Source organism: Cellulosimicrobium funkei, assembly GCF_001019615.1.
Lineage (GTDB): Bacteria > Actinomycetota > Actinomycetes > Actinomycetales > Cellulomonadaceae > Cellulosimicrobium > Cellulosimicrobium cellulans_E.
Genome location: NZ_JNBQ01000002.1, coordinates 1 through 113,579, shown reverse-complemented (window position 1 = coordinate 113,579; position 113,579 = coordinate 1). Strand labels below are relative to the sequence as shown.

Below are 113,579 nucleotides of genomic sequence, written 5' to 3'. Positions count from 1 at the left end.
GTCGGTGCTGTGCACCCACCGGCCCGTGCTGCCCACCGTGCTCGACGTGCTCGGTCAGCACTCGCGGCGGCCCGTCGCGAACGCGCTGCCGGCGCACGACCCGTTCCTCGAGCCGGGCGAGATGATCGTCGCCCACGTGGCGCGCACGCCCAAGGGACCGCGCGTCGTCGCGGCGGAGAAGGTCGCCCCGCCGCTCCACTGACCGCTCGCAGCACGGACGCGCGGCCCGGACGGGCGACCGCGAGGTCGTTCGTCCTGGCCGCGCGTCACGACCTGCGCGAGCAGGGTCAGAGCAGGATCGGGCTGAGGATCCAGTAGACGACGGCGGCGACGAGCGCGGCCGCCGGGATGGTCAGGACCCACGCGACGCCGATGTTCTTCGCGACGCCCCAGCGGACCGCGGACAGGCGCTTGGTCGCACCGACGCCCATGATCGCGGAGGTGATCGTGTGCGTCGTCGACACCGGCGCGTGGAAGATGAACGCGTTCGCGTACAGCACGACCGCGGAGACCGACTCGGCGACGAAGCCGCGCGCCGGGTCGAGCTCGATGATCTTGCGGCCCAGCGTGCGCATGATGCGCCACCCGCCGGCGTAGGTGCCGAGGGAGATCGCGGTCGCCGCGGACAGCTTGACCCACAGCGGGATCGTGTTGTCGTCCTGGAACCCGCCCGCGACGAGCGCGAGCACGATCACGCCCATCGTCTTCTGCGCGTCCTGGAGACCGTGGCCCAGGGCCATCGCCGCCGCCGACGCGGTCTGCGCGATGCGGAAGCGGCGGAACGCCCGGGCGGGCGCCGCGTTCCGGAACACCCACAGCAGCAGCACCATGAGCGCGAACGCGAGACCGAAGCCGATGAGGGGCGAGAAGACCATGGGGAGCACGACCTTGTCGAGGATCGCGTCCCAGTGGACCGTGATCCCCGACGCGATGCCGACGCCCGCGAGACCGCCGATGATCGCGTGCGTCGACGACGACGGCAGCCCCAGCCACCACGTGATGAGGTTCCACGTGATCGCGCCGACGAGACCGCACAGCACGATCACGAGTCCCTGATGGGGTGGGACGTCGTTGACCGCGACGATGTCCTCCGCGATCGTCTGCGCGACCGCGGTGCCGAGCAGGGCGCCGATGAGGTTGAACACCGCCGCCATGAGGAGCGCCGCACGCGGCGTGAGGGCCCTGGTCGAGACCGACGTCGCGATGGCGTTCGCGGCGTCGTGGAACCCGTTGGTGTAGTCGAACGCCAGGGCGAACGCCACGACGACGACGACGAGCACTGCCTCCACGGGGCTCAGGACTCCTTGAGGGCGATGGTCTCGACCGTGTTCGCGACCTTCTCGAAGGCGTCGGCCGCCTGCTCGAGGACCTCGACGATCTCCTTGAGCTTCATGAGGAGGACCGGGTCGGACACGTCGTCGAAGAGCTCGGCGAGCAGCTTGCGGTGGACCTTGTCCGCCTGGTTCTCCAGGCGGTTGACCTCGACCCAGTACTCGGGGAGGTCGTCCATGGAGCGCAGGCGCGGCATCGCCTCGGCCGTGAGCTCCGACGCGCGCTGGAGCACCTGGACCTGCTCGGACACGCGGGCCGGGAGCTCGTCCACCTTGTAGAGGACGATGAGGTCGGCCGCCTCCTCCATGAAGTCCATGCAGTCGTCGAGCGCCGACGCGAGGGCGTAGATGTCGTCCCGGTCGAACGGCGTGACGAACGTCTGGTTGAGCCGACGCATGATCGAGTGCGTCGCGTCGTCCGCGAGGTGCTCGGTCTCGCTGAGCTGCTTCGCGAGCTGCTTGCGCGTCGGACGGTCCGCGCCGAGCAGCTCCGCGAGGAGCGTTGATCCGGTGACCAGGTGCTGCGCCGAGGCGGCGAGAAGGTCGAAGAACGAGGTGTCGCGCGGTGTCAGGCGCAGGCGCACGGGAGGCTCCGGAAGGGACGCGGGGTAGGGGTCTGAGCTGGCGTCGGCCACAAGGGCCGCTCGGCCGCCGGACGGGCCGGTCGGCCGGGGTGGTCACGATCTCGGGTCGGATGATCTCTGGATGAACGCACGTCGAACTCTCGTCAAATGTAGCCGACGCGCGGAGCGATGCTGGAATCGTCGGGGCGAAGGTCCCGCATCCTCAGGACGCTCACAGCCCGCGCCCGGCGTCCTCGCCGGGGCGGCGACCCTCCTGGTGCGCCGTCGCGCTCGCACCAGGAGGGGAAGTAGTGACGCCGGACCGGGAGCGCCTCTCGGCGCGTGGCCGCTCGTAGCGGCTGAGTGTGGAGCCCGGGGCTACCGCGGCCCGGCGTCGTGAACCATCGTACGTGCCGGACGCCCCGCGAGGTACCCAGCCGACCCGCTGTTCGCGCTCCGCGAGAACCCCACCCCCCGACGTGCGCACCCGCCCCGTTTCCCCCACCCTCCGCCCCACCCACCCGAGGTAGGACCCCGGTCGACCGGGGTAGAACCCTGGTTACCCAGAGGAGAGGGCTGAACCGACACCGCGGGCGGTCGCCCGAGGTGCGGGACGACCAGGGCGAGACGACGTAGGGCGGGGTGGGTGGTGGTGCCGCGTCGTGGCGGGCCTGGCGGGAGCCGCGAGGAACGAGCGGCGGATGGTAGACGCGGCACCACCACCCACCCCGACCACCCAACGCAACCACGCGCCGTCGAGCACAAGAACCACGGCTCTACCTCGCGCGACCGGGGTCCTCCCTCGGCAACCGGGCGGCCGCAGGAGGGTCAGTCGAGGCGGTCGGCGCGCCAGAGCTCGGCGGCGTGCTCGAGCTCTTGCGCGGTACGGAGCAGAGAGCCCGCCCCGCGAGTCATGCGGAGTGCGCCGTCCGGGTCGGCGACCTCCCGGGCGTCGGCGTCGAACGCGGCGCCGGTCGCGAGGATCCGGCAGAACGACCCGGCACGCTCGAGCGCGACAGCGAGGTCGCCGGTGAACACGCCGGAGAGCACGGCGTCGGCGAGGTCGCGGACGTCCTGGGGCCCGGGCGGCCGTGGCACGCCGGCGATGGCCTCGTGGACCGGCGCGGCGTCGACCCCGAGCCGGTAGCGCAGCGCCACCGTCTGCGGGTCGCGGCGCACCCATTCGCGCAGCACGTAGAGCCGCCAGAGCGCGCCCGGCAGGGAGTTCGGCGCCGCGTCGGACCACAGGCCGGCGACGACGTCGAGCCCCTCGGTCTCGACGAGGTGGACCAGCCGCTCGACGACCTGGGGGTCCTCGGTGTCGCGCGCGCGGTGCACGATCGCGTGCGCGGTGGTGTGCGCGACCTGGTCGCGCAGCGCGGGGTCGAGCTCGCCGGGGAGCTCGTCGGCGTCGCGCGGGTCGAGCATCGCCGGGCGGCGGGGGCGTTGCGTGCGGTCGGACCGGCCGGGGTCGGGCCGGGGTCCGGGGGTGGTGGAGGCGTCGTCGGGCACGCGCCCAGTCTCCACCCGGCGCGGGGGCGGTCGCACCGGCGCGGCGCCCCGAACGACCCTGCGCGCCCCGGCGCGCGCGCGTGACGTTCGCCGCACCCCGTTCACCGCGCCACCGCGAGCACCCCGTCCTACAGTGACGAAAGGGGCCTCCTACCGGCTCCGGAAGGAGCGGAGGAGAGATGTCGAGCAGCGACGCAGCAGGTCACGGGACCGTGAGCGCACGCAGCGCCCACCGCAAGGCCATCGGTCTGGCCGTCGCCGCCGCGGTCGGCGGCTTCCTCTTCGGCTTCGACAGCTCCGTGATCAACGGTGCCGTCGCCGCGATCGAGGGGCAGTTCGACCTCGACTCCGCGGTCACCGGTCTCGTCGTCGCGATCGCCCTCCTGGGCTGCGCGCTCGGCGCGTGGTCGGGCGGCAAGCTGGCCGACCGCTGGGGCCGCACGCGCGTGATGGTGTTCGGCGCCATCCTGTTCTTCGTCTCCTCGATCCTGTCCGCGATCGCCTGGTCGGCGTTCGACCTCGCGATCTGGCGCTTCATGGCCGGTGTCGGCATCGGTATCGCGTCGGTCATCGCGCCGGCGTACATCGCCGAGATCGCGCCGGCCCGCCTGCGTGGCCGCATGGGGTCGCTGCAGCAGCTCGCGATCACGGTCGGCATCTTCGCGGCTCTGCTGTCGGACCAGCTCCTCGCCGAGACGGCCGGCGGAGCCGCCAACGAGCTGTGGTTCGGGTGGGAGGCCTGGCGGTGGATGTTCCTCGTGTGCGTGATCCCGGCGGCCGTCTACGGCATCCTCGCCCTGCGGATCCCCGAGTCCCCGCGCTACCTCGTGGCGAAGGGTCGTGACGACGAGGCGCGCGCCGTGCTGGAGTCGGTGCTCGGACCCGAGGAGGACGTCGACGACCGCATCGCGCAGATCCACCGCTCGATCGCGGTCGACGAGAAGAACGCCCAGGAGGGGACGCTCAAGGGCTCGACGTTCGGGCTCAAGCCGATCGTGTGGGTCGGCATCCTGCTCTCGGTGTTCCAGCAGTTCGTCGGGATCAACGTGATCTTCTACTACTCGACGACGCTGTGGCAGGCGGTCGGGTTCGACGAGAGCCAGTCGTTCCTCGTCTCGACGATCACGTCCGTGACGAACGTCGCGGTGACGTTCATCGCGATCGCGCTCGTGGACAAGGTGGGCCGTCGCCCGATCCTGCTTATCGGCTCGGCGGGCATGACGCTCTCGCTGGGCATCATGGCGCTCGCCTTCACGCAGTCCAGCGGGAGCGGGGACAACATCACGCTGCCCGACCCGTGGGGCCCCATCGCCCTGGTCGCCGCGAACGCGTTCGTCGTGTTCTTCGGGGCCTCGTGGGGGCCGCTCGTCTGGGTGCTGCTGGGCGAGATGTTCCCGAACCGCATCCGCGCGGCCGCGCTCGGCGTCGCGGCGATGGCGCAGTGGCTCGCCAACTTCGCGATCACCCTGACGTTCCCGCCGATGCTGTCGGCGTTCGGCGCCTCGATCCCCTATCTCATGTACGCGATCTTCGCGGCGCTGTCGTTCGTCTTCGTCTTCAGCAAGGTGCCCGAGACCAAGGGCGTGGAGCTCGAGGACATGGGCGACGAGCGCGTGGGTCGCGCCGCGCACTGACGCCGTTCGTCCCGGACCCGGGGTCGGTCCTCACGGTGCACGCCGGGTGAGGACGGACCCCGGGTTCGGCCGTCTCGGGCCTCGACGGGACGCCCCGGGAATTCCTTGCTCCGGACAATGGTTGCTGAAAGCAACTGCGAGGCGTATGCTTGCCTGCAGCAACCAAGGAGTACTCGTGCCCGTCGTCACCCCCTCCGCGACCACCGCGGCCCCCGATCTCGCGCCCGACCCGTCCCCCGCGGCGGGCCTCATCCGCGCCCTCGACGAGCTGGCCCGCGCGCAGCGCGAGTCGGCCGTCCGCATCGCGCGCGACCTCGACATCCCGCGGTCGTCGTTCGGCCTGCTCCGCATGCTCCAGCGGTGCGGTCCCGTCCAGCTCGGGGACGTCGCCGCGAGGCTCCGCGTCGACCTGTCCGTGGCCAGCCGCCAGGTGAGCCACCTGGTCGACGAGGGCCTCGTCCGCCGCACGGTGGACGACGACGACCGGCGCGCCCGGACCGTCGAGCTCACCGAGGACGGGCGGACGCTCGTCCTGCGGGCCTACGAGCACATCGACGCCTTGGCCGCCACGACGTTCGCCGAGTGGCACGACGACGAGATCGTCGAGGCCACGCGCCACATCGAGCGCGTCGCCGCGGCGGTCGTCGCCGGCCACGACGCTCCCCGCACGACCGGGTGACCGACGGCGCCCGGCGGCACCACCGCCGTCGGGCACGCCCTCGACCGCCGACCGCGCCGCCGCGCGACCGGCCACGACCACATGACACCGCCCCACGACACCGCCGCACGACACGGCCGCTCCGACACGGCCCCGTGAGCAGAAGGAACTCAGCGCCTCATGACCAGCACCACTCCAGAACGCACCGCCCCGCCCGGCGGGACCGAGACGTCCATGACCCGTCGCGAGGTCATGGAGTCCCTCTCCGGGATCCTCCTCGGCATGTTCGTCGCGATCCTCGCGAGCTCGATCGTCTCGAGCTCGCTCCCCAAGATCGTCAGCGACCTGGACGGATCGCAGTCGTCCTACACCTGGGTCGTCACGTCGACCCTGCTCGCCATGACGATCTCGACCCCGATCTGGGGCAAGCTCGCTGACCTCACCAACCGCAAGGTCCTCATCCAGGTCGCGCTCGTCGTCGCGGTCGTCTCCTCGGCGCTCGCCGGCCTGTCGCAGAACGTCGGCACGCTCATCGCGCTCCGCGCGTTCCAGGGCATCGGCGCGGGCGGCCTCATGGCGCTCGCCACCGTGCTCATCACGGACATCATCTCGCCGCGCGAGCGTGGCAAGTTCATGGGCCTCATGGGCGGCATCATGGCCGTCAGCCAGATCGGTGGCCCGCTCCTGGGCGGCGTGCTCACGGACGCCGTGAGCTGGCGCCTCAACTTCTTCGTCGGGCTGCCGTTCGCGATCGCCGCGATCATCGTGCTCCAGCGCACGCTGCACCTGCCGAAGGTCGCGCGCCGCGTCGTCCGGATCGACTACTGGGGCGCGATCCTCATCAGCGCCGGCGTCTCCTCGCTCCTGCTGTGGGTGACGTTCGCCGGGCAGAACTTCGAGTGGCTCTCGTGGCAGACCTTCGCGATGGTCGGCGGCGCGGTCCTCGCGCTCGTCGGTGCCGTGCTCGTCGAGCGCGTGACCCCCGAGCCGCTCATCCCGCTGCACCTGTTCAAGAACCGCACGTTCGTCCTCGCGGTCGTCGCCTCGGTCGCCGTGGGCGTCGCGATGTTCGGCACCGCCGTGTTCCTCAGCCAGTACATGCAGGTGGCGCGCGGCAAGACCCCGACCGAGTCGGGTCTCCTGACGATCCCGATGATCGTCGGCACGTTCGTCGCGTCGACCCTGTTCGGTCAGCTCATCACGCGCTACGGCCGCTACAAGGCCTTCATGGTGACGGGTGGCGCGGTCCTCGTGGCGTCGCTGTTCGCGCTGTCGACGATCGACTACCACACGAGCTTCACGCTCATCAGCGTCTACCTGTTCTTCCTCGGCGTCAGCATGGGCATGCTCATGCAGAACCTCGTGCTCGCCGTGCAGAACACGCTCGACGTGGACGAGATGGGCGCCGGCACCTCGACCGTCGCGTTCTTCCGCAGCCTGGGCGGCGCGATCGGCGTCTCCGTGCTCGGTGCGGTGCTCGCGACCAAGGTCACGACGTCGATCCAGGACGGCCTGACCAAGCTCGGCATCCCGGCCGACTCGATGGGCGGCGGCAACGCCGTACCCGACGTCTCGACCCTGCCCGCGCCGATCAAGGACCTGGTCGAGAAGTCCTACGGCGACGGCATCGCCGAGATCTTCCTCGTCGCCGTGCCGCTCGCGCTCGTCGCGCTGATCGCAGTGTCGTTCCTCAAGGAGGTGCCGCTCGGCACCAAGACCGGCCTGCAGGAGCGCCTCGAGAAGGAGGCGGCCCTGCTCGGCTCGGACGCCCCGGTCGACGCGACCCCGGGCCGTGTGACGCCGGCCGAGGAGACGGAGTCGACGCTCCTCGAGGCGTACGAGCCCGCGGGCGTCGTAGACGAGGCGGGGACGCGCTCCTCGCGCTGACCCACCCCGCACGCGAGTGCATGGAACAGGCGGTCTCGAATCGGTTCGGGGCCGCTTGTTTCATGCATTCAGCGTGTTGGTCGGTCGTCCAGCGGGTGAGGTTTTCCGGACGAGCGTGACCGCGTGCCGTCCCGGGCGTCATGATGGGCGTGTGCCCGCCGAGACCGCTCCCACCCGCACCGTTCCCGACGCCACCCGCGACGCAGAGCCGGACGTCGCGTACGTCGACCTCGAACGCGAGCTGCGGGTCCTCCTGCGCCGCGGCGGTGCGGCGGCGACCGCCATGGCGCGCCGGATCCACCCGGACCTCGAGGCGAGCGCGTACCCGCTCCTCGCGCACATCGCCGACCACCCCGGGATCCGCGGGTCGGACCTCGCCGCGCACTTCGGCGTCGGGCGCGCGACGATCTCGCGCCAGCTCAGCAGGCTCCACGCCCTGGGCCTCGTCGCGCGCGAGGTCGACCCCGACGACTCGCGCGGCCAGCTCATCACGCTCACGCCCGACGGCGAGGCCCGGCTCCACGCCGCGCACAGCGGCCGGGTCATCTCGATCACCGAGGCGCTCGAGGGCTGGGACCGCGCCGACGTCGCGACGCTCGCGGCGCTGCTGCACCGGTACTCCGAGGACGTCGTGCGCTGGGCCGCGAACCGGTGACGCCTCGCGCTGACCTCGCGTGACGGCGCACGACGGCGCGCGCTCGCCCCGCCCCGGTGTCTCGCCGGTACCCACGCGGCCCCGCCGACGGCGCCTCGTCGTCGCCCTGGTGCTCGGGGTCGTCGTGCTCGCGGGGTTCTTCGTCGCGACGCGCGTGCCCGACCCGTGGGGGGACGTCGGCGGTGACGTCCTCTACGCCGTCGCGACCTACGTGCTCGTGGTGCTCGTGCTCGCGCGCACCCGCCCGCTCGTCGCGGGCTCGCTCGCGCTCGGCTGGTGCTGGGCGGTCGAGGCGCTCCAGGCAACGGGGCTGGCCGCCGCCGTGAACGACGCGGTCCCGCCCGCGACGTGGCTGCTGGGCAGCACGTTCGCGGTGCGGGACCTGGTCTGCTATCTCGTGGGCGTCGGCCTCGCGTGCGCGGTCGACACGTGGGCCGTCGCCCGGTCGGTCACTCCTCGCCGGCCTGGAAGGTCAGGCTGACCGAGTTCATGCAGAACCGGTCGCCCGTCGGGGTCTGGGGCGCGTCGTCGAACACGTGGCCCAGGTGCGACCCGCAGCGCGCGCAGCGCACCTCCGTGCGCACCATGCCGTGGCTGCGGTCGGTGAGGAGCTCGACGCGGTCGCCCGCGAGCGGGCTGAAGAAGCTCGGCCACCCGCAGTGCGAGTCGAACTTGGTGTCCGAGCGGAACAGCTCGTTGCCGCACGCGCGACACGCGTAGACGCCGACGCGCTTCTCGTCGAGCAGCTCGCCCGTCCAGGCGCGCTCCGTCCCCGCCTGCCGCAGCACGGCGAACTCCTGCGGGGACAGCTCGGCACGCCACTCGTCGTCGGTCTTCACGACGTCGTAGGGCTGGTTCTCGTGGGTCTGGCTGGTCATGATCCACCTCCGACGGTCCCAACCGCGCGCAGAGCCCCGGTGTTCCCGCCCCACCCACCCGCTGAGTGCATGAAATAGTCGCGGCCGAATCGGTTCGACCGCGACTATTTCATGCACTCAGCGTTGGGGGGCGTCAGCGCGGGGTGGAGGTCGAGTAGACCGTGCCCGAACCGCCGGCGGGGCGCTGCGCGCGACCGCGGCCGCCGCGACGACGGCCGCCGCCCTGACCAGCCGCGCCGTTCCCGGTGCCCGAGGCGCCGCGTCCGTTCCTGCCGCCGCCCTCGGGACGACCCGCACCCGCCGGGCGCTGACCGCCCTGGCCGCGCTGCGCCGTCGTGCCCTGACCGGCGCCCTGGGCCGCGGGACGACCGCCGCCCTGACCGCCACGGTTGCGGCGCGACGCGCGCGACCCGCCGTTGGTGGACGTGGTGCCACGCTTCGCCTGCGTCTGGGGCGGCGTGATGTCCGCCGGGCGCACGTACGCCGCGACCTCGCCGACGAGGCCCTTGATCGTCGCGTCGCCGGGGGCGACGGGCTTCGGCTGAGCCGTGATCTTCGCCTTGCGCGTGAGGTCGCGCACGTCGCCGCGCTGCTCCGGGAGCATGACGGTGACGACGACGCCCTCCGACCCGGCGCGCGCGGTGCGGCCCGAGCGGTGCAGGTACGCCTTGTGCTCGGCCGGCGGGTCGACGTGCACGACGAGCTCGACGTCGTCGACGTGGATGCCGCGCGCCGCGATGTCCGTCGCGACGAGCACCTTCACCGCGCCCGAGGAGAACGCCTCGAGGTTGCGCTCGCGCGCGCCCTGGCCGAGGTTGCCGTGCAGGTCGACGGCGGGCACGCCCGCCGCGGTGAGCTGCTTCGCGAGCTTCTTCGCCTGGTGCTTGGTGCGCATGAACAGGACGCGGCGGCCGGTGCCCGACGCGAGCTCGTGCACGATCTGCTTCTTCGCGTCCGCGTCGCGCACCGCGAGGATGTGGTGCGTCATCTGCGGGGGCGCGGCCGCGGCGTCGTCCACCGAGTGGCGCACCGGGTTGCTGAGGTAGCGCTTGACGAGCTGGTCCACGCCGTTGTCGAGCGTCGCGGAGAACAGCATGCGCTGCCCCTGCTTGGGGGTCTTGTCCATGATGCGCTTCACGCCGGGCAGGAACCCGAGGTCGGCCATGTGGTCGGCCTCGTCGAGCACGGTGATCTCGATGGCGTCGAGCGTGAGCAGGCGCTGGTTGAGGAGGTCCTCGAGGCGGCCGGGGCACGCGATGACGATGTCCACGCCCTTGTCGAGCGCGGCGACCTGGCGCGACTGCGCGACGCCGCCGAAGATCGTCGTCGTCACGAGGCCGAGCGCCTTGGCGACCGGCTCCATCGTGGCGTTGATCTGGTTGGCGAGCTCGCGCGTCGGGCACAGCACGAGGGCGCGGGGTCGGCGCGGCTGGCGCGACGACTTGGCCCACGACAGGCGTGAGACGGTCGGCAGCGAGAACGCGAGCGTCTTGCCGGACCCCGTGCGTCCGCGGCCGAGGACGTCACGGCCCTTCAGCGAGTCGGGCAGCGTGGCGGTCTGGATGGGGAACGGGGAGTCGATGCCCTGGCGCGAGAGCTCGCGCACGACAGGGGTGGGCAGGCCGAAATCGGCAAAGGAAGTCACGGGTGATGGGCCTCTCGGGGCTCAAGGTCGGGGTCCGCCGCACGCAATCCGGGGGGATCTCCACGACGCGGGGCGCGCGGGATCGCGCTGCCCTCGTACCTCCAGTGTCTCATGCCTGACGCCGGAGCACGGGTGAGGTGCGTCTCGTCGCGTCGTCCGCGGGCACAGCAGGCTGTGGTGGAATGGCGCGCGTGCCCGCGCTGACGCCCTCCCTCGCCGTAGCCCGAGCCGTGCTGTCCGACGGCGGCACCACCTCGGGGGGCGACGTCGCCTCCTCCGTGGGGGACGTCGTCGGGCGGGTGTGGGAGGCCGCGACGACGCCCGTCGCTCCCCCGGCGACCGCCGTCGTCGTGGCGATGGGCGCGCTCGCCCTGGCGGTCGTGCTCGTCACGCCGGTCTGGCGCGTCGCGCGGCACGTCGTGACGATCGCGCACGAGGCGTCGCACGCGCTCGCCGCGCTGCTCACCGGCCGGCGCCTCTCGGGCATCCGGCTGCACTCCGACACGTCCGGGCTCACCGTGTCGTCGGGCCGGCCGCGCGGGTTCGGCATGATCCTCACCGCGTTCATGGGCTACGTCGGCCCGGGCCTCATCGGGCTCGGCGCCGCCGCGCTCCTGCGGCAGGGCTACGCCGTCGGGCTGCTGTGGCTGCTCGTCGTGCTGCTCGCCCTCATGCTGCTGCAGATCCGCAACTGGTTCGGGCTGTGGTCGGTGCTCGTCACGGGCGCCGCGCTGGTCGGCGTGTCGTGGTGGGCGTCGCCCGACGTGCAGAGCGCCGTCGCCTACGCGGTGACGTGGTTCCTGCTGCTCGGCGCGGTCCGGCCGGTGCTCGAGCTGCAGAGCGAGCGGTCGCGCGGACGGGCGGCGACGTCCGACGCCGATATCCTCGCGCGCCTCACGCACGTGCCCGGGCTGTTCTGGGTCGGGGTGTTCCTCGTCGTCACGCTCGGGGCCGCCGTGCTCGGCGGGTCGTGGATCGTGGGACCGGCGGCCTGAGCCGACCTCCCCGGACACGACGACGGGCCGCCCGCCGGAGCGGACGGCCCGTCGTGCGACCGAGGACGCGCCTGGAGGAGGAGGACGCGTCGTCGAGATCGTCCGGCGCGGGCGCCGGTAGAACTGGTGGGTCAGCCCTGAGGAGTCAGGACGAACGCCGGGCCCTGCGCGTTCGGGTCCGTGTCGAGCGTGAGGTTCGAGAGCGTCGGGGCCGTGGCGGATTCCACGAACACCTTCGCCTCGCCGTCCTCGACGACCGTGTCGTCGGGCTGCGGGGCGGGCACGAGCGCGAGCTCGAAGCTGCCCGCCTGGTCCGCGGACTCGGCGATCCGCAGACCGCCTCCCTCTGGGACACCGGCCTGGGTCTGCAGGTCGTGGACAGCGGTACGGGCGTTGTCGGTCAGGGTGAGCACGAGAGCTCCTCTCGTCGCCGGGCGGAACCCTGCGGGACACGTCCGTGCGGCTCACGCCTGGCCGGCGTGACCTGCCGTCGGTGCACCCTCCCGCGGGCTCCTCGGTCCACTCCACCGAAACAAGAACGCGCGCCGCTCGCAAGCGAATCGCCCGATTCTCACCGAATTTCTCACGGAGCAAGACTGCGCGTGACAGCGCTCCATGACCCACGTAGGGTCCGCGCCCGCGCGCACAGCGGGACCTTCGGAGCGAGTTCGGCAGCTCCTGCCCAGATCGGCGAGCCGGGTTGCCGACCTCGACCAGGGCTGCCGACGTCGATGCGAACTGCCGACCCGGCCCGCGGGTAGCCTGTGCGTGGGCGCTGGTCGGCGTCCAGGGCCTCTAGCTCAACTGGCAGAGCTGCGGACTTTTAATCCGTAGGTTGTGGGTTCGAACCCCACGGGGCCCACCACGACCATGGGAATCGCAACGATCTGGGGGCGCTGGTTCGCCGCAGGCCGATGTTCACCCCCAAAGCCTCTTTCGACCTGCGGACATGGCGGGCTTACGCGCCGTCGAGTGCCAGCACCACGAGACCGAGAACCACGGCTGTCGCGGCAAGGGGCCAACCCCAGGTCGCGAGGGAACGACGCAGTCGTGGGTCCTGCGTCACCACGTAGGCCGAGCGCAGGAGCACCGCAGCGAGCAGCGCCGTGACCAGCGCGAGCAGCAGCAGGACATCGACGAGCACGGGCACGGGCACACTCTTCCACGCCACAGCCCTGCCCGGACCTCACCGATGAGTACGCCACCGCGCCCCGAATCGATCCAGCGCGGACAGCCACCCACACAGGGCGTAGAGCCCGAAGAGCGTCACCGCGACCACCGGGAGCGCGAACCCCCACCAGAACCACGGCTCGACCGGTACGCCCAGCAACATGGCGACACTCCCGAGAGCGCCGCCGCAAGACGACGCCAGGAGAAGCAACGCCACGAGCAACACCGGTCGCAGCCACAGCCGCTCCCACGGCAGTCCGCCCACCCATCGGTACGCGACGGCAGACCAGTCGAGAAGCTGACGACCGAGGCGGGTCGATCGCCGCTGGGGCTCCAGGTGCCGGGGAGTCATAGGACGCCCCCGCGACCACCGCGAGGCGGCGCTTCCGGGAGGGCCCGCACCCGCCATCGGACCTTTCGCCGCATCATCGGGCGCGACGGCGGAGGACGAGATGCTCCAGGGCCACCAGGACCGCGCACCCGAGCAGCACGACGGCGATCACGGTCCAGTTGGCCTGGACGCATGCGTCGGTCGCGTCGGACGACAGCGGGTTCAGCCCGCCGAGGGGCTCCTCGATGCACGTGTACCGCTGCCCGTCGTCGGTGACGTCGCGAGGCGCCACGGTCACGAGCATCAGGACCAGCACGAGCACGGCGGTCGTGGCGGCGAGAACGGTGCGGGACCGGCGACCGGGGGCACCACGGCGCTGCACCGCCGGCCACACCGCAGCGGCCAGGAGTGCGAGGACGCGCACAGCACGAGGATCGTCCACATCGGTTGCCCGAGCGTATCGGGAGCAGAGGACCGCGCACAGGCGCCGGTCGGCGCGTCGCGTGCGCCGTGTGTTCATCCGTTGTTGGTTGTGCGCCGCGCCGCGGGGCCGGAGCGTCGGGTCATGGCGATCGAGGACGAGGACCGCGAGATCGACGTCGTGGTCGAGCGGATCAGTGCGCGCTTCCCGGAGGTGCCGGTGGACGACGTGCGCGACCAGGTGCTCGCGGAGCTCGGGCGGTACCAGACCGCGCACGTCCGCGACTTCGTGCCGGTGCTCGTGGAGAACGCGGTGACGGACGTGCTCCGGTCGGGCAGCCGACCGCCCCGGCCCGTACGGAGGTCGCCGCCGCCCGACCGATGAGTCGGCGTGTGGGCGACCGTCGGTAGGTTCACCGGCGGGTCGAGCGGCCCGCCCCCGACGACGAGGAGCACGCATGTCCTTCCAGGCCTATCTCGACGCGGTCGAGGACAAGACCGGCCTCACCCCGCGCCAGCTGGTCGACCTCGCGCACGAGCGCGGGTTCGACGAGACCACGAAGGCCACGCCGATCCTCGAGTGGCTCAAGGACGACTACGGCCTGGGGCGCGGGCACGGCATGGCGATCGTGCACGTCATCACCAAGGGGCCGCAGATCTCCTCGAAGCACGTGGGGTCCGACGGCACGCACCGCGACGAGTCCGACACCCTGTGGCTCGACGGCAAGGCGACCAAGCCGGCCTGACGCCCCGCGGACACCGCGCGGGTCGCCCCGGTCGCGCCCGCGCACACCGGTGCCCGACGACGTCCCGCGAGCGGGCGTCATCGGGCACCGGGCGTGCTACCGGGTCAGGAACCCCACGGCGTCAGAACGACCAGCGCTGGGCCTCGGTCTGGTTGCAGGTCCAGAGCTGGACCTTCTGGCCGTCGCGGAGCGGCGCGCCGCCCTGGGCGTCGAGGCACTTGCCGGACTGCGGGTTGCGCAGCGCCTGGGTGCCGGAGTCGTAGACCCACTTCTGGGCGCCCGTCCCGTTGCACGTGTAGATCCAGACGACGGTACCGTCCGCGGTCCCGCTGCGGGCGACGTCGAGGCACTTGCCCAGCGCCCGCACGGTCCCGTCGGACCCGCGCGTCCACTGCTGCGCCGCGTTGCCGCTGCAGGTCGCGAGCTGGACCTGGTTGGTGTCGGTCGGGTCCGCCCACGGCACGTCGAGGCACAGCGCGGTGCCGGCGCGGATCGTCCCGGTGCCGGTCGGCAGCCCGCCGCCGGGGTTCGGCTGCTCGGTGCCGCCTCCTCCGTCGCCGAGAGGCGTCGCGGTGCCCGTGAAAGGGTCGAGCTTGATGTACGCGGCCTGCGGGTTGCCGTCGTGGACGAGCGACTCGTGCGCGCCGACGTCGTCGAACGCGAACGCGTACGCCTTGCCGTTCGCCATCTGCTGGTGCGCGAGCTTGGCGTAGACGTTGGTCCGGGCGTCCTGGTAGAAGCCGGCGTTGCTCGCGTCGGGCTGGTTCGGGTTGCTCAGCGCCGTGGTGCGCACGAGCGCGGCGCACAGCGTGCGGGCGATGGGCCCGACGACGTGGTCGTTCGGCGCCTGGAGGTCCTTGTGGCACCCGTAGACGCTCGACGCGTCGGGCTTCTTGAAGGCCGCGACCTCCTGCCCGGAGCCGTTCCTGAACCGGAACCAGTCGCCGTCGACCCGGCCGCGGAACTGCGTCCCGGGCTCGTGGGAGAACGGCGTGATCACCATGTCGCGCGTGCGGTAGGAGTTCCACACCTCGGTGACGTACGAGTCGATCGACGCCGAGGAGATCTTGCCGACGTCGATCCCGTGCGACGGGTTGAGCGCGCGCAGGCGGCTCCCGTCGGGGGCGCGCTGCACGAGCCCGCCCCACCCCGCGCTCTCGAGGGCCGTGTAGAACGCCTCGTAGCCGTTCGGCTTGAGCATGCCCGTGCTGAGGACCTGCCCGTCGGCGCGCTTGACGCCCACCTGGTACGGCGCGGACCAGTGGTCCACCTGCGTGCTGTTGATCCACAGCCCGTCGTCGTTGAGCGTGTACTCGGTCCAGTTGAAGAGGATGTTCCGGTTGGGGTCGGAGTCGTTCTGGACCGCGGGCTGCACGAGGCGCCCGTCCAGCACGATCTGGAACGTCATCTTCTGGCCGTACGAGTAGTAGACGCGCCCGGACAGCTTCGGGAGCTGGATCGTCACGGACTGGCCGGGGCCGGGGCCCGCGATCGACGCGTCGGGTGCCGGGACGGGCACGGGCCCGACCCCGCCGGGCCACGGGTGGAACGTGCCGCCCGCGTCGGCCCAGCCGGCGACGCCGTCGCGCTCGCCGAGGACGTACAGGTAGATCGGCCCCTTGCCCGAGTCGTTGGTGATCGTGAGCGGGATGGTCGCCGGGACCGCGCTCGCGGGGGCCGCCGCACCGACGACCGCCCCGCTCACCGCGAGGACCGCCGCGCACAGCGCGGCCCACGCTCGTCTGCTTCTTCTCCGCCTGTCGAGATTCATGCCGGATCTGCTCCTTGTTCGGTTACTTCGTCGTCACCGCACTCGCCGGACCGGCCCGGCGACAGCGCCGTCCCACACCGGTGTGGGAGCGCTGCCACGACCGTAGCGGACGGATGCCACGGACGCCAGGGAGCGCTCCCACGACCTCGCCACGCAGGTCCACAGCGCCCGTGCTCGCGTGGCACCTAGACTCGAACGAGTGCAGTGCCACCACTACGACGCCGGCCGGTGCCGGTCGTGCAGCCTCCTCGAGCTGGCGTACCCGGCGCAGCTCACCGGCAAGCAGGGGCACTGCGCCGACCTCCTCGCGCCGCTCGCGCCCGACCTGACCTGGCTGCCCACGGTCGAGTCCGCGGAGTCGGGCTTCCGCAACAAGGCGAAGATGGTCGTCACGGGCACGACGGACGCCCCGGTGCTCGGCATCCTCGGCGAGGGCGGCGGCGTCGACCTCACCGACTGCCCGCTCTACCCGCCCGCGCTCCAGGCGTCGTTCCCGGCGTTCGCGGAGTTCGTGACGCGCGCGCGGCTCGTCCCCTACGACGTGCGCGCCCGCCGCGGCGAGCTCAAGTACGTGCTGGTCACGCTCTCCCCCGACGGCGACCTCATGGCGCGGTTCGTCCTCCGGTCCACGGAGTCGCTCCCCCGGGTCCGCAAGCACCTGCCGAGCCTGCTCGACGCCCTGCCGTCGCTCCGCGTCGTCTCCGCGAACCTGCACCCCGAGCACAAGGCCGTGGTCGAGGGCGAGACGGAGATCCTCCTCACGGACGCCGAGACGCTGCGCATGCGCGTCAACGGGATCGACCTGCACCTGCGCCCGCAGAGCTTCTTCCAGACCAACACCGACGTCGCCGCCGCGCTCTACCGCCAGGGCCGCGAGTGGGTGGACGACGCCGCGCCCGCCACGGTCTGGGACCTCTACTGCGGGGTCGGCGGGTTCGCGCTGCACGTCGCCGGTCCGGACCGGGACGTCGTCGGTGTCGAGACGAGCGCCGAGGCGGTGGAGAGCGCGCGGCTCACCGCGCGGGACGCCGGCCTCGACCGCACGACGTTCCTGGCCCAGGACGCGACGGCGTTCGCGCTGTCGCGGCAGGACGTGCCGGACCTAGTCGTCGTCAACCCGCCGCGACGTGGGATCGGGGAGACGCTCAGCACGTGGCTCGAGGAGTCCGGCGTCGGGCACGTCGTCTACTCGAGCTGCAACGCGACGTCGCTCGCGCGCGACCTGGCGCTCATGCCGTCGCTGCGCCCGCGAGCCGCGCGTGTGCTCGACATGTTCCCGCAGACGTCGCACTACGAGGTCGCGGTCCTCCTCGCACGCGGCTGACCGCGGCGTCGGGGCGACGCTGCTCCGAGATCGACCCGAGCGGCCGAGATCGACCCTCCGAAGGCCGATCTGGCGACGGGCGGGTCGATCTCGCGGTCAGGGTCGCTCGCCTGCGCGGCGCGCGGCCTCGACGGCGGAGGTCTCCAGCCGCTCGCGGTAGGCCGTCCACTCGTCGTCGTCGAGCGCGGGCAGGTTGCCGCGATCGTCACCCGCCGCGCCGTCGACGAGCTCGCGGACGATGTCGGCGTGGCCGGCGTGGTGCGCCACCTCGTCGAGCACGTGGACGAGCGCGAGGAACAGCGTGATCTCCCGACGCTCCGGCGGCCACCACGGCACCTCGCCGCGCGCGTCGAGCTCGAGCTCGGCCACGGTCGCGTCGCACAGCGCCGACGAGCGGCGGAAGAGCTCGAGGATCTCCTCGCGCGACTCGTCCGCCGTGGCCCACATGTCCGCGTTGACCTCGGCGTCGTCGGCGAACCAGGGCAGGTTCAGGTCGTGCGTGCGGCCGAAGGCCTCGTGCAGGTACCCGACCTGCACGCTCGCGACGTGCTTCACGAGACCGAGCAGGTTGGTGCCCGTCCGGGTGAGCGGACGACGCACGTCGTGCTCGCCCAGGCCCTCCGCTCGCGCCAGCAGCACCTCCCGCTCGCGCGTGAGGTAGCGCTGCAGCGTTGCCTTGGGGTCGAGGTCCGGAGGTGTCGTGGCGCCCATCCCTCGGACGCTACTCCCGCCCTCCCACGGCGGTGCCAGACTCGGCCCATGGGCACCGTGCACGCAGAGATCACCGACCGGCTGGCGTCGTTCGTCCTCGCGCAGCCGGTGTTTTTCGTCGGCACCGCGCCGCTCGCGGCGGACGGCCACGTCAACGTCTCGCCCAAAGGCATGGCGGGCACGTTCGTCGTGCTCGACCCGCACCGCGTCGCCTACCTCGACTACACCGGGTCGGGCGCGGAGGCTCCCGCGCACCTGCGGGAGAACGGCCGGATCGTCGTGATGTTCTGCGCGTTCGCCGGGCCGCCCAACATCGTCCGGTTCCACGGCACCGGCCGGTACGTCGAGGCCGGGAGCGAGGAGTTCGACGCGCTGCGCGGGCACTTCGCCAAGGCGGAGACCGCCGGGCAGCGCGGGATCGTCGTCGTCGACGTCACGCGCGTCTCCGACTCGTGCGGGTTCTCCGTCCCGCACCTCGAGCTCGTCGAGGACCGCGACCTGCTCGACCGCTGGGCCGGTCGCAAGACGCCCGAGCAGCTCGACGACTACCGGGTCACCAAGAACTCCACGAGCATCGACGGCCTCCCGGCGATCGGCGAGCCCGCCGCACCTGTCAGCACGTCGTCGCGGTCGAGCGCGACCTCTCGCTGACGGGTCGAGGCGTCCGCCACCTGCCGGCGCGTCGTCGCGCGACTGCGCGAGCAGGTACCGACAGTCCGATGGTCCGTCACGTGCCGGGCGCCGTCGCGTCGAGGTAGGCCCGGCCGCGCGGGGAGAGGCGGTAGCCGACGTCGAGGCTCTCGGTGAGGCCGAGCTCCTTGAGCCGGCGCACGCGCACCTTGAAGTCGTCGCGCGCCATCCCCAGTCCTGCGGCGAGCTCCCGCGCGACGACGCCCTCGTTCGCCGCGACCAGCTCGAGGTACTGCCGGGTCCACGGCGCGGCGGCGGCGCGGTCCTTGCGCGCGAGGCTCGCACGGATCTGCTCGACGGCGGCCGCGTCCAGGTCGGCGTCCTCGCGCAGCGCGACGCGCGGGTCGGGCCCCGCGAGCCGGATGCCCACGCGGTACAGGTCGCCCTCGCGCGCCGCGCCGCGGGCGAGCACGCGCTCCGGGGAGGCCATGCCCGCGAGCCGCGCGTCGTCGTCGGACACCTGCGGCTCGCCGTCCGGGGCGACGGGTACGCGCTCGACCGACGTCACCTCGACGACCCCGATCCGCGTCCGCTGGAGCGTCCCGACCTTCACGCGCGGCGTCGTCCAGCGGCGGAACGCCAGCGTCACCGTCCCGTCCTGGAGGCCGCGCAGCGTGCGGGCGTCGAGGAGCACGCCTCCGAGCGTACGACGGCGCGGCCCCGGTCGGGTGGGATCAGGCGAGCTCGGGGCGGCGGGCGACGGTGAGGACGTGCGTGTCGGGCCAGTCGACGGGCTCGCCGGTCGCGGCGTCGTGCAGCGCGGCGACGGGCGCGAGTGCGTGCTCGACGACCCACTCGTTGCGCCACGCCCCGCTGCCCGGCTCGAGCTCGAAGCCGGCGTCCGCGAGCAGGTCCGCCCACCGCGGGCCGCTGAGGTCGCAGAACCGCTCGTGGCACTCGGACAGCCAGTTGTCGACGTAGTCCTTGCGGGTCAGGAACTCCATGGCTTCGCGCAGCGTGAGCCGCCACGACCCCGGCGCCAGGCGCTCGGGCTCGAACGCGGCGCCGGACAGGCGCGGGAAGTCGTGCGCGAACTGGACCAGGCGCGCGTCGGTGGACAACGCCCCGACCCACGCGGCGACGTCCGCGCGCGCGAGGTCGTCGAGGTCCGTGCGGGCCCCGCCGGGCCCGTCCCCGGTGGCCGCGGCGCCGTCGTCGGTCCGCAGCGTGAGCACGACGACGCGGTCCGGCTCGGCAGGACCGCACACGTCCGAGTTGATCCACACACCACCGGGTCGGGTGTGGGCGTGGACGCGGCGCGCGAAGGTCTCGACGTCACGGACGCCCGCCCCGTACGACGAGACCTCGTGCGTGAGGGCGATCGTCAGGGTCGTGTCGACGGTCGCGTCGGGCATCACGGACCGGTCGAGGATGTTGGCCTGCACGAACCAGACGTGCGGGTTCGCGAACGCCCCCTGCGCCTTCTTGTGCTCGGCCTCGGCGACGAGGTGCCGCGCGACGTCGACCCCGAACAGGTCCGACTCGTGCAGGCGCGGCTCGCGCGCGACGTGCTCGAGCAGGCCGCCGGTCGCGCAGCCGATGTCGACGATCCGGCCGGGCCGCACGTGCGGCGCCACCTGGGCCCACTTGCGCGCCGACGCGTCCTCGAACGCGGCGGCGTACGTGCGGTAGTCGCGCGTCGAGGTGAGGTCGCCGTCGCCGGAGACGACCGGGTCGGCGAAGATCCGCCGCACGTCGTCGACGAACCGGTAGCGCGCGTAGAACCCGGGCACGGCCGGGTGCGCGACCTCTCGCCAGCGTTCGTCCCCCGCGGCGATCTGCTCGACGACGTCCCACGGCCGGGCGGGCGGCTCCCCGCCGGGCTCGGCGGCGTCGAGCTCCACGCCCGCGACGCGGTAGCCGAGCGCGCGGTAGGCGTCGACGAGCGCCGGGGTCGAGCACGCGACGACGGTGTCGGCGGGGTCGGGCGCGATCCCGGTCGCCGTCGCGACGCTCGTCACGACGAGGTGCGCGAACCGGTCGTCCGGCGCGACGTCGGGCACGGGGACGACGACGGACGCGAGCCCCTCCCGGGTGGTGACGTTCTCGACGAGCGCCTCGCGACGGTGGCCCGGCAGCGGGTTGCGGCGGGTGCCCGCATGGTTCGCGGACGTGACGACCCAGACGACCTCGACGTCCGGGGCGCAGCGCACGCGGCGCCCGTCGAGGTCGCGGACGAGCCCGGCACGCAGCGCCCGGAGGTAGTCGACCTGGTAGCGCGTGACGACGTGGTGACGGCCCGGGAACAGGACACGGCGGACGGGGGTGCCGTCGGGGGTCGGGTGCACCCGCACACCGTGCGGGGTGACCGCGCCTCGGTGCAAGCCGTCTCACGGCTCGGCACACGCCGCCGTCGGTGTGTTCGCTCTCCGTGAAGCCCGCCGACCAGAGAACCCGCAGGTCGACGGGGTGCAGGTGGGCGAGCGCTCCCCGATCGGACGATCCTGGACGACCGTCCACGATGCGGAGCACAGGGGACGTATGGGACGGTGTCCGCGATGTTCTGGATCGTGGCAGGGGCTGTGCTCGTCGTGTCCGGCCTCGCGATCGCCGCGACGGCCGCCCGCGGCGTGCGCCGAGCCGGGTCCACCGGGGCGAACGGGATGGCCATCGCCGTCGGCGGGGGCCTCGTGATCTGGGGCGCGATCGCCCTGACCGTCGGGCTCCTCACGCAGGACTGAGCGCCGTCCCCCGCGCGTCGACGACCTCCGCACCGGACACCACCCCGGAGAGCCCACGCCGTCCGCGCGTGAACGGGACCGCGACGACCGAGACCACGGCGAACAGCCACGCGACCGGCGCGGCCACGTCGCCCGCGACCGCGAGCGCCGTCGGGACGTCCGTCGGCAGGTCGGAGAGCAGGCCCAGCGCTCCCCACAGCGCGCCCCCGGCCGCCGCGCGGGCCACGCGCTGCGCCGTCGTGCCGGGACGGCCTCCCCAGCGCGGCGCGAGCCACACGGTCCGCTGCCCCCACGACGCGCCGCTGCCGAGGAACGTCGGCACCACGAACACGAGCACGAACGGGACCAGCGTGCCGAGCAGCCACTGCGGCCGGTCCGACCCGTCGGGGAGGGGCTGCCCGAGCGCGAAGAGCACCGTGCGGTAGGCCACCTGGAGCACGACGCCCAGCGCGGTGACGAGCAGCGCGTCGAGCAGCATCCCCAGCCAGCGGCGCCAGACGGTCACCGCCCGCGCCTCCTCGCGGCGCGCCTCGAGCTCCGCCGCGCGCGGCATCCACCGCAGCAGGAGCGGGGCCGCGAGCGCCCCGAGGAACGCTCCGAGCGTGTTGGTCAGCACGTCGTCCACGTCGGCCACCCGGTACGAGCACGGGATGAGCCCGAAGATGCCGGTGTACTGCGTCGTCTCGATGAGCACCGACGCAGCCAGCCCGGAGAGCGTCGCGACGACGACGCCGCGCCCGAGGTAGCGCCGCACGAGGAGTCCCCACGGGACGAACAGCACGACGTTGAACACGACCTGGAGCACGGCCGCGCTGCGCAGGGTAGCGCCGGGGCCGAGGCCCGCGGTGTCGCGACGGATGTCGGCGAGCGAGTGGAACGGCACGAGCTCGGCGCCGGCGACGCCGTACTGGGCGCACCACTCGGCGAGGTCCCCGCTCGGGAGCGGCAGGAGCGTGTACGCGACGAGGGCCACCCCGTAGATGGCGACGGCCGCGGCACCGATCAGGCGTCGGCCGCTCAGCCCGCCGTACCGGCGCGACTGCCACGCGAGCGCGGGCACGAGGAACGCCGCGAAGAGCAGCGCACCGCCGATCACGCCGACGTACGCCGGCCATGTCCACCGGTCGATCACGCGCGCCCCCCGGCGGGCTCGGGGACAGGTCGGCGGGTGCGGGTACTCGTCACGCGCTCCAGTATCGGGTCGGCTCCCCCCGCACCGCGCACCGGCGTCTCGTCGCGACACCTCGTTCCGGCGCGCTCCGGCACCTCGCTCCGGCACAACGCTCCACGCCTCCCGGGCGAGCACCGACGACGACCGGCCCCGCCGGTGAGGACCTTCGGCGCGGCGTGACGGTCGAACCCCGACCTACCGTGGAGGTGCGGTCGGTCGCCACGGCCCGCCGAGGTCTCACCGAGTACCGGTCCGGGGACCGCCCGCCGCGCACCGAGCGGTGCGCGCGGCCCGACGGACGAGGTGAGGACGATAAAGGCGGCGCGGTACCACGGCAAGGAAGACCTCCGGATCGAGGACGTCCCGGAGCCCGAGACCCGGCCGGGGACCGTGAAGATCCGGCCCGCGTGGACGGGCATCTGCGGCTCGGACCTCCACCTCTACCTCGAGGGCCCGTTCCCGCCGGCGCCGTCCGAGACGCAGCCGCACCCGCTGTCGGGCGAGACGCTGCCCGTCGTCTTCGGCCACGAGTTCTCCGGGGTCGTCGAGGAGCTCGGCGAGGGCGTCGAGGGGCTCGCGGTCGGGGACGCGGTCGTCGTCGAGCCGTTCATGGTGTGCGGCGAGTGCCCGCCGTGCCGCGACGGCCTCTACAACGCGTGCGTGAAGATGGGGTTCATCGGCATCTCCGGTCGGGGCGGCGGGCTGTCCGAGCACATCGTCGTCGAGCGGCGGTGGGTGCACCCCGTCGGCGACGTCCCGCTGGACCAGGCGGCGCTCATCGAGCCGCTCGCGGTCGCGTACCACGGGGTCCGGCTGTCCGGTGCCAAGGCGGGCGACACCGTGCTCGTCGGCGGCGCGGGGCCGATCGGCCTGCTCACGTGCGCCGTGCTGCACGCGATCGGGGCGCGCGCGATCGTCACGGAGGTGAGCGGGGCGCGCAAGGCCAAGGCCCTCGAGACCGGGGTGGCCGACGACGTGCTCGACCCGCGCGAGGTCGACGTCGCCGCGCGCGTCCTCGAGCTCACCGACGGCCGGGGCGCGGACGTGGCGATCGAGTGCTCCGGCGCCCAGCCGGTGCTCGACACCCTGACGCACGCGCTCAAGGCGGGCGGGACGCTCCAGATCGTCGCGCTGTTCTCCGCGCCTCCGACCCTCGACGTCATGACGGTGCTGCTGCGCGAGCTCACCATCAAGGGCGCCATCGGGTACGCGGACGACCACCCGGCAGTCATCCGGCTCGTCCAGGAGGGCAAGGTCGACCTCGCCCCGTTCGTCACGAGCCGCATCGCCGTCGAGGACGTCGTGGAGAAGGGGTACCGAGAGCTCATCGACCACAAGGACGACCACGTGAAGATCGTCGTGTCGGTGTGAGACGGCGGCCCGCGGCCCCCACCGTCCCCGGGGGCCGCGGGCCGCGCTGCTCGACCGGGGTGCCGAGGGGACCGCTCCGCCTGCCCGCGCTCGACCTGCGGCGCGCGGTCCGGCGTGCCACGGTGGAGGCTCAAGCCCCGGGAGGTGCGCATGGACGTCCTCGCCGCCCACGGCGACGCGATCGGCGCGTTCGACGCGCTCGTCCGCCCGCTGCGCGACGACCAGTGGTCGCTGCCCACCCCGGACGCCGACTGGACCGTGCGCGACCTCGTCAACCACCTCACGGCCGAGCAGCTCTGGGCGCCCGAGCTGCTCACCGGGCGCTGGATCGAGGACGTCGGCGCCGTCTTCGAGGGCGACGTGCTCGGCGACGACCCGGTGGACCGGTGGGTCGACGCGTCCGTCCAGGCCCGCGAGGCGTTCCTCGCACCCGACGCCCTGGACCGCCGCGTGCACCTGTCCTACGGCGACGAGTCGGGCGCGGAGTACTGCGCCCAGATGACGTTCGACCTCGTGGTGCACGCGTGGGACCTCGCCCGCGCCGTCGGGGCGGACGAGACGGGAGAACCCGCACTGGTCGCGTGGGCGCTGCACTACGCCGAGTCCCGCTCGACGTTCCTCGAACCAGGCCCGCTGTTCCGCGGACCGCTCGACGTCGACGACGGCGCCGACGACCTCACGCACCTCCTCGCGCTCACGGGCCGCCGCCGCTGACGGTCGCACGCCGGGTGAACGTTCGCGGAACGGTCCGCCCGGCGGCGGGCCCGGCAGGACGACCGCGCGGGTCGCGCGCGAGACTGGCCCCATGCCGCCCACCTCTCCGGGTCGCTCCCCGGACCAGCGCACGACGCACCCGTCTCCCCTGCTCCGGCCCGCCGCCGACCGCGGTGGCCGCCCGCTCGTCGTCGGGCACCGCGGCAACTCGTCCGTGGCGCCGCAGAACACGCTGGCGGCGTTCGAGGCCGCGTGGCGCGCAGGTGCCGACGCGATCGAGCTCGACGTGCACCTCACGGCGGACCGCCAGGTGGTCGTCCTGCACGACGACGTGGTCGACGAGACGACAGACGGGACCGGCCGCGTGGACGGGCTCACGCTGTCCCAGGTCCGGGAGCTCGACGCCGGGTCGTCGTTCTCGCGCGCGTTCGCGGGCCAGCGCGTCCCGACGTTCGCGGAGGTCACGCGGTTCGCCGTCGCGCACCCGGGCATCGGGCTGTTCGTCGAGCTCAAGGGCGTGTGGCCGGTCGAGGACGTCGTGCTCGTGACGCAGCAGGTCGACGACGCGGGGATCGCGGACCGGGTGGTCGTGCAGTCGTTCTGGCCGCCCACGGTCGCGGCGCTGCGCGACGCGGCCGGCCACCTCGACCGCGCGCTGCTGCTTGCGCTCCACCCGGACAGCCTCGCCGAGCTCGTCGAGGTGTGCGCGGACCTGGGGGTCGTGGCCTGCAACCCGGAGGTCGCGCTCCTCGCGCACGAGCCCGGCCTCGTCGAGACGCTCCGCGGCGCGGGGCTGCGCGTGCACGTCTGGACCGCGAACACGAGCGACGAGTGGGGCGACCTCCTCACCCAGGGCGTCGACGCCATCATGACCGACCGCCCCGACCGGCTCGTCGGCTGGCTCGACGCGCGGTTCGACGGGTGGAGCGCGCGCGGTCGCCCTAGCGTGGACGGATGAGCGCCACCCCGACGCCCACGCCTGGTCCGCTCCCCACCCCTCCCGGCCCGCCCGACCCCGCACCCGCCCGCGTCCCCAGCGTGTGCGTCCTCGCCCTGACACCCCTGCTCACGGTGGAGATCGAGCCCGCCGGGCCGTACGAGACGTCGCCCGAGGTGCACGTCCACCCCGGCGGCCAGGGCCTGTGGCTCGCGCGCATGGCGTACTCGCTCGGCGCGCAGGTCGTCGTGTGCGGCCCGTTCGGCGGCGAGACGGGGACGGTCGCCGCGCACCTCGCGCGCGCCGAGAACCTCGACCTGCGCGCGACGACGACCGGCGGGAACGGCGCGTACGTCCACGACCGGCGGAGCGGGCACCGGGAGGAGGTCGTGACCATGGACCCGTTCCCGCTCAACCGCCACGAGGTCGACGACCTGTACGGCACCGTCCTCGTGTCCGGGCTCGACGCCGCGGTGACCATCCTCACCGGGTCGGAGACCGCGATCGGGGTCCCGGCCTCGTTCTTCGGGCGCCTCGCGCGCGACCTGCACGCGTCCGAGCGGCAGGTCGTCGCCGACCTCTCCGGTGACCAGGCGCGCGCCGTCGCGGACGCGCCCGGCGCGGTGCTCAAGATCAGCCACGAGGAGATGGTCGAGGGAGGGTTCGCCGACGACGACACCGAGGCGGCGCTGCTCGCCGCCGCGCGCGCGATGGTCGACGCCGGGCCGCGTGCGGTCGTCGTCTCGCGCGCGCACGACCCCTCCCTGCTCGTGACGCGCGAGCACACGTACACCGTGCGCACGCCGCGCATCACGACCGTCGACCACCGGGGCGCGGGCGACTCCATGACGGCGGGCATCGCCGTCGGGCTCGGTCGCGGCCTCGACCTGCCCGGCGCGGTGCGCCTCGGCGCCGCGGCGGGAGCGCTCAACGTCACGCGGCGCGGTCTCGGGACCGGACGCCGCGACCAGATCGAACGCCTCGCGCGCCGGATCACGGTGCGCGAGGCCCCCGCCTGACCCAGCACCGACCGCATCCCCGACGACAGAGGAGAACCACCGTGCGCGCCCTCGTGACCAACGACGACGGGATCGACTCCCCCGGACTGGCGGTCCTCGCCGGAGCCGCGCTCGACGCCGGCTACGAGGTCGTCGTCGCCGCGCCCGCCCGCGAGTCGTCCGGCGCCAGCGCGTCCCTGCTCGGCGCCGAGCGCGACGGCCGGCTCGCGGTGGAGTCGAGACCCGCGCCCGGCCTGCCCGACGGCGTGACGTCGTACGCGGTGCGCGCAGCGCCCGCGCTCATCGCCTTCGTCGCCGCCTACGGCGGGTTCGGCCCGCGTCCGGACCTCGTGCTCTCGGGGGCGAACAAGGGCGCCAACACCGGCAACGCGATCCTGCACTCGGGGACGGTCGGCGCGGCGCTGTCGGCGATGACGCACGGGATCCGATCGCTCGCCGTCTCCGTGGACGCCGCGGAGCCGCAGCACTGGGACACCGCGCGCCTGGTCACCGACCACGTGCTCGCCTGGATGGACGGGGACGGCTCCCGCGACGTCCCGCTCGAACGGCGCACGCTCAACGTCAACGTTCCCGACGTCCCGCCCGACCGGCTGCGGGGGCTGCGGCAGGCGCCCCTCGCCACGTTCGGGCTCGTGCAGGCGAACATCCACGAGGACGGCGACCGGCACCTCGTGCTCCAGTACTCCGGCACGGAGCGTCACTCCGAGCCCGACTCGGACACCGGGCTCCTCACGCGCGGCTGGGCCACCGCGACGCTCCTCGTCGCGCCCTACGCCGACGCGACGGTCGAGGTCCCCGGGCTCGACTGACGGCGACTCCCCGCGCCCGAGCACCCGGTCCGCGGCGGGGCACGGCGCCCCCGACCGTCAGCCGCGTGGTCGGCCGTCGCCGTGATCGCCGTCCCCGTGGACGTCGGCCTGCCGCTCGTCGTCCGCGCCCGACCTCCCGGGCTCGTCGTCGGGCACGACGCCGTGCTCGGCCGTGCGCTCGCGCTCGTCGATGACGTCCTGGCCGGGCCCGGCGAACGCCCGCGAGCGCTCCTCGCCCTCGGGCGTGCCGCTGAAGAAGGCGGACTCGGCGGCCTCGGGCGTGGCGTCGTCGTACGCGTCGTGCCCGACGGCGGGCAGCGGCCGGGTGCCGCCCGGCACCTCGGCCTCGGCGGAGCTCGCGTCTCCAGCGCCGTCGGGACGACCCAGGCCGCCGTCCGGTCCCGGGACGACGCCCACGAGCCGCGTCGGGTCCTCGCTCGGCGCGGCGCCCGCGCCCCGGCCCGCGCGTCGGATCGTCCCGAGGACGACGGGCGCGTCGGCGCGGCGCGACCCGCGCTCGGCAGGGAGCCGGGGCGGTCGCGCGGGGGCGACGGGCGCGCCGTCCTCCGCGGCGTCGTGGTCGAGACCGCCGGGCGCCTCCGCGCCGTCCGGCCCGAGAGCACCCGACCCCTCCCGCTCGTCGGGCCCGCCGACCTCCAGGGCGTCGACCGCCCGCTCGAGGCGCGTGCGGGGCAGGCCCTGCGGCGCCGCGCGCTGCAGCCAGTCGACCAGCCCCTCGCGCACGAAGCACCGCAGGTCGAACAAGGTGGGCGCGTCGTGCGCGCTCACGAGCGCGCGCACCCGCACGAGGCCCCCGACGGCGTCGGTCACCTGGAGGATGCCCACGCGCTCGTCCCACAGGTCGGTGAGCGCGAGGAGGCGCCGCAGCTCGGCCCGCATGGGGCCCACCGGCACCTCGAAGTCGAGGTCGAGCTCGACGGTCCCCAGCAGGTCGGCGGCGCGCCGGGTCCAGTTCTGGAACGGCGTCGTCGTGAAGTACGTCGACGGCATGATGAGGCGGCGGTCGTCCCAGAGGTGCACCACGACGTACGTCATGGTGATCTCCTCGATCCGGCCCCACTCACCCTCGAGCACCACGACGTCGTCGACGCGGATCGCGTCCGTGAATGCGATCTGCATGCCCGCGAACACGTTCGCGAGCGACGTCTGGGCCGCGAGGCCCGCGACGATGGAGATGAGCCCCGCGGACGCCAGCAGGCTCGCGCCGGCCGCGCGGGCCGCCGGGAACGTGAGCAGGATGCCCGCGACCGCGCACACGACGATCACCGCCACGGTGAGCCGGCGGAGCACCGTGATCTGGGTGCGGACGCGGCGCGCGTGCCGGTTGTCCGCGGTGTCCATGCGGTAGCGCTGGAGCGCGGAGTCCTCGAGCACGAACGCGATCGCGCCCACCCACCACGCGCCGACGACGATGAGCGCGATGAGCAGGAGGTGCTCGACCGCGGGACGCCACGGCGTGGACGCGTCCGTGGTCAGGCGGACCGCGATCCACACCGCGACGACGGTGAGCACCGCCCGGTCCGGTCGGCGCAGCCGCCGCGAGAGGTCGCGGGCGAGCTCGCTGCGCCGGCCCGCCCGGCGGACCACCGCGGAGATCACCGTCCCCAGGACGAACGCCAGCAGGATGCCCGCGGCGACCGCACCGAGGGTGACGAGGACGTCGGTCGTGTTCTCGATCTCGGTGTCCATCCCTCCAGGCTAGGCAGGGCGCCGGGTCGTCACCTCCGGGCCGCGGGACGGGAGCGACGCGCCCCGGACCGCGGCGGGCGGGCGAGCCACGGGGCGAGCAGCCGCGTGACCCGCGGCAGGACCAGGTACGTCATGACGGGCGTGAGGACGAGCGTGGTGGCGAGCACGCGCGGGACGACCGGCACGGCGTCCCACGCCGGGACCAGACTCCCGACGAGGAGCGTGAACGCGAGGTTCACCGGGAAGAACCCGAGCCAGATGCTCACCGACTGCTTCCAGCGCGGCGGCGCCGCGACCGTCGCGCTCGCCGGTGGCGCGGTCGACGTCGGGGCGTCGAACCAGCCCTCGATGCCCGTGCGGCGCTCGACCCGCGTCTCCTCGACGAGGTCCCGCCCCTGCGCGAGCCAGCGCACCCGGTCCGGCGACGTCTCCCACGCGTCGAGCGTGGCGGCGTCGGCGAAGCGGTACAGCATGTGCCAGTCGTGCGACCCGGCGGACGCGCGCACCCAGCCGGAGCCGAGGAACCCGGGGTAGCGGTTCGCGAGGTTCACGCCGTTCTGCACCCAGCGCGTCACCGCGGGGACGTTCTCGGGCAGGACCCGCCGCTCGATCGCGACGGTCACGGGCCCGGTGCCGGTGACGGGCGGGTGGGGGCCGGGAGGGGACAGCAGGTTCGGGGGCAGGGCGGGGGCGGGGTCTCCGCCGGTGCGCCGCGCGTCCCCGGGGACGTCGTGGGTCATGGGACGAGTGAACGTGGCGGGTGTTTCCGGGTCGTGAACGCGCGCGGGCGCGGGACGGATCGTCCCGCGGGTCGGGACGCGGGCCGACGCGCGCGCCGGGCGGCCCGGGCCTACCGTGGCAGGCATGATCTCGTGGGACCTCGCGCTCGCCCTGCGCGACGCGGGCGTGCGGTGGTCCCCCGCGTCGGGCGACCGCTTCCGCCTCCTGGCCACGGGCCGTGACGGCGACGTCTTCACCGTGAGCGACATGACGATCGAGCCCCACGAGTTCGACACGGGCGTCGTGCTCGGGTTCAACGGGACGACCGAGTGGGCGCTCGACTCGGTCGCCCTCGAGGACGCCCTGTGGCACCCGCTCGAGGGCCAGCTCCGGGAGCTGCTCGGCGGCACGTTCCGGCGGCTCGAGCGGACGACGGGCGGGTACGTCGTCGGCACCGAGGTGCTCGACGACGTCGGGACCTTCGCCGCGGCGGACGCCTCCGACGCCTACGCGCGCGCCGTGCTCGCGCTCGTCGCGGCGAGCGCGGAGGGCACGCCCTGACCCGGCGGCGGCACGCGAGCTGGCTCGACGACGTGCGCCGCGCCCCGTCCGTCGTGCGACGCGTGCTGCGCGCGCTGGGCGACGAGCCGCCTCCCGTCGTCGACCCGGAGCCGCCCGAGGTGTCGCCCGACCTCGTCCCCCTCCTGCGCGAGCTCGGGACCGCGCTGCTCGACTCCGGGCGCTCCGTGACCGACGTCGAGGACGACCTGGAGGCCGTCGCCCGGCGCTCGGGCGCGTCGACCGTGGGCACGCTCGTCCTCCCGACGGGCGTCTTCGTCCGGGTCAGCACGGCGGGCGGCACGGTCGCCGACTTCGCCGCCGCCGCCGCGAGCGGCCTCAACCTCGACCAGATCGGGGCGCTCACGACCCTCGTGCGCCGCCTGCGCACGACCGACGTCCCGCTCGCCGACGCGCGCGCCGAGCTGCGCGCGATCGTCGAGCGGCCGCCGCGGTTCGGCGCGGTGCTCACGGTCGTGGGCCACGGGCTGCTCACGGTGGGGTTCGGCCTCGTGCTCAACCCGACCGCCCGGCTCCTGCCGGTCTACCTCGTGCTCGGGATCCTCGTGGGCGCCCTGCGCTGGCTCGGGACCCGGTGGCCGACGCTCGCCACCGCCCTGCCCGTCGTCGCGGCGTTCGTCGTCACCCTCCTGGCGATCGACGTCGTCCACCCCTGGCTCGGCGACGACCCGCTCAGCGTGCTCGTGCCGCCGCTCGTGTCGTTCCTGCCGGGCTCGGTGCTCACGGTCGCCGCGATCGAGCTGACGAGCAACCAGATCGTCGCCGGCGCGAGCCGGCTCGTCTACGGGGTCGCGCAGCTCCTGCTGCTCGTGTTCGGTGTCGTCGCGGGAGCCGCGGTGGCAGGCCCGCTCGTCGCCGCCCCCGCCGCGGACCAGCTCGGCTGGTGGGCGCCGTGGGTGGGGATCCTCGCGGTCGGGCTCGGGCAGATGTACTTCGCGTCGTCGCCGCGCGGCTCGCTCCCCTGGGTGCTGCTCGTCCTGCTCGGCGCGTACGCGGCCCAGCTCGTCGGGGCGCTCGCCGCGGCGCCGCTCGCGGGGTTCGTGGGCGCCCTCGTCATCGCGCCGCTCGCCGCGCTCGTGGAGCGGACGCCGCACGGACCTCCCGCCGCCGTCACGACCCTCCCGGCGTTCTGGCTCCTCGTGCCCGGGGCGCTCAGCCTGCTGGGCCTCTCCGACCTGGTGAACGGCGGCCCGGAAGCCGCCCAGGAGATCGCGAACGCGGTCGTCGCCGTCTTCGGGATCGCCCTCGGCACCCTCGTCGGCTCGGCGGTCACCCGGGACGCAGGACGCGTGACACGTACCCTCTTCACATCCTGACCACACGGTCGGCACGTCATTCCCGAGGCTTCCCCCCGTCACGGCACCCCGCTGGACACGTGTCTAGTTGAAGATGGAACAGCCGACAGGCCTCCTGGGTCCACCTTGCGACCAGGCCTGCCGGCGTCGTGGTGAGAGGGCGCGCGTGCGTCCCGCCCCGACCGCACGCCGTCGTGGTCACCCAGCGCTCCGTCCTGCGCAGGTGCACCAGGGATGGGAGCGCTTCCGTGCTCGACCGCCCGCGACCACGGCCCGATGATCGGATCGTTCGCTTGACCACTGCACAGCACCGCACGACCGCCCGCACCACGACCAGCACGACCGGCGCGCGAGCCGCCGCCCGCGGCGAGGCGCGCTAGATGGGCCGCCACACCGCGAGCCGGGCCTCGCTCACCGCCGCCCTCGCCTCCGCCGCGCGCCGCGGCACGCACGGCGCTGCCCGCGTCGCGCCCCGCCGCCGCACGCTCGGTGCCGGCGCCGCGGTGGCCGCCGTCGCGCTCACGGCGAGCACCGCCGCGGCGGCCTTCGGGAGCGGCACCGCGCCGTCGGCCGCCGGGACCGGCACCACGGCGGACGCGACCCCGGCCTCCGGCGAGACCGCCGCGAGCGCCACGCCCGCGTCCGCCACGATCGGTACCGTCGCCGCAGACCCGGAGACGGTCGAGGCTGCGGGCGACGCGCTCCAGCGCGCGCAGTTCCTCACCGGGGAGGGCGCCGCGGGGCTCACCCCCGAGCAGGTCGCCCAGATCGAGGACGCCCGCACGCGCCTCAGCGAGGCCGTCACCGAGGTGTCCTCCGCCGACCGGACGCCCAGCCTCTCCGGCCTCCCGGCCGTCTCGGTCGGGACGCAGCCCGCGGACCCCGACGCCCCGTCGAGCGCCACGCCCGACGAGCAAGAGGCCGAGGCGGACGACGCCCCCTCCGCGGTGGACGTCCTCGCCGAGAGCGTGCCCGCGCTCGACGAGCGCGGCAGCGACCGCGCGAGCCGCACCTCGGCGCGCACCCCGCTCGGAGAGCTTGCCGCCGCGGCGCCCGCGCTCGACGCGGCGCTGCCCGACCTCACCGCGTCCGACGAGCCGGCGACGTCCTTGTCGGCCGAGAGCGCTGCTGGCCCCGACGACGCCGCTCCTGACGCCTCCGCGTCCGCCGAGACCGCGACCGAGTCTCCCGAGGAGGACGCCGCGGCCGCCGACACGGCCACCGCGTCGCCCGACCTCGAGACCGGCTCCACCGACGACGCCGCGACCACGCCGGCCGGCGACGCGTCCCCCACCGGCGTGCCGACCTCCGAGGAGATCGCCTCCCTGACCACCGAGCTGTCGACGCTGCTCGACGCGGCCGGGTCGGGCGTGACCGTCGAGGTCGTGCCCGGACCGCCGTCGGCCGCGGAGATCGCCGCACAGCTCGACAAGTGGGCGACCTCCACGGCGGGCTACGGCAACGGGCAGATCCCCGCGAGCGCCCTGTGCGAGCTGTCGTTCGCACCGGGCGAGCAGCTCCGCTGCGACGCGGCGCACCAGATCGAGGCGCTCAACGAGAAGTACCGCGAGGCGTTCGGCGTGAACCTCTCCGTGACGGACTCCTACCGCTCCTACGCCTCGCAGGTCGCCGTCAAGGCGTCGCGCGGCTACTTCGCCGCGCCCCCCGGCATGTCGAACCACGGCTGGGCGCTCGCGCTCGACCTGGGCGGCGGCATCCAGGGCTACGGCACCGCGCAGTACGAGTGGATGCGCGCCAACGCGCCGGCCTACGGCTGGGACAACCCCGAGTGGGCCCGCGCCGGCGGCTCGAAGAACGAGCCCTGGCACTGGGAGTACGGCGACCTCTCCTGAGGCCCCCGCTCCCCCGACCACGGCCCCGGCACCACGACGACCTCGCGGACCGGGGCCGTCGTCGTCCCCCCGCGACGCACCCTGCGCCGCACCCCGCGGTCAAGCCCGGCGGTCAGGCGAGCGCGGTCACGATGAGCAGCATCGTCACGAGGAAGCCCGTGACGAGGTTGAGCCACAGGAACGTGCGCCACCCGGCGTTCGCGCGCTCGCAGTCGTCGTCGCGCACGTCGCGGAACCGCAGCACGTTGGCGGCGTACGGGAGCGGCAGCAGGGCGGCGAGGACACCGGGCCACGGCAGGACGGCGAGGACTGCCGCGGCCGCGACGTACGCCCCGGCTGCGCCGAGCACGGTCGCGTGGGCGCCGACCGCCGTCGCGACGGACGCGATGCCGCCCTCGCGGTCCGCGCGCACGTCCTGCACCGCACCGAACGCGTGCGACGCCATCCCCCACAGGACGAACCCCACGAGCACGGGCCACACCGACCGCGCCGACAGGTCCGCGTCCACGAGGACGAGCGCGTAGAGCAGCGGCCCGGCGAAGTGCATCGCGGACGTGAACGAGTCGAGGAACGGGCGCTCCTTGAACCGCAGTCCCGGGGCGGAGTACGCGACGACGCCGAACACGACGAGCGCGAGGACGACGGCGGCGAGCGGGTCGCCCAGCAGAAGCAGGGCGACCAGGAACGGCACGTTCGTCGCCACGCACGCGCGCAGGATGCGCCGGTGGGTCGCGCGCGCGGTCGCCGGGTCGGCGAGCGCCCCCTCGATCCCGCCCTTGCGCGGGTTGCGCAGGTCGCTGGCGTAGTCGAAGACGTCGTTCACGCCGTACATGAGCAGGTTGTACGGCACGAGGAAGTAGAGCGTCCCGACGACGAGCGCGAGGTCGACCCGGCCACCGGTCGCGACGAGGTAGCCCGCGGCGAACGGGTAGGCGGTGTTGATCCACGAGAAGGGCCGCGACGCGGCCAGCACGTCCTTCACCGGGCACCCTCGTCCGCGCGGCCGCCGGAGGCCTGGCCGGGAACGGCACGGTCGTCGGCGGCGCGGTCGCGACCGCGCGCCCCGAGCGCCGTCCAGAGCACCGGCATGCCGAGCGCCGCGGCGAGCGCGTAAGCGAAGTCCTCGAGCGGGGCGCCCCAGAGGTACACGCCGAGGATCTTGTCCGGGTCGTAGACATAGAGGTCGGCGGCGATCATGAGCGTGTCGAAGACGAGCGTGAGCACGCACATCACGACGGCGGTCCACACGAGCGGGCCGGGTCGCAGGCGCCGCAGCACGCGCCACGACACCACGACGAGCACCACCAGGACGATCACGTTGAGCACGATGTTCGTCATGCGTCGCCCTCCGCCCGGGTACGGCGGGCGGCGAGCACGCGCTCGGCACCTCGCCAGACGAGCAGCGCGTTGTAGCACAGGAGCGTCAGGAAGACCGCCTCCTCCACGGGAAGGTCGGGCGCGAGCAGGAGCCCGGTCATCCAGGGGCTCTCGCCCCGCGCGAAGATGCCGAGCACGAGGCCCGCGACGTCCCAGAGGAGGAACCCGACGACGCCCAGCCCCACGGTGAGCGCGGCGCGGCGCCAGTCCGCCCAGAACGCGAGGCGGAAGCGCCGGTCGAGCACCGCGAGGCCCCCGAGCGAGACCGCGAGTGCCCCGAGGTAGACCAGACCCGTCACCGGCGGACCTCGACCGGCTGACCCCCCACGGGTCGCAGACGCTCCGGCCTCCGGCTCGCCGCCAGGAACCCGGAGCGCAGCGGCACGGGCAACGGGCGCGACGACGTCTCGCCGAGCAGCCGCTTCGCGACGAGCTCGGCGCTGATGAGGCACATCGGCAGTCCCACGCCCGGGATCGTGCCACCTCCCGCGTGGTACAGCCCGTCGACACGGCGGGAGACGTTGCCCGGCCGCCACAGCGCGGACTGCCGCAGCGTGTGCTCCATGCCGAGCGCGCCCCCGCGCCACGAGGAGAGCTCGGTCGAGAAGTGGGCGGGCCCGAGCACGCGCCGCGTGACGACCCGGCCCGGGAGGTCCTCGATCCCGGCCCAGCGCCCGACCTGCGCGAGGTAGCGGTCCGCGAGCGCGTCGAGCGTGCGCTGCGACGGGGCGTCGGCGCCGAGGCTCGGGTCGGCGGGGAACGGGACGAGGAGGAAGAGGTTCTCGTGGCCGGGCGGGGCCGCGGGGGCGCCCGACGACGGCCCGTCGGTCGCGGACGTGCGCGACACGTAGAGCGAGGCCGGGTCGGGGACGCGCAGCCCGCGCGGGTCGCTGCGGCGGTCGGTGCCGAGCACGGCGTCGAAGTTCGCGGGCCAGTCGCGCGTGAAGAAGAGCGAGTGGTGCGCGAGCTCGGGCAGCTCGCCCCGGACCCCGGCGAGCACGAGCAGGGCGGAGATGCCCGGCCCCTTGTCCTCCCACGCCGCGGCGGGCAGGTCGGCCCAGCGCTGCTCGAGGAGCGCGGTCTCGGTGTGGTGCCGGTCGGCGGCCGACACGACGACGTCCGCCTCCACGAGCTCGCCCGAGGCGAGGCGGACGCCCGTGACGCGCCCGCGCCGCCCGGCTCCTCCGGCGACCTCGATGCCCGCGACGTCGGCCCCGGTGCGCAGCTCCGCACCCTCGTCCTGCGCGAGCCGCGCGACGGCCTCGATCAGCGTGTACATCCCGCCGCGGGGATACTGGACGCCGTCGACGAGGTCGAGGTGGCTCATGAGGGAGTAGAGCGCGGGCGCGCGGTACGGCGACGAGCCGAGGAAGACGGCGTGGTATCCCAGGAGCTGGCGCAGTCGCGGGTCCTCGACGGCGCGCGCCGCGCGGTCGGCGAGCGACTCGCGCAGCAGCGCGGCGAGGCGCGGCAGCCGCCGCAGCACCGCGGGCGAGAGCGCCCGGTCCGGACGCTCGAACGTGGTGTACAAGAAGTGGTCGAGAGCGAGCCCGTACGCCTCGCTCGCCTCCGCGGCGTAGGCCGCGAGACGTCCGCCGGCGCCGGGCTCGACCGCGTCGAACCGGGACCGGTTCACGCCCGGGCTCGCCGAGAGCTCGAACGTGGACGCGGCGTCGGTACCGTCCGGCTCGAAGAAGACGCGGTAGGCCGGGTCGAGCCGGACGAGGTCGAGGTGGTCCTCGACGCGCGTGCCGAGCAGTGCGAAGAAGTGCTCGAACACCTCCGGCATGAAGTACCAGGAGGGGCCGGTGTCGAAGCGGAACCCGTCGAGCTCGAGGGTGCCGGCCCGGCCCCCCAGGGCCTCGTGGCGCTCCAGCAGCGTGACGCGCGCGCCCCCGCGCGCGAGCAGCGCCGCGGTCGCGAGCCCCGAGATCCCACCCCCGACGACGACGACGCGCGGTGCCCTCACGCGAGCACCTTCCGCGGGCGCGGGGACCGACCGGACGCCACCTGGCCGAGGAGCTGACCGCCGGCGGCGCGGGCCGCGAGCGCGACCTTCACGGTGTCCGGGACACGCACGCGCGCCCGCAGGATGTCCTCCGGAGGCGTCGCCGCGAGGCGGGCGAGCAGCCGCTCGTAGACGGCGACCGTCGCCGCGACGGCGATCCGCGGCCGCACCGGCAACCCGGGGAGCGCGGCGCGCGCCGCGGCGAGGTCCTCCTCGACCTCGCGGCAGAAAGCCTCGACGTCGCGCCGCCGCAGGCGGCCGGGGACGACGCCGGGCAGGTACGCCCGCCCGAGCTCGTCGTGGTCCGTGCGCAGGTCGCGCAGGAAGTTGATCTTCTGGAACGCCGCGCCGAGCGCTCGCGCGCCCCGCACGAGCACGGGGTCGGGCACCCGGAGCGGCTCGCCCGGGCGACGCCGCGCGTTGAGGAAGACCGCGAGGCACATGAGGCCGACGACCTCCGCCGAGCCGTAGACGTACCGCTCGTAGCTCTCGCGGTCGTGCACGCGCACGGTGAGGTCGGTCCGCATCGACGCGAAGAAGGGATCGACCTCGGCGCGGCCGAAGCCGCAGCGGCGCGCTGCGAGCGCGAACGAGTGCACGACGAGGTTCGTCGACCACCCGCGCTCGAGCGCCCTCGCCGTCTCGGTCTCGAGCTCGTCGAGGAGGTCGGCGGCGCCGTCCCCGCGCCGCGTGTCGACGACCTCGTCGGCGATGCGGACGAGGCCGTAGACGGCGTCGATCCCGTCGCGCGTCGGCGCGTCGAGCAGGCGTGCGCCGAGCCCGAACGAGGTCGAGTAGGACGCGAGCACGACCCGGCTCGTGCGCGCTGCGGTCAGGTCGTACAGCCGTGCCGGGTCGTTCTCGTCGCCCACGTGCTGGTCCCGTCGTCCGTCGCCGGGGCACCTCCCCGGTCATTCCTCAGCATGCTGAGGAATAAAGGATCGCACGAGACGCCGTCGTTCACACCTCGGCAGCGCCCTCGGCACCTCCGGACGCGCCGACCTCGATGCGGCGGGGGCCGGCCTGCCAGGCGTCCCAGGCCGAGGAGATGATCTCGGGCAGCCCCTTGGTCGCCGTCCAGCCGAAGAGCTCGTTGATCCGGCGCGGGTCACCGACGAGCTGCGGCGGGTCGCCCGCACGGCGCGGGAGGACCTCCGGCGTGACGTCGAGCCCGCTGACGCGCCCGATCTCGTCGATCACCTCACGCACCGACGACCCCTGACCGGTCCCGACGTTGAACACGTCGAACGGGCGCTCGTCGACGTCGAGGTACCCGAGCGCCGCGAGGTGCGCGTGCGCGAGGTCGAGGACGTGGATGTAGTCGCGGATGCACGTGCCGTCCGGCGTCGGGTAGTCGTCGCCGAAGATCTTGGGCTGCTCGCCGCGCTCCAGACGGTCGAGCACCATGGGGACGAGGTTGAGCACGGCGGGGTCGCCGAGCTCCGGCCAGCCGGCGCCGGCCACGTTGAAGTAGCGCAGCGCGACGAACCGCAGGCCCCACGCGCGACCGGCCGCGCGACCGAGCCACTCGCCGACGAGCTTGGTCTCGCCGTAGGGGTTGATCGGCTCGGCGTGCAGCTTCTCCTCGACGAGGGAGACCGACGGCATGCCGTACGTCGCCGCGGACGACGAGAAGACGAGCCGGTCCACGCCGGCCGCCTGCATCGCGGTGACGAGGTTCGTGAAGCCGCCGACGTTCTGCTGGTAGTACCAGGCCGGCTTCTCGACCGACTCCCCCACCTGCTTGCGCGCCGCGAAGTGGATGACCGCGCGCACGTCGTGCTCGGCGAGCGCGCGCGTCAGCACGTCCACGGCCTCGGGCGCCGCGACGTCGACCTCGACGAGCGTCGCGCCGCCGACACGCTCCGCGCGACCGGTGCTGAGGTCGTCGACCACGACCACCTTCTCGCCGCGCTCCTGGAGAAGGCGCACCACGTGCGCGCCGATGTACCCGGCTCCGCCGGTCACGAGGATCGTCATGAGACCCACCCTAGTGGGGCCGCGCACCACCCCCGGGGCGTCGAACCCGGGGGCGTCGCCGGGCTCGGGCGGCGAGCCCGGGGTCGTCGCCGGGCTCGGCACGTCGCGCCACGCCCTCAGGCGTGGCCGTGCGCCTCGCGGTCGCGCAGGGCGGCCGTCTCGAGCTGGAACGTCGAGTGCTCGACCGAGACCGGGAAGTGGTGCGCGACGCACGCGCGGACCCGCTCGGTGATCTCGAGCGCGTGCCCGTCCCGGAAGCACGCGTCGTCGACGACCACGTGCGCCGAGATGGTCGGCAGTCCCGTCGCGACGGTGGACGCGTGGAGGTCGTGCACATCCTCGACGTGGTCGAGCGAGAGGATGTGCGCCCGGACGTCGTCGAGGTCCAGCCCTTCCGGCGTGAACTCCATGAGCACGGCCGTCGCCTCGCGCAGGAGGCGGAAGGCGCGGGGGACGATGAGGAGCGCGATGAACAGGCCGGCGATCGCGTCCGCCTGCTGGTACCCGGTCGTCGTGATGACGACGGCGGCCACGATCACCCCGACCGACCCCAGGGCGTCGTTGACGACCTCCAGGAACGCCGCGCGCAGGTTGAGGTTCGCCCGACGTCCGGACGCGAGGACGGCGATCGCGACGACGTTGCCGACGAGGCCGACGATCCCGAAGACGAGGAGCTCCGACGAGGGCACGTCCGGCGGCGAGAACAGCCGCCGGACACCCTCGACGACGGCGTACGCGCCGACCGCGAGGAGGAGCGCGGCCTGCGCGAGGGCCGCGAGCACCTCGACGCGGCGAAAGCCCCAGGTCCGCCGCTTGGTCGCCGGCCGGAGCGCGAGCGACGCGGCGACGAGCGCCACGGCCAGCCCCGTCGCGTCGGTGAGCATGTGCGCCGTGTCCGTGAGGAGCGCGAGGCTCCCCGTGAGGACCGCTCCGACGGCCTGCGCGACGAGGATCGTCGCAGTGATCCCGAAGGCGACCGCGAGCCGCGCGCGGTGGTCGGGCGCCGCACCCCCCGCGCCGTGGTCGTGCCCGGCTCCCATGACCCCTCCATTCATCGTTCAATGGCGATGATATCGGTGATTGACGATGAATGCCAGACCGGCTGCACCGTGGGGCGCGTCACCGCGCGAGGTCAGGGAGCGAGCGCGACGTGCTCCGCGTCGGCGAGCAGGTGCGCCACCTCCGGACGCACGAGCCGGTACCACGACGAGCGCCCCTCGCGCCGGACGGCGACCACGCCCACCTCGCGCAGGGTCGTCAGGTGCGCGGAGACCGTCGACTGCGCGAGCCCGAGCTCGCGCGTGAGGTCGACGACGCGCCGCTCGGCGCCGGTGAGCAGGTGCACGATCGCGAGCCGGCTCGGGTCGGCGAGCGCGTGGAGCAGGCGCGCGACGGCCTCGTGGTCGTGCGCGCCGTCGTGCCGGGGGTCGCTCGCGGCGCTCGTCGTCACCACCCGATCGTATCGAGCGGCACCCGCGCGCCGCCCGGGCTCAGTCCCAGCCGAGCTCGTGCAACCGGTCGTCGTCGATGCCGAAGTGGTGCGCGATCTCGTGGACGACCGTCACCGCCACCTCCTCGACCACGTCCTCGCGCGTGTCGCAGATCGCGAGCGTCGGGTTGCGGAAGATCGTAATGCGGTCGGGCAGGGCGCCCGCCGCCCACATGTGGTCCCGCTCGGTGAGGGGAACGCCCTCGTAGAGCCCCAGGAGGTCGGGGTCGTCGGCGGGCGCGTCGTCCTCGACGAGCACCACGACGTTGTCCATCTGTGCCGCGAGGTCCTCGGGGACGAGGTCGAGCCCGTCCCGCACGGCGTCCTCGAACTCGGCCCGCGTCATCTCCACCACGCGACCATCCTCCCCTGTCCACGGCACCGGCAGCGGCACCGTCCCGGCAGCGGGTGCAGCGCCGCCCCGGCCGCGACGCCGACCGGGAAGCCACGGCCCCGCCGCTGTACACTGGCGCACGTTCCTGAGCCCCCATCGTCTAGCGGCCTAGGACCCCGCCCTTTCACGGCGGTAGCACGGGTTCGAATCCCGTTGGGGGTACGCGAGATCGCGCCGGGACCGGCGGCCACCAGCGGATTTACGGATCGGCTCATGGGTACGGTACGATCCTCTCGGTTCGAAAGCGGGCCACCACACCACCAGGTTCACTGGTGAAAACCACCGGGTCCTCTGGTGTTAAGGTGTGTCTCGCGAAGAACAGCAAGGCCCTGTAGCGCAGTTGGTTAGCGCGCCGCCCTGTCACGGCGGAGGTCGCGGGTTCAAGTCCCGTCAGGGTCGCGTGAGGCGAAGAGCCCGGTCGGCATCGGCCGGCCGGGCTCTTCCCCCATGGCTCTGTAGCTCAGTTGGTAGAGCGTTCGACTGAAAATCGAAAGGTCACCGGATCGACGCCGGTCGGAGCCACCGAAGAGACCCCCGCCCGGGATCCGGGCGGGGGTCTTCTGCATCCCCGCGACGACGTCGCACGGCTCCCCCTCCGCGCCCGGACCGGCCCGCGGAAAGTTGCGCGCCGCCCCGGGTGCCGGTTGAGTGGTGGGGTCACCTGCGGAAAGGCGGAGAGATGAGCGACTGGATCGACGGGCGCATCCCGCCCGAGGAGCAGAGGCCGACGGTCGGGCAGCTCGTGGAGCGCTTGTCCGAGCAGGCGACGCGCCTCGTCCGCTCCGAGATCGCGCTCGCGAAGGCCGAGCTCACCACGAAGGCCAAGCACGCCGGCATCGGCATCGGCCTGCTCGTCGTGGGCGGGGTGCTCGTCCTCTACGGCCTCGGCTTCCTCCTCCACTCGGCGATGGAGGGTCTCGCGACCGCCATGCCGCTGTGGCTCGCCGCACTGATCGTCGGCCTGGTGCTCGTGCTCGTCGCCGGTACGCTCGCGTTCGTCGGCGTCAAGCAGCTCCAGCGCGGCGTCCCGCCGACCCCGACCGGAGCGGTCGACAGCATCAAGGAAGACGTGGCCACCATCAAGGAAGGACTGCGCCCGTGAGCGGAACCGACGGGGCCTCGGCGCCCCCGCTGTCCCAGTCCCAGCTCGAGGACGAGATCGCGCGCACGCGCGCCGAGCTCGCCGGGACGATCGACGAGCTCACGACCCGCCTGGACCCGCGTGTCCAGGCGAAGGCGGCGGCCCAGCAGGCGAAGCAGGCGGCCTCGGACACGGGTGCGTTCCTCACCGGTGGCGGGTTGCCGGAGGAGGACCCCGACCGGTCGCGCAACGTCAAGCTGCTGCTGGGTGCCGTGGTGGCCGGCGTCGCGCTCGTCACGGCGGCGATCCTGCGCCGGCGCTCGTAGCCTCCGACGAGCGCTCGCCCCGGTGCATGCGCGCCGGGGCGTTCGTTCTGTCTGCCGATCCGACGCGCCGGCCGTGCCGGCGGCGCGGCGCGCGGTCGGCTCAGGACTTGTCGGTGCCCTCCGCGGGCTCGCTGGCGGCGCCGAGCAGCGCCCGCACCTCGGACTCGCGGTAACGGCGGTGCCCGCCGAGCGTACGGATCGACGAGAGCTTGCCCGCCTTCGCCCAGCGGGTGACCGTCTTGGGGTCGACGCGGAACAGGCTGGCGACCTCGGCGGGCGTGAGCAGAACCTCGGACTCTCCGTGCATGGACATCACGACACCTCCTCCTGGTACGCGCTGGTCCGGCAGATACCCCGGATCACGACGACAGCACGACGCCAGTACCCTCCATTGTCGCAGCATGCGGATTTCGGGCGACTTGACGGACGGGTGAATTAGGCCGCCTATGGTCGGATCGGCCGGATAGGCGCTCGTGCGGCTTACGAGGCGTGCGGCCGGGCTCCTCGGCCACGCAACGCGGCTCGCCCGACGCGGACCCGCGCGCCCGCACGTGGAGACTGTGTGACGGTAGGCACGTCCTCGGCCTGCCACGGTCTTCTGAGTGGATGGAATAGGCCCCGAGCATGTACCGTTGGACCCTGAACAGACGAAACTACACCCCGGGGCCGCACGTCTGAGTACGTAGCCGCCCCGCTTCTACGTTGAGGGGGTCGGAGCCATGGGCCGCGGCCGTCAGAAGGCAAAGCAGACCAAGGTCGCTCGCGCGCTGAAGTACTACAGCCCCGAGACGAACTACAGTGCGCTCGAGCAGGAGCTCACCGGTCACAGCCACACGGATGTCGTGACGGACTCGCGCTTCGGCGCCGAGTCGTCGGACGACCTCGAGCGCTACGACCAGCGCTACAACGACTGGTCCGACGACCGCTGACGGTCGTCGACCACCTCTAGTCGCCGCGGTCTGCCGCGGAAGCGTCTCGACCTCGACTGCGCCGTCGCCTGCCCCCGGTAGGCGACGGCGCGGTCGTCGTTCGTGACCCGGGGACCCTCCGCGCACCGGCCCGCCGTGGCCGTGCTCGCCCGAGGTCGTGGCACTGCGCCCTTGGTCCGGTCTCCGCACCGCACCCCTCGTCGCGCCCTGACGTCGTCGTGCTCGGCCGCGGGTGCGCCTCCCGGGCGGGGGCGGCAACCGCTCACCCGCCCGGGAACACCGGAGGTCAGGCCCGGTAGTCACCGACGAGGCGCACGGCGCCCGCCTGGACGCCCTTGGTGCCCGCGACGAGGTCACCGTCCGCGACGTCGGTGACCGCCGTCGGGTCGAAGGCCTCGACCGTGCCGAGCACCCACGCGGGGACACCGAGCGCGGCGCAGCGCGCGAGCGCGGCGTCGACGCCGTCGGCACCGACCACGGCGACCATGCCGACGCCGAGGTTGAGCGTGTTCTCGAGGTCGCCGCGCGGCACACCGCCCAGCTCGCGCACGAGGCGGAAGACCGGCGGGACGTCCCAGCTCGCGCGGTCAACGACCCCGACGAGCCCGGCGGGCAGGACGCGCGCGAGGTTCGCGGCGAGCCCGCCGCCGGTCACGTGCGTGAACGCGTGGACCTGCGCGGCGTCGTCGGCGGCCAGCGCGAGGCAGTCGCTCGCGTACACGCGCGTGGGCTCGAGGAGCTCCTCGCCGACCGTGCGCCCGAGCTCGTCCACGTGGCGCTCGAGGCCCCAGCCCGCGTGCTTGAGCACGGCCCGCACGAGCGAGTACCCGTTCGAGTGCAGACCCGACGAGGCCATGGCGACGAGCACGTCGCCCTCGCGCACGCGGTCCGGGCCCAGCAGCCGGTCGGCCTCGACGACCCCCGTGGCGGCACCGGCGACGTCGTACTCGTCCTCGCCGAGCAGACCCGGGTGCTCGGCCGTCTCGCCGCCCACGAGTGCGGTGCCCGCGACCTCACAGGCCGCCGCGATGCCGCGGACGATGCCCGCGATGCGCTCCGGCACGACCTTGCCGCACGCGATGTAGTCCGTCATGAACAGCGGCTTGGCGCCGACCACGACGATGTCGTCCACGACCATGCCCACGAGGTCGAACCCGATCGTGTCGTGGACGTCGAGCGCCTGGGCGATCGCGACCTTGGTGCCCACGCCGTCGGTCGACGTCGCGAGCAGGGGGCGGCGGTAGGTCGCGACCTCGGAGAAGTCGTAGAGCCCCGCGAAGCCGCCCACGCCGCCGAGGACCTGCGGGCCGTGGGTGCGACGCACGGCGTCCTTCATGAGCTCGACGGCCTTGTCACCGGCCTCGGTGTCGACGCCCGCGGCGGCGTAGGTGAGGCCCGTCTGGGGCGAGTCGGCAGTCACGGTGTCGGCTCCAAGGAGGTCTCGCGGCGCACGCGCCGGTGGTGCTGGTGGTCTCGGGTCGGATGCGGGGACGAGCTCACGGGTGCTGGAGCGCGCCGGCCCCGCCGGCGGTCACCGACAGGCTGCGCAGCCCGTCCTCGGGCGCGCCGAGCGGGAGCTCGGCCTGCTCGAGGAGGTGCTTGCCGAGCTGGTCGTCGGGCGGCAGCTCGATGGGGTACTTCCCCGTGAAGCACGCCGTGCAGAGCTGCGACGACGGCTGCTCGGTCGCGGCGATCATGCCCTCGGTCGAGATGTAGCCCAGGCTGTCGGCGCCGAGCGACTGCCCGATCTCGTCGGGCGAGAGGCCGTTGGCGATGAGCTCGGCGCGGGAGGCGAAGTCGATGCCGTAGAAGCACGGCCACTTCACGGGCGGCGAGCTGATGCGCACGTGCACCTCGGCCGCCCCGGCCTCGCGCAGCATGCGGATGAGCGCGCGCTGCGTGTTGCCGCGCACGATCGAGTCGTCGACGACGACGAGGCGCTTGCCGCGGATGACGTCGCGCAGCGGGTTGAGCTTGAGCCGGATGCCGAGCTGGCGCAGCGTGTCCGACGGCTGGATGAACGTGCGGCCGACGTAGGCGTTCTTGGTCAGCCCCTGGCCGAACGGAATGCCCGACTCGGCGGCGTAGCCCACGGCGGCGGGCGTGCCGGACTCCGGGACGGGGATGACGAGGTCGGCCTCGACGGAGTGCTCGCGCGCGAGCTGGCGGCCCATCTCGACGCGGGCGGCGTGCACGGAGCGGCCGTTGATCGACGTGTCGGGGCGCGCGAGGTAGACGTACTCGAAGACGCAGCCCGCGCGCTCGGCGGGCGCGAAGCGCTGGGAGCGCAGGCCGTCCGCGTCGATCGCGATGAGCTCTCCCGGCTCGACCTCGCGCACGAACGACGCTCCGACGATGTCGAGCGCCGGGGTCTCGCTCGCCACGACCCAGCCGCGCTCGAGCCGACCGAGGACGAGCGGGCGCACGCCCTGCGGGTCGCGCGCCGCGTAGAGAGTGCGCTCGTCCATGAAGACGAGGGAGAAGGCGCCGCGCAGACGTGGGAGGACCTCGAGCGCCGTGGCCTCGAGCGTGTGGTCGGCGTCGCCCGCGAGGAGCGCGGTGACGAGCGCGGTGTCCGTGGTGTTGCCGCGCGCGAGCTCGCCGCGGCGCTGGTTCCCGTACCGCTCCGCGACGAGGTTGACGAGCTCTGCGGAGTTGGTGAGGTTGCCGTTGTGCCCGAGCGCGACGGTCCCGGACGCGGTGGCGCCGAGCGTCGGCTGGGCGTTCTCCCACGTCACACCGCCCGTGGTCGAGTACCGGCAGTGCCCGACGGCGATGTGCCCCGTCAGGGCGTTGAGCGCCGTCTCGTCGAACACCTGGGAGACGAGTCCCATGTCCTTGTAGACCAGGATCTGCTCACCGTTGCTGGTGGCGATGCCGGCCGACTCCTGGCCTCGGTGCTGCAACGCGTACAGCCCGAAGTAGGCGAGCTTGGCGACCTCTTCGCCGGGCGCCCAGACACCGAAGACGCCACAGGCGTCCTGGGGGCCTTTCTCGCCGGGCATGAGGTCGTGGTTGAGAAGTCCATCTCCGCGGGGGGCCACGTACCTCAGTGTCCCACAGCAGGCGCGTCCGGACCGAAGCGCGAGGTCATGCGGACGGGGGCCGGCGCGCGCGACCACGACGCCGTCGAGACAGCCGTTCACGATGGCGTTACGTCGTCCCACCTGTCGGTCAGGGGTTTCGCTGCGTGGGAACGCCGCGCTTGAATCTCGACTTACCCGATCGCGGCAGTCCAGTATCACGCCGGCTGCCCCGGCCGCCCCGCTCGATCACTCGATCGATCACCCGCTCCATCCCTGCCCCACCCCCTGCTCGACCACCCGCTCCCGGCCTCCGGGACCCCGACGAAGGACGACACCATGCGACGCCTCCGGACGACGATCACCCTCGCGGCTGCCGCGGCAGCCACCGCCCTGGTCCTCACCGCCTGCGCGCCGACCGCCGTCGACGGGTCGGGCGGGGGCGACGCCAGCGGCGACGCGGGCTCCGACGTCGAGCCCACGACGCTCTCCCTCGTCGGCTTCGCCGTGCCCAAGGCGGGCAACGACGCCGCGCAGGAGCTGTGGGGCGAGACCGAGGACGGCCAGGGCGTCACGTGGGAGACGTCGTACGGCGCCTCCGGCGACCAGAGCCGCGCCGTCGCCGACGGCCTGGAGGCCGACTACGTGCACTTCTCGCTCGAGGGCGACGTCACGCGCCTCGTCGACGCGGGCCTCGTCGCCGAGGACTGGAACGCGGGCGACAACAAGGGCATCGTCAGCCAGTCCGTCGTCGTGCTCGTGGTGCGCGAGGGCAACCCGAAGAACATCCAGAGCTGGGAGGACATCGTCCAGCCCGGCGTCGAGATCGTCACCCCGAACCCCGGCTCGTCGGGCTCGGCCCGCTGGAACATCCTCGCCGGGTGGGGCAGCGTCATCGCGAACGGGGGCTCGGAGGAGGACGCGACCGAGTACCTGCGGAAGTTCTTCACCAAGGCCGTCGCGCTCCCGGGCAGCGGCCGCGACGCGACCACCGCCTTCACGTCCGGCACCGGCGACGTCCTGCTGTCCTACGAGAACGAGGCGATCCTCGCGCGGCAGAACGGCGAGACGTTCGACTACGTGGTCCCGGACCAGACGCTCCTCATCGAGAACCCGGCCGCGGTGACGGTCGACGCCGACCCCAAGGCGCAGAGCTACCTCGACTTCGTCCTCACGCCCGAGGGCCAGGAGGCGTTCGCGCACGTGGGCTTCCGGCCCCTGACCGGCGACGTCGACTTCGAGGTCGAGGGCGCCAACGACCCGAGCGACCCGTTCCCCACCGTCCCGACGCTCCTCACCATCGCCGACGACTTCGGCGGCTGGTCGGCCACGAACGACAAGTTCTTCGGTGACGAGGGTCTGGTGACCAAAATCCAGGCCGAGACCGGGAAGCAGTGACCCGTGTCCTCGACCCTCGCTGAACGACCGGGCCGGGCGGCGCGCGAGCGCCGCCCGGCTCCGGCCGCGTCCCGGCCGCGCCGGGTCCGCCGGGCACGCCGGACGCCCAACGGCCCCTACCGCCTGACCGCGGCCTCGGGCCTCGGGCTCGGCGTCGCGCTCGTGTGGTTCTCGGCGCTCGCGCTCGTCCCGCTGGTCGCCGTGCTCGTCGAGACGTCGGTCGGCGGCTGGCCCGCCTTCGTCGCCGCCGTCACGCAGCCGCAGACCGCCGCGGCGCTGACGCTCACGGTCACGCAGGCGCTCGCCGTGACCGCCGTGAACGTCGTCATGGGCACGCTCATCGCCTGGGTCCTCGTGCGCGACCGGTTCCCCGGCAAGCGGCTCCTCGAGGTCCTCATCGACATCCCGTTCGCGCTCCCGACGATCGTGGCCGGCCTCGTGCTGCTCGCCCTGTACGGGCCGTCGGGACCGCTCGGGATCGACGTCGCGAACACGCGCGCCGCCGTCTTCCTCGCGTTCCTCTTCGTCACGCTGCCCTTCGTGGTGCGCAGCGTGCAGCCCGTGCTCGCCGAGCTCGACCGTGACGTCGAGGAGGCGGCCGCGTCGCTCGGCGCGACCCGGCTCACGACCTTTCGTCGCGTGATCCTCCCCGCGCTCGCCCCGGCGATCACCGCGGGTGCCGCGTTGTCGTTCGCCCGCGCGATCAGCGAGTACGGCGCGCTCGTCCTCCTCTCCGGGAACCTGCCGATGCGCACGGAGGTCGGCTCGGTCCGCATCCTCAGCTACCTGGAGAACGGCCAGCCGGAGCAGGCGGCGGCGGTCGCCTCGGTGCTCCTGCTCGTGTCCCTCCTCGTCATCGCCACGATCCAGCTCCTCCAGCGAAGGGTGGCCCGCCGTGGATAGCTCCCCCTGGGTGCGGCGCACGCTGCGCACCGTCGTGGTCGTCTACCTGGTGCTGCTCGTCGGGTGGCCGGTCTCGCTCGTCGTGCGCGGCGCGTTCGCGGACGGGCTCGAGACGTTCCAGCGGGCACTGTCCGACCCGTCCGTCGTCTTCGCGCTCCAGCTCACCGCGGCGGTCGCGGTGCAGGTCGTGCTGATCAACACGGTCTTCGGCGTCGGGATCTCGATGCTCATCGTGCGCTACGACTTCCCGGGCAAGGCCCTGCTCAACGCCCTGCTCGACCTCCCGCTCTCGGTCTCGCCGATCGTCGTCGGGCTCTCGCTCGTCCTCGTGTACGGCAAGAACGGCTGGTTCGGGGGCGCGCTCGAGGACGCCGGGTTCCAGGTGATCTTCGCGCCGCCCGGCATCGTGCTCGCGACGGCGTTCGTGTGCCTCCCGCTCGTGATCCGCGAGGTCGTGCCCGTGCTCACCGAGCTCGGTACCGACGAAGAGCTGGCCGCGACGAGCCTCGGGGCGAGCTGGTTCCAGACCTTCCGGCGCATCACCCTGCCCGCCATCAAGTGGGCGGTGGTCTACGGCGTCGTGCTCACGCTCGCCCGGGCGCTCGGCGAGTTCGGTGCCGTGAAGGTGGTGTCCGGCAACTTCGAGGGTCGCACCCAGACGTCCACGCTCCTCGTCGAGCAGCGCTACCAGGACTTCGAGCAGGGCACGGCCTACGCGGTCGCGTTCCTCCTCGCGTCCGTGTCCGTCGCGTGCATCGTCGCGGTGACCTTCCTGCGCTCCGACGACGCCGCCGGGCCCCGCGCCCGCCGCACCGCCCGCCCCTCCCCTCGCACCGCCGCCCCCACGGAGGCCGACGCATGAGCATCGAGATCCGCAACGTCCGCAAGACCTTCGGCGACTTCGTCGCGCTCGACGACGTCTCCGTGTCCGTCCCCACCGGGCGCCTCACCGCGCTGCTCGGCCCGAGCGGCGGTGGCAAGTCGACGCTCCTGCGCGTCGTCGCCGGGCTCGAGGTGCCCGACTCCGGCGAGATCGAGATCGAGGGCCGCGACGCGACGAACCTGCCGGCCCGACGCCGCAACGTGGGCTTCGTCTTCCAGCACTACGCGGCGTTCAAGCACCTGACCGTCGCGCGGAACGTCGCGTTCGGGCTCGAGATCCGGCGCACGCCGAAGGCCGAGATCGCCGAGCGCGTCGACGAGCTCCTGCGCCTCGTGCACCTCGAGAGCTTCGCGCACCGCCTGCCGTCCCAGCTCTCCGGCGGGCAGCGCCAGCGCATGGCGCTCGCGCGCGCCCTCGCGATCCGGCCGAGCGTCCTCCTGCTCGACGAGCCGTTCGGCGCGCTCGACGCCAAGGTCCGCAAGGAGCTGCGCGACTGGCTGCGCCGCCTGCACGACGAGATCCCCGTGACCACGGTGTTCGTCACGCACGACCAGGAGGAGGCGCTGGAGGTCGCCGACGAGATCGTCGTCGTCAACGAGGGGCGCATCGAGCAGGTCGGCACGCCCGACGACCTCTACGACCGCCCCGCGAACGACTTCGTCATGAGCTTCCTCGGGCCGGTGACGCGCCTCGGGGGTGTGCTCGTGCGACCGCACGACGTGCACGTCGAGGTGCTGCCCGCCGACGCCCCGGACGGCACCGTGGACGGCGCGACGCCGTCACGCGCGGGCGGGCCGGTGCCCGGCGTGGTGACCCGCACGACGCGAGTGGGCTTCGAGGTACGCGCCGAGGTGACCACCGAGGACGAGGTGGTGTCCGTCGTCGTGACCCGCGCGGAGGCCAGGTCGCTGGGGCTCGCGCCGGGGGTCGCCGTGCGGCTCGCCCCGGCGGAGGGCGCGCCGACGTCCGCCGCTCCCCGGCCGGTCGGTGCCCCGGTCCCCGGTTGACCCGGCGCCGCCCCCACCGCGCCGCCCCGACGACGACGCCCCGACCGCGGACGACCGCTCGCTATCCTGCCCGCGTGGCTCCCTCCCGCGTCGACCGCTCCCCCAGGGACCGCGACGACCGTGCCCGCGACGACCGACCGCGGCACCGCCGCGAGCGGGCGGCCTACCGGTTCGTGGAGGTCCGCGCCGCCGCGGGCCCGGCCCGGCTCGACGGACTCACGGCGGGCGTCGGGGCGTTCCTCGTCGGCACGGTCCTGGGCTTCCTCGTCCTCCTCGGGCTCGGGCTCGTCGGCGGCGAGCTGGTCTCCGGCGGGCGGTACGACGCCGACGAGGTCCTGCGCTCGACGCTGGGCTGGTGGATCCTGACCCTCGCGGTCGCCGTGCCGGTCTTCGTGCCGGCGCACGCCGCGGCGACGCTCGCCGTCACCGGCGCTCTGCTGGCCGAGGGTCGGCCGCGCACCGACGTCCCGCCGCACTCGGTGCGGAAGCGCGTCGCGGAGTCGAGCCCGGCGGGAGCGCTCGCCGGGCTCACCTGGACGTACCTCGTGCTCGCGCTCCTCGCCGGGGCGGTCGGGCTCTTCACGATGGACCGCGACGACGCCGAGCGCACCCCGACCGTCGCGGTCTCCGCCGTCGTCGGGGTGGTCACCGCGGTCGGCCTGCTGCTCCTGCCCGGGCTGCGCGCGCGCTGGTCCGCCTGGCAGGACGTCGTGCGCACGACGTGGGGGCCGAACGAGGTGCGCTTCGCCGAGGAGGCGGAACGGCGGCGGCGCGCGGCGCTCGGCCCGTCCGCGCCCTCGCGGACCGACCGGCGGGCCGCGCTCCGGAACGACCGGGTGGCGGCCGTGCTGGGCGGCGTCGGCATGGTCGGCCTCGTCCTGTTCCTGATCGGCCTGTGGATGCGTCACCCGCGCAAGTTCGGCCCGGACCGGTACTACGGGCCGGTGGGCGAGGTGTCGATCGACGTCCTCGTCGGCGTCGGCGGTGCGCTCGTCGGGGCGGCGCTGCTCCTCGGCGCGGTGTGGCTCCTGCTCCCGGTGTCACGACAGGGACGGCAGCGCCGGGCAGGGCTCGCGCTCCTGCGCTCCCCCGAGCCGTCCGCACCGCCCGCCGACGACGTCGTCCGGGAGCTGCTGTCCCCCTGGTCGGCGTCCACGACGTTCGCCCTCGTGCTCCTGGCCGGCTCCGGGATGCTCGCGCCGTCCGTGCTGGCCGGCCTGGCGGGCGGTGGCGTCGCGCTCCTGGTCGACGGGGTGCCGTTCGCCGCCACGGCGGCGGTCCTGGCCGTCGGGACCCTCGCGGCGCTGTGCGTCGTGGTGGTCGGCGTGACCCGGTCGGCGCGGTACCGCACCCTCGTGCGCGAGCGCTGGCACGTGGGCGACGACGGACCCGCCTGAGGGGTCAGAGCGTGCGATGCATGATGTGCAGGCCGACGAGGCCGGCGGTGGGATGGTCGAACGCCTCAGGAACCGTGGCCAGGATGGTGAATCCGAGGGACTGCCACAGACGGACGGCACGGTCGTTGGTCTCGACGACGGCGTTGAACTGCATGGCGCGGTAGCCGTCTGCACGCGCGCCGTCGAGCACCGCCCGGGCGAGCACGCGACCGACTCCGCGACCGCTCGCCTCGGGGTCGACGACGAAGCTGGCGTTGGCGACGTGGGCTCCGGCGCCCGGGTGGTTGGGGAGGTACTTCGCGGTGCCGAGCACCGCTCCGTCGATGGGGTCGACGGCGACGAGCACGCGCGCGGCCGGAGTCTCGGTCCATGCGGCGCGCGCCTGGTTCTCGGTGATGTCGCGCGGGTAGGTGTAGGTCTCCCCGGCACGCAGCACCGGTTCGAGCGTGTGCCACATCCCCGGCCAGTCCTCACGGGTCGCTGGTCGCACGGTGACCTGGTCGCTCATGGGGCGAGGGTAGCCCGGCGGCGACCCGACGTCCGGCCCGTCGCTGAACGCGCGCGTCCCGCGACCGGTGACGGCGTGTCAGCGGCGCCCGCGCAGGCTCCGCCGGTCAGCGACGACGGCCCACAGCCCGGCGACGCCGGCGCCCAGAGCGGCGCACGTGACGAGGATGACGGTGAAGTAGACCCCCGGCTTGAAGACCGGCTCCGAGACCTCCGACTGGAGCCACGCACCACCGACCCCGAGCCCGAGCACCGCGCCGAGCACGATCCCGACCGCGAAGAACCTGCCGTAGCGCGGCGCACGGCGGACCGTAGCGGGGTCGACGACGTCCTCAATCTCGACCTCGTCAGCGGCCGGTGCGGTGGCGTCGGCCTCAGGCGCCTCAGCCGCCTCGGCCGCTGGGGTCTCGCGGCCGTGGGCGACAGACGTGTCGGGGGTGTCGTCGTCGGGCACGGGGGACTGCTCGGAGCTCACGACCACGACCCTACCCGCGGTTGCTGGGAGCTCCGTGCCCCGGGAGCGCGACGGCGGACCCCGGCGTCGGCCCCGCACGCACCGCGACCCGGGCCCGTCGGACGGGACCCGGGTCGCGGGACGCGGCGCCGCCTCGTCGGCGGCGCCGCACGGCGTCAGCGAGGCGTCAGCCGCAGCTCTGGCCCTCGAACGGGACCTCGTACTCCTGCGTCACGCCGTCGAGCGTCGCGGTGACGGTGACCGTCCCGCCCTCGACCGACGTGGCCCGGGTGTTGAACGACTGGTACGCGTTCTTGCCCGGCTGGAGGTTCGGGAACCGCTTGGAGCCGTAGGGCGTCTCGACGACGACCTCGACCGGGACGTCCTCGCCGTTGGTCGCCCGGACCGCGACGTGGACGAACTTCCCCATGCAGCGGGCAGAGGCCTCGAGGTTCTCGAGCACCACCGTCGGGGTGGCGGCCTCGACCGTGACCGGGATCCGGGCGGTCGTGCCGCTCGGCGACGCCACGACCCAGAGGTCGTAGTCGCCCGCCGCAGCGTCGGCCGGGACCGACGCCGTCAGCGTCGCGGCCCCGCCCGTCACCGTGGCGGTGCCCGCCGGGGTGCCCGGGTTCGCCGGGTCGAACGTGGCGTCCGCCGCGACGAGGTAGCCGTCCACCGAGGTGTTCAGCGGGGAGCCGAGCGAGGTGAGGTCGAGATGCGAGAGCCCCACGCTCACGTCGGAGCCCGCGGTCACGGTGCCGGGGAGCGCGTCCACCACCACGCGCGAGCGGTCGAACGACGGCGACACCGGCGAGCTCTCCTTCAGGTACGCGATCCACGCGTCCCGGTCGACCAGACCGGAGTCGCGCGGGTCCGTGCCCTCGGTGAACACGCGGAAGTTGTCACCGCCGGTGGCGAGGAAGGAGAACGTCGCCACGCGGTACTCGCCCGCGAGGTCGATCGGCTCCCCGTTGATCGTCACCGACGAGACGTTGCTCCCCGGAGCCGCGTTCGGGTCGGCGGTCTCCGCCGTCCACGACACGTTGTCCGAGAGCCCCAGGGCGAGGTACGGGCGCGACGGCCGGTTGCCGTCCTTGTCCGTCTGCCACTGCTGCTCGAGCATCTCGACGACCTGCTCGCCCGTGAGGGTCACGGTCCACAGGTTGTTGACGAACGGCAGGACGGCGTTGGCCTCGGCGTACGTGATGACGCCGTCACCGTTGTGGAACAGCTCGCTGCGCAGCCCGCCCGGGTTGACGACACCGATGTCCGCACCGCCGCGCGCCGGGTCGGACAGCGTCGCGAGGAGCGAGTCGGCGACGAGGTTGCCGAGCGTCGACTCCGACGCGCGGTCGTCACGACCGGACGTCGGGTTCGGGCCGGGGCCCACGTACGTCCCGCCGGGACCCGTGTACGCGCCGCCCGCGAACGCCGTGGTGATGTCCGCGGTGACCTCGCCGATCGGCTGTGCGCCGATGATCTCGGCCTGCTGGAGCGCCGCGTCGACGATCGTCTTGACCTCCGCGACGCGCGGGTACGTCGCGACCAGGGTCGCGTCCTCCGCCGTCGTGCGGGCCACGTTCTGCGCCGTGTACGCCGTGACCTCGTGGGTCGCGGTGTCCACGGTGAGCGACACGTGCCCGATGAACTCGCCGTAGTTGCCGGTCTGGACGATCGGGCGGGTCTTGCCCGGGACGCCCGGGACGGGCGCGTCCCACGCGTACTGCTTGTGGGTGTGGCCCGTGAAGATCGCCGCGACGCGCGCGTCGGTCTCGTTGACGATGTCCGCGAAGGCGCCGCCCGCGGCGACCTCCTCCTCGAGCGTCGCGCCGTCCGGCGTGCCCGCCGACGCGCCCTCGTGGACGAGGCCCACGACCACGTCGGCCTCGCCGTTCGCCGGGTCGCCGTCCTGGAGCTGGGCGGTGACGCGGTTGAGCGCCTCGACGGGGTCCCCGAAGTCGAGGTCCGCGATGCCCGACGGCGTGACGAGCGTCGGCGTCTCCTCGGTCACGACACCCACGAAGCCGACGTCCAGGCCGTCGATCTCGACCACCTGGTACTCGGGCAGGGCCGGGTTGGTCGTGCCCTTGTCGTAGACGTTCGCGCCCAGGTAGGCCCAGTCGGCCTCGTCGGAGACGCGGCCCGTGAGGTCGTCCATGCCCTGGTCGAACTCGTGGTTGCCCACGGCGGAGGCGGCGAGGTCGAGCGCGTTCAGCACGTCGATCGTCGGCTGGTCCTCCTGGAGCGCCGACGCGAACAGCGACGCGCCGATGTTGTCGCCCGCCGAGACGAACGCCGTCCCGTCGGGGTTCGCCGCGCGCAGCTGCTCGATGGTCCCCGCGAACTTCACGGTGTTGGCGTCGATGCGACCGTGGAAGTCGTTGATCGCCAGCAGGTCGAGCTGCGTGGTGCCCGGCCCGGCGTCGCCGAGCTGCAGGCCGACGAGCACCGGGTCGTGGTCGGAGGACCGGAACGGCGTCGTGTCGTAGAGGATCGACGCGTTGTAGTTGTACCGGCTGTACTCGTTGGCGATGGGCTCGACCGAGTTGATGTTCCACACGTCCGTGCCGGTGACGGCGCCGGCCGCGCCGGCCGAGGCGAACACGTGGTCGAGCGACCCGACGTACCCGTCGAACAGGTAGGTGTGCTCGCCGGTCGTCTCGCCGAGGTCCGTGTAGCCCGCGTCCTTGAGGACCTCGAGCGGGTCCTCCTGGGAGTACGAGTTGAAGTCGCCCGCGAGCAGGATCTTGTCCGTGCCCGCGTCCGCCGCGACGTCCTCGGCGAAGCCGACGAGCGCCGTCGCCTGCGCGACGCGCGACGCGTTGAACGCGCCCTGGCCGTCGCCCGAGTCCTCGTCGCCGGGCAGCACGGGCGTGCCGGAGCCCTTCGACTTGAGGTGGTTCGCGACGACGAGCACGTCGTCGCTCGCGGCGTCGTCGCCCTCGGAGACCCCGCCTGCCGGCTGGAACACCTGCGCGAGGGGCTCGCGCGCGTTGACGAACGCCGGGTCGTCGAGCAGGATCCGCGAGTCCCCGACCGGCTCGGCCGCGTCCACCTGGTAGATGTACGCGAGCCGGATCACGTCCTCCTCGTCCGGCAGCGCGGCCGGCGACGGGACGAAGGCCCACTCGTCGGCACCTGCGGCGTCGTTGAGCGCGTCGACGAGGTCGGAGAGCGCCTGGTCGCGGTCCTTGCCGAACGGCGTCGAGTTCTCGATCTCCATGAGCGCGACGACGTCGGCGTCGAGCGCGTCGATCGCGGCGACGATCTTGGTCTCCTGGCGCTCGAGGTTCTCCGCGTTCGCCGCGCCGCGGGCGTCGCAGCCACGGTTGACCGTGATCGGGTTTCCCGCGCGGTCCGTGTAGTACGTGCAGCCCGTGAGCTGGTCGCCGGTCGTCGTGAAGTAGTTGAGCACGTTGAACGTCGCGACCGACAGGTCGCCCCCGACCTCGGCCGGGGCGTCCTCGCGCGTGTTCGCGAACGTGGCCGGCTGCACCGTGGCGGCGTTCCCGCCGTCGCCGGCGGTGAGCTGCGTCAGCGGCTGGAACGTCCACGCGTCGAACCGGTAGTCGAGGATGACGGGCGTCGTGAAGGACACACCGGCGCCGACCCGCGCGGGCGCCCCGCCCGTGAGGTACGGGAGCGGGATGCCCTTGTTCGCCGTGTTGTTGAAGTTGGTCGTCGCCCCGTCGTCGAGCACGACGGCCCGCGCCGCACGGTCCGTGACCGCGGCGGCGGCCTCCGCGCTGGCCGGGCGCCCGGCCGACGTCGGCTGGACGAACGGGTCCGTGCCCGCCGCGAGCAGGAACGAGCCGTAGAAGTTGGTGTCGTAGTTGTCCGCGACGATGTAGTCGCCCGCGGGCTGCACGAGCATGCCCTCGAGCACCTCGCGCGCGGCGTCGGTCGCGGGGAACGCGACGTTCGCCGGCTTGACCGCCTCGGCCGCCTCGTCGAGGACCGTCCAGCCGCCCGCGGCGGGCGTGATCTGGGTCAGCGTGAAGTACTCGGACACCGCGCCCGTGACCTCGACGTGGTCGCCGACCTGCACGGCCGCGGCGCCCGTCTTGGAGTAGACGAAGATCGCGTCCGACGCCGTGTGCGAGGCGTCGAGGTCGCCGCCCGTGCCCTCGGTCTGGAGGTAGAAGCCGTCGTAGCCGCCCGTGGGGTAGGTCGCGGTGACGACGCCGCGCGTCGTGACGGTCTGGCCGACGAGCGGGCTCGCCGCGCCCGTGCCCTGGATCTCGGCGATGGGGACGACCTCGCCCGGCTCGGGGCCTGGGCCGCCGCCGTCGTCGCCGCTGTTCTGCGGGGTGACGGTGCTCGAGAGCGAGAAGTCCTTGCTGTTGTCGTCGGTGTCCGCGAACCCGGTCCGGTTGATCGAGGCCGGCACGTTGTTGGCCGACGGCGCGGGGCTGACGGCGGTCTCGAACGTGTTCGACGTCCCGTACCCGACGAGGTCCACGACGTTCGCGGCGCCCGCGGCGTTGCCCGCGGGCAGCGTGACGGCCGAGGTGGAGCGCACGAGCGCGAGGGTGCCCGTCGTGCCCGACGGGTTGAGGCCCCCGGTCGCGTCGGGCGTCGGCAGCGCCGCGCCGGTCGACCCGTTGGAGCCGCCCTGCACGAGGAAGTAGCCCCCGGGCGCGACCGTGCCGGTCAGCGGCGTGACGCCGGTGAAGGCGCCCGTCCCCGTCGCCGAGCGGTACTGGAGCGACATGCCGGAGAGGTCGATCGCCGCCTGCGTGGGGTTGTACAGCTCGACGAACTTGTGGGTGTAGGGGGCGTTGGCGCTGCCGCCGCTCAGGTAGGCCTCGTTGATGACGAGGCCCGACCCGTCGGGCGCCGCGCTCGCGGCGGTGGCCGCCGCGACGGAGAGCGGCGCGGCGAGGGCCACGGTCAACGTGCCCGCCACCACCCTCCGTCGCCGCAGGTGCTGGTGGTCGGTCACGCTGACTCCTTCATCTCGTGCGGACGGCCGGGCAGCAGCCGCTCACGTCCACGAGTCGGACGGGTCGACGCCCTGCCTCCGCAGGACATCGCACCCCACCTGGATGAACGGGCGGTTGCTGCCACGTCACCGCCGCGAGAACGTCGCCGCACGTCGTCGTGCCGCGAGCGCCCGCACGGACGGCGGCCGATCATCATCGGACGCTAGCCCTCCGCGTCCCGCGCCGCCAGACCTGGGGGCGAGAACGTTACGCACCGGTAACACGCCCGTCCCGGACGCCCGGTCCGGAGCGCGACCTCAGCGGGGACGCGCCGCCTGGAGCGGCAGGAGCCACGAGATGTCGGAGCGCTCGCCCGAGGCCCGGACACGGCCGGCCGCGACGGCGTCGGCCCACGCGAGCGTGCCGGTCACGAGACCGAGCCACGTCTGGGGGTCCGTCTCCACGACGTTGGGCGGCGTCCCGCGCGTGTGCCGGGGGCCCTCGACCGCCTGCACCGCCCCCGCGGGCGGCACGCGCACCTCGACCGTGTGCCCGGGCGCGACGTCCGCGAGCTCCTCGAGCGTGAACCGCACCGCGGTCGTCACGGCCGTGCGGTCGGTGGGGTCGTCGCGCCACGCCGCCAGGGCGAGGCGGCCGGCGGCCGGGTCGGTACGTCGTCGAGCAGGCACGAGGACCAGCCTAGGTCGCCCCGCCCACCCTCAGCCGACGGTGAACCGGACGCGGCGCTCCGCCACCGACGCCTCGCGCAGCGTCGCGCGGACGGGGTCGCCGAGCGGGAGGTCGGCGCCCTCGGTGCCCTCGACCGGCGCGCGGACCGCGGGGTCGGTGAGCACCACCTGGCCGCGTCGCCCGCCCGACGCGTCGCCGCCCTCGCGCTCGAGGCGCCGGCCGCGCTCGCGGTCGTCCTCGACGTCGACGACGACGCCGTCGAACTCCTCCCCCTCGCGCCCGCTCAGCAGCGCCGCCTCGACGACGTCGACGATCGCGCGCTCGTACGACCCCGCGCGCTGACCCGTCCGCGCCATCGTGCGGGGCAGGCCGGGAAGCGCGTCGAGCACCCAGCGCGGCACGTCCTCGCCCGCGCACAGGGCGAGGCAGACCTCGGTGCCGTACCTGTCGACGAGCCGGCGCAACGGCGCCGTGACGTGCGCGTACTCGGCGCCGATCGCGGCGTGGGCGGCGTCGTCGGGCACGCCGGGCTCCTGCCCCGTCCCCCCGAACGCCTCGTACGACGCGCCGCGGAAGAGCGACGTCGCCTCGTTGAGGAAGGCCGCGTGGCGCGGGACGCGCGAGTCGAGCGTCGGCACGAGGTCGGCGTACGCCGTCTCGGGCGGCCAGTCGATGCCGAGGGCGCGGGCCGTGCGGCGCAGGCGCGCGAGGTCGCGCGGGTCGGCCTCGGGCAGCGCGCGGAAGACGCCGACCCCGCCCGCCCGCATGAGGCGCGCCGCCGCGATCCCCGTGAGCAGCGAGATCTGGGCGTTCCACCCCTCCGCCGGGAGGGTCGAGCGGAACGCGAGACCGAACGTGCCGTCGTCGCGCGGCACGATCTCCTGCTCGGGGACCTCGAGCGACACTCCCCCACGCTCGCGCTCGCGCGCGAGCCGCAGCTCGCCGACCTCCCGGAGCAGCAGGAGCGCGGCCCCGCCCGCGCCCTCGGAGGCGCTCGCGTCGATCGCGGCCTGGGCCTCGTCGTACGTGAGTCGCCGCGTCGAGCGCACGACGGCGCGGCGGACCGTCGCGTCGAGGATCTCGCCCCGCGCGTCGAGCACGACGCGCCACGCCGCCGCTGGGCGCTCCTCGTCCGGCAGGAGGCTCGCCGCCCCCTCGGAGAGGACCGCGGGGTGGAGCGGGGTGCGGCCGTCGGGCGCGTAGAGGGTCGTCCCGCGCTCGTGCACCTCGGCGTCGATGGCCCCGCCCGGCGCGACGAACGCGCCGACGTCCGCGATGGCGTAGTGCACCACGAAGGCCGCGCCCGCAGGAGCTGCCGGGTCGTCTCCGGCGCGCTCGAGGTGGAGCGCCTGGTCGAGGTCCATCGACCCGGGCGGGTCGATCGTCACGAACGGCACGTCCCGCAGGTCGACACGGCCGTCGCCGACGCCGACGCCGCCGTCGCGGACGACGGCCTCCGCCTCGGCGAGCACCGCGGCGGGGAACGACTCCGGGATCTCCATCTCGCGGCGCAGCGCCGCGAGCGCGCCGGTCACGGTGGCGGCCGGGTCCACGGTGGGCCTGGGCGCAGGGGACTCGGCGGGGCGGGCGAGGCGCAGATGACGGGCAGGCACGAGCCCGACCCTACCCACCCGCCGCCCGGCGGTCTGCCGCGCGGTCGTCTCCGCGGCCGCCACGAACTCCGGATCAGGGACGACGGCGCGCGCAGGAGGGCGCGCGGGCCAGGGCGTCCGACAGACCTGGCCCGCGCGGCGGGTACGCGCCACCACCGACGCGTACGGCTGGAGGCACACCCGCCGCCCGGATCGAGCGGGCGGCGGGTGCGCCGGTCTCACATGCCGCGCGTGCCGAACCGGTCGCGGTCGGCGTCGCCGCCCGACCCCGCCGCGGCCGCCGCGAGCTCGCGGCGCACCTCCTCGCGCAGCTTCCCGTGGTTCTGCGGCTCGGGCGCCGCACCGAGGAGCAGCTTGGTGTAGTCGTGCTGCGGGTCGAGGATCACCTGGTCCGACGGGCCGCGCTCGACGACGTTCCCGCGGAACATCACGAGGATCTCGTCGCTGAAGTGCCGCGCGGTCGCGAGGTCGTGCGTGATGTAGAGGACCCCGAGGTTCTCCTCCCGCTGGAGCCGGGCCAGCAGGTTGAGCACCCCCAGCCGGATCGACACGTCGAGCATCGACACCGGCTCGTCGGCCACGAGGAAGCGCGCACCCGGCGCGAGCGCCCGGGCGATCGCGACGCGCTGCCGCTGTCCGCCCGACATCTCGTGCGGCTGCTTGGCCGCGAACACGGGCGCCGGCGTGAGGTTCACCCGCTCGAGGAGCTCGTGGACCCGCGCGTCGAGCGCCTGGCGCCCGCGCGCGACCTTGTGCAGGCGCAGCGGCCGCTCGAGGTGGTGGCCCACGGTGTGGAACGGGTTGAGCGACGCGAACGGGTCCTGGAACACCATCTGCACGTCGTGCCGGTAGGCGTCCAGGCCGCGGCCGCGGCGCGCGGACGGCTTGCCGTCCAGCAGGATCTCGCCCGACGTCGGCGTCTCGAGCTGGGCGATCATGCGCGCCACCGTCGACTTGCCCGAGCCGGACTCGCCGACGACCGCGATCGTCTTGCCGGGCTCCAGCGTGAACGACACGTCGTTCACGGCGCGCAGGCGCGTGCGCCGCAGGCCCTTGCGGATCGAGAAGTCCTTGACCAGGTTGCGGACCTCGAGGGTGCTCATGCGTGCGGTCCTTCCTGGCTCTCGCCGGTGCCCTCGCCCGTGCGGACGAACGAGCCGCGGTCGCCGGTGAGGCTCGGGAACGAGCCCAGCAGACGGCGCGTGTACGGGTGCTGGGCGCCCTCGAAGATCGACTCCGCCGTGTCGATCTCGACGATCTCGCCGCGGAGCATCACGGCGATGCGGTCGCTGATCTCCAGCAGGAGCGGGAGGTCGTGCGTGATGAACACGACGGCGAACCCGAGCTGCTCGCGCAGCCGCATGATCTCGCGCAGGATCCCGCGCTGGACGACGACGTCGAGGGCCGTCGTCGGCTCGTCCATGATCATGACCTGCGGGTTGAGCGCGAGCGCCATCGCGATCATGACGCGCTGCCGCATGCCGCCCGACAGCTCGTGCGCGTAGCTGTCGAGGCGCAGCGGGTCGACGCCCACGAGCTCGAGGAGCTCCGCGGACCGAGTCGCCCGGTCCTTGCGCGACATCCCGGGCCGGTGGGTCTTGAGGACGTCCCCGAGCTGGTCGCGCACGCTGATCACCGGGTTGAGCGAGTTCATCGCGCCCTGGAACACCATGGAGACCTTGTCCCACCGGAACGCGCGCAGGGCGTCACCGGAGAGCGCGACGACGTCGACGTCGTCGCCGTCCTGGTCGTGGAACGTCACCGTCCCGGACGTCAGGAGCGCCGGGGGCTTGAGGAGGCGGTTGATCCCGTACGCGAGCGTCGTCTTGCCGCAGCCCGACTCGCCCGCGAGGCCGAGGATCTCGCCACGGTGCAGCGTGAGGGACACGTCCTTGACGGCGTGGACGACCGGCTCGACCTCGTAGTCGATCGAGACGTGCCGCGCGGTGAGCACCGGCTCCTTGCCGACGAGGTAGGCGGCGTGGCCCTCGCTGGTCAGCGGCCCGGTGGCCGTGGTCGTGGCGGTCATGCGCCCACCGTCTCCTTCGCGTCGTCGGCGTCGGTGTCCGTACCGTCGGGGTCGTTGCCGTCGGCGCCCGAGCCCGCGCCGTCCGGGTCCGCGTCCACGGCGAGGCCGGCCTTGCGGGCCTTGCGCACGCTCTTGACCGCGGCCGGGCCCAGTCGCAGCCGGGGGTTGATGATCTCGTCCAGGCTGAAGTTGATGAGCGCGAGCCCGCAGCCGAAGAGCGCGATGAGGAGGCCCGGCGGGACGAACCACCACCACATGCCGAGGCTCAGCGCGTTGTTGGCGCTCGCCTGGTTGAGGATCGTGCCCCAGGTGATCGAGCCCGACGGACCGAGCCCGAGGAACGACAGCCCCGCCTCGGCGAGGATCGCGAGGAGCACCGCGCCGAGGAACTGCGCCGTGAGGAGCGGCAGGAGGTTGGGGAAGATCTCCACGAGGATGATCCGCGGCGTCTTCTCGCCCGCCACGCGCGCGGCGGACACGTAGTCGCGCGCACGCAGCGACTTGGCCTGCATGCGGAGCACGATCGCCGCACCGGGCCAGGCCGTGAGCCCCAGGATCACCGCGACGATGACCAGGGACCGCGTCTGGAGGTAGGCCGAGATGACGATGATCAGCGGCAGGCCCGGGATGACGAGCATGATGTTCGTGACGAGCGAGAGGGCCTCGTCGGTGAACCGCCCCCGGTAGCCCGCGACGATGCCGAACACGATCGACAGCACGAGCGCGATCGCGCCGGCGATGAGACCCACCATCAGGGAGCCCTGCCCGCCGTACGCGACCTGGGCGAAGATGTCGTTCCCGATGTGGTTGGTGCCGAGCAGGTGCTCGGCGCTCGGCGGCAGGAACCGGGCGTTCGCCGTGGAGCGCGGGTCCTGGGTGAAGAACGGCGCGACGAACGTGAACAGCAGGATGCCGACCACGAGGACGATCCCGGCGGTGAGCTTGCCGGACCGGCGCGGGAGCATCGCGCGCAGGCCACGGCGGGCGGGCGCGGCGGGGGCGCCCTGGTCGAGCGCCGCGGGGACGTCGCGGACGTCGGGGACGATCCCCTCGGTGGTCGTCGCCGGGGCGAGCCCGTCGACCACGACCGTGGCGGCGGGGGCCGCGTCGGCGGCGGGTGTCACGATCTCCGTCTCGCGGGTGTTGTCAGACATTGGCGCGCGCCCTCGGGTCGATGAATCCGTAGATGATGTCCATGAGGAAGTTCGCCGCGAGCACGGCGAGCGTGATCACGAGGAACGTGCCCTGCATGAGCGCGAAGTCGCTCGCCTGGACCGCGTTGAACAGGAGCTTGCCCAGACCCGGGTAGCTGAAGACCTGCTCCATGACGACCGACCCGGCCACGACGAAACCGAGCGCGACGCCGAACCCGGCGAACGACGGGAGCGCGGCGTTGCGGGTCGCGTACGTGATCGCGACGCGCATCCGGCGCAGGCCCTTGGCCTCGGCCGTCGTGACGTAGTCCTCGGACAGCGTGGACACCATCATGTTGCGCATGCCGAGCAGCCAGCCGCCCACCGATGAGAGCACGATCGTCAGCGCGGGCAGGAACCCGTGGTAGATCACGCTGCCGACGAACGCCCACGACCACTCGGGGCCGTTGTCGAAGCCGAAGATGTCGTAGCTGCCGATCCGCGGGAACCACCCGGTCGAGACCGAGAAGACCGAGACGAGGATGAGGGCGAGCCAGAAGTAGGGCACCGCCTGGAGGAGCGTCGACGCGGGGATGATGCTGTCCACCCACGTGCCGCGCTTCCAGCCGGCCCACGCCCCCAGCCCGACACCCAGGACGAACGAGATGATCGTCGCGAGTCCCACGAGCCCGACCGTCCAGGGGAGGGCCTGGCCGATCAGCTCGGTGACGGGCTGGGGGTAGTACGTGATGGAGATCCCGAGATCTCCCTGGAACAGACGCCCCCAGTAGTCCACGTACTGGTCCCACAGGGAGGCGTCGCCGTCCGCGCCGAAGAGGAGGTCGATGCTGTTCTGCATCTGGGGCGTCAGCTCGCCGCCCTTGCGCAGGAACTTGTCGATGAAGATCTGCTTGGGGTCACCCGGCATGAGCTTCGGGATGAGGAAGTTCAGCGAGACCGCTGCCCAGAGGGTGATCACGTAGAACGTGATCCGTCGTGCGTAGTACCTCATGATGCGTGTCCCTCGTTCCCCGGTCCTCCTCCTCGGCGCGGTCGCATCAGCTCGTCGGCTCGAGCTTCGAGAGCACGACGCCCAGCGAGACCGTGCTCCACGACGGCGGGAAGGCGTAGAGGTCGTCCTCGGTCGGCCAGCCCGTGAAGTCCTTCGTGTCCATGAACGTCTGCGACGCGTTGACGACCACCGGGATGTAGGGCAGGTCGCGGGCGATCTCCCCCTGGATGACCGCGTACTGCTCCTGCTTCGCGGCCTCGTCGTTCGTCGAGGCGGCCGCATCGACCGCGGCGTCGACCGTCGGGTTGGTGTAGCGCACGTAGTTGAAGAGGCCGGACTCCATGACCTCACCGACGGGTCGCGTGTAGTCCGTCGTCATCCACTGGCGGTAGATGCTGAACGGGTCGTCGAGCGACGGAGCCGTGATGCCGCCGACCATGAGCTGGTAGGTGCCCGCGACGCGCGCGTCCGACATCTCCTGCTGCGTGAGCTTGTTGTGGACGATCGAGATGCCGGCAGCCTTCGCCTGCTCGACGAGCAGGTCGCCCACCGCGTTGTAGTCGTTCCAGCCGTCGACCGTGATGAGGGTCATCTCGACCTTCTGGCCGTCCTTCTCGTAGATGCCGTCCGCACCCTTGGTGTAGCCGGCGTCCTCGAGGACCTTCGACGCGGCCGCGGCGTCGGCCGTCTGCGGGCTCTCCGCCTCGACGTCGGGCGAGATCCAGCGGTCGTCGCGACCGAGCAGCGCGAACGTCGGGGACGCGGTCGCGGCGAGGCCGGCGAACGCCTTGTCGTTGATCTCGGTGCGGTCCATGGCGAGGTTGATCGCCTGACGCACCGCGACGTCGGTCTGCGGGCCGGTGCAGCCGAGGTCGACCGACACGCACGTGTAGATCGTCGTCGGGTCCTGCGGCGTGTTGATCATGCTCAGGCGCCCGTCCGCGGTGATGCGGTCGGGGTCGGCCACGAACATGGCCGTCCAGTCGACCTTGCCCGTGGTCATGAGGTCCTCGGCGCTCTGGTTCTGGTCGATGCCCAGGTAGCGGACCTTCTTGACCTGGGGCGCGCCGGCCCAGTAGTCCTCGTTCGCGACGACCGTGTAGGCCGCCTCCGTGACGGCGTCGGCCTTGTACGGGCCGGTGCCGACCGGGTTCTCGTTCGCGAACGTCACGAGGTCGTCGACCTCGGACCAGATGTGCTCCGGCACGACGAGCGAGGTGCCGAGGAGCTGGACCTCGGAGGTGAACTGCGGGGAGTCGAACGTCCACTTCACGGTGTACGGGTCGACGGCCTCGACCGAGACCACGAAGTCGCGCTTGGCGGCCTCGTTGGTGTGCGAGAAGACGACGTCGTCGGCGTCGAAGTCCTCGCCGTCGGTCCACTTGACGCCCTCGCGGAGCTTCACCGTGAGCTCGGTGCCGTCCTCGGACCACTCGAAGGACTCACCGAGGCGGGGCTCGGGGTCGCTGGCCTGAGCCTTGTTGTAGTAGAAGAGCGGCTCGTAGATCGCGCCGTTCGCCGCGTGCAGCGGGTTCGGCGAGTACGGGTTGAAGTTCGCGACGATCGGCGTCTGCGTCCCGGCCCACACGTTGAGCGTGCGTCCCCCGCTCGCGCCCTCGTCGCCGTCACCGTTGCTGCCGCCACCGGAGCAGCCCGCGGCCAGGAGAGTCACGCCGGTCACGAGCGCAACCGCCGTGAGCAGACGCTTGCGCGCCGTGCTTCGAATCATCATCGGTCCTTTCGCATGGACGACGCGTCCTCGCGTCGTTCGTCGTGCGCCCTGGGGCGTGTGGCAGGAACACTAACTAATCGATACGGGGTCGCCGAGGAATACGACAGGAAAGTTACCTAACTGAGACATGACCGACGGCGATCGTGCCGGGAGAGGGCGACGGCCGGCCCCCGCGTGGCGGGGACCGGCCGGTCAGGCGATGTCGAGACGTGGCGTCGCGAGCGCGTCACGAGCGCACGCGCGCGGAGGGGTCAGCGCTACGGGGCGGCACGGAGGGCCGCGCTCGCCGCCGCGGCGACCTCGGGGTCCGTGACCTCGTAGCCGGCGTCCCCACCACCGCCGGGACCGGCGTCGTCCGCGACGACGCGCTTCGCGGAGAGGTGCACGGCGTCCACGCCGGCGGCCACGAGCGCGCCGACGTCCCGGGGCTGCACTCCCCCACCAGCCATGACCTGGACGCGGCCGCCCAGGGCTCCGCGGGCGTGCGCCGACATGGCGCGCAGGCGCTCGACGCCGTCGATGCTGCGGGCCGCGCCCCCGGACGTCAGCACGCGCACCACGCCCGCACCGGCGAGCGCGTCGAGGGCCGCGAGCGGGTCCGCGACGACGTCGACCGCGCGGTGGAACGTCACCTCGCGCCCGCCGGCCGCCTCGACGAGGGCGCGCACGGCGGCGACGTCCACGACACCGTCCAGCGTCAGGGCGCCGACCACGACGCCCGCCGCACCCGCCGCGACCGCGGCCCGGACGTCGCGGACCTGCACGTCGAGGTCGGCGGCCGAGAGGACGAACCCTCCCGGACGCGGCCGCACCAGGACGTGGACCTCGACGGCAGGCGCAGGGCTCGCGGCGTCGGCAGCCGCGACGACGGCCGCCTCCACCAGGCCGGCGCTCGGCGTGAGCCCGCCCGTCGCGCCCAGTCCGACGCACAGCTCGACCCGCCGGGCGCCCACGGAGGCGGCCACCCGGACGCCGTCCGGGTCCTGCACCGCGAGCTCGAGCACGACGTCGCGGCCCGCGCGCACGACGGGGCCCTCGGGGTCGGTGGTCGTCACTGCGTTCTCCCGTCGTCCGGTCCGGCGGCCGTCACGTCGCGCGGCGTGCGCGACGGCGGCCGTCGGCCAGGGTAGACGACGGTCAGATGACGCCGAGCGCGAGGATCGCGTCGGCGACCTTGGTGAAGCCCGCGATGTTCGCGCCGAGCACGTAGTTGCCGGGCGTCCCGTACTCGTCGGCCGTCTCGACGCACCGGTCGTGGATGCCCGCCATGATCTGCGCGAGCCTCTCCTCCGTGTACTCGAACGACCACGAGTCGCGCGACGCGTTCTGCTGCATCTCGAGCGCCGAGGTCGCGACGCCGCCGGCGTTCGCGGCCTTGCCGGGCGCGAACAGCACGCCCGCCTCCTGGAGGAGCGCGACGGCGGAGGGCGTCGTCGGCATGTTGGCGCCCTCGGCGACCGCGACGACGCCGTTCGCCACGAGCTGCTTGGCCGCGCTCTCGTCGAGCTCGTTCTGCGTCGCGCACGGCAGCGCGACGTCGCACGGCACGTCCCAGATGGAGCCGTCGGTGACGACGCGCGCCCCCGGGCGACGGGCCGCGTAGTCGGCGACGCGGCCGCGCTCGACCTCCTTGATCTGACGCAGCAGGTCGAGGTCGACGCCGGCCTCGTCCACGACGTAGCCGGAGGAGTCGGAGAAGGCGACGACGTTCGCGCCGAGCTGCTGGGCCTTGGCGGTCGCGTAGATCGCGACGTTGCCCGAGCCGGAGACCACGACGCGTCGGCCGTCGAGCTCCTGCCCGCGCGTCTCGAGCATGCTCTGCGCGAAGAGCACGGTGCCGTACCCCGTCGCCTCGGTGCGCACGAGCGAGCCGCCCCACGAGATCCCCTTGCCCGTGAGGACGCCGGACTCGTAGCGGTTGGTGATCCGCTTGTACTGGCCGAACAGGTAGCCGATCTCGCGGCCGCCCACGCCGATGTCACCGGCCGGGACGTCGGTGTTCTCGCCGATGTGCCGGTACAGCTCGGTCATGAACGACTGGCAGAACCGCATGACCTCGCCGTCGGAGCGGCCGCGGGGGTCGAAGTCCGACCCGCCCTTGCCGCCGCCGATCGGCATGCCGGTGAGCGAGTTCTTGAAGATCTGCTCGAAACCGAGGAACTTGACGATCCCGAGGTAGACCGACGGGTGGAACCGCAGGCCGCCCTTGTACGGGCCGAGCGCCGAGTTGAACTCGACCCGGAAGCCGCGGTTGATCTGCACGCGGCCCGTGTCGTCCACCCACGGGACCCGGAAGATGATCTGGCGCTCGGGCTCGCACACGCGCTCGAGGACGGCCGCCTCGACGTAGCGCGGGTGCTTGCGCAGCACGGGGCCGAGCGAGTCGAAGACCTCGCGCACGGCCTGGTGGAACTCGGCCTCGCCGGGGTTGCGACGCAGGACCTCGTCGTAGACGGACTGCAGTCGGCTGTCCATGGGTACTCCTCGTCTGGGCGGAAACTCCTGCTGACGGTACGCCTGTGCCAGAAGTTCCCGTAGCGCCGTCTCACTCCCTGCGCACCCGGAGACGTCGCGCTGGGCCCCCGGGGAGGACACAACCGTCCACCCACTGAGAAACCCGATCGATCTGGTGCGGTTTTCGTGGAGCCGTTGCTATACCCGTCCCCAGGTCACGAGCACCAGTGCCAAGCCCCGGCTCGCTGGTCGGCAACCCCCTGTCACGGCGGGGTGCTCCGGGAGATGACCAGGCCGCGCGCGACCGGCCCCGCACCCGCGGGACGGCCGCGCGGCAAGCGTGATCGACGACTACTGCGAGGTACACATGACCCACCGCTCCCTCTCCCCGACGGTCCTCGCCGTCTCCGGCAACCCGCGCCCCGGCTCGCGGACGCTCGGCGCCGCCGAGTCCGTGGCGCACCGCGTCGCCGCCCTCCTCGGCGCGGCCGACGTCTCGACGATCGACCTCGCGGCGTTCGCCACCGAGATCCTCGCCCCCGAGCGCCCCGCAGCGGACGCCGCGCGCGACCGGCTCGCCGCGGCGACCGTCGCCGTCGTGGCGACGCCGGTCTACAAGGCGTCGTACACCGGGCTCCTCAAGGCGTTCCTCGACCTCTACGGCCCGGACGGGCTCGCGGGCGTCGTCGTCGTGCCGCTCGTCGTGTCGGCCAACCCCGCCCACGCGCTCGTCGGCGAGGTGCACCTGCGGCCCGTGCTCGTCGAGCTGGGCGCCGTCGTCCCGACCCGCTCCCTCACGGTCACCGAGCCGCAGCTCGCGGACCTGGGCCCCGTCGTGGACGCGTGGCTCGCCCGTGAGGGCGACGCGCTGCGCCGCGCCGCGACGCCGCTCCCCGGGGTGGACGGCGGCGACCCGCCGCACGCCGACCAGGCCGTCGCCGACGCGTTCGCGGGGGTGGCCCGATGACCGCCGAGCTCACCCACCTGGAGGCCCTCCTGGCAGAGCAGGACGAGCCGCAGCTCTCCCCCGACGAGTACAAGTCCGTGTTCCGCGGCCACCCCGCCGGGGTCGCCGTGATCGCGCTCGAGCACGACGGCCGTCTCGTCGGGTTCACCGCGACGTCGGTCATCTCCGTCTCGGCCGCACCCCCGCTGCTCGCGTTCTCGCTCGCGTCGACGTCGTCGTCGTGGCCCGCGGTCTCCGCCGCGCGCACGCTCACGGTGAGCTTCCTCGCCGACCACCAGGACGACGTCTCGGCACGCTTCGCCACGAGCGGCATCGACCGGTTCGCCGACGGCGGCTGGTCGCGCCTCGGCACCGGCGAACCCGTCATCGACGGGGCCCTCTCGTGGGTCCGGGGCCGCGTGGTCCAGCGCACGCCGGTGGGTGACTCCTACCTCGTGTCGCTGCGCGCGCTCGCGTCGAGCGTCGGCACGGGCGCGGACCCGCGGCGCGACGAGGCGACCGGCGCGCCGTCGCCCCTCGTGTACCACGACCGCACCTACCACCGGATCGGGGACCACTCGGCGCTCTGACCCGCACGCTGGGGGACACCACGGGCGAGGGGCCGACGGCGGACGTACCGCCGTCGGGCCCCTCGCCCGTCCCGCGCCGCCCCTCACGGGTGGACGGTCACCAGCTCCAGCCGCGCGCGCTCAGCTCGAGCTCCTCGCGGAACCGCTCGTCGTCGCCCGTGCGGAACCCGGCCCGCAGCGGCGCGTCCTCGACCGAGAGCCCGGTGAGCCGGCACGCCTCGCGCAGCAGCGCGTCGTAGGCGCCCTGGACCGCGAGATAGTGGTGGGCGCGGGCGAAGACCTCCGGGTCCGCCTCGATGCGCCGCATCTCCGCCGCGAGCTCGCTGAGCCGCACCTGGAGCGCGAGCGTCGCGAGCGGGTCGGGGGTCGGCGGGCGCCGCCGCAGGAAGCCGGGCCGGCCGACCGTCCGGTGACTCGGGGGCCGCCCGGCGCGGCGCAGCACCCACCACGCGGCGGCGGCCGTGCACGCCGTCGCGCACCAGATCATGAGCAGCCACGACATCGGAGCCGACCTCTGCGCGGGGAGACCCACAGGACTCCTCCAGTCTAGGTCGGCGCACCGCGGCGAGCCATGGCTTTCCCGTCCTGCGGGTCCGGCGCACCGGGAGCGCGGGCGGGGTCGGGAAGCGGGTCAGAACGGCACGGCGTGGGTGCGCGATGCGCCGCCGACGGCACGCGCGACGGGAGCGGTGAGGCCGCGCGCGTCGAGCAGCGGTCGGACGCCCTCCGCGAACCAGTACGCCTCCTCGAGGTGCGGGTAGCCCGAGAGCACGAGCTCGTCGAAACCGGCCGCGCGGTACTCCTCGATCAGGTCGGCGACCTCCTCGTGGCTGCCGACGAGCGCCGTCCCGGCGCCACCGCGCACGAGCCCGACGCCTGCCCACAGCCCGGGGTGGATCTCGAGGTCCCGCGCGCGCCGGGTGGCCGCGAGGTCGCCGCCGCCGTGGAGCGCGACCATGCGCTGCTGCCCGACCGACCCGGACGAGCCGAGGAGCCGCTGGGCGCCCGCGATCTGCTCGGGCGTGAGGTCGTCGAGGAACCGCTGCGCGACGTCCCACGCGTCGGCCGACCGGTCGCGCGTGATGACGTGCAGGCGCACCCCGAAGCGGATCGTGCGCCCCTGCGCGGCGGCGAGCTCGCGCACGCGCTCGATCTTCTCGCGCGCCTGCGCGGGCGGCTCCCCCCACGTGAGGTAGACGTCGGCCTGGGCCGCCGCGACGGGCAGCGCGGCCTCCGACGATCCGCCGAAGAAGATCTCGGGGCGCGGGTCAGGCGGCGCGGACGTCCGGGCGTCGGCGATCCGGTAGTGCGTGCCCTCGTAGGAGAGCGGCGCCTCGTCCCACACGCCGCGCACGACCTCGAGGAACTCGCGCGTGCGGTCGTACCGCTCGTCGTGCTCGAGCCAGTCGCCGAACCGGCGCATCTCGTTCTCGTCGCCGCCCGTGACGACGTTGAGGAGCAGCCGCCCCCCGGACAGACGCTGGAACGTCGCGGCCATCTGCGCGGCGAGCGTCGGCGAGACGAGGCCCGGGCGGAACGCGACGAGGAACTTCAGCCGCTCCGTGCTGCGGATCAGCGCGGACGTGACCAGCCACGCGTCCTCGCACCACGTCCCCGTCGGTGTGAGCACGCCCTCGTAGCCGAGGCGGTCGGCAGCGACCGCGACCTGCTCCAGGTAGTCGAGCGACGGCGCGCGGAACCCGGTCGCCCGGCCGGGCGTGTCCTTGGCGTGCGCGCCGTCCACGATCCCGCGTGCGTCGCCCGACGTCGGCAGGAACCAGTGCACGGCGAGCGGGTGGCGGGCGGCCGCCTCGCCGGGCGGGGGCGCGGGTGTCGCGGGCACGGCCGCTGCGTCGGCGCTCATCCCGCGAGCAGGTCCGGCTGCGGGTGACGGACGCCCTGCACGGCCCCGCGCGGGATGGCCGCGCCGATCGCCGCGACGTCGTCCGGGGTGAGGTCGATCGAGGCGGCCGCGACGTTCTGCTCCAGGTACGCGAGGCGCTTCGTCCCGGGGATCGGGACGATGTCGTCACCCTGGGCGAGGAGCCACGCGAGGGCGAGCTGCGCCGTCGTGACGCCGCGCTCGGCCGCGAGCTGCTCGAGCGACCGGACCAGGCCGCGGTTGTGCTCGAACGCCTCGCCCGCGTAGCGGGCGTGGGAGCGGCGCACGTCGTCCCCGGCGAAGCCGTCCGTCGCGTCGACGGTGCCCGTGAGGATGCCGCGACCGAGCGGCGAGAACGGGACGAACCCGATACCGAGCTCGCGCAGCGTCGGCAGGACCTCGTCCTCCGGGTCGCGCGTCCACAGCGAGTACTCGCTCTGGACGGCGGTGACCGGGTGGACGGCGTGCGCGCGGCGCACGGTGGCCGCCGACGGCTCCGAGAGCCCGATCGTCCGGACCTTGCCGGCCTCGACCAGCTCGGCGAGCGCCCCGACGGTCTCCTCGATCGGGACCTGCGGGTCGATGCGGTGCAGGTAGTACAGGTCGAGCCGGTCGGTACCGAGGCGGCGCAGGCTCGCGTCGATCGCGGAGCGGACGTACTCGGGGCGCCCGTCGACGCGACGGCCGTCGGGGTGGCCGCCGGCCGGGGGAAGCCCGAACTTCGACGCGAGGACGATCTGGTCGCGGTGGGCGCCCAGCACCCGGCCGATGAGCTCCTCGTTGCGGCCGTGCCCGTAGACGTCCGCCGTGTCGATGAGCGTGACCCCGAGCTCGACCGCCCGGCGCAGCACGGCCTCCGCCTCGACGGCGTCCGCCGGTCCGTAGGCGTCCGTGACGGACATGCCGCCGAACCCGAGGGCGGAGACGGTGAGCGCGGCGTCGCCCGTACCGAGCGTGCGCGCGGCCGGGCGTGCGAGGGCGGGAGGAGCGGCGGGGGTACGGTCATCGGTCATGCCGCCAGCGGACCACCGCGAGCGCCCCGCGGCAAGAGCGAGGGCCGGTCCTCTCACCTGGCGAGAGAACGTGACGGGTCTCGTCGCGGCAGGTGCCGCCGGCGCGTCACCGCAGGTCAGGCACGCCTGTCCTTGCTGGCGGGGACGGGGAATGGTGCCTAGTCTGGAATCGTTCAAGAGAACGAGTCACGAGTCGGCACCGACGGAAGCCGGGTGACCGCCGCACGTTCCGGGAGACCCCCGAGAGAGCGAGGAGCACCATGTCCGCACCCACCATCCACCGAGCCACGGCACGCTTCGAGGCGTCGGAGACGCTCCGCGCCCACCTCCAGCGCGTGCTCGTCGCGCTCGTCGACCTGCACGTCCAGGGCAAGCAGGCCCACTGGAACGTCACGGGCCGCGGGTTCCGCGACCTGCACCTCCAGCTCGACGACGTCGTGGACGCCGCGCGCGAGCACAGCGACACCGTCGCCGAGCGCATGCGCGCGCTCCAGGTCGTGCCCGACGGCCGCACCGAGACCGTCGCCACGACGACCGACCTCTCGCCGTACCCGGCGGGCCTCGTCTCCGTCGGCGACACGGTCGACGCGATCGTCGAGCGCCTCGCCCAGACGGTCGAGGTCGTGCGCGAGGTCCACGACGGCGTCGACGCCGAGGACCCGACGAGCGCCGACATCCTGCACGAGATCATCGCCGACCTGGAGAAGCAGGCCTGGTTCCTCTCGTCGGAGAACCGCGAGGCCTGACCAGCCCGGCCCCGCGAGGTAGAGCCGCCGGTCGCGAGGTAGAACACCTGGTGCTCTACCTCGCGACCGGCGGTTCTACCTCGGCGAGGGACGGGCGAGCCGTTCGTCGAGCAGGGACGCCGCCCACGCGACGAGCGCCAGTGCCGCGACGGCGGCGCTCACGACGACGAGCCCGTCGCGGTGCGCGTCGAGGACGCCCGGGACCGCGCCGCCGGTCCGCGCCACGAACGCGCCCGTCATCGCGGCGATGCAGACCGTCGCGGCGACGCGCTGCACGAGCTGGAGCGCCGCGCCGGCGACGCCGCGCTCCGTGCCGGGGGCGCCCTCGAGCGTGAGCGTCTGGTTGGGCGAGATCGTCAGCCCCGCGACGACGCCCGTCAGCACCTGCGACAGGACGAGCACGGCGACCACCGTCGACGTGGGCGCGACCGCCACCGCGAGGGCCGTGGCCGCGGCCACGAGCGCCTTCGCGCCGACGGCCACGGTCACGCCGCGGCGGCCGAACCGGCGGAACAGCCGCCACGAGAGGTTCGCCGCCACGACCGAGGCGATCGCGCCCGGCGTCGTGACCAGGCCTGCCTGGACCGGGCTGAGGCCCGCGCCGTCCTGGAGGAACAGCATGAGGACGGCGGAGTATCCGAGCGCGGCACCGAAGCTGAACGCCGCGACGACGCAGCCCAGCACGTAGGTCGGGGAACGCAGGAGGACGGGCGCGAGAACCGGTGTCCGACCGCGCCGTGCGTAGCGCGGCTCCCACGCGACGAGCGCCCCGGCGGCGGCCACGACCACCCCGAGCGACAGCGGCAGCACGACGGCGCGCGGCCCCTCGGCGACGAACGGGACGAGCAGCCCGAGCGTCACGAGCGTCACGAGCACCAGCCCGACGGCGTCGAACCCGCCGCCGACGCGACCACCGGGCGGTGTCCCGCGCCCCGCGCCCGTCGAGCCGCGGCGCAGCACGCGCAGGGCGACGACGGCCACGGCGAGCCCCAAGGGCGCGGCGAGCCCGACGGCGGCGCGCCACCCCGCTGCTGGCCCGAGGAGGGACAGGATCCCGCCGCCGACGAGCGGGGACACGACCATGGCGAACGCGCCCGTCGAGGCGTACGCCCCGAGCGCACGCGCGCGGGCCGGCCCGGCGTAGTGGTCCTGGAGCAGGCCGATGACCTGCGGGTTCGCAGTCCCGGCGCCGACGCCCTGGAGCAGTCGCGCGGTGACGAGCACGTCGGCGTCGGAGGCCGTCGCGCCGACGAGGCTCCCCACGGCGAACAGGGCGAGCCCGACGGCCAGCGGGCCACCGCGCCCGAGCCGGTCGCCGAGGCGGCCCGCCGGGACGAGCGCGAGCCCGAACGTCAGCGAGTACCCGGCGAGGATCCACTGGAGCTGCGCGGTCGTCGCCCCGAGCTCGCTGCGGAGCGCGGGTGCCGCGACGGTGAGGATCGCCGAGTCCAGCAGCGTGACGAACCCGGTCGCGAGGCAGACCCGCAGCACGGCCCGCGACGCCCGACCGTCCGTCGTCACCGCCACGGCCGGCCGCCACCCGGATGACCGCTCACCCGAGGTAGCTCGTCACGACGTCGTGCAGCGCGGTGGCCGTGAGCCCCAGCGACTCGACGTCGACGCGCTCGTCGTTCCCGTGGAAGAGGGAACGGAAGACCCCGGGGTCCCACTGCTCGCTGAGCAGGCCGAAGCCGTAGGCCGGCACGCCGCGGCGGCGGAAGAAGCGCCCGTCCGTGCCGCCGGTCCCGAGGACCGGCACGACGTCGGCGCCCGCGTGCGCGCGCACGGCCCGCTCGATCGCCGCGTACGCCGCGCCGTCGGTGGGCGACTGCGAGGCCTCGCCGAACCAGTCCCCCTCGACGTGCACGTGCTCGCGCAGGTCGCCGAGCGCGTCGTCGAGCAGGTCGGCCACGTCCTGCGGGGTCGCGCCCGGGAGGACGCGGATGTCGAGCGTGACCTCGGCGAGCCCGGGGATGACGTTGGGCTTCGAGCCGGCGTGCAGGACGGTCGGCGCGACGGTCGTGTGCGTCGTGGCGTGCGCGACGGACGCGAGCGCACCGAGCTCGGGCAACGCGTCGTCGATCCGGGCGGGGTCGAGCAGCGCGGCCCGCACGTCGGGCGCGAGGTCGAGCGCGTCGACGTAGCGGCGCCACAGGTCGCCGATGACGACCGGCCCGCGGTGCGCGGTGATCCGCCGCACGGCCTCGGCCGCGAGCACGATCGCGTTGAGCGACCCGTACGGCCCCGACCCGTGCCCGGGCCGCCCGACGACCCGCAGCCGGCGCCCGGCGCCGCCCTTCTCCCCGACCGCGATCGTGCGGCTCCCCCGGGACCCCACCGGCACCCCGCCCGACTCCGTGAGGACCGCGTCGACGTCCACGAGGTCGTACCGGTGCTGCGTGATCCAGTCGACGCCCCACGTGCTGCCGTGCTCCTCGTCGGCGACGGCGGCGAGCACGAGGTCGCCGCGCAGCCGCCGCCCGCTCTCCGCGACCGCGCGCATGACGACCGTGAACGCGGACGTGAGTCCCAGCATGTCGATCGCACCCCGGCCCCAGACCCAGCCGTCGACGAGCTCGCCGCCGAACGGGTCGCGCGTCCACCCCTCCGGCTCGACGGGGACGACGTCGGTGTGCCCGACGAGCGCGAGCGACGGCGCCTCCGGGTCGGTGCCGCGCAGGCGCGCGACGAGCGACGTGCGGCCGGGGCGCGGCTCGACCCACTCGACCTCGAGGTCGAGGCCGTCGAGCGCGTCGGCGACGGCGCGCGCGTTGCGCGCCTCGTGCCCCGAGCCGACGGTGCCGTCGTTGACGCACGCGTTGCGGATCATCGCCTGGAGCAGCTCGGTGGTGCGGCCGGCGAGCCCGGTGCGCGACGGCGCGGGGGCGGGGTCGGCGAGGACGCGCGGCGCTGCGCTCGGTCGGGTGCGGAGCTCTGCGGCTCGCGCGGCGGCGACGGTCATCGTGCGCTCCCTGCGGTCGTGGACGACGCCCGGGACGCGTCCTGGAGCGCGCGTCGGCCGGGGATGGCCGCCACGAGCTCGCGCGTGTACTCCTCCTGCGGGTCGAGCAGGATCTGCTCGGCCGCCCCCTGCTCGACGACGCGCCCGCGGTGCATGACGCCGACGTGGTCGGACACCTGGCGCACGACCGCGAGGTCGTGCGAGATGAACAGGTATGCGAGCCCGTGCTCGGCCTGCAGCCGCACGAGCAGCTCGAGGATCTGGGCCTGCACGGACACGTCGAGCGCCGAGACGGGCTCGTCGAGCACGACGAGCGCCGGGTTCAGGGCGAGCGCCCTCGCGATGGCGACACGCTGGCGCTGGCCGCCCGAGAGCTCGCGCGGTCCCCGCCGGAGCACGTCGGGCGGGAGCGCGACGTCCTCGACGAGCGCACGCGCCCGGTCGGCACGCTCGGACGGCGACCCGACCCGGTACGCCCGCAGCGGCTCGGTGACGATCTGCTCGACGGTGAACCGCGGGTCGAGCGACGCGTACGGGGACTGGTAGACCACCTGGAAGCCACGGCGCAGCGACCGCAGCCGCTCGCCGCGCGCCGTCGTGATGTCCTCGCCCGCGAACTCGACCGTGCCCGCGGTGGGCCGCTCGAGCCGGAGGGCGAGCCGCGCCGTCGTGCTCTTGCCGGAGCCGGACTCCCCCACGAGCGCGTACGTCTCGCCCCGCCCGACCGCGAGGCTCACGCCGTCCACGGCGACGAGCGTCCGGTGCGCGGCGCCCCGCGGCAGCGTGAACTCCTTGCGCAGGTCCCGCACCGCGAGGACGGGCGCGCTCGCGGTGTCCGGACCGGCGCCGTCGGGCACCGTGATCCCCTGACCGTCGGCGCGGCTCGCGACCGCGGCGCGGCTCGCGTCGGCGCGCGGGACGACGCCGTCGCCCGGCGTCGTCTCCGGGGTGCCGCCCGCGACCAGGCGCGAGCTCGCGAGGCTCGGCGCCGCCGCGATGAGCTGCTGGGTGTACGGGTGGCGCGGGTCGTGCAGCACCTGGTCCGCGGTGCCCTCCTCGACGACGACGCCGCGCTCGAGCACGACGATCCGGTCGGCGCGGTCCGCCGCGACCCCGAGGTCGTGCGTGATGAGCAGGACGGCGGTGCCGAGGTCGCGCACGAGGCCGTCCAGGTGGTCGAGGATGCGGCGCTGGACGGTCACGTCCAGCGCGCTCGTCGGCTCGTCCGCGACGACGAGCCTCGGGCGCGCGGCGACCGCGATCGCGATGAGCACGCGCTGGCGCATGCCCCCGGAGAGCTGCGACGGGTACTGCCGCGCGCGGGCCTCCGGGTCGTCGATCCCGGCCTGGCGCAGCAGCTCGACCGCCCGCTCGCGCGCCTCCTTGCGCCGCGCGAGCCCGTGGATGACGAGCACCTCCGCGACCTGGTCGCCCACGCGCGTGACGGGGTTGAGCGAGACCGTCGGGTCCTGCGGCACGAGGCCGACGTCGCGGCCCCGCACCTGCTGCCACTCCTTCTCGGAGAGGTCGCCGACGTCGCGTCCGCCGAGCCGGATGGTCCCGGCCGTCACCGCTCCCCCGCGCGAGAGAAGGTGCAGCGCCGCGTGGGCCGTCGTGCTCTTGCCCGAGCCGGACTCGCCCACGAGCGCCACGACCTCGCCCGCGCCGACCGTGAGGTCGACGCCGCGGACGGCCGCGTACGAGCCGCCGTCGCGCGTGCGGTAGGCGACCTCGAGCCCGCGGATCTCGAGCGCGGGCACCTCGTCCGACGTCGTGCCGGGACGCTCCTGGGTGGTCGGCGTCGTGGCGGTCATGCGTCCCCTCCGGTCCGTTCCAGGGACCGCGCGATGCGGTTCGCCGACAGCACGACGGCGACGATCACGAGGCCCGGCATGGTCGTGAGCCACCACGCGGTGGCCAGGTAGTCGCGCCCGCCCGAGACGAGCGACCCCCACTCCGGTGCGGGCGGCGGCGTCCCGTAGCCGAGGAAGCTCAGGGCCGAGATGGCGAGCACCGCCGTGCCGAGCTCGAGCGCGACGAGCGCGAGCACCGGTCCCGTCGCGTTGGGCAGCACGTGACGCCCCAGCACGCCGTACCAGCGCACCCCCGACGCGCGGGCCGCCTCGACGTACACCGACGTCGAGGTGCGCAGGACCTCGGCCCGCATGACGCGCGCGAACGTCGCGACGCTCGTGATGCCGACGGCGATCGCGACCTTGACCGTCCCGAACCCGAGCGCCGTGATGATCGCGAGCGAGAGCAGGATGCTCGGGATCGCGAGCAGCACGTCGACGAACCGGCCGACGACGTCGTCCACCCACCCGCGCACGAACCCCGCGAGCAGGCCGAGCAGCGACCCGGCGACGAGCCCGACGGCGACCGCGATGACGGTCGCGCTCAGCGACGCGGACGCGCCGTGGACGACGCGCGCGTACACGTCTCGCCCCAGGTGGTCGGTGCCGAACAGGTGCGCGCCCGACGGCGGCTGGAGCCGGTCCGCGGGCACGCCCGTCAGCGGGTCGTACGCCGTGAAGAGCTGCGGGACGACCGCCCACGCCGTGACGAGCAGGACGACGAGCACGGCGACGACCAGACCAGGACGCCGCACGGCGTACCGCACCCCGCGGCGCCACCGGCCCGCCGTGCCGACGCCGCGGACCCGCCCGTACCGGATGATCGCGCGCGCGTCCTCGCGGTCCGCGACTTCGATCTCCTCGGGCGTGCGCACCTCGGGCGCGTCGGCGGGCGGGGAGTCGGGGACGAGCGGGCCCGACGGCGGCGCGTCGGCCACCGCGGCACGGTCCGCGACCCGGACCTCGTCCCGGAGCACGATGCGCACTCCCGGCCTCGTGCTCATGCGGCCACCGCCTTCTGTCGTGCGTCGATCCGGGGGTCGAGCAGGGGGTAGAGCAGGTCGACCAGGAGCGTGACGACCACGAACACGAGCGCCGAGAGGACGACCACCGCCTGCACCACGGGGATGTCCTGCGCGTCCACCGACGTGACCGTCAGTCGCCCGAGGCCCGCGCGCGAGAACACCGTCTCCGTGACGACCGTGCCGCCGAGCAGCCCGCCGACGAGGACCCCGAGCACGGTCAGCGCGGGGATCGCGGCGTTGCGCAGCGCGTGGCCGAAGTGCACGCGCGCCCGGCTCGCGCCCTTCGCGCGCGCCGTCTCGACGTACGGCTCGGCGAGCGTCCCGCGCAGGCTCCGCGCGAGCACCTGCGCGAGCGCGGCGCTCGCCGGCACGGCGAGCGTGATCGCCGGCAGCACGAGGCTGATCGCGCCCTCGTTGCCGATCGCGGGGAACACCGGGAGTTGGAAGGAGAACCACTGGAGGAGCAGCAGGCCCAGCCAGAACGGCGGCAGCGCGACGCCGAGCGGCGGCAGCGACGCGAGCGCGTGGCGCAACCAGGCCGCGCGCGGGAACGTGCTCGCGATGGCGATGCCTGCGCCTGCGACGACGGCGAGGACGAGAGCCGCGGCCGTGAGCCGGAGCGTCTCGGGGAGCGCCTGGAGCACGAGCTGGGTCGCGGGGGCGCCCGACGAGTACGACGTGCCGAAGTCGAGGCGCAGCGCGTGCCACAGCGCGTCGGCGTACTGCACCAGCACGGGTCGGTCGAGGCCGTACTGCGCGCGGAGCGCGTCGAGCAGCGCGGGGTCCACCTGGTCCGCCTCGCCGCCGCCGCTCGCCATGAGCGCGGCCGGGTCGCTGGGCAGCAGGTAGAGGACGAAGAACGAGATCGTGAACGCCGCCCAGAGCACGAACAGCCCCTGCCCGGCGCGACGCAGGACGTACCGGCCCATGGGTCGGTCCTCCTTCCGTGGGGGACGGTCCGCCTGCCCGACGCCGCGACGTCGGGCAGGCGGACCCGTCGGGTCAGCCCTGGGTGACCCAGGCGTCGTAGAAGTCGAGGCGCGACGACGCCTCGAACGTCAGGCCGTGGACCGTGTCGGCCGCCGCGATGGTCGTCGACAGCTCGTAGACCGGGATCGCGTGCCCCTTCTGGACGAGGAGGCGCGACGCCTCCGTGACGAGCTCCTGGCGCTCGGCCGGGTCGGTCGCCGCGGCCGACGCGTCGAGGAGGTCGTCGACCTCCTCCGCGTCACGCTGGTTGATGTTGCGCGCGTTGGCAGAGAAGATCGTCCGCAGCACGTCCGGGTCGGAGCGCGTGAGGTTGTAGTAGTCGAAGTCGAAGTCGCCGCTCTCCTTGATGGCCTGCGACTCCGCGACGGTCACGTGCTGGAGCTGGAGGTCGACGCCGATCTGCGCGAGCTGCTGCTGGACCAGCTCGAGCGGCTCCGGCACCTGCCAGAACGTCACGGTCGTCGAGAGCTTCTGGCCGTCCTTCTCCCGGACGCCGTCGGCGCCCTCGACCCAGCCCGCGTCGTCGAGGATCTTCTTCGCGCCCTCGGGGTCGTAGGCGAGCTCGTCGGCGATGCTCTCGTAGAGGGGCGTCGAGTGGGACAGGACGCTCGTGGCCGGCTCGTCCTGCTCGCTGAGCACGGTGTCCGCGATCTGCTCGCGGTCGATGCCCTTGAGGATCGCCGTCCGCACGGCCTCGTCGCCCGCGAGCGGGCTCGACTCGTTGGGGAAGAGGTTGAACACGACGCCCGGGTTCGCGCGGTACTCGAGCCAGAACCCGTTCCCGTCGAACTGCGGGAGGTCGACGGTCGAGATCGCGGCCGTGGCGTCGATCTGGCCGGAGACCAGGCTGCCGCTGCGCACGCTCGCCTCGGGGATGACCTTGAACGTCACCGTGTCGAGGTAGGCCTCGCCCTGGTGGTCGTTGGCCTCCGAGCCCCACGCGTAGCCCGCGACCTTCTCGAGCACGATCTCCTGGTCCTGCGTGTAGGACTTCACGGAGAACGGCCCGGAGCCGACGAACTTGCCGGCGCAACGGTCCTCGACGCTCAGGTCGGCCGACGACGGCGCGAGCAGGCCGAGCGAGAACGTCGAGGTGGCCTGGAGGAACTGGGCGCTCGGCGCCGCGAAGTCGACCGTGAGGGTCTGCGGGTCCGTGACGGTCGTGCCCTCGTAACCGACGAGGTACTGCGACCCGAGCGACGCCGTCGCGCCGAGCGCGACGATCGCGTCGAAGTTCGTCTTGACCGACTCGGCGTCGATCGGCGTGCCGTCGGCGTACGTCGCGTCGTCGCGCAGGTGGAACGTGTAGCTCGACGCGTCGTCGTTCACCTCCCAGCTCTCCGCGAGCCACGGCAGGATCTCGCCCGACTCCGGGTCCTGCGCCGTGAGCGACGCGACGGTCTGGCGGGCCGCGGCGATGGCGTCGTTGTTGCCGACCTGCTGCGGGTCGATGCAGTGCGAGTCGACCGTGATCGCGAAGGTCAGGTCGCCGCCCGCCACGGGCTCGCCGGACGGGCTCGGCGACCCGTCGTCGTCGGACGCGCCCGAGCCGCCGCCCGCGCACGCGCTGAGCAGGAGGCCCGTCGCGGCGGCCGCCGCGGCGACGGTCAGGGACCGGCGTCGGTGAGGTGTGGGGATCATGTCGTGCTGCTCTCCTCGTGTGCCGGCTGAGGACCGGCGATCGTCCGGCGCCGGTGGTCGTCCGCGCCGGGCCGAGGGCCGGCGCGGCGGGGAACCCACCGGGGTGCCGTGCTTACCGCGCGGCGGGAGCCACGCGGTCAGGTCGTTCCCGGAGCACCCCGTCACGTCGAAGGGTTGCTGGTCAGCGAGCCGGGCCTGCGTGCTGACGCTCGTCACCTGGGAGCAGGAAAGACAATCCCGACCGGTTGAGTCAAGTTTCGAGACGGGCGTCCCGCCAGGCGGACGGATGTTTCCTGCTGCGCAGCGTCGTGGGCCGTCGCGGGGCCACCACGAGCGCGGGAAGGGCCCGCCTCGCGAGGCGAGACGGGCCCTGTCCTGCTCCGGTCCGGCGGCCCGGTCAGGCCGCGGTGAACCCCGCCGCGCGGCGCGCGTCGGCCGCGCTCCACAGGTCGGTCTTCACCTCGGCCTTCACGACCGGGACCACCTCCTCCGCGAACCGGCGCAGGACGTCCTCCTGCTGCGAGGCGGGGATCAGGTGGTTCACCGAGACGGACTGGAGGTCGTGCCCGTACGAGGCGTGGTAGTCGAGGATCTTCTCGGCCACGCGCTCCGGCGACCCCACCAGCGCCGGGCCCCGCTCGACCGCGTCCTCGACCGTCCGGAAGCTCGGCGCCTTCCCGACGGCGTCCGGCCCGTATCCCCGGCGTGCCGCCGCCGCGACCTGACCCTCGTAGATCGGGCGGTACTGCTCGATCGCCTCCTCCGTCGTGTCCGCGAGGAACAGGCCCCCCCGAGCCCGACCCCACGAACCCGTACGCCGGGTCGTGCCCGTGCTCCGCGTACTGCTCGCGGTAGCGGTCGATGAGCACCTGGTAGTTCTCGCGCGGCTGGAGGGCGTTGGCGCTCACGATCGGGTCCCCGTACCGCGCCGCGAGATCGACCGCGAACTGCGACGTCGCCGACCCGTGCCAGATGCGGAACGGCCCCGCGAACGGACGCGGCAGCGTCGTCGCGTGCTCCAGGGCGTGCCGGTGCCGCCCGGTCCAGCTCACGTCCTCCTCGGACAGCAGCAGCCGCAGGAGCTCGTAGTTCTCCTGGAGGTACTCGTACTGCTTGTCGATGTCCAGCCCCAGCAGCGGGTACTGGAGCACCTCGTTGCCCTTGCCGATGACGATCTCCAGCCGCCCCCGGCTCAGCTGGTCCACCGTCGCGAGGTCCTCGGCGACGCGGATCGGGTCGAGCAGCGACAGCACCGTCACGCCGGTGCTCAGGAGGATCCGCGACGTCCGCGCCGCGACCGCACCGAGGATCACCGTCGGTGCCGACGACAGCACCTCCCCCGCGTGCCGCTCCCCCACCGCGAACGAGTCGAACCCGAGCTCCTCCGCCAGCACCGCCGTCTCCACGACCCGGTTCAGCCGGTCGGACGGCGCGACCGCCTCCCCGGTCACCGGATGGGGCGGGTTGAACACGATGTCGAGTACCTGGAAACGCACGGTCCTGCTCCTTGTCGTCGTCGTTCGTGGTCGGGCCGGGCGGGCGCGCCACCGAGATCGGCAGCACCGGTCGAGGTCGGCAGGTGCACGTGCCGACCTCGGCCGGGGCTGCCGATCTCGTCCTTCTCTGCCGATCTCGGTCGCGGACCGTCAGGCCGCGGCGGCCTCCGCGGTCGCGGCGTCGCGCTTCGCGACCTCCTCGCGGACGATCGGGATGACGTAGCGGCCGAAGTCGATCGCGTCGTCGAGCAGGTCGTAGCCGCGGGCGGAGATGACGCGGACGCCGAGGTCGTAGTACGCGAGGAGGGCCTCGGCGACCTGCTCGGGCGTGCCGACGAGCGCGTTGGAGTTGCCGGCGCCGCCGGTGGCCTTGGCCGTCGCGGTCCACAGGGCGGTGTCGAAGCGCTCGCCCTGCGCGGCGATCTCGAGGAGTCGCTGCGAGCCCGCGTTCTCGGGCTTGTCGATCGGGTGCCGACGGCTGAGCTGCCCGCCCGCAGCCGCCTTGCGCGCCTCGATCCGGTCGAGGATGCGGTGCGCCTTCTCCCAGGCGAGCTCCTCGGTCGGGGCGACGATAGGCCGGAACGCCGCGTGGATGCGGGGCGGCGTCGCACGGCCCGCGGCGGCGGCCTCGGCGTGCACGCGCGCGATCTGCTCGGCGGTGCGGTCGAGGGGCTCGCCCCAGACGGCGTAGATGTCGGCCTCGGCCGCGCCGACGCGGAACGCGGCGTCGGACGACCCGCCGAACGAGATGGTCGGGGTGCGTCCCTCGAACGGCTTGGCGTCGAGCACGAAGTCGTCGAAGTCGTAGAACGGGCCGTGGTGGTCGAACGGCTCGGAGCTCGCCCATGCCTGCTTGACGATCTGGATGTATTCGTGGGTGCGCGCGTACCGCTCGTCCTTGGTCAGCGTGTCACCCTCACGGCCCTGCTCGTGGTCGTTGCCGCCCGTGATGAAGTGGACGGAGAGCCGCCCGCCGGAGAGCTGGTCGAGCGTCGCGAACGTCTTGGCGGCGTACGTCGGGTAGGACACGTTGGGCCGGTGCGCAAGGAGCAGCTCGATCGAGTCGAGGCGCGCCGCGGTGTACGCGGCGAGGGCGGCGGGCTCGGGGCCGGAGGAGCCGTAGGCGAAGAGCACGCGCGTCCAGCCGTTGTCCTCGTGCGCGCGGACGATGCGCTCGAGGTAGGCGGGGTCGAACGCGGCGGTCGTGCGCTCGGTGGTCTCCGAGGCGTCGTTGGTCGTGGCGATGCCGAGGAACTCGACGGGCATGAGGGTCTCCGTGGGTGTGGGTGCGGGTGGTTCGCGGTGCGGGTCGGACGCCGGCTCAGGGCCGGGCGGGCGCCGTCGGCTCCGGGGGCGCCGTCGGCTCGGGCGACGTCGCGGGCGCCTCGACCGGGTCGGACGCCGGGAGGCCGGCGTCCTTCCAGGCCGGGAAGCCGCCGTCGACGTGCGAGACGTGCGTGTACCCGCGCTGGGCGAGCGCCTCGGCGACGGGGCCGGAGCCGTTCGGCGACCCGCACACGACGACGACGGGCGTGTCGAGCGAGATCGCCGGGTTGTCGGCAGGGCCGAACAGCGCGTCGAGGTCGTGGCGGTCGGCGAGGGTCGCGCCGGGGATCTCGCCGTGCGCGGCGCGACCGCCGGCTGAGCGCACGTCGATCAGCAGCGCGCCGTCGGCGACCTTGGCCGCGGCGTCGGCGGCGGCCTGGAGGGGCGGGGTCGTGGTCATGGGTCTCTCCTTCGGGTGAGGTCGCCAGATCGACCCGCACGCCTGAGATCGACCTTCAGGAGGTCGATCTGGCGACGCGCGGGTCGATCTCGCGTCAGGGGATGATGGCGAGCGCGGGTGCGACGTCGGTGGCGGCGGGTGTCGCCGCGGCGTCGAGAGCGGGGTCCGCCGCGAACCAGTGCTCGGCGAGCAGCTCGAACGAGCGGCGGGCGTCGTCGGCGTCGTGGGTCGCGGTGGTGACGAGCAGCTCGTCGGCCCCGGTCGCGCGGCGCAGCGTCTCGAGCCGCTGCACGACCGTCTCCGGGTCGCCGACGATCCGCGTGTCGACGCGGTCCGCGACGAGCGCGCGCTCGGCCTCCGGGCGCTCCTCCCACGCGGGCGAGGTGCCCGGCTCGGGGTACGCGATCGCGCCGTCGACGCCGCTGCGGATGGAGAGCACCCAGTCGGCGAACGGCGTCGCGAGCTCGCGCGCCCGCTCGATCGTGTCGGCGACGAGCACGTCGGCGGACACGACGACGTACGGCTCGTCGAGCACGCCCGGACGGAACGCCTCGCGGTAGGCGGCGACCGTGTCGATCGTCGCCGACGGCGCCACGTGGTAGTTCGCGGCGATCGGCAGCCCGAGCTCGCCCGCGACGCGCGCGCTCTCGCCGGGGCTCGACGCGAGGACCCACAGGTCCCAGTCGGCGCCCTCGACGGGCGGGCTCACGTACGGCGTCCCGTGCTCGTCGCGGTACGTCCCGGCGCGCAGGCCGAGCACGAGGTCGAGCTCGTCGCGAAAGCTGACCGGCGTGCGCGAGGCGCCGACGATCCGCTTCTGGGCGAGGATCCGCTCGCGCAGCACGGAGTCGTTGACGTTCGACGGCGGAGCTCCCGGGACGTAGAGCCCCTCGACGACGCGCGGCCCGGTCGCGCCGGGCCGGGCCGCCCGCTGCGGCGCGGCCTTCGCGCTCTTCTCCCCCGCCGGCGGCGTGAACGCCCGGCCGAGCCCGAGGTCGACCCGGCCGGGGTGCAGCGCGGCGATCGTCCCGAACTGCTCGGCGGCGACGAGCGGGCTCGTCGTGCTGAGCAGCACGGCACCGCTGCCGACGCGGATGCGCTCGGTCCGAGCCGCGACGGCCGCGGCGAGCACGGCGGGCGAGGCGGAGCCGACGCCCGGCGACAGGTGGTGCTCGGCGTACCAGACGCGGTGGTACCCGAGCCGGTCGAGGTCGCGCGCGAGCCCGACGGCGCGGCGCACCGCGTCCTGTCCCGTCGCCCCCTCGGGCACGATCGCGAGGTCGAGGACGGACAGCGGGACGCGGCCGGACGCCGGTCGCGGCCCGCCGGGAGTGGCGGTCTGGTGCGGGTGCTGGTGGGACGACATGGCTTCCTTCAGTGGTGTGCGGCGGCCGGTGGTGGTGCGGTGGGTCCCGGCTGCTCCCGGGCGCGGGACGGGACCGGGGCTACTTGGACGGGAACCCGAGCGCGGCGAGCGTGGGTCGCAGGTGGGCGCGCCCGCGGAGGGCACCGGGGACGCGCAGGCGGTCGACGACGCGGTCGTGCCAGCCGCCGTCGAGCCCTTCCGCGCGGTAGAAGGGCGCGATGCGCTCCTCGTACGCCGCGACGTGCTCCGCCTGGTCGCCGTGGTAGCGCTCGGCGTGCAGCACCGCCGCCTGCGGCAGCCGCGGCTTGACGCGCTCGCCGCCCGCGGGGTCGGGGTGCCCGACGACGAGCCCGACGACCGCGACGACGCCCTCGGGCAGGCCGAGCTCCGCCGCGACCTGCGCGGGGTGGTTGCGCAGCGCGCCGATGTACACGGTGCCGAGGCCGAGGGACTCGGCCGCGACGACGGCGTTCTGCGCGGCGAGCGCGGCGTCGAGGAACGCCACGACCGTCGTCTCGAGGTAGTCGGTGGCCTCGAGCCGGACGCCCTCGCGCTCGCCGAGGGCGCGCGCCCGCGCGACGTCCGCGAGCCACACGAGCAGCAGCGGCGCGGTGCGTACGTGGTCCTGGCCGCCCGCGAGCGCCGCGAGCCGGTCCTTGCGCGCGGGGTCGGTGACGGCGACGACGCTCCAGAGCTGGAGGTTCGACGACGTCGGCGCGGACTGCGCGGCGGCGACGAGCGTCGGGACGACGTGGTCGGCCAGCGGGTCGGCCAGGTAGCGGCGCACCGTCCGGTGACCGAGCTGCGTCGCGAGGACGGCGCCGGGCCGGTCCACGGGTGCCAGTCCCTCGGTCGCGCCCGGCGCGACGTCGTCGACGGAGCCGGGGTCCACGCCGTACCGCGCCGCGAGCGCGACGCGGGGGCCGTCGGTGTCGTGGCGCGGCGTGGGGAGCGTCGCGGGGTCTGCGGACGGAGCCGGGGCGTCCGCAGCGGCAGGTGCGGGAGCGATCGTCACGAGGCGGTCCTCTCGGGAAGTGCGGCGAGGCGGGCGAGCGCGAACCGGTCGGCCGCGGGGAGGTCGTCGGGGGTGGTCGCGAGGTCGGCGAGCACGCGGCCGACCGCGGGGGCGAACTTGAAGCCGTGGCCGGAGAACCCGGCGCCGACGACGACCGGGCCGCGGCGGTCGAGCACGAAGTCGTGGTCCGGCGTGGTCGTGTACGTGCAGCTCACCGGGACGTAGGCGTCGGGGTCGAGGCCGGGCAGCCAGGTGCGCACGTAGTCGCGCAGCGCGGCGAGCTGGCCCGGCTCGGGCCGGTAGGAGCGCCGGTCGGGGTCGACGACGGGGCCGACCCCGTGGAAGCCGACCTTGACGCCCTCGCCCGGGGTCGCGAGGCCGTAGACGCCGCTCGGCCACGCGGTCCCGGGGCCGACGTCGTGCGTGAACGCGGGCCACCCCTGCGGGGTCGCGCCCGGGGCGAGCGCGAAGTGCGCGGGCTGCTCCTGGGTGACGACGAGCGGGAGCTCCTGCCCCAGCAGCCCGCCGGCCGGGCCGCCGAGCAGGCCCGCGCTCCACGCCCCGACGGTCACGACGACGACCCGCGCGACGACGTCGCCGCCGTCGGTCACGACGCGGACGCCCTCCGGGACCCGCTCGACGTGCCGGACGGCGACCTCGTGCCGGACGTCGGCGCCCCGGGCGGCCGCGGCGCCCTGGAGGGCCGCGACGGCGCGGTCGGCGTGCAGCCGCCCGGCCGTCGCGACCTCGTGCAGCACCCGGCCCTCGAACCGCAGTCCCGGCCACCGCTCGGCCGCGGCCGCGGGGTCGAGCCACTCGTGCTCGATCCCGCGGGCCGCGAACGCCGCGCCGATCGCGTCCGCGCGGCGCTCGGCGGCGCCGTCGCGCCGCCCGTGGCTCACGCCACCGGTGACGGCCAGAAGCTCGGTGCCGGTCTCGTCCTCGACCTCGCGCCACAGCGCGAGCGCCTCCTGCGCGAGGTCGAGGTACTCGGGCTCGGCGTACGTCGTGCGGTAGATGCGCGACGTCCCGTGCGAGGCGCCGTGCGCGTGCCCGGGCGCGAAGCGCTCGAGCAGCACCACGTCGCGCTCGCGCCGGGCGAGCTGCCACGCGGCGGCCGAGCCCATCACGCCGCCCCCGACCACGAGGTGGTCGACGTGCTGGGTGCTGGTGGTCATGCGCGGGTCACTCCGTCTTCGGGAGGCCGGGCGGGTTGGTCTGCGACTCCTCGACGGCCTCGGACTCCAGGCCCCACCGCTGGAGCACCTCGAGGTACGTGCCGTCCTCGATGGCGTGGTTGATCGCGGCGGTGATGGCCGGGGCCACCTCGTTGCCCTTCTTGGTCGCGACGGCGATCTGCGCCGTGTCGGGCCAGCCGCCGTTGAGCGTGCCGACGACCGTGAAGTCCTGCGGGGAGATCGCCGCCTGGTAGGCGAGGGACGCGTTGGGGCCGACGTACGTCTCGATGCGCCCGGACTGGAGCGCGAGCAGGACGTCGGAGAACTGCTCGTAGTACTCGGGGCCCTGGATGGGCTCGAGGCCGTCCTCCTGGTTGAGGCGGTCCCACTCGAGCACGATCTTCTCCTGGTTGGTCCCGGAGCCGACGGCGACGACCTTGCCCGCGATGTCCTCGCGCTTCGTGATCGACGTGATGTCGGAGTCGGCGCCCACGAGCCAGCCGAGCTCGTCGTTGCGGTACGTGGAGAAGTCGATGGTCTCCTTGCGCTCCTCCGTCACGGTGACGTTGGAGATCACGGCGTCGACGTCGCCCGAGCCGAGAGCCAGCGGCCAGTCGGCCCAGGCCTTGACCTCGAGGCGCAGGTCCTTGCCGAGCGCGTCGGCGACGAGCTGCGCGATGTCGGTCTCGTTGCCGATGGGCGTCTCGTCGTCGTCGGCGAGGAAGCCGAGCGGCGGCGCGGAGCCGGCGGAGATCGCGACGACGATCTCGTCCTTGTCCTTCCAGGCGTCCGGCAGGAGCGCGACCGCCTCGGCCGACTCGGTGGTGCGGATGCGGTCCTGGTCCGGGCTCGTGCTCACGTCGAGGGCGTCCGACACGGACGTCGTGCTCTCCTCGGTGGCCGCGCCCTCCTCCGCGGCGGCCGGGGCCTCGGTGCTCACCCCGGAGCAGGCCGCGAGCGCCAGCAGGGGCACGACGGCGAGGGCGGCGAGCGCGCGGGGGGCGCGGGCGCGGGTGGTCGTTGCGGTCACGGGTGTCCTACCTCTCGGGTGGTGCGTCGGGCGACGCAGGGAGTGCGGGTGTGCGGGACGGCCGGACGGCCGGTCGCGGGTGACGACGTCGGGAAGCGGTGGTGGGGCGGTACAGGTGGTCGTGGACCCCGGTTCGCCCCGGGTCAGAGGACCTTCTGGAGGAAGGCCCGGGTGCGTTCGTGACGCGGGCGGTCGAGCACCTCGGCGGGCGTGCCCTGCTCCACGACGACGCCGTCGTCCATGAACACGACGGTGTCGGCGACCTCGCGCGCGAAGCCGATCTCGTGCGTGACGACGACGAGCGTGGTGCCGGTGCTCGCGACGTCCTTGATGACCTCGAGCACCTCCCCGACGAGCTCGGGGTCGAGCGCCGAGGTCGGCTCGTCGAACAGGAGCACCTTGGGCCGCAGCGCGAGCGCGCGGGCGATGGCGACGCGCTGCTGCTGCCCTCCGGAGAGCTGGCGGGGTCGCGCGTCGGCCTTGTCCGCGAGCCCGACGCGCTCGAGCAGCGCGCGGGCCTCGGGCTCGACGTCCTCGCGGCGGCGGCGCTGCGCCGAGACCGGGGCCTCGACGACGTTCTCGAGCGCGGTGAGGTGCGGGAAGAGGTTGAAGTTCTGGAAGACGAACCCGATCTGGGTGCGCTGGCCGAGGATCTCGCGCTCCTTGAGCTCACGCAGGGTGTTGCCCTTGCGGCGGTACCCGATGAGCTCGCCGTCGAGCGAGATGAACCCCTTGTCGACCTTCTCCAGGTGGTTGATCGCGCGCAGCAGCGTCGACTTCCCGGAGCCGGACGGGCCGAGCACGACCGTCACCGACCCGGGCGGCACGGTGAGCGACACGTCGCGCAGCACCTCGAGCGTGCCGAAGCTCTTGTGGACGCCGTGGATCTCGACGAGCCCGGCGGTCGTGACGCCTGCGGTCCTGGTGCCGGCGGTCATGCCGCACCTCCCGACGTGCGCGCGGTGCGGGTCAGCACGCCCACGCGGGCGCGGGCCGCGTACGCGGGCGGGACGGAGTCCGGAACGGGCCGGCCGGAGAGCCGCGACGCCCAGACCAAGACGGTCCAGCGGGCCTTCTGGAGCGGCGTCGGCGGCAGTGTGCGGACCGCGCCCTTCGCGTAGTGCCGCTCGACGTAGTACTGGACGACCGTGATGAGCGTCGTCAGCACGAGGTACCAGATCGACGCGACGATGAGCAGCGGCACGACGCGGCCGTTGCGGCCGTAGATGACGCTGACGATGTAGAACAGCTCGCCGTACGCGAGGACGTAGACGATCGACGTGCCCTTGAGGAGCCCGATCACCTCGTTGACCGCCGTGGGGATGATGGAGCGCATCGCCTGCGGCAGGATGATGCGGCTCACCTGGCGCCGCTTGGGGATGCCGAGCGACGCGGCGGCCTCCTGCTGCCCCTGGTCGACCGAGAGGATCCCGGCGCGCACGATCTCCGCCGAGTACGCGGCCTGCGACAGCCCGAGGCCGAGGATCGCGGCCCAGAACTTGTCGATCACGGACAGCGTGTCGAAGTACAGGAACTCGGGCCCGAAGGGGATGCCGACGCTGAGGTACGGGTACAGGTACGCGAGGTTGTACCAGAGCAGGAGCTGGAGCAGCAGCGGCACGGACCGGAACACCCACGTGTACGTCCACGACACCGACTGGAGCAGCGGCGAGCGCGAGAGGCGCATGAGCGCGAGGACCGTGCCGAGCGCGAACCCGACGACCGACGCGACGAGCGTCAGGCGGATCGTCGCCCACGCGCCCTCGAGGATCGAGGGCCACGTGAGGTACTGCGCGACGACGTCCCACTCCCAGCGGTCGTTCGTCACGAGCGAGCTGACGACCATCGCGAGCAGCACGGCCACGCCGGCCGTCGCGGCCCAGCGGCCCGGGTGCCGGGCGGGGACGATGCGCAGGCTCTCGAGCGGCAGCGCGTCCTCGACACCGCCGCGCCGGTCGGCGGGGTGCCGGCCCGACGGCGGCGCGAGCTGCCGGGACTCGTCCTGCGGGAGCGACACGGTGCTCATGGCGCGACCTCCAACCACTTCTCGAAGGCGAGCGGGCCGATCTCCTCGGGATCGGTCCCGGTGTCGAACAGGGGCGTGTAGCCCGTCGCGAGGTAGAGGCCTGCCGCCTCGGGCTGCCGCGGACCGGTCGTCAGGTAGAGACGCCGGTACCCGCGCTCGACCGCGCGGCGCTCCAGCTCCGCCAGCACGACGCGCGCCAGGCCTCGGCGCCGGTGCGCCGAGTGCGTCCAGATCCGCTTGAGCTCGGCGGTCCGCACGGCGGGCGACCCGTCGCTGCGCCGCGCGGACTGCCGGGCGAGGCGTGCCGGGTCGCCGAGCTCGGGCTCGGTCCGACGGCGGAACGCGCCGCCCGCGACCGGCTCGCCGTCCTCCAGCACCAGCACGAGCTCGCCGTGCGGCGCCGCGAAGTCCTGCGCGGGATAGTGCTCCATCTCGGCGCGGAGCTCGTCCGCGGTCAGCACGCGCTGGTAGCGCGTCCAGTACTCCTGCGACAGCTCGTCGAGGAGCGGCCGCACGAGCGGGTCGTGCATCGCGACGGACCGGACCTCGCGCGTTCCCCGCCCGGCGGGGCGCGCGGCGACCGCGGTCACCGGGGCGCCCTCTCGCCCGCGGTGACGGCGAACGGCACGTGGTTGCCCTCGACCGGCGCCGGGCACGTCCCGAAGTCGCTGAACGCGTACGGGAGGTTGATCACCCGGTTGAGGTCGAGGCGCACGCGACCCTCGGTGCCGGGCGCCACGTCGGCGTCCACCCACAGCACGCGCCACGGCGCGACGCCGTCCGCCTCGTCGCTGAAGAGCAGCGTCACCGCGCCGCCGGCCTTGCCCGTGAGGACGAGCGTCGCGCGGTGGGAGACCCCGTCGCGCTCGACCACGAGGTCGACCTCGCCGACCGTGCTCACGTGGTGCACCAGCCCGGGGCGCGCGGCGCCGACGACGACGGGCCGCGGCGCGTCGTACCAGCGCACCGCCGCGTCCACGACCCAGGCGGGGTCGTACGCGAACGTCGGGACGCCGTCGAACCCCGTCCGGGCCGGAGCGAGCGGGTCGCGCAGCCGGACCGCGTACCGGCCCGTGCGGCGCACGACCTCCACCGCGACCTCGCGCGTCTCGCCCCCGTCCGCCGGGTCGCCCGCGTCCCGGCCGCCCGGCAGGAACGTGCCCGCGACCGACGACCCGCCCTCCGTGACGGCCACGGTCCCGACGGAGTCGCCCGTCGTCGCCCGGACGGCGCCGCCCTCGCCCGCGCGGTGGTGCGCGCCGTCGGCGTCGGCCCACCAGAGCCCGGGCACGCCGGGCAGCGCGGCGGGCTCGGCCGGGAGCCAGTGGTACGCGACGAGGCTCAGCCAGCCGTGCGGCGGGCGCAGCCCCTCCTCGCGCTCGGCGTGCCACGCCGCCCACGCGGCGGCGTCCTGCGTGTCGTCTGCCGGCCCGGGGGCCGCGGGGTCGTCGGCCACGGCGCCCGTGGCGGTCAGCGTGCTCTGGCTCATGGGTCCTCCGAGGTCGGTACGTGCAGGTCTGCGGTGCGGGTGTGCGGGGCGGCTACGGTCGGCCGACGAGCTCGGCGGAGGCCGCCGAGGGCTCGGGGTCGGCGGCGCGCGGCGCGGTGCCGGGCCGCGCGAGGCCGAGGTGCTCGCGCAGGGTCGTGCCCTCGTACTCGGTGCGGAACGACCCGCGCTCCTGGAGGAGCGGGACGACGCGGTCGAAGACGTCGTCGAGCCCGCCCGGCGTGAGGTGCGGGACGAGGATGAAGCCGTCGGAGGCGTCCTCCTGGACGTGGCGGTCGATGTCGTCCGCGACCTGCTGCGGCGTGCCGACGAACCCGCCGCGCGACGTCACCTGGATGACGAGCTCGCGGATCGACCAGCCGTTCGCCTCGGCCTGCTCGCGCCACGCCTCGGCGACCGCCGCCGGGTCCTTCGCGTGCCGCACGCGCCCCCGCGTGATCGACAGGTTCTCGGTGTCGGGGTCGACGTCGGGCAGCGGCCCCTCGGGGTCGTACGCCTCGAGGTCGCGGCCCCAGACCTGCTCGAGGAACGCGATCGCCGTCGGGCCCGAGACCTGCTGGAGCCGGATCTCCCGCGCGCGCTCCTCCGCCTCGGCGGGCGTGTCGCCCAGCACGACGACGGTCGCGGGCAGGATCTTCAGGGAGTCTCGCTCGCGCCCGTGGGCGGCGAGGCGCCCCTTGACGTCCTCGCAGAACGCGCGCCCGGCGTCGAACGTCGAGTGCGCGGAGAACACGACGTCGGCGGTCCGGGCGGCGAAGTCGCGGCCGTCGGCCGAGTCGCCCGCCTGGAACAGGACGGGATGGCCCTGCGGGCCGCGCGGCGTCTCGAACAGCCCGACGACGTCCGCGTACGTCCCGTGGTGCGCGACCGGCCGCACCGACCCGGGGCGCAGGAACTCGCCCGCGATCCGGTCGGCCAGCACCGCGTCGTCGTCCCACGAGTCCCACAGGGCGCGCGTGACCTCGACGACCTCGGCCGCCCGCGCGTAGCGCTCCGGGTACGGGAGGTAGCCGCCGCGGCGGAAGTTGGCGCCCGTGAAGGCGTCGGGGCTCGTCACGAGGTTCCACGCCGCGCGGCCCTCGGAGAGCAGGTCGAGCGTCGCGAACTGCTTCGCGAGCTCCCACGGCTCGTTGAACGTCGTGTTGATCGTGCCCGCGAGGCCGAGGCGGTCCGTGACGGCCGCGAGCGCGGCGAGGACGGGCAGCGTGTCGGGTCGCCCCACGACGTCGAGGTCGTGGATGCGGCCCTTGTGCTCGCGCAGGCGCAGGCCCTCGGCGAGGAAGAAGAAGTCGAGCTTCGCGTCCTCGGCGCGGCGGGCGAGATGCTCGAACGAGGCGAAGTCGATCTGGCTGCGCGAGCGGGGGTCGCTCCAGACCGTGGTGTTGTTGACGCCCGGGAAGTGGGCGCCGAGGTGGATCTGCTTGCGGGGGCGCGTGCTCATGTCGTCGTTCCGTCCGGGTTCAGGCGATCGCCGCGTAGCGGTTGGCGGGGAGCGGGAGGCCGAGCGTGTCGCGCAGCGTCGTCCCGGGGTAGGCCGTGCGGAACAGACCGGCCCCCTGGAGGAGCGGCACGACGCCGTCGACGATCGCGTCGAGGTCGGTGCTCAGGGACGACGGACGCAGGAGGAACCCGTCGGCCGCGCCGGCGTGCGCCCACTCCTCGACCGTGACCGCGAGGTCGCGCGCCGTGCCGACGTGCGTGAGCGAGTCGGTGTCCCACGAGACGCCCTCGAGGTCCTCGAGCAGGTCGAGGCGGGCCTGGGCGCTCGCGCGCGTGTCGCCGATGACGACGTAGGCGTCGACGAGGACCCGGAGGGCGTCGGGGTCGCGTCCGGCGTCCGCGGCCGCGTCGCGCACCTGCGTCCGTAGGGCGACGGCCTCGTCACGGGTCGCAGCGCGGACCCGGACGACGTCGGCCCGGCGGGCCGCGAGGTCGAGCGAGGCGGGCGTGTCCGCGCGGACGACGACGGGCGGCTGGCCCTGCGGTGGCCGCGGCGTGATGGACGGCCCCTTGACGGCGAACCGGATGCCCTCGTGGTCGACGTAGTGGAGCTTCTCGCGGTCCACGAACCGGCCCGTCGCGACGTCGCGGATCTCGGCGTCGTCCTCCCACGAGTCCCACAGGCGCGTGACGACCTCCACGGCCTCGTCCGCCTCGGCGACGGCGTCGGGCTCGTCCTGCGCGCCCTTGCGACCGAACGCGGCGGCCTCGGCCGGCGTCGTCGACCACCCGACCTGCCACCCCGCGCGCCCGGAGCTCACGTGGTCGATCGTCGCGATCGCCTTGGACACGTGGAACGGCTCGGTGTGCGTGGTGGTGACCGTCGGGACGAGACCGATGCCTGCGCTGCGCGGCGCGAGGCGGGACGCGACGAGCGCAGCGTCGAGACGGCCCCGCACGGACCCGTTGCGGCCGGGCTGGAGCGTGAACGCGTCGTCGAGCGCGACGAGGTCGAGCAGGCCGCGCTGGGCGGTGGCGACGAGCTCGACGAGGCGCTTGGCGTCGAAGAGCCGCTGGGCCTGGGAGCCCACGGTCCGCCAGGCGGCGGGGTGCGCGCCGGCGTCGGTGAGGTCGACGCCGAGGTGGAGGGAGCGGGCGGGGCGGGGGTCGGACATCGCGAGGATCCGTTCTCAGTTGAGCCGACGGCGCGCTCAGGGCGCGGCGGGGTGCCGGAAGGTGGGCAGGGCGGTCCGGCCACGCGCGGCGGCAGGACGGGGCTGGGGAAGCCGGGAGGGACCCGGACCGCGCGCGGGGTGGCGCGGGGTGTCAGAGGCGGGTCGTCGTCAGCGACAACAGGCGACGCGCGCGGGACCCGTGGCCCCGAGGGCGAGGGCGCCAGGGCCGCCCGCGAACGGACAGGGGCACGTCGACACGTGCGCGGTGCTCACCGCGGTGCTCGACATTCGCCGGTCCATCGTCCGTCTCCTTCGTGCCCGTCGCCGGGCTCCGCGTCGTTGCCCCGCGCCGCGCGGGGTCCGCGCGACGCGGGACCTGGTCCTCACCCGGGGCACCCCACCGCGCGGGAGGGTTGCCGTCCGACGAGCCGGGGCTTGGCGTCGGAGCTCATGACCATGTCCTGTGACCGGGGTACGTCGACCTCGGTTGCGCGGGAACTTACGAGCGGCCACCGCGGGGTGTCAACGCACCGAGGAGACCTTCCCACATACTGGACTTGATCGGTCAACTTTGAGCCGTTCGGAGCGCTGTTTGCACTCAGTGCACCGATGCACTTAGTGTCAAGAGGTGCCCCTCCCCTCCGCGACCGAGCCGTCGGGCGTGCCCGTGCCCGACCTGGCGACCGACCCCGCGACCGACTCCGTGAGCGACCCCGCGACCGGCCCGGCGACCGATCGCCGCGCTGCGCTGCGCGCGCGGCACCGCCGCGCGATCGTCGACGCCGCGGCGTCGCTCATGGAGGAGAACGGCGGCGCCCGGTTCACCGTCGACGAGCTCGCGGCACGCGCCGACGTCGCGCGGCGCACGATCTTCAACCACTTCGCGTCCCTGGACGACGTCGTCGTCGAGGTGTGCGAGGACGTGCTGGGCACGGTGGTCGACGCGCTCGGGGCGAGCGCGGCCGACCCCGGGACCGACCGCACGACCCCGCTCGACGACGTCACCGCGGCGCTCCGCGGCACGGACCTCGTCGGCCCGATGGCCTACCTCACGCGCGCCCTCGGCGGCACCGCGACCGAGCCCACCCCGCGCGTCACGACCATGGTCGTGCGCACGTTCACCCACCTCGCCGAGCGCCTGGTCGCCGAGACCACGCGCCGGCACCCCGACGTCGACCCGCTCGAGATCGAGATGCTCGTCGGCGCGCTCATGGCCGGCGTCCTGGTGATCCAGCGCCGCTGGTGGGCCGCGACCGGTGCCGCCGACGACGACGCCTCGCGCCGCGTGTGGGCCGACCTCCTCGACCGCCTCGTCGACCGCGTCCGCGCGGGCTGGGCGAGCCCCGCCTGACGCCTGCCACCTCCCCGCCCGGCCACCCGGCCGCCGGCACCGACCACCCCACCCGGACCGCCTCCCGGACCACCCCGGACTCCCACCCGAAGGATCCTCATGGCTGAACTCCTCTACCGCCTCGGGCGCGCGTGCGCGCGCCGCGCGCGGACCGTCCTCGCCGCGTGGCTCGCGGTGCTCGTGCTGGCCGGGGCGGCGTTCGTCGCGTTCGGCGGCACGCTCGCGAGCAGCTTCTCCATCCCCGGCACGCCGACCGCCGAGGTGACCGAGCGCCTCCAGACGGCGCTCCCGGAGGCCTCGGGCGGGAGCGGCACCGTCGTCTTCGCCACGGAGGACGGCTCGGCGTTCACGCCCGAGCAGGAGGCGGAGATCTCCGACCGGCTCGCCGCGGCCGAGGAGGTCGACGGCGTCGAGACGGCCGTCGACCCGTTCGCCACGCAGGCCGAGCTCGCGGACCAGCGCCAGCAGGTCGAGGACGGCCGGACCCAGATCGAGGCCGGGCGCGCGCAGATCGAGGACGGCCGCACCCAGCTCGCCGCAGGCCAGGAGCAGCTCGACGCCGCGCGGGCCCAGCTCGACGAGGGCCAGACCCAGCTCGACGCGGCGCGCGCGCAGGCCGAGGCCGCGGGCGCGCTCGACCAGGCCGCGCCGCAGCTCGACGCCCAGCAGGCGGAGCTCGACGCCGGGCGGGCCGAGCTCGACGCCCAGGCCGCCACGCTGGACAAGCAGGTGACCGCGCTAGAGGACCAGAGCACGACGCTCGAGGAGCAGTCCGCACAGCTCGAGCTCTCCGCGCCCCTGCTCGAGATGGCGTCCGAGATCCGCATGGTCTCCGAGGACGGGAGCGCCGCTGTCGCGAGCGTCACGTTCACCGAGCCCAACATGAGCATCGAGCAGCAGACCAAGGACGGCCTCGTCGCGGTCTTCACCGACGACCCGGTCGAGGGCGTCCAGACGGACTTCTCGTCCGACATCACGCAGGGCGTGCCCCAGGTCTTCGGCGTCGGCGAGGCGATCGGCCTCGTCGTCGCGGCGATCGTGCTGGTCGTCATGCTCGGGACGCTCGTCGGCGCCGGGCTGCCGATCCTCACCGCGCTCATCGGGGTCGGGATCGGCGCGCTCGCCGCGATGTCGCTCTCCGGCGTCGTCGAGATGTCGTCCGTGACCCCCGTGCTCGGCCTCATGCTCGGGCTCGCGGTCGGGATCGACTACTCGCTGTTCATCGTCAACCGGCACCGCCGCCAGCTCAAGCAGGGCGACGACGTGCCGGAGTCGATCGCGCTCGCGAACGGCACGTCGGGCAACGCCGTCGTGTTCGCCGGCGCCACGGTGCTCATCGCGCTCCTCGCGCTCAACGTCACCGGCATCCCCTTCCTCGGCCTCATGGGGACCGTCGGCGCGCTGTGCGTCGCGATCGCCGTCCTCATCGCCGTCACCCTCACGCCCGCCCTGCTGAGCATGATCGGCACGCGCATCCTCAGCCGTCGCGAGCGCGCCGCGCTCGCCGGGACCGACGCCTCGGGCGAGCCGGGTGCCGCGGCCGGCGCCGCGCCGTCGGGCACGACCGCCCCGGACGGGACGAAGCCCGTCCGCCCCATGTCCACGCTGCGCGCGGTGGGCACGGCGATCCTCGCCGTCGTGGCGCTCGGGGTGATCGCGCTCCCCGCGCTCGACCTGCGGACCAACCTGCCCGACGGGTCGTCGGAGGCGCACGACTCCACGCAGTACCGCGCGTACTCGACGATCGCCGAGCAGTTCGGCGAGGGCACCAACGGCCCGCTGCTCGTCGTCGCCGACCTCCCGGGCGAGCCCACCGAGGCCGAGGCGCTGGAGTACCAGGTGAACGTCGCCGAGGAGCTCTTCGCGCTCGACGACGTCGTCGCGGTCGCCCCGATCGGGACGTCCGAGGACCGTACGGTCGCCGCGTTCCAGGTGGTCCCCGCCGAGGGGCCCACGAGCGAGTCCACCGAGGAGCTCGTGCACGACCTGCGCGCGCTCGAGCCCCTCGACGGGGACGTGACGCTGGGCGTCGCAGGCTCGGCCAGCGGCAACATCGACATCTCCGACAAGCTCGCGCAGGCGCTGCCGATCTACCTCGCGGTCGTCGTCGGGCTGTCGCTCGTCATCCTGGTGCTGGTGTTCCGGTCGATCTTCGTGCCGGTCGTCGCGACCCTCGGGTTCATCCTGTCCTACTTCGCCGCGCTCGGCGGGGTCGTCGCGATCTACCAGTGGGGCTGGCTGTCGGGGTTGTTCGGCGTCGAGACGCCGGGCCCGATCCTCAACTTCCTGCCCACGATCCTCGTCGGCATCCTGTTCGGCCTCGCGATGGACTACCAGCTCTTCCTGGGGTCGGGGATGCGCGAGGCGTACGCGCACGGCGCCCCCGCGCGCGTCGCGATCGTCCAGGGCGTGCGCGCGGGTCGGGCCGTCGTGACCGCCGCGGCGATCATCATGATCTCCGTCTTCGGCGGGTTCGTCTTCTCGCACAGCGCGATGATCCGGCCCATCGGGTTCGCGCTCGCGTTCGGCGTGCTCGTCGACGCGTTCGTCGTGCGCATGCTGCTCGTCCCGGCGCTCATGCACCTCGTGGGCGACAAGGCGTGGTGGCTCCCCCGCTGGCTCGACCGCATCCTGCCCGACGTCGACGTCGAGGGCGCCGCCCTGGAGCGCCGCCACCCGCACCACCCCGCCGGGGACGCTGACCCCGCCGCCACGACCGACCCTGGAGCGACCGAGCCGGAGCCCGCGCGCGGCTGAACGCTCCACCCCCCGGCGCCGAACCCGGGGTCGTTCCCCACCACGAGCCACACGTGGGGAACGGCCCCGGGTTCGGCGTCAGGGGCGGGGTACGTGGACCGTCGCGACGATCGCGCGGTGGTCGCTGCCGGGCACGGGCAGGGAGTCGACGGCGGTCACGACGTTCTCCCGGTCCGTCACCACGTGGTCGAGGTTCAGGATCGGCGGCACGGTGCCCGGCCGCGGCGACCACGACAGGTCGAGACCGCTTCCCGAGGCATGCGACGCGTCGTGGAACCGGTCGCCCAGCAGCCGCCGGAACGTCGCGTGGTCGTGGGTCGCGTTGAAGTCGCCGACGAGCACCTGCGGGAGCGGGTCCGCCGCCGCACGCTCGGCGAGCGCGGCGGTCTCCTCGCCCCAGACCCGCACGTACTCCGGGATCGGCGGGATCGGGTGCACGGCCGTGACCCGCACCGGCACGCCGTCGACCTCGACGGTCGCGGACGGCATCGCGTCGTTGGAGAACGGCTCGACGTCGATGTCGTCGAGCGGCAGCGCGCTCCACAGCCCGCTGCCGAGCGCCCCGGACCCCACCTTCGCGTCGGCGCTGTACGGGAGCACGTCCTCGATGCCCGCCGCGACGAGGCGCTCGCGCAGGTCTGTGGTCAGCTCCAGCACCGCGAGCACCTGGACGTCCTGCTCGCGCACGAGGTCGACCAGCGCGTCCGCGTCCGCCGTCCCGAGCCACGCGTTCGCACCCATTACGCGCAGCGACGCCGCGTCGTCGGGCGGTGCCGGGCCGGGAACGAACGCGGGCACGAGCCACACCGCCTGCGCGGCGACGCACGCCGCGAGCAGCGCCGCGAGGATCCACCGGCGCGCGACGAGCGTGACCACGAGGCCGACGACGGCCGTCGCCGCGACGAACGGCGTGAACCCGACGACCTGCGCGAACGGCGTCACGGCGTCGTACGGCACGGCCCGCACGAGGGTGAGCAGGACGACGACGGCGGCCCCCGCCGCCAGCAGCACCGTGAGCACCGGGCCACCCGGCCGCCGTCGGGTCGCGACGCGCGCGGGCGGGAGGCTCGTGGTCGCCGAGGTCATGCCCGGACTCTGACACCGTCGCGACACGCGCCGCGACCCGCCGCACCACCTCGCCCGCCGACCTCCACCGAACCCACCCGTCGCCCGCTCCCGCCGAACACGACGTTGCTGTCGTTTTCGGGCTCTTTCCGACAGCAACCCCGTGGTCGACCGCGCGCAGGGTCGTGCTCGACGGGTCCGGGACACGCCGTCGGGTCGACCGCGGACGACGACGCCCCGGCCACCATGCGGTGACCGGGGCGTCGGTGGTGCGGGTGTCAGCCGAAGATGACCGGGAGCGTGCCGCGGAAGGCTGCGTCCGCCTCGCTGAGCGGGACGGTGAACAGGCCCGCGACCTCGAGCGCCTCGCCCGACTCGGCGGCGGCGCCGGGCTCGGTGCCCGTCTCGCCGATCTTCAGCACGGGGACGCCGCGTGCGACGCACGCGTCGACGAGCTTGGACTCCTCGCCACGCGGCACCGCGACGAGCGCGCGGGCCGTCGACTCGGAGAACAGCGCCTCGAACGGGGTGACGCCGTCGCGCTCGGTGAGCGCGTCGAGCGACACCGTGGCGCCGACGCCGAAGCGCAGCGACGCCTCGAGGAGCGCCTGCGCGAGCCCGCCCTCGGAGAGGTCGTGCGCGGCCGACACGAGGTCGTCGCGGCTCGCGTTGACGAGCACGCCGGCGAGCGCCTTCTCCGCCGCGAGGTCGACCTGCGGCGGGAGGCCGCCGAGGTGCCCGTGCTCGACCTCGGCCCACGCCGAGCCGTCGAGCTCGGGGCGCGTGGTGCCGAGCAGGTAGATGCTCTCGCCCGTCTCACGCCAGCCCGAGGGGGTCGCGTGCGCGACGTCGTCGAGCACGCCGAGCACGCCCACGACCGGGGTCGGGTGGATGGACGAGTCGATCTGCCCCGGCTCGCCGGTCCCGTTGTACAGCGAGACGTTGCCGCCCGTGACGGGGACGCCGAGCTCGCGGCACGCGTCCGCGAGGCCCTCGATCGCCTCGACGAGCTGCCACATCGAGTCGGGGTCCTCGGGCGAGCCGAAGTTGAGGCAGTCGGTCACGGCGAGCGGGCGGGCCCCCGTCGTCGCGACGTTGCGGTACGCCTCCGCGAGCGCGAGGCGCGCGCCCGTGCGCGGGTCGAGCTTGCCGTACCGGCCGTTCGCGTCGGTCGCGAGCGCGACGCCGAGGCCCGTGCTCTCGTCGACGCGGACCACGCCGGAGTCGTCGGGCTGCGCGAGCGCGGTGTTGCCCTGGACGAACCGGTCGTACTGGTTGGTCACCCACTCCTTCGACGCGAGGTTGGGCGACGCGAGGAGGCGCAGCGCCGTCGCACGCAGGTCGTCGCCGCTCTCGGGGCGCGCGAGCCCGTCGGCCTCGACGGTGCGGGCGTTGAGCCCGTCCTGCCACGACGGGCGCGCGTACGGGCGGTGGTAGACCGGACCCTCGTGCGCGACGGTCCGCGGGTCGACGTCGACGATGCGCTCGCCGTGGTGGTCGATCGTGAGGCGGCCCGAGTCGTTGACCTCGCCGATCACGGCGGTCTCGACGTCCCACTTGCTCGTGATCGCGAGGAACTCGTCGAGCTTGTCGGGCGCGACGACCGCCATCATGCGCTCCTGCGACTCCGACATGAGGATCTCGCCCGCGTTGAGCGTGGGGTCGCGCAGCAGGACGTCGTCGAGCCACACGTGCATGCCGCCGTCGCCGTTGGAGGCGAGCTCCGACGTCGCGCAGGAGATGCCGGCAGCGCCGAGGTCCTGGATGCCCTCGACGACCTTCGCCGCGTAGAGCTCGAGGCAGCACTCGATGAGGACCTTCTCCATGAAGGGGTCGCCCACCTGGACGCTCGGGCGCTTGGCGGGCACGCCGTCCTCGAACGTCTCGGACGCGAGGATCGAGGCGCCGCCGATGCCGTCGCCGCCCGTGCGGGCGCCGAACAGCACGACCTTGTTGCCCACGCCTGACGCGTTGGCGAGGTGGATGTCCTCGTGGCGCAGCACGCCGAGGCACAGCGCGTTGACGAGCGGGTTGCCCTGGTACGAGGCGTCGAACACGAGCTCGCCGCCGATGTTCGGCAGGCCGAGGCTGTTGCCGTAGCCGCCGACGCCGCTCACGACGCCGTGCACGACGCGCGCCGTGTCCGGGTGGTCGACGGCGCCGAAGCGGAGCTGGTCCATGACGGCGACGGGGCGCGCGCCCATCGAGATGATGTCGCGCACGATGCCGCCGACGCCCGTCGCGGCGCCCTGGTAGGGCTCGACGAACGACGGGTGGTTGTGCGACTCGACCTTGAACGTCACGGCCCAGCCGTCGCCGATGTCGACGACGCCGGCGTTCTCGCCGATGCCGACGAGCAGGTGCTTCTTCATCTCGTCCGTCGTGGCCGTGCCGAACTTCGACAGGTGCACCTTGGACGACTTGTACGAGCAGTGCTCGGACCACATGACGGAGTACATCGCGAGCTCCGCGGCCGTGGGGCGGCGCCCCAGGATGTCGCGGATGCGCTGGTACTCGTCGGGCTTGAGGCCGAGCTCGGCGTACGGCTGGACCTCGTCGGGGGTGGCGGCGGCGTGCTCGACGGTGTCCAGCGTCGGTCCAGCGGCGGGACGAGCGTCGGAGCGTGCGGAAGCCTGGGGTGCGGGGGCGGTCATCGTTTCCCTCGGGTGGGCGCTGAGCGGGGAGCGCACGACGGCGCACGGCCAGTCTACCGGCGGAGCGGCGCCCGCCGTCCGCGCGTCTCAGGGCCGGGACGCCGGGCGCGTCCCGCGCGCGGCGGCCGTGCCGGCACCCGGACCTCCCGAGATGCAGCCGGACGCGACTCGGGTTCGGATGGGGAGGGTGACCACGACCTTCTCGCTCCCCGACACCCCCGCCCGCCCCTCGACCGGGGACCTGCTCGACCCGCACCTCGAGCGGCTCGGCCACGAGCTCACCCTCGTGGAGCGCCAGCTCACCGGGTACTCGCGCCGGACCGGGTCGTACGTGGGCCACGAGGCCTTCGAGACGGTCGAGCCGGCCGGCGGCCGCTACCGGGACGAGCTCGAGGCGGAGCGCGAGCGCATCCTCAGCCGTCTGGAGCTGCTGAGCGCCATGCGCGTCGCGGCGTCCGCCTGACGCGCCGCGCGCGACGTCTCAGGAGGTCAGCCCGAGCACGACGCCGACCACGCCGAGCAGCGGCGGGACGAGCTGCACCAGCGCCGCGCGCGCCTTCGACGGCGACGACAGGATCAGCACGAGCCCGGCCGCGACCATCGACCCTGCCCCGGCGACGACGAGCGTGAGGCCCACGTCCTGCCGGTCCGCCGCGTACAGGACGATGCCCAGCACGACGAGGACCGCGAGGAACAGGTTGTAGAAGCCCTGGTTGAACGCGAGCTCCCTGGTCGCCTCGGCCTCCTCGCGCGACGTGCCGAACGTCGCGCGCGTGCGCGCGCTCGTCCACGTGAGCGACTCCATGACGAAGATGTACACGTGGATCGCCGCGGCGACCCCCGCGAGCGCCAGCCCGAACCCGATCACGGTCGGCTCCTCCCGGTCCGCGAGGCCGCACGGTGCACGACCTCACGCCGGCGGGCCGGCCCGGGTCGCTGCCTCAGCGGTCCTCAGCGTTCCACAGCAGCGGCTCCGCCGCCGCGAGCGCCACGGCGAGCGCGCCGAGCACGAGCCCGACGCGCGTGTGCGGCAGGCGCACGCCCCGGGCGCGCAGCCGCTCGCCGCGGCGGTAGACCCACTTCTCCCCCGCGACGACGAGCGTCGTCGCGAGCGCGACGCCGGCCGCGGCGCCCCCGACGACCACCGCGGGCGGGACGGGCGTCGCCTCGTCGTGGTCGGGGACGTACGTGTTGTCCTCGCGCGCGGCGTCGGGCGCTCCGCCGGCCGGGCGGTCGGCCGGACGGTCGGGCGAGGCGTCGGGATCGGTGCCGGCCGCTCCCGCGTCCCGGGCCGCGTCCCGCAGCGCCCGCACGCCCTCGCGCGCCTCGATCCCCTCGGCCGTCGAGGTCAGGGTGAGCACGATGCCCGCGGTCCCGACCGCCGTCTTGGCGAGCGCGCGGGCCCAGCGCGGCCGCACGACGTCGGGCACGGCGTACCAGGCGACGGTCATCAGCCCCGCGATCGCCACGGTGCGCGGGTCGGCGGACCGCCGGGTCGGCTCGTGCTCGGTCATCGTGCCCCTTCGTCGGTCGGTGCGGTGGCGGGTGCGCTCGCGATGCCCAACGGCCGACGCCCGCCCGGGGTTCCTCCGGAGCGCAGCCGCTCCCGCAGGTAGCGCACCGCCGGGGAGTCGGTCATGGTCGCGCGCCACACGACCGTCACCGGGCGGGTCGGGACGGGCTCGCGCACGGGGACCGCGACGACGTCGGACGGCAGCGGGCCGCGCCCGAGGCGCGGCACGAGCGCGACGGCGAGGCCCTGGGCCACGACCTCGACCTGCGACGCGAACTCGAGGCACCGGAAGTCGATGCGCGGGACGCGCGGCTCGCGCGCGAACATGTGGCAGAACCACTCGTAGCAGATCGTGCCGTCGGGCGTGCAGACCCAGGTCTCGTCGAGCAGGTCCGGCGGGGTGAGCGCCGGCCTGCTCGCGAGCGGGCTCGACGCGTGCACGAGCACGTCGGCCTCGTCGCGGAAGAGCTCCTCGGCGCGCAGGCTCGGGGGGAGCGCGAGGCCGACGCCCTCCCAGTGGTGCACGAGCGCGAGGTCCAGCGTGCCCGCCGCGACGGCCGCCACCGCGTCCCACGGCTCGGCCTCCTCGACGACGAGCCGCAGGTCCGGGACGTCCTCGCGCACCCGCGCGACGAGGGGGGCGACGACGCCGCGCACGGCCGTCGAGAACGACCCGAGCCGCACGGTCCCGGTGGGTCGGGCTCCGGCGTCGTGGAGTCGGGCGCGCAGCGACTCGACCTGCTCGCGCAGCGCGCGCCCCTCTTCGACCACGCGCCGGCCGGCGGCCGTGAGGACGACGCCGCGCCCCTCCCGGTCGAGCAGGCGCGCGCCGAGGTCGCGTTCCAGGCGCTTGACCTGCTGCGAGACGGCCGACGGCGTGTACCCGAGGTCGCGCGCGGCGGCGTGCACGGTCCCGGTGCGCTCGACGGCGAGCAGGGCGTCCACGGCGGCGAGGTCGATCATGCCCCCAGGCTATCGGGAAGCAGCGCTACCGGGAACCGTGCACGACCGTGCGCTGGACGTGCACGATGCGCAGGGCGCACCCTCGTACCCATGCCCCTGCGCTCGTCCCTCCTCGCCGTCCTCGTCGCCGTCGTCTGGGGCGTCAACTTCGTCGTCATCGACCTCGGCCTCGGCGACATGCCGCCGACGCTCTTCGTCGCCCTGCGCTTCCTCGTCGTGCTCGTCCCGGCGATCTTCCTCGTCCCGCGGCCCCGCGCGCGCTGGCGGGACGTGCTGCTCGTCGGCACGTTCATGAGCCTCGGCCAGTTCGGCCTCCTCTACACCGCGCTCGCGCTCGGCATGCCCGCCGGGCTCGCGTCCCTCGTGCTCCAGGCCCAGGTCGGGCTCACCGTGCTGTTCGCCGCCGCCGCGCTGCGCGAGGTCCCGACGCGCTCGCAGCTCGTCGGCGTGCTCGTCGGCGCCGCCGGGCTCGTCGTGGTCGGCGTGGGGCGCAGCGCGTCGACGCCGGCCCTCGCGTTCGTCGTGACGCTCGCCGCCGCGGCGTCGTGGGCGGTGGGCAACGTGATCGCCCGACGCGCCGGGCTCCGCCGCGACCAGGGCTCTCCCTCGGCGCACCACGGCTCTCCCTCGCGGCCCGGTCTCGACGGGCTGTCGATGACGGTGTGGTCGGCGCTCGTCGTGCCCGTCCCCATGCTCGGGCTGTCCCTCGCGCTGGACGGGCCGGCCGCCGTCGGGCACGCGCTCACGCACCTCACGCTCGCCCCCGTCGTGTCGACCCTGTACACCGCCTGGCTCGCGAGCCTCGTGGGCTACGGGATCTGGAACACGCTGCTCGCCCGGCACCCGGCGTCTGCGGTGGTGCCGTTCACGATGCTCGTGCCGCCCGTCGGGATGCTCGCCGCGTGGGTCGTGCTCGACGAGGTGCCGAACGCGGCAGAGCTCGTGGGCGGCGTCGTCCTGCTGCTGGGCGTCGCGACGACGACGGGCGTCCTGCGCCGGCGACCGCGTGCCGCACGCCCGACACGCGCCGAACCCGGGGTTGTCGCGCCCCACACGGCCGAACCCGGCGACAACCCCGGGCTCGGCGAGGTTCCCGGCGACAGGGCCGGGTTCGGCAGCCCGGGGGCGACACGCGCTCGTTCGCGCTGACAGGAGACCGCGGCCGGGGGTTCTATGGAGGTTCGGGACGTCGAGACGCGAGGGAGCCTCTCATGAGCCAGACCGCGGGTCGCACGGAGGAACGGCAGCAGCCGGAGCTCAAGCGCGTCATGGGGCCCAAGCTCCTGCTCCTGTTCATCGTCGGGGACATCCTCGGCACAGGCGTGTACGCGCTCACGGGCCAGGTCGCGGGCGAGGTCGGCGGGGCGGCGTGGCTGCCGTTCCTGCTCGCGTTCGTGGTCGCGACGATCACCGCGTTCTCCTACCTCGAGCTCGTCACCAAGTACCCGAGCGCCGCCGGCGCGGCGCTCTACACGCACAAGGCGTTCGGCATCCACCTGCTGACGTTCGTGGTCGCGTTCATGGTCATGAGCTCGGGCATCACGTCGGCGTCGACGGCGTCCAACGCGTTCGCGGGGTTCGTCTCCGACGGGTTCGGGCTCGAGCTCCCGACGGGCGGCGACGGCAGGCTCCTCATCGCCCTCGGCTTCATGGCCCTCGTCGCGCTCGTCAACTTCCGCGGCGTCGGCGAGAGCGTCCGGGCGAACGTCGTGCTGTCGCTCGTCGAGCTGTCCGGCCTGCTGCTCGTGATCTTCGTCGGGCTGTGGGCGACGACGCAGGGCCGTGCCGACTTCTCCCGGGTCGTGGTGTTCGAGAGCGCGGACGACAAGAGCGTGTTCCTCGCCGTGACGGCGGCGACGACGCTCGCGTTCTTCGCCATGGTCGGGTTCGAGGACTCGGTGAACATGGCCGAGGAGTGCAAGAACCCCGTGCGAGACTTCCCGCGCATGATGCTCACCGGGCTGTCGATCACGGGCGCGATCTACGTGCTCGTCGCGATCACCGCCGTCGCGCTCGTCCCCGTCGGAGACCTCGTGGACGACTCGAAGGGATCGGCGCTCACGCAGGTCGTGGCGGCCGGGGCGCCGAACCTGCCGTTCGACACGGTCTTCCCGTTCATCGGCATGTTCGCGGTCGCGAACTCGGCGCTCATCAACATGCTCATGGCGTCCCGCCTGCTCTACGGCATGGCGAACCAGGGCGTGCTGCCGCGCGCGTTCGGCCAGGTGCACCCGTTCCGGCGGACGCCGTGGGTGTCGATCCTCGTCACGACGGCCATCGCGTTCGCGCTCATCGTGTACGTGGTGCGGCAGTCGGGGACGGAGTCGGGCACCAACGCGATCGCGCTGCTCGGCGGCACGACGTCGCTGCTCCTGCTCGTCGTCTTCACGATCGTCAACGTCGCGCTCCTCGTGCTGCGCCGCGACCACGTGGACCACCAGCACTTCCGCACGCGCACGTGGCTCGCCGTCCTCGGGGCGCTCACGTGCGCGTACCTCGCCGGACCGTGGGCGCGCAGCGCGGAGCAGCAGGAGCAGTACGTCATCGCGGGCGCGCTCGTCGGCCTGGGGGTCCTGCTCTCGTTCGTCACGTGGCTGTACAACCGCTCGGTGCGGCACCGCCAGATCGCGTTCTCCGACGTCTCCCGCCTCGAGGACGAGGTCGAGGACGACCCCGACAGCGACGCCCGGTCCCGCTGAGCGACGACGTCCGCCCGCGGCCGTGGGCCTCGGGCGGACGTCGCGCGCGGCGTCAGGCCGAGCGCTGGCGGGTGCGGAAGGCCTGCGTCGCGAGCCAGCCCATGACGACCGCCGCGAGCGCCAGCAGCCCGAGCCGTCCCCACACGACGCCCCAGTCGGGGGACGCGGCGAGCGCCTCGCGCCCGGCGACGACGGCCCAGTCGAACGGGTTGTACCGCGCGACGTCGGCGACCCAGTCGGCGGACAGGCTCGTGTCCATCACGGCCGAGGACAGGAACATGAGCGGCAGCGTGATGAGCTGCGAGATGCCGATGAGCGCCTCCTGCTGGCCGGTGAGCAGGGCCATGGCGTTGCTCAGCGCCGAGAACAGGGCCGTGAGCAGCACGACCGCGAGCAGCAGGGCCAGGACGCCGAGCGTCGTCTCGCCGGGCGTGCTGCCGAACCGCGCCCCGCACAGCCACGCGACCGCGAGCACGACCAGCGCCTGCCCCACCGCGATGACGGCCTGGTAGATCATCGTCGACGCCATGAGCGCGCCGCGCGACGCCGGCGACGTGAGGAAGCGGTCCATGACGCCCCGGTCCATGTCCTGCACGTACGACGTCCCGGCCCAGGCGGCGCCGAACATCGCCGTCATCATGACGACACCCGGCGTGATGAACTCGAGGTACGTCCCGCCCGTGGAGAACCCGGGGATCTCCACGACCGACCGGAAGAGCTGGCCGAACAGCAGCAGCCAGATCATGGGCTGCACGAGGTTCATGACCATGAACACGGGGATGCGCGCGCCCTGGCGCAGCGCCCGGGCGGTGAGCAGCCCGGTGTGCACGACGGCGGTCATGCCGCCACCCCCTCGACGGTCGCGCCGGCATCTGCGCCCGAGCCGCCCCCGACCGTAGCGTCCGCGGAGGACTGCGCGGCCGCGAACGGGCGGCCCGTGTGCCGCAGGTACACGTCGTCGAGGCTGGGGCGGGCGAGCGTCGCGGACGCGACGGGGAGGCCCGCGGCGTCGAGCGCGGTGAGGACGGTGGGCAGCGCGACGGCGCCCGAGTCGGCGCGGGCCCGCAGGGTCCTGCCCTCGACGTGCACGTCGCGGACTCCCGCGCACACGCCGACCGCGGCGGTGACGCGGGCTACGAGGGCGGCACCGCCGTCGGGCAGCCCGGACGCCGCGACGGTCGGGGCCGCGAGCTCGACGACGATCCCGTCGCCGCGCAGCTCGTCCTTCAGCGCGTCGGGTGTCCCCGCGACCGCGACGCGGCCGTGGTCGACGATCGCGAGGTTCGCGGCGAGGCGGTCGGCCTCCTCCAGGTAGTGCGTGGTGAGGAGGATCGTCATGCTCTCGCGCGCCGTCATGCGCTCGATCTCCGCCCACATCTCGGCGCGCGCCTCGGGGTCGAGCCCGGTCGTCGGCTCGTCGAGGAACAGGACCCGCGGGCGGTGCACGATCCCCATCGCGACGTCGAGCTTGCGCGCCATGCCGCCGCTGTACGTCTTCACGAGCCGGTCGGCCGCGTCCGTGAGGGAGAACCGCTCGAGGAGCTCGGTCGCCCGGGCGCGGGCGTCACGCGCGCCGAGGCCCTGGAGCCGGCCCGCGAGGACGAGGTTCTCGCGACCGCTGTCCATCGGGTCGGTCACGGGCTTCTGCGCGACGTACCCGATCGCCCGCCGCACGCGCTCGGGGTGGCGTGCGACGTCGATCCCCGCGACCGTCGCCGTGCCGGAGTCGGCGCGGCTGAGCGTCGTGAGGATCTTGGCGGTCGTCGACTTGCCCGCCCCGTTGGGGCCGAGCAGGGCGAACACGGTGCCCGCGGGCACGGCGAACGACAGGCCGTCGAGCGCGTGCACGGGCGGGCGGCCGCGGCCGCCCGGGTAGGTCTTGCGCAGGTCGACGGCGTCGATCGCCGTCTCCTGCGCACGGGTGCTGGAAGGCACGATGAGGCTCCTTGTGTCGGGAGCCGTCTCGCCGGGGGTGGCCCCTCCCGCGCGGCTAGCATGGGAGGGCCCTGGGTGACTGTTGACGCAGCAGTTCTGCCGGTTCCGGCGGGACGACTCGGGCTCGGTGGCCCGGATGTTGGCGCATCCGGGCCACCACTCTTTCTCCGTCCGGCGCGTGCTCGGTCGAGCGGCGCCGGTGGTCTCAGGGGGTGGGGTCGGCGGGCAGGTGGCGGCGCACGACCTCCTCGATCTCCTCGGGCGACGCGCCCGCGGCGCGCAGCCGCGCCATCTCGGCCCAGCCGTCCTGGCCACCGACCTCGCCCGCCTCCAGGCGTGCGGCGAACCGGTCGATCCAGGCGCGCTCCGCGCGCAGCATGGCCAGCCGGTAGTCGGCCTCGACGAGGAAGATCTCCGGAAGACCGGCCGCGGCAGCGCCGGTGAGCCCGGCGTCGCGCGTGCGGATCTCGTTGTCGAGCGACGCGAGGCGCGCGCGCAGGAGCGCCGCGACCTCCTCGGGCGACAGCATGGCGATGAGCGACAGCCCAGCCTCGACGTCCGGGTACTCCTTGGACGGCACGGCGAGCAGCTCGCGCAGCCACGCGGCCGCCTCGACCTTGCCCGCCTCCGTGATCTCGTAGACGACGCGCTCGGGGCGGTTGCCCTCGCGCTCCGAGTGCGACGGCGTGATGAAGCCGTGCTTCTCGAGCGACTTGATGACGGAGTACAGCGAGCCGAAGTTGAGCCGGATGCTGTCGTCCTTGCCCCGCTCGCGCAGGGTCGTCGTGATCTCGTACGGGTACATGGGTCGCTCGGCCAGGCTCGCGAGCACGGCGAGGGCGAGCGGGTTGGACACAGGACGACGGGACATCGCTCACCTCCGAATACTTTGCTCAGAGTATTCGATCACGATTGCTTGCGCAAGGACTCCTGGGGCCAACCCCAGGGCGACGACGGCCGTCGCGCATGATGGGTCCATGCAGATCCGCGTCGCCGCCTACGCCGTGATCGTCCGCGAGGACGGGAGGATGCTCCTCCCCCACTGGAGCGAGGGGGACCACGGCGGCTGGACCCTCCCCGGCGGCGGCATCGACCCCGGCGAGCACCCCGAGGCGGCGGCCGTGCGCGAGGTGGCCGAGGAGACCGGCTACGACGTCGAGCTCGACGGCCTGCTCGGCGTGGACAGCATCGTCGTCGCCGCGGCCGACCGCCTGCGGGTGGAGGACCGCGACCGCGCGCTGCACGCCGTCCGGATCGTCTACAGCGCCCACGTGGTGGGCGGCGAGCTGCGCGTCGAGGAGGACGAGTCGACCGACGACGTCGGCTGGTTCACGCCCGACGAGGTCGACGCGCTCCCGCGCGTGGGGCTCGTCGACCTCGGCCGCCGCTGGGCCGGCCTGCTCCCCGTGCCGTCGTGACCCGGCCCGTCGGGACCGGTCCGCGACGACGGCCGCGGACGACGGCACTGAGCGCGCTCGCCGTCGGTCTCCTGGTACCGCTCGCCCTCGCTGGGTGCACGCCCGACGGCGGAGCCTCCACGGCCGACCCCGACGCGGTCACGACCACGCGCACGGACGACGCGTCCGAGGATCCCGGTGACGCCGGTACCGCGGGATCACGTGGCGACAGCACCGCGGAGCCCGACGCCGTGAGCATGCCCGCGGGACCGGTGACCGTCGAGATCGCGGCGCCTCCGCTCGCGTCGACCGCCTCGGGCGAGAGTGCTCCGGCCGTGGCCGTCGCGGCAGGCGACGAGGGAGCGTCGGACGTCGCGCTCGTGCTCGCCGACGCCCCGGCCCTGGTCTCCGTCGAGGACGGCTCGCTCGTGCGCCACGTCGACGGCTCCCTGACCGTCCTGGACGACGGCGGCACGCCCGTCGGCGGGTTCGGCGCACCGCGCGTCGTCGGTCCGCACGGGGCACGGCCCGGTGACGGCACGGCCCTGGGCGACGCGGCAGGCGACGAGGGCGCCAGCACGGAGGAGCCCTCGCCCGGAACTCCGGGCGTGCGGGTCGTGCTCGTCGACGCGCGCCACGCGGAGGTGACGCTCCTGCCCGCGGCCGGGACGTCGTCGGGCACCTCGTCGGTCGGGACGGAGACGGAGGGCGCCGGCCCCACCGCGGCGTGGGACGTCGTTGCGCCGCTCGGCACGCAGGCGCTGCGGGGCACCGACTGGGGCGAGCGCGAGGGCGGGCGGTCGCTCGCCGTCGACCCGACCGCGTGGGCGCGCGCCGCAGGGCAGGCGGGCCAGGAGCTCGTGTGGGCGCAGCTCGTCGCCGCCGAGCCGGAGGTCGACACCCCGACGATGCACGACCAGCTCGTGTGCCACGCCGTCGGCGCCCCGGACAAGGCGACGTGGAACCTCGAGCCCTGGCGGCCCGACGTCGGGCTGCTCGCCACGATGTCGGCACGCTGCAACCCGACCTGACCGGCAGCGCCCGTGCCGCGCCGAGCACGACGTCGCGCGCGGTCGAGCACGAGGTTGCTGTCGTCATGGCCCTCAGAACG

The 113,579-nt window shown here is 73.9% G+C and carries 107 protein-coding genes, 4 tRNA genes, 2 pseudogenes and 3 riboswitches (1 of these 116 running past the window's edge); of the genes and pseudogenes, 42 read left to right on the top strand and 71 right to left on the bottom strand.

The window, feature by feature from the left end; all coding sequences use genetic code 11:
• A protein-coding gene (locus FB00_RS03040) for an NUDIX hydrolase (protein ID WP_082140919.1) crosses the window boundary here: on the top strand, positions 1-202 show its end. 836 nt of this gene lie to the left of the window's left edge; 202 of the gene's 1,038 nt are visible here — the last part of the coding sequence; the start codon falls outside the window, past its left edge; its stop codon occupies positions 200-202.
• A gap of 85 nt (positions 203-287) precedes the next feature.
• On the opposite strand, the gene FB00_RS03035 is transcribed toward FB00_RS03040, so the two are convergent.
• The 3 genes from FB00_RS03035 to FB00_RS03025 all read right to left on the bottom strand — a co-directional run bounded on the left by FB00_RS03035 (position 288) and on the right by FB00_RS03025 (position 3,322).
• Complete coding sequence (locus tag FB00_RS03035; protein ID WP_047231396.1) at positions 288-1,289, bottom strand: inorganic phosphate transporter; 1,002 nt, start codon at positions 1,287-1,289, stop codon at positions 288-290.
• Positions 1,290-1,294: 5 nt separating this feature from the next.
• Positions 1,295-1,915: a DUF47 domain-containing protein gene (locus tag FB00_RS03030; RefSeq protein ID WP_047231395.1), complete on the bottom strand. Its 621-nt coding sequence runs from the start codon at positions 1,913-1,915 to the stop codon at positions 1,295-1,297.
• Between the two features lie 807 nt (positions 1,916-2,722).
• Complete coding sequence (locus tag FB00_RS03025) at positions 2,723-3,322, bottom strand: hypothetical protein (RefSeq protein ID WP_047231598.1); 600 nt, start codon at positions 3,320-3,322, stop codon at positions 2,723-2,725.
• Between the two features lie 263 nt (positions 3,323-3,585).
• Here FB00_RS03025 and FB00_RS03020 point away from each other — a divergent pair, with 263 nt between their 5' ends.
• From FB00_RS03020 to FB00_RS03000, 5 genes are all read left to right on the top strand, one after another.
• Positions 3,586-5,040: a sugar porter family MFS transporter gene (locus FB00_RS03020; protein WP_047231394.1), complete on the top strand. Its 1,455-nt coding sequence runs from the start codon at positions 3,586-3,588 to the stop codon at positions 5,038-5,040.
• 175 nt (positions 5,041-5,215) lie between these two features.
• Positions 5,216-5,719 (top strand): MarR family winged helix-turn-helix transcriptional regulator, encoded by a 504-nt coding sequence (locus FB00_RS03015; RefSeq protein WP_047231393.1) that lies wholly within the window; start codon positions 5,216-5,218, stop codon positions 5,717-5,719.
• A gap of 159 nt (positions 5,720-5,878) precedes the next feature.
• On the top strand, positions 5,879-7,585 hold the full coding sequence (locus FB00_RS03010; protein WP_082140917.1) for an MDR family MFS transporter: 1,707 nt from the start codon (positions 5,879-5,881) through the stop codon (positions 7,583-7,585).
• Between the two features lie 151 nt (positions 7,586-7,736).
• On the top strand, positions 7,737-8,240 hold the full coding sequence (locus FB00_RS03005; RefSeq protein WP_047231392.1) for a MarR family winged helix-turn-helix transcriptional regulator: 504 nt from the start codon (positions 7,737-7,739) through the stop codon (positions 8,238-8,240).
• A gap of 19 nt (positions 8,241-8,259) precedes the next feature.
• Positions 8,260-8,721 carry a DUF2809 domain-containing protein gene (locus FB00_RS03000; protein WP_047231391.1) on the top strand — a complete coding sequence of 154 codons (462 nt, stop codon included), beginning with the start codon at positions 8,260-8,262 and terminating at the stop codon, positions 8,719-8,721.
• On the opposite strand, the gene msrB is transcribed toward FB00_RS03000, so the two are convergent.
• Both msrB and FB00_RS02990 read right to left on the bottom strand, forming a co-directional pair.
• Positions 8,690-9,118, bottom strand: a complete 429-nt coding sequence (gene msrB / locus FB00_RS02995; protein ID WP_047231390.1) for a peptide-methionine (R)-S-oxide reductase MsrB — start codon at positions 9,116-9,118, stop codon at positions 8,690-8,692. The two genes, FB00_RS03000 and msrB, sit on opposite strands and share 32 nt — an antisense overlap.
• 133 nt (positions 9,119-9,251) lie before the next feature.
• The gene (locus FB00_RS02990; protein ID WP_047231389.1) at positions 9,252-10,763 is read right to left on the bottom strand and encodes a DEAD/DEAH box helicase; all 1,512 of its coding nucleotides are present in this window, start codon (positions 10,761-10,763) and stop codon (positions 9,252-9,254) included.
• A gap of 278 nt (positions 10,764-11,041) precedes the next feature.
• Between FB00_RS02990 and FB00_RS02985 the strand changes: the two genes are divergently transcribed.
• A complete protein-coding gene (locus FB00_RS02985) occupies positions 11,042-11,758 on the top strand; it encodes a M50 family metallopeptidase (RefSeq protein ID WP_047231596.1) in 717 nt (238 codons plus the stop codon).
• Positions 11,759-11,889: 131 nt separating this feature from the next.
• Here the strand turns inward: FB00_RS02985 and FB00_RS02980 are convergent, their stop codons facing one another.
• Positions 11,890-12,171 carry a HesB/IscA family protein gene (locus FB00_RS02980; RefSeq protein WP_047231388.1) on the bottom strand — a complete coding sequence of 94 codons (282 nt, stop codon included), beginning with the start codon at positions 12,169-12,171 and terminating at the stop codon, positions 11,890-11,892.
• A gap of 376 nt (positions 12,172-12,547) precedes the next feature.
• On the opposite strand from FB00_RS02980, the gene FB00_RS02975 reads away from it, so the two are divergent.
• A tRNA-Lys gene (locus FB00_RS02975) sits at positions 12,548-12,623 on the top strand.
• 93 nt (positions 12,624-12,716) lie between these two features.
• Here FB00_RS02975 and FB00_RS02970 read toward each other — a convergent pair.
• Positions 12,717-12,908 (bottom strand): hypothetical protein, encoded by a 192-nt coding sequence (locus FB00_RS02970; protein ID WP_047231387.1) that lies wholly within the window; start codon positions 12,906-12,908, stop codon positions 12,717-12,719.
• Between the two features lie 445 nt (positions 12,909-13,353).
• Positions 13,354-13,683, bottom strand: a complete 330-nt coding sequence (locus FB00_RS02960; protein ID WP_047231385.1) for a hypothetical protein — start codon at positions 13,681-13,683, stop codon at positions 13,354-13,356.
• A gap of 141 nt (positions 13,684-13,824) precedes the next feature.
• Here FB00_RS02960 and FB00_RS02955 point away from each other — a divergent pair, with 141 nt between their 5' ends.
• Together FB00_RS02955 and FB00_RS02950 are read left to right on the top strand one after the other, a co-directional pair.
• Positions 13,825-14,064, top strand: a complete 240-nt coding sequence (locus tag FB00_RS02955; RefSeq protein WP_047231384.1) for a three-helix bundle dimerization domain-containing protein — start codon at positions 13,825-13,827, stop codon at positions 14,062-14,064.
• Between the two features lie 73 nt (positions 14,065-14,137).
• Positions 14,138-14,425 (top strand): DUF4287 domain-containing protein, encoded by a 288-nt coding sequence (locus tag FB00_RS02950; protein WP_047231383.1) that lies wholly within the window; start codon positions 14,138-14,140, stop codon positions 14,423-14,425.
• Positions 14,426-14,546: 121 nt separating this feature from the next.
• Here FB00_RS02950 and FB00_RS02945 read toward each other — a convergent pair whose 3' ends face one another.
• Entirely contained in the window at positions 14,547-16,196 is a 1,650-nt protein-coding gene (locus FB00_RS02945) for a glycoside hydrolase family 64 protein (protein ID WP_052877396.1), read from the bottom strand.
• A gap of 199 nt (positions 16,197-16,395) precedes the next feature.
• Between FB00_RS02945 and rlmC the strand changes: the two genes are divergently transcribed.
• Positions 16,396-17,520: a 23S rRNA (uracil(747)-C(5))-methyltransferase RlmC gene (gene rlmC / locus FB00_RS02940; RefSeq protein WP_047231382.1), complete on the top strand. Its 1,125-nt coding sequence runs from the start codon at positions 16,396-16,398 to the stop codon at positions 17,518-17,520.
• Positions 17,521-17,616: 96 nt separating this feature from the next.
• Here the strand turns inward: rlmC and FB00_RS02935 are convergent, their stop codons facing one another.
• A complete protein-coding gene (locus FB00_RS02935) occupies positions 17,617-18,231 on the bottom strand; it encodes a DinB family protein (protein ID WP_047231381.1) in 615 nt (204 codons plus the stop codon).
• A 48-nt stretch (positions 18,232-18,279) separates the two neighbouring features.
• Between FB00_RS02935 and FB00_RS02930 the strand changes: the two genes are divergently transcribed.
• Entirely contained in the window at positions 18,280-18,882 is a 603-nt protein-coding gene (locus tag FB00_RS02930) for a pyridoxamine 5'-phosphate oxidase family protein (RefSeq protein WP_047231380.1), read from the top strand.
• Between the two features lie 76 nt (positions 18,883-18,958).
• Here FB00_RS02930 and FB00_RS02925 read toward each other — a convergent pair whose 3' ends face one another.
• On the bottom strand, positions 18,959-19,555 hold the full coding sequence (locus FB00_RS02925) for a hypothetical protein (protein ID WP_047231379.1): 597 nt from the start codon (positions 19,553-19,555) through the stop codon (positions 18,959-18,961).
• 40 nt (positions 19,556-19,595) lie between these two features.
• The gene (locus FB00_RS02920) at positions 19,596-21,209 is read right to left on the bottom strand and encodes a class I SAM-dependent methyltransferase (RefSeq protein WP_047231594.1); all 1,614 of its coding nucleotides are present in this window, start codon (positions 21,207-21,209) and stop codon (positions 19,596-19,598) included.
• 210 nt (positions 21,210-21,419) lie between these two features.
• Here FB00_RS02920 and FB00_RS02915 point away from each other — a divergent pair, with 210 nt between their 5' ends.
• Positions 21,420-21,602: a hypothetical protein gene (locus FB00_RS02915; RefSeq protein WP_144425422.1), complete on the top strand. Its 183-nt coding sequence runs from the start codon at positions 21,420-21,422 to the stop codon at positions 21,600-21,602.
• Here FB00_RS02915 and FB00_RS02910 read toward each other — a convergent pair.
• Positions 21,589-22,734, bottom strand: a complete 1,146-nt coding sequence (locus FB00_RS02910; protein WP_052877395.1) for a VanZ family protein — start codon at positions 22,732-22,734, stop codon at positions 21,589-21,591. The two genes, FB00_RS02915 and FB00_RS02910, sit on opposite strands and share 14 nt — an antisense overlap.
• Before the next feature lie 351 nt (positions 22,735-23,085).
• On the opposite strand from FB00_RS02910, the gene FB00_RS02905 reads away from it, so the two are divergent.
• From FB00_RS02905 to surE, 5 genes are all read left to right on the top strand, one after another.
• Positions 23,086-24,144 (top strand): 2,3-butanediol dehydrogenase, encoded by a 1,059-nt coding sequence (locus FB00_RS02905; RefSeq protein ID WP_047231592.1) that lies wholly within the window; start codon positions 23,086-23,088, stop codon positions 24,142-24,144.
• A 150-nt stretch (positions 24,145-24,294) separates the two neighbouring features.
• Entirely contained in the window at positions 24,295-24,858 is a 564-nt protein-coding gene (locus FB00_RS02900; RefSeq protein WP_047231377.1) for a TIGR03086 family metal-binding protein, read from the top strand.
• Positions 24,859-24,949: 91 nt separating this feature from the next.
• Entirely contained in the window at positions 24,950-25,816 is an 867-nt protein-coding gene (locus FB00_RS02895) for a glycerophosphodiester phosphodiesterase (RefSeq protein WP_082140913.1), read from the top strand.
• Entirely contained in the window at positions 25,813-26,814 is a 1,002-nt protein-coding gene (locus FB00_RS02890) for a 1-phosphofructokinase family hexose kinase (RefSeq protein ID WP_082140912.1), read from the top strand. Before FB00_RS02895 ends, FB00_RS02890 begins: the two co-directional genes overlap by 4 nt.
• Before the next feature lie 41 nt (positions 26,815-26,855).
• Entirely contained in the window at positions 26,856-27,623 is a 768-nt protein-coding gene (surE, locus tag FB00_RS02885; RefSeq protein WP_047231375.1) for a 5'/3'-nucleotidase SurE, read from the top strand.
• Between the two features lie 57 nt (positions 27,624-27,680).
• Here the strand turns inward: surE and FB00_RS23065 are convergent, their stop codons facing one another.
• A complete protein-coding gene (locus FB00_RS23065; RefSeq protein ID WP_082140911.1) occupies positions 27,681-29,333 on the bottom strand; it encodes a mechanosensitive ion channel domain-containing protein in 1,653 nt (550 codons plus the stop codon).
• Between the two features lie 29 nt (positions 29,334-29,362).
• A complete protein-coding gene (locus tag FB00_RS02875; RefSeq protein WP_082140910.1) occupies positions 29,363-30,073 on the bottom strand; it encodes an antibiotic biosynthesis monooxygenase in 711 nt (236 codons plus the stop codon).
• A 124-nt stretch (positions 30,074-30,197) separates the two neighbouring features.
• Here FB00_RS02875 and FB00_RS02870 point away from each other — a divergent pair, with 124 nt between their 5' ends.
• The 3 genes from FB00_RS02870 (at position 30,198) to FB00_RS20870 (ending at position 33,780) form a co-directional block, all read left to right on the top strand.
• Entirely contained in the window at positions 30,198-30,614 is a 417-nt protein-coding gene (locus FB00_RS02870) for a hypothetical protein (RefSeq protein WP_047231374.1), read from the top strand.
• Positions 30,615-30,646: 32 nt separating this feature from the next.
• Entirely contained in the window at positions 30,647-31,948 is a 1,302-nt protein-coding gene (locus FB00_RS02865) for a threonine/serine ThrE exporter family protein (RefSeq protein ID WP_052877394.1), read from the top strand.
• 359 nt (positions 31,949-32,307) lie between these two features.
• A complete protein-coding gene (locus FB00_RS20870) occupies positions 32,308-33,780 on the top strand; it encodes a M15 family metallopeptidase (RefSeq protein WP_052877393.1) in 1,473 nt (490 codons plus the stop codon).
• Positions 33,781-33,892: 112 nt separating this feature from the next.
• Here FB00_RS20870 and FB00_RS02855 read toward each other — a convergent pair whose 3' ends face one another.
• The 9 genes from FB00_RS02855 to FB00_RS02815 form a co-directional block, all read right to left on the bottom strand.
• On the bottom strand, positions 33,893-34,762 hold the full coding sequence (locus FB00_RS02855) for a prenyltransferase (protein ID WP_047231373.1): 870 nt from the start codon (positions 34,760-34,762) through the stop codon (positions 33,893-33,895).
• On the bottom strand, positions 34,759-35,118 hold the full coding sequence (locus FB00_RS02850) for a lycopene cyclase domain-containing protein (RefSeq protein ID WP_047231372.1): 360 nt from the start codon (positions 35,116-35,118) through the stop codon (positions 34,759-34,761). Before FB00_RS02850 ends, FB00_RS02855 begins: the two co-directional genes overlap by 4 nt.
• The gene (locus FB00_RS02845; protein WP_047231371.1) at positions 35,115-35,456 is read right to left on the bottom strand and encodes a lycopene cyclase domain-containing protein; all 342 of its coding nucleotides are present in this window, start codon (positions 35,454-35,456) and stop codon (positions 35,115-35,117) included. The genes FB00_RS02850 and FB00_RS02845 overlap by 4 nt, the downstream gene beginning before the upstream one ends.
• Positions 35,453-37,126: a phytoene desaturase family protein gene (gene crtI / locus FB00_RS22595; RefSeq protein ID WP_047231370.1), complete on the bottom strand. Its 1,674-nt coding sequence runs from the start codon at positions 37,124-37,126 to the stop codon at positions 35,453-35,455. The genes FB00_RS02845 and crtI overlap by 4 nt, the downstream gene beginning before the upstream one ends.
• Positions 37,123-38,037 (bottom strand): phytoene/squalene synthase family protein, encoded by a 915-nt coding sequence (locus tag FB00_RS22590; RefSeq protein WP_047231369.1) that lies wholly within the window; start codon positions 38,035-38,037, stop codon positions 37,123-37,125. Before FB00_RS22590 ends, crtI begins: the two co-directional genes overlap by 4 nt.
• A gap of 88 nt (positions 38,038-38,125) precedes the next feature.
• Positions 38,126-39,145: a UDP-glucose 4-epimerase GalE gene (gene galE, locus FB00_RS02830; protein WP_047231368.1), complete on the bottom strand. Its 1,020-nt coding sequence runs from the start codon at positions 39,143-39,145 to the stop codon at positions 38,126-38,128.
• Positions 39,146-39,261: 116 nt separating this feature from the next.
• A complete protein-coding gene (locus tag FB00_RS02825) occupies positions 39,262-40,185 on the bottom strand; it encodes a cation diffusion facilitator family transporter (RefSeq protein WP_047231367.1) in 924 nt (307 codons plus the stop codon).
• Positions 40,186-40,277: 92 nt separating this feature from the next.
• Entirely contained in the window at positions 40,278-40,595 is a 318-nt protein-coding gene (locus FB00_RS02820) for an ArsR/SmtB family transcription factor (RefSeq protein ID WP_064315011.1), read from the bottom strand.
• Between the two features lie 40 nt (positions 40,596-40,635).
• Positions 40,636-40,980: a metallopeptidase family protein gene (locus FB00_RS02815; protein WP_172819993.1), complete on the bottom strand. Its 345-nt coding sequence runs from the start codon at positions 40,978-40,980 to the stop codon at positions 40,636-40,638.
• A gap of 137 nt (positions 40,981-41,117) precedes the next feature.
• Here FB00_RS02815 and FB00_RS02810 point away from each other — a divergent pair.
• The 5 genes from FB00_RS02810 to FB00_RS02790 all read left to right on the top strand — a co-directional run bounded on the left by FB00_RS02810 (position 41,118) and on the right by FB00_RS02790 (position 42,435).
• Positions 41,118-41,190, top strand: a tRNA-Glu gene (locus FB00_RS02810).
• Positions 41,191-41,353: 163 nt separating this feature from the next.
• A tRNA-Asp gene (locus tag FB00_RS02805) sits at positions 41,354-41,427 on the top strand.
• Between the two features lie 50 nt (positions 41,428-41,477).
• A tRNA-Phe gene (locus FB00_RS02800) sits at positions 41,478-41,550 on the top strand.
• Positions 41,551-41,707: 157 nt separating this feature from the next.
• Positions 41,708-42,130 (top strand): phage holin family protein, encoded by a 423-nt coding sequence (locus FB00_RS02795; RefSeq protein ID WP_047231365.1) that lies wholly within the window; start codon positions 41,708-41,710, stop codon positions 42,128-42,130.
• Positions 42,127-42,435 carry a DUF3618 domain-containing protein gene (locus FB00_RS02790; RefSeq protein WP_047231364.1) on the top strand — a complete coding sequence of 103 codons (309 nt, stop codon included), beginning with the start codon at positions 42,127-42,129 and terminating at the stop codon, positions 42,433-42,435. The genes FB00_RS02795 and FB00_RS02790 overlap by 4 nt, the downstream gene beginning before the upstream one ends.
• 100 nt (positions 42,436-42,535) lie before the next feature.
• On the opposite strand, the gene FB00_RS02785 is transcribed toward FB00_RS02790, so the two are convergent.
• Positions 42,536-42,748, bottom strand: coding sequence for a BldC family transcriptional regulator (locus FB00_RS02785; protein WP_024839011.1), 213 nt, complete (start codon positions 42,746-42,748; stop codon positions 42,536-42,538).
• Between the two features lie 406 nt (positions 42,749-43,154).
• Between FB00_RS02785 and FB00_RS02780 the strand changes: the two genes are divergently transcribed.
• On the top strand, positions 43,155-43,364 hold the full coding sequence (locus FB00_RS02780; protein WP_047231363.1) for a DUF3073 domain-containing protein: 210 nt from the start codon (positions 43,155-43,157) through the stop codon (positions 43,362-43,364).
• A 286-nt stretch (positions 43,365-43,650) separates the two neighbouring features.
• On the opposite strand, the gene purM is transcribed toward FB00_RS02780, so the two are convergent.
• Positions 43,651-44,784: a phosphoribosylformylglycinamidine cyclo-ligase gene (purM, locus tag FB00_RS02775; RefSeq protein WP_047231362.1), complete on the bottom strand. Its 1,134-nt coding sequence runs from the start codon at positions 44,782-44,784 to the stop codon at positions 43,651-43,653.
• Positions 44,785-44,860: 76 nt separating this feature from the next.
• Positions 44,861-46,408, bottom strand: coding sequence for an amidophosphoribosyltransferase (gene purF, locus FB00_RS02770; RefSeq protein ID WP_047231361.1), 1,548 nt, complete (start codon positions 46,406-46,408; stop codon positions 44,861-44,863).
• 318 nt (positions 46,409-46,726) lie between these two features.
• On the opposite strand from purF, the gene FB00_RS02765 reads away from it, so the two are divergent.
• The 5 genes from FB00_RS02765 (at position 46,727) to FB00_RS02745 (ending at position 51,975) form a co-directional block, all read left to right on the top strand.
• Positions 46,727-47,785 (top strand): sulfate ABC transporter substrate-binding protein, encoded by a 1,059-nt coding sequence (locus FB00_RS02765; RefSeq protein ID WP_047231360.1) that lies wholly within the window; start codon positions 46,727-46,729, stop codon positions 47,783-47,785.
• 3 nt (positions 47,786-47,788) lie between these two features.
• Positions 47,789-48,688, top strand: a complete 900-nt coding sequence (cysT, locus tag FB00_RS02760; RefSeq protein WP_082140908.1) for a sulfate ABC transporter permease subunit CysT — start codon at positions 47,789-47,791, stop codon at positions 48,686-48,688.
• Positions 48,681-49,550: a sulfate ABC transporter permease gene (locus FB00_RS02755; RefSeq protein WP_156186280.1), complete on the top strand. Its 870-nt coding sequence runs from the start codon at positions 48,681-48,683 to the stop codon at positions 49,548-49,550. The genes cysT and FB00_RS02755 overlap by 8 nt, the downstream gene beginning before the upstream one ends.
• Entirely contained in the window at positions 49,547-50,578 is a 1,032-nt protein-coding gene (locus FB00_RS02750; RefSeq protein WP_047231358.1) for a sulfate/molybdate ABC transporter ATP-binding protein, read from the top strand. Before FB00_RS02755 ends, FB00_RS02750 begins: the two co-directional genes overlap by 4 nt.
• 74 nt (positions 50,579-50,652) lie before the next feature.
• Positions 50,653-51,975, top strand: a complete 1,323-nt coding sequence (locus FB00_RS02745; RefSeq protein ID WP_047231357.1) for a hypothetical protein — start codon at positions 50,653-50,655, stop codon at positions 51,973-51,975.
• A 4-nt stretch (positions 51,976-51,979) separates the two neighbouring features.
• Here FB00_RS02745 and FB00_RS02740 read toward each other — a convergent pair whose 3' ends face one another.
• From FB00_RS02740 to gdhA, 12 genes are all read right to left on the bottom strand, one after another.
• Positions 51,980-52,483: a GNAT family N-acetyltransferase gene (locus FB00_RS02740; RefSeq protein WP_047231356.1), complete on the bottom strand. Its 504-nt coding sequence runs from the start codon at positions 52,481-52,483 to the stop codon at positions 51,980-51,982.
• Positions 52,484-52,561: 78 nt separating this feature from the next.
• Positions 52,562-52,957 (bottom strand): hypothetical protein, encoded by a 396-nt coding sequence (locus tag FB00_RS02735; RefSeq protein WP_156186279.1) that lies wholly within the window; start codon positions 52,955-52,957, stop codon positions 52,562-52,564.
• Positions 52,958-53,123: 166 nt separating this feature from the next.
• Entirely contained in the window at positions 53,124-57,884 is a 4,761-nt protein-coding gene (locus tag FB00_RS02730; protein WP_231581677.1) for an ExeM/NucH family extracellular endonuclease, read from the bottom strand.
• Positions 57,885-58,181: 297 nt separating this feature from the next.
• Entirely contained in the window at positions 58,182-58,553 is a 372-nt protein-coding gene (locus FB00_RS02725; RefSeq protein WP_047231355.1) for a sterol carrier family protein, read from the bottom strand.
• Positions 58,554-58,583: 30 nt separating this feature from the next.
• Positions 58,584-60,167 (bottom strand): RNB domain-containing ribonuclease, encoded by a 1,584-nt coding sequence (locus FB00_RS02720; RefSeq protein ID WP_047231582.1) that lies wholly within the window; start codon positions 60,165-60,167, stop codon positions 58,584-58,586.
• A gap of 218 nt (positions 60,168-60,385) precedes the next feature.
• A complete protein-coding gene (locus FB00_RS02715; protein WP_047231354.1) occupies positions 60,386-61,270 on the bottom strand; it encodes an ABC transporter ATP-binding protein in 885 nt (294 codons plus the stop codon).
• The gene (locus FB00_RS02710; protein ID WP_082140907.1) at positions 61,267-62,196 is read right to left on the bottom strand and encodes an ABC transporter ATP-binding protein; all 930 of its coding nucleotides are present in this window, start codon (positions 62,194-62,196) and stop codon (positions 61,267-61,269) included. Before FB00_RS02710 ends, FB00_RS02715 begins: the two co-directional genes overlap by 4 nt.
• Positions 62,193-63,350 (bottom strand): ABC transporter permease, encoded by a 1,158-nt coding sequence (locus tag FB00_RS02705; RefSeq protein WP_064315024.1) that lies wholly within the window; start codon positions 63,348-63,350, stop codon positions 62,193-62,195. The genes FB00_RS02710 and FB00_RS02705 overlap by 4 nt, the downstream gene beginning before the upstream one ends.
• Entirely contained in the window at positions 63,343-64,341 is a 999-nt protein-coding gene (locus FB00_RS02700; protein ID WP_047231353.1) for an ABC transporter permease, read from the bottom strand. The genes FB00_RS02705 and FB00_RS02700 overlap by 8 nt, the downstream gene beginning before the upstream one ends.
• Positions 64,342-64,387: 46 nt before the next feature.
• Positions 64,388-66,070 (bottom strand): ABC transporter substrate-binding protein, encoded by a 1,683-nt coding sequence (locus FB00_RS02695; RefSeq protein WP_047231579.1) that lies wholly within the window; start codon positions 66,068-66,070, stop codon positions 64,388-64,390.
• A gap of 260 nt (positions 66,071-66,330) precedes the next feature.
• Complete coding sequence (locus FB00_RS02690; protein WP_231581676.1) at positions 66,331-67,128, bottom strand: copper homeostasis protein CutC; 798 nt, start codon at positions 67,126-67,128, stop codon at positions 66,331-66,333.
• Between the two features lie 82 nt (positions 67,129-67,210).
• The gene (gene gdhA / locus FB00_RS02685; protein ID WP_047231352.1) at positions 67,211-68,548 is read right to left on the bottom strand and encodes an NADP-specific glutamate dehydrogenase; all 1,338 of its coding nucleotides are present in this window, start codon (positions 68,546-68,548) and stop codon (positions 67,211-67,213) included.
• Between the two features lie 192 nt (positions 68,549-68,740).
• A riboswitch (SAM riboswitch) is annotated at positions 68,741-68,874 on the top strand.
• A 20-nt stretch (positions 68,875-68,894) separates the two neighbouring features.
• Between gdhA and FB00_RS02680 the strand changes: the two genes are divergently transcribed.
• Together FB00_RS02680 and FB00_RS02675 are read left to right on the top strand one after the other, a co-directional pair.
• Complete coding sequence (locus tag FB00_RS02680) at positions 68,895-69,494, top strand: NADPH-dependent FMN reductase (protein WP_082140906.1); 600 nt, start codon at positions 68,895-68,897, stop codon at positions 69,492-69,494.
• Positions 69,491-70,063: a flavin reductase family protein gene (locus FB00_RS02675; RefSeq protein ID WP_047231351.1), complete on the top strand. Its 573-nt coding sequence runs from the start codon at positions 69,491-69,493 to the stop codon at positions 70,061-70,063. The genes FB00_RS02680 and FB00_RS02675 overlap by 4 nt, the downstream gene beginning before the upstream one ends.
• Before the next feature lie 97 nt (positions 70,064-70,160).
• Here the strand turns inward: FB00_RS02675 and FB00_RS02670 are convergent, their stop codons facing one another.
• From FB00_RS02670 to FB00_RS02660, 3 genes are all read right to left on the bottom strand, one after another.
• Positions 70,161-70,565 (bottom strand): hypothetical protein, encoded by a 405-nt coding sequence (locus FB00_RS02670; RefSeq protein ID WP_047231350.1) that lies wholly within the window; start codon positions 70,563-70,565, stop codon positions 70,161-70,163.
• Positions 70,566-70,694: 129 nt separating this feature from the next.
• Entirely contained in the window at positions 70,695-71,927 is a 1,233-nt protein-coding gene (locus tag FB00_RS02665) for an LLM class flavin-dependent oxidoreductase (protein ID WP_082140905.1), read from the bottom strand.
• Positions 71,924-72,958 carry an aldo/keto reductase gene (locus tag FB00_RS02660; RefSeq protein ID WP_047231349.1) on the bottom strand — a complete coding sequence of 345 codons (1,035 nt, stop codon included), beginning with the start codon at positions 72,956-72,958 and terminating at the stop codon, positions 71,924-71,926. Before FB00_RS02660 ends, FB00_RS02665 begins: the two co-directional genes overlap by 4 nt.
• Positions 72,959-73,218: 260 nt before the next feature.
• Between FB00_RS02660 and FB00_RS02655 the strand changes: the two genes are divergently transcribed.
• Positions 73,219-73,704 (top strand): Dps family protein, encoded by a 486-nt coding sequence (locus FB00_RS02655; protein WP_047231348.1) that lies wholly within the window; start codon positions 73,219-73,221, stop codon positions 73,702-73,704.
• Positions 73,705-73,779: 75 nt separating this feature from the next.
• Here the strand turns inward: FB00_RS02655 and FB00_RS02650 are convergent, their stop codons facing one another.
• The 21 genes and pseudogenes from FB00_RS02650 to FB00_RS02560 all read right to left on the bottom strand — a co-directional run bounded on the left by FB00_RS02650 (position 73,780) and on the right by FB00_RS02560 (position 96,134).
• Positions 73,780-75,231, bottom strand: coding sequence for an MFS transporter (locus FB00_RS02650; RefSeq protein ID WP_052877390.1), 1,452 nt, complete (start codon positions 75,229-75,231; stop codon positions 73,780-73,782).
• 25 nt (positions 75,232-75,256) lie between these two features.
• Positions 75,257-76,666, bottom strand: a complete 1,410-nt coding sequence (locus FB00_RS02645; protein WP_082140904.1) for a M20/M25/M40 family metallo-hydrolase — start codon at positions 76,664-76,666, stop codon at positions 75,257-75,259.
• Complete coding sequence (locus FB00_RS02640) at positions 76,663-78,480, bottom strand: dipeptide ABC transporter ATP-binding protein (RefSeq protein WP_047231347.1); 1,818 nt, start codon at positions 78,478-78,480, stop codon at positions 76,663-76,665. Before FB00_RS02640 ends, FB00_RS02645 begins: the two co-directional genes overlap by 4 nt.
• Complete coding sequence (locus FB00_RS02635) at positions 78,477-79,523, bottom strand: ABC transporter permease (RefSeq protein WP_082140903.1); 1,047 nt, start codon at positions 79,521-79,523, stop codon at positions 78,477-78,479. The genes FB00_RS02640 and FB00_RS02635 overlap by 4 nt, the downstream gene beginning before the upstream one ends.
• Positions 79,520-80,473, bottom strand: a complete 954-nt coding sequence (locus FB00_RS02630; RefSeq protein WP_047231346.1) for an ABC transporter permease — start codon at positions 80,471-80,473, stop codon at positions 79,520-79,522. The genes FB00_RS02635 and FB00_RS02630 overlap by 4 nt, the downstream gene beginning before the upstream one ends.
• 73 nt (positions 80,474-80,546) lie before the next feature.
• Complete coding sequence (locus tag FB00_RS02625; RefSeq protein ID WP_047231345.1) at positions 80,547-82,175, bottom strand: ABC transporter substrate-binding protein; 1,629 nt, start codon at positions 82,173-82,175, stop codon at positions 80,547-80,549.
• A 103-nt stretch (positions 82,176-82,278) separates the two neighbouring features.
• A riboswitch (SAM riboswitch) is annotated at positions 82,279-82,392 on the bottom strand.
• Positions 82,393-82,572: 180 nt separating this feature from the next.
• Complete coding sequence (locus FB00_RS23180; RefSeq protein WP_419865514.1) at positions 82,573-82,779, bottom strand: hypothetical protein; 207 nt, start codon at positions 82,777-82,779, stop codon at positions 82,573-82,575.
• Between the two features lie 21 nt (positions 82,780-82,800).
• Positions 82,801-82,911, bottom strand: a pseudogene (locus FB00_RS23175) (LLM class flavin-dependent oxidoreductase); the annotation flags it as partial.
• 139 nt (positions 82,912-83,050) lie between these two features.
• A pseudogene (locus FB00_RS23170) lies at positions 83,051-83,626 on the bottom strand (LLM class flavin-dependent oxidoreductase); the annotation flags it as partial.
• A 195-nt stretch (positions 83,627-83,821) separates the two neighbouring features.
• On the bottom strand, positions 83,822-84,937 hold the full coding sequence (locus tag FB00_RS02615) for an LLM class flavin-dependent oxidoreductase (RefSeq protein ID WP_047231344.1): 1,116 nt from the start codon (positions 84,935-84,937) through the stop codon (positions 83,822-83,824).
• A gap of 55 nt (positions 84,938-84,992) precedes the next feature.
• Entirely contained in the window at positions 84,993-85,397 is a 405-nt protein-coding gene (locus tag FB00_RS02610; RefSeq protein WP_047231343.1) for a rhodanese-like domain-containing protein, read from the bottom strand.
• Between the two features lie 94 nt (positions 85,398-85,491).
• Entirely contained in the window at positions 85,492-86,763 is a 1,272-nt protein-coding gene (locus FB00_RS02605) for an LLM class flavin-dependent oxidoreductase (protein WP_082140902.1), read from the bottom strand.
• A gap of 79 nt (positions 86,764-86,842) precedes the next feature.
• Positions 86,843-87,778 carry an NADPH-dependent oxidoreductase gene (locus tag FB00_RS02600; RefSeq protein ID WP_231581675.1) on the bottom strand — a complete coding sequence of 312 codons (936 nt, stop codon included), beginning with the start codon at positions 87,776-87,778 and terminating at the stop codon, positions 86,843-86,845.
• Positions 87,775-88,956 carry an FAD-dependent oxidoreductase gene (locus tag FB00_RS02595; RefSeq protein ID WP_047231342.1) on the bottom strand — a complete coding sequence of 394 codons (1,182 nt, stop codon included), beginning with the start codon at positions 88,954-88,956 and terminating at the stop codon, positions 87,775-87,777. Before FB00_RS02595 ends, FB00_RS02600 begins: the two co-directional genes overlap by 4 nt.
• Positions 88,957-88,963: 7 nt before the next feature.
• Entirely contained in the window at positions 88,964-89,986 is a 1,023-nt protein-coding gene (locus FB00_RS02590) for an ABC transporter substrate-binding protein (protein ID WP_047231341.1), read from the bottom strand.
• Between the two features lie 143 nt (positions 89,987-90,129).
• Complete coding sequence (locus FB00_RS02585; RefSeq protein WP_047231340.1) at positions 90,130-90,924, bottom strand: amino acid ABC transporter ATP-binding protein; 795 nt, start codon at positions 90,922-90,924, stop codon at positions 90,130-90,132.
• On the bottom strand, positions 90,921-92,012 hold the full coding sequence (locus FB00_RS02580) for an amino acid ABC transporter permease (protein ID WP_047231339.1): 1,092 nt from the start codon (positions 92,010-92,012) through the stop codon (positions 90,921-90,923). The genes FB00_RS02585 and FB00_RS02580 overlap by 4 nt, the downstream gene beginning before the upstream one ends.
• Positions 92,009-92,602 carry a GNAT family N-acetyltransferase gene (locus FB00_RS02575; RefSeq protein WP_047231338.1) on the bottom strand — a complete coding sequence of 198 codons (594 nt, stop codon included), beginning with the start codon at positions 92,600-92,602 and terminating at the stop codon, positions 92,009-92,011. The genes FB00_RS02580 and FB00_RS02575 overlap by 4 nt, the downstream gene beginning before the upstream one ends.
• Positions 92,599-93,501 carry a DUF1684 domain-containing protein gene (locus FB00_RS02570; RefSeq protein WP_052877389.1) on the bottom strand — a complete coding sequence of 301 codons (903 nt, stop codon included), beginning with the start codon at positions 93,499-93,501 and terminating at the stop codon, positions 92,599-92,601. The genes FB00_RS02575 and FB00_RS02570 overlap by 4 nt, the downstream gene beginning before the upstream one ends.
• A gap of 52 nt (positions 93,502-93,553) precedes the next feature.
• Positions 93,554-94,960 carry an NtaA/DmoA family FMN-dependent monooxygenase gene (locus tag FB00_RS02565; protein ID WP_047231337.1) on the bottom strand — a complete coding sequence of 469 codons (1,407 nt, stop codon included), beginning with the start codon at positions 94,958-94,960 and terminating at the stop codon, positions 93,554-93,556.
• Between the two features lie 19 nt (positions 94,961-94,979).
• On the bottom strand, positions 94,980-96,134 hold the full coding sequence (locus tag FB00_RS02560; RefSeq protein WP_047231336.1) for an LLM class flavin-dependent oxidoreductase: 1,155 nt from the start codon (positions 96,132-96,134) through the stop codon (positions 94,980-94,982).
• 357 nt (positions 96,135-96,491) lie between these two features.
• Positions 96,492-96,590, bottom strand: a riboswitch (SAM riboswitch).
• Between the two features lie 172 nt (positions 96,591-96,762).
• On the opposite strand from FB00_RS02560, the gene FB00_RS02555 reads away from it, so the two are divergent.
• Complete coding sequence (locus FB00_RS02555) at positions 96,763-97,485, top strand: TetR/AcrR family transcriptional regulator (RefSeq protein WP_231581674.1); 723 nt, start codon at positions 96,763-96,765, stop codon at positions 97,483-97,485.
• A gap of 99 nt (positions 97,486-97,584) precedes the next feature.
• Complete coding sequence (locus FB00_RS02550) at positions 97,585-100,242, top strand: MMPL family transporter (protein ID WP_047231335.1); 2,658 nt, start codon at positions 97,585-97,587, stop codon at positions 100,240-100,242.
• A gap of 78 nt (positions 100,243-100,320) precedes the next feature.
• Here FB00_RS02550 and FB00_RS02545 read toward each other — a convergent pair whose 3' ends face one another.
• Together FB00_RS02545 and purL are read right to left on the bottom strand one after the other, a co-directional pair.
• Complete coding sequence (locus FB00_RS02545; protein ID WP_047231334.1) at positions 100,321-101,328, bottom strand: endonuclease/exonuclease/phosphatase family protein; 1,008 nt, start codon at positions 101,326-101,328, stop codon at positions 100,321-100,323.
• A gap of 257 nt (positions 101,329-101,585) precedes the next feature.
• Complete coding sequence (purL, locus tag FB00_RS02540; RefSeq protein ID WP_047231333.1) at positions 101,586-103,961, bottom strand: phosphoribosylformylglycinamidine synthase subunit PurL; 2,376 nt, start codon at positions 103,959-103,961, stop codon at positions 101,586-101,588.
• A gap of 187 nt (positions 103,962-104,148) precedes the next feature.
• Between purL and FB00_RS02535 the strand changes: the two genes are divergently transcribed.
• The gene (locus FB00_RS02535; RefSeq protein WP_047231332.1) at positions 104,149-104,424 is read left to right on the top strand and encodes a hypothetical protein; all 276 of its coding nucleotides are present in this window, start codon (positions 104,149-104,151) and stop codon (positions 104,422-104,424) included.
• A gap of 18 nt (positions 104,425-104,442) precedes the next feature.
• Here the strand turns inward: FB00_RS02535 and FB00_RS02530 are convergent, their stop codons facing one another.
• The 3 genes from FB00_RS02530 to FB00_RS02520 all read right to left on the bottom strand — a co-directional run bounded on the left by FB00_RS02530 (position 104,443) and on the right by FB00_RS02520 (position 106,437).
• Positions 104,443-104,829: a DUF1304 domain-containing protein gene (locus FB00_RS02530; RefSeq protein WP_047231331.1), complete on the bottom strand. Its 387-nt coding sequence runs from the start codon at positions 104,827-104,829 to the stop codon at positions 104,443-104,445.
• 73 nt (positions 104,830-104,902) lie between these two features.
• Positions 104,903-105,475 (bottom strand): hypothetical protein, encoded by a 573-nt coding sequence (locus tag FB00_RS02525; protein ID WP_047231330.1) that lies wholly within the window; start codon positions 105,473-105,475, stop codon positions 104,903-104,905.
• Positions 105,472-106,437, bottom strand: a complete 966-nt coding sequence (locus tag FB00_RS02520) for a LysR family transcriptional regulator (RefSeq protein WP_047231329.1) — start codon at positions 106,435-106,437, stop codon at positions 105,472-105,474. Before FB00_RS02520 ends, FB00_RS02525 begins: the two co-directional genes overlap by 4 nt.
• A 90-nt stretch (positions 106,438-106,527) precedes the next feature.
• On the opposite strand from FB00_RS02520, the gene FB00_RS02515 reads away from it, so the two are divergent.
• On the top strand, positions 106,528-107,586 hold the full coding sequence (locus FB00_RS02515; protein WP_082140901.1) for an EamA family transporter: 1,059 nt from the start codon (positions 106,528-106,530) through the stop codon (positions 107,584-107,586).
• Between the two features lie 62 nt (positions 107,587-107,648).
• Positions 107,649-109,136, top strand: a complete 1,488-nt coding sequence (locus FB00_RS02510) for an APC family permease (RefSeq protein WP_047231328.1) — start codon at positions 107,649-107,651, stop codon at positions 109,134-109,136.
• Positions 109,137-109,188: 52 nt separating this feature from the next.
• Here FB00_RS02510 and FB00_RS02505 read toward each other — a convergent pair whose 3' ends face one another.
• The 3 genes from FB00_RS02505 to FB00_RS02495 all read right to left on the bottom strand — a co-directional run bounded on the left by FB00_RS02505 (position 109,189) and on the right by FB00_RS02495 (position 111,942).
• Positions 109,189-109,977: an ABC transporter permease gene (locus FB00_RS02505; protein WP_047231327.1), complete on the bottom strand. Its 789-nt coding sequence runs from the start codon at positions 109,975-109,977 to the stop codon at positions 109,189-109,191.
• A complete protein-coding gene (locus tag FB00_RS02500; protein WP_082140900.1) occupies positions 109,974-111,071 on the bottom strand; it encodes an ATP-binding cassette domain-containing protein in 1,098 nt (365 codons plus the stop codon). Before FB00_RS02500 ends, FB00_RS02505 begins: the two co-directional genes overlap by 4 nt.
• Before the next feature lie 205 nt (positions 111,072-111,276).
• Positions 111,277-111,942: a PadR family transcriptional regulator gene (locus FB00_RS02495; protein ID WP_047231326.1), complete on the bottom strand. Its 666-nt coding sequence runs from the start codon at positions 111,940-111,942 to the stop codon at positions 111,277-111,279.
• Positions 111,943-112,048: 106 nt separating this feature from the next.
• Here FB00_RS02495 and FB00_RS02490 point away from each other — a divergent pair, with 106 nt between their 5' ends.
• Together FB00_RS02490 and FB00_RS22235 are read left to right on the top strand one after the other, a co-directional pair.
• Entirely contained in the window at positions 112,049-112,489 is a 441-nt protein-coding gene (locus tag FB00_RS02490; protein WP_047231325.1) for an NUDIX hydrolase, read from the top strand.
• A 236-nt stretch (positions 112,490-112,725) separates the two neighbouring features.
• Complete coding sequence (locus FB00_RS22235) at positions 112,726-113,499, top strand: DUF2599 domain-containing protein (protein WP_197088727.1); 774 nt, start codon at positions 112,726-112,728, stop codon at positions 113,497-113,499.
• Positions 113,500-113,579 lie beyond the last annotated feature (80 nt).

Coding starts and splice junctions, on each gene's coding strand:
- FB00_RS02615 (WP_047231344.1), bottom strand. CDS start 84,937: ATGCCCGTCGAGTTCCTCGGCATCGCCACGACCAACGACGCCTCGGAG.
- FB00_RS02670 (WP_047231350.1), bottom strand. CDS start 70,565: ATGTCGTGGCTGCTCATGATCTGGTGCGCGACGGCGTGCACGGCCGCC.
- FB00_RS02930 (WP_047231380.1), top strand. CDS start 18,280: ATGGGCACCGTGCACGCAGAGATCACCGACCGGCTGGCGTCGTTCGTC.
- FB00_RS02795 (WP_047231365.1), top strand. CDS start 41,708: ATGAGCGACTGGATCGACGGGCGCATCCCGCCCGAGGAGCAGAGGCCG.
- gdhA (WP_047231352.1), bottom strand. CDS start 68,548: ATGGACAGCCGACTGCAGTCCGTCTACGACGAGGTCCTGCGTCGCAAC.
- FB00_RS02740 (WP_047231356.1), bottom strand. CDS start 52,483: ATGAGCGACCAGGTCACCGTGCGACCAGCGACCCGTGAGGACTGGCCG.
- FB00_RS02850 (WP_047231372.1), bottom strand. CDS start 35,118: ATGACGAACATCGTGCTCAACGTGATCGTCCTGGTGGTGCTCGTCGTG.
- FB00_RS22235 (WP_197088727.1), top strand. CDS start 112,726: ATGCCCGCGGGACCGGTGACCGTCGAGATCGCGGCGCCTCCGCTCGCG.
- FB00_RS02675 (WP_047231351.1), top strand. CDS start 69,491: ATGACCGCCGAGCTCACCCACCTGGAGGCCCTCCTGGCAGAGCAGGAC.
- FB00_RS02705 (WP_064315024.1), bottom strand. CDS start 63,350: ATGTCTGACAACACCCGCGAGACGGAGATCGTGACACCCGCCGCCGAC.
- FB00_RS02890 (WP_082140912.1), top strand. CDS start 25,813: ATGAGCGCCACCCCGACGCCCACGCCTGGTCCGCTCCCCACCCCTCCC.
- FB00_RS02780 (WP_047231363.1), top strand. CDS start 43,155: ATGGGCCGCGGCCGTCAGAAGGCAAAGCAGACCAAGGTCGCTCGCGCG.
- FB00_RS02605 (WP_082140902.1), bottom strand. CDS start 86,763: ATGTCGTCCCACCAGCACCCGCACCAGACCGCCACTCCCGGCGGGCCG.
- FB00_RS02515 (WP_082140901.1), top strand. CDS start 106,528: ATGCCCCTGCGCTCGTCCCTCCTCGCCGTCCTCGTCGCCGTCGTCTGG.
- FB00_RS02495 (WP_047231326.1), bottom strand. CDS start 111,942: ATGTCCCGTCGTCCTGTGTCCAACCCGCTCGCCCTCGCCGTGCTCGCG.
- FB00_RS03020 (WP_047231394.1), top strand. CDS start 3,586: ATGTCGAGCAGCGACGCAGCAGGTCACGGGACCGTGAGCGCACGCAGC.
- FB00_RS02695 (WP_047231579.1), bottom strand. CDS start 66,070: ATGATTCGAAGCACGGCGCGCAAGCGTCTGCTCACGGCGGTTGCGCTC.
- FB00_RS02640 (WP_047231347.1), bottom strand. CDS start 78,480: ATGACCGCCACGACGCCGACCACCCAGGAGCGTCCCGGCACGACGTCG.
- FB00_RS20870 (WP_052877393.1), top strand. CDS start 32,308: ATGGGCCGCCACACCGCGAGCCGGGCCTCGCTCACCGCCGCCCTCGCC.
- FB00_RS02560 (WP_047231336.1), bottom strand. CDS start 96,134: ATGTCCGACCCCCGCCCCGCCCGCTCCCTCCACCTCGGCGTCGACCTC.
- purL (WP_047231333.1), bottom strand. CDS start 103,961: ATGACCGCCCCCGCACCCCAGGCTTCCGCACGCTCCGACGCTCGTCCC.
- FB00_RS03010 (WP_082140917.1), top strand. CDS start 5,879: ATGACCAGCACCACTCCAGAACGCACCGCCCCGCCCGGCGGGACCGAG.
- FB00_RS02525 (WP_047231330.1), bottom strand. CDS start 105,475: ATGACCGAGCACGAGCCGACCCGGCGGTCCGCCGACCCGCGCACCGTG.
- FB00_RS02895 (WP_082140913.1), top strand. CDS start 24,950: ATGCCGCCCACCTCTCCGGGTCGCTCCCCGGACCAGCGCACGACGCAC.
- FB00_RS02825 (WP_047231367.1), bottom strand. CDS start 40,185: ATGGGAGCCGGGCACGACCACGGCGCGGGGGGTGCGGCGCCCGACCAC.
- FB00_RS02580 (WP_047231339.1), bottom strand. CDS start 92,012: ATGAGCACCGTGTCGCTCCCGCAGGACGAGTCCCGGCAGCTCGCGCCG.
- FB00_RS02595 (WP_047231342.1), bottom strand. CDS start 88,956: ATGACCACCAGCACCCAGCACGTCGACCACCTCGTGGTCGGGGGCGGC.
- FB00_RS02680 (WP_082140906.1), top strand. CDS start 68,895: ATGACCCACCGCTCCCTCTCCCCGACGGTCCTCGCCGTCTCCGGCAAC.
- FB00_RS02715 (WP_047231354.1), bottom strand. CDS start 61,270: ATGAGCACCCTCGAGGTCCGCAACCTGGTCAAGGACTTCTCGATCCGC.
- FB00_RS02545 (WP_047231334.1), bottom strand. CDS start 101,328: ATGACCTCGGCGACCACGAGCCTCCCGCCCGCGCGCGTCGCGACCCGA.
- FB00_RS02700 (WP_047231353.1), bottom strand. CDS start 64,341: ATGAGGTACTACGCACGACGGATCACGTTCTACGTGATCACCCTCTGG.
- FB00_RS02785 (WP_024839011.1), bottom strand. CDS start 42,748: ATGTCCATGCACGGAGAGTCCGAGGTTCTGCTCACGCCCGCCGAGGTC.
- FB00_RS02945 (WP_052877396.1), bottom strand. CDS start 16,196: ATGAATCTCGACAGGCGGAGAAGAAGCAGACGAGCGTGGGCCGCGCTG.
- FB00_RS02815 (WP_172819993.1), bottom strand. CDS start 40,980: ATGACGCGGGCCGAGTTCGAGGACGCCGTGCGGGACGGGCTCGACCTC.
- FB00_RS02915 (WP_144425422.1), top strand. CDS start 21,420: ATGTTCTGGATCGTGGCAGGGGCTGTGCTCGTCGTGTCCGGCCTCGCG.
- galE (WP_047231368.1), bottom strand. CDS start 39,145: ATGACGATCCTCGTGACCGGCGGAGCCGGGTACATCGGCGCGCACGTG.
- FB00_RS23065 (WP_082140911.1), bottom strand. CDS start 29,333: ATGGACACCGAGATCGAGAACACGACCGACGTCCTCGTCACCCTCGGT.
- FB00_RS02520 (WP_047231329.1), bottom strand. CDS start 106,437: ATGATCGACCTCGCCGCCGTGGACGCCCTGCTCGCCGTCGAGCGCACC.
- FB00_RS02765 (WP_047231360.1), top strand. CDS start 46,727: ATGCGACGCCTCCGGACGACGATCACCCTCGCGGCTGCCGCGGCAGCC.
- FB00_RS02750 (WP_047231358.1), top strand. CDS start 49,547: ATGAGCATCGAGATCCGCAACGTCCGCAAGACCTTCGGCGACTTCGTC.
- FB00_RS02955 (WP_047231384.1), top strand. CDS start 13,825: ATGGCGATCGAGGACGAGGACCGCGAGATCGACGTCGTGGTCGAGCGG.
- FB00_RS03025 (WP_047231598.1), bottom strand. CDS start 3,322: ATGCTCGACCCGCGCGACGCCGACGAGCTCCCCGGCGAGCTCGACCCC.
- FB00_RS02660 (WP_047231349.1), bottom strand. CDS start 72,958: ATGACCGATGACCGTACCCCCGCCGCTCCTCCCGCCCTCGCACGCCCG.
- FB00_RS02645 (WP_082140904.1), bottom strand. CDS start 76,666: ATGACCGTCGCCGCCGCGCGAGCCGCAGAGCTCCGCACCCGACCGAGC.
- FB00_RS02490 (WP_047231325.1), top strand. CDS start 112,049: ATGCAGATCCGCGTCGCCGCCTACGCCGTGATCGTCCGCGAGGACGGG.
- FB00_RS02950 (WP_047231383.1), top strand. CDS start 14,138: ATGTCCTTCCAGGCCTATCTCGACGCGGTCGAGGACAAGACCGGCCTC.
- FB00_RS02505 (WP_047231327.1), bottom strand. CDS start 109,977: ATGACCGCCGTCGTGCACACCGGGCTGCTCACCGCCCGGGCGCTGCGC.
- FB00_RS02665 (WP_082140905.1), bottom strand. CDS start 71,927: ATGAGCGCCGACGCAGCGGCCGTGCCCGCGACACCCGCGCCCCCGCCC.
- msrB (WP_047231390.1), bottom strand. CDS start 9,118: ATGACCAGCCAGACCCACGAGAACCAGCCCTACGACGTCGTGAAGACC.
- FB00_RS02625 (WP_047231345.1), bottom strand. CDS start 82,175: ATGATCCCCACACCTCACCGACGCCGGTCCCTGACCGTCGCCGCGGCG.
- FB00_RS02875 (WP_082140910.1), bottom strand. CDS start 30,073: ATGACCCACGACGTCCCCGGGGACGCGCGGCGCACCGGCGGAGACCCC.
- FB00_RS02870 (WP_047231374.1), top strand. CDS start 30,198: ATGATCTCGTGGGACCTCGCGCTCGCCCTGCGCGACGCGGGCGTGCGG.
- FB00_RS02630 (WP_047231346.1), bottom strand. CDS start 80,473: ATGGGCCGGTACGTCCTGCGTCGCGCCGGGCAGGGGCTGTTCGTGCTC.
- FB00_RS02900 (WP_047231377.1), top strand. CDS start 24,295: ATGGACGTCCTCGCCGCCCACGGCGACGCGATCGGCGCGTTCGACGCG.
- FB00_RS02550 (WP_047231335.1), top strand. CDS start 97,585: ATGGCTGAACTCCTCTACCGCCTCGGGCGCGCGTGCGCGCGCCGCGCG.
- FB00_RS02570 (WP_052877389.1), bottom strand. CDS start 93,501: ATGAGCCAGAGCACGCTGACCGCCACGGGCGCCGTGGCCGACGACCCC.
- FB00_RS02565 (WP_047231337.1), bottom strand. CDS start 94,960: ATGAGCACGCGCCCCCGCAAGCAGATCCACCTCGGCGCCCACTTCCCG.
- FB00_RS02510 (WP_047231328.1), top strand. CDS start 107,649: ATGAGCCAGACCGCGGGTCGCACGGAGGAACGGCAGCAGCCGGAGCTC.
- FB00_RS02585 (WP_047231340.1), bottom strand. CDS start 90,924: ATGACCGCCGGCACCAGGACCGCAGGCGTCACGACCGCCGGGCTCGTC.
- FB00_RS02635 (WP_082140903.1), bottom strand. CDS start 79,523: ATGAGCACGAGGCCGGGAGTGCGCATCGTGCTCCGGGACGAGGTCCGG.
- FB00_RS02610 (WP_047231343.1), bottom strand. CDS start 85,397: ATGACCACGACCCCGCCCCTCCAGGCCGCCGCCGACGCCGCGGCCAAG.
- FB00_RS02710 (WP_082140907.1), bottom strand. CDS start 62,196: ATGACCGCCACGACCACGGCCACCGGGCCGCTGACCAGCGAGGGCCAC.
- FB00_RS02655 (WP_047231348.1), top strand. CDS start 73,219: ATGTCCGCACCCACCATCCACCGAGCCACGGCACGCTTCGAGGCGTCG.
- FB00_RS02935 (WP_047231381.1), bottom strand. CDS start 18,231: ATGGGCGCCACGACACCTCCGGACCTCGACCCCAAGGCAACGCTGCAG.